The organism is Ruegeria sp. BG11 (assembly GCF_056538565.1).
In genome coordinates, this window is the sequence record NZ_JBQFTH010000003.1 from 171,958 (window position 1) to 287,300 (window position 115,343).

Below are 115,343 nucleotides of genomic sequence, written 5' to 3' on the forward strand. Positions count from 1 at the left end.
GCACGCGGGATCATTGCTGTCTCCAGCGGCAATCACGGCAGGGCCGTGGCCTATCTGTCCAAACGTCTGGGGATCACGGCTCGTGTGGTTGTCTGCTCGCTCTGTCCCGAAAACAAACGTCAGGCGATGCGCGACCTCGGGGCCGAGGTGATCGTGCATGGCGACACTCAGGACGAGGCGCAAGATCACGCGGATCGGCTGATGGAGCAGCACGGCTATACCTGGGCCGATCCGTTTGACGATCTGAACGTTATCGCGGGGCAAGGCACGATCGCGCTAGAAGCGCTGACCGACTTGCCCGATGCGGACATGATCATCGCGCCCTTGTCCGGGGGCGGTCTTTTGTCTGGCATTGCGCTGGCCACCAAGTCGATTTCACCCAATTTCTCCGTTGTCGGGTCGTCGATGGAGGTCGAACCGGGCATGGTGCGCAGTCTTGAGGCGGGCAAACCGGTCCATGTCGAGGAATTCCCAAGCCTCGCCAGCAGCATCACGGGGGCAATCGGCCTGCGCAATCGCTATACCTTTCCGATCATTCGCGATTTCATGGATCGCGCCGTTCTGATTCCCGAGGACGCGCTGGTGCCTGAAATAGCCCGGTTTGCCGATAGCGAAGGTATGATTGTCGAGGGCGGCTCAATCACCTCGGTGATCGCAGCGCTCAGCCCTGAGGTCCGCGAGATGGCCCCCAAACGCGCCATCGTCGTCATCAGTGGCCGCAATATTGGCCTGCCGACGTTTCTGTCGGTGCTCAATGACACCGGGATCTGACCCCCGCCGGGATGATCGGGCATTTCCTGCCCGCATCCCTCCCGTTAAAAAGCACCGGGGATTGCCCCGCAGCGAAGGACCAAGGACTCCGTCATGACCAACACCTCCAAATCCGCAATCGTGCTGAACGCCTCAGACGTTGCCGCGCTTTTGCCCTCAGTTGACGCGCTGGCCGCGATGCGCGCGCTGTTTACCGAGCTTGGGCGCGGGCAAGCCGTGCAACCGTCGCAAACCCTGACGCTGTTCCCCGAAGACAAGGGCGATTTCATCACCTATCTGGGGGCAAGCACCGGGGCCGATCTGTTTGGCGCCAAACTCTCGCCCTATTTGGTGCGCCCTGGCAAACCCGTGATTACTGCGTGGACAGTTCTGATGTCGATGGAAACCGGCCAGCCCCTTATGCTTTGCGATTCCGGTGAGCTGACGACCGAACGCACCGCGGCCACGACCGCTTTGGCCGTCGACCACCTCGCCCGCCCCGAGGCCAAGGTTCTGTCGATCATCGGCTCCGGCAAGGTGGCGCAAGCACATCTGAAACATGTGCTGGCCCTGCGCGACTGGAGCGATATTCGCGTCTGTTCCCCCAACCTTGCGCAAAACGCCGAGTTGGCAGCGCAGTGGCAAGCGACCGACAGCCGCGTCCAGCTGGCGGGCAGCGCCGAGGCCGCCAGTCAGGGCGCGGATGTCGTCATGCTTTGCACCTCGTCCGGTACGCCCGTGTTCGACACCGCGTCAGTGGCCGCTGGAACATTGGTCACCTCAATCAGCACCAATGTCGCCAACGCGCATGAGGTCGACCCGGCGTTCCTGACCACAGCCGAGGTCTATTGCGACTATCGCGCCACCACGCCCGGTTCGGCCGGAGAGATGAAATTGGCGGCCGAGGCCGGTTGGCAACCCGACAGCATTCGCGGTGATCTGGCCGAATTGCAGGTTGAGGCCTGCGAGACACCGTCAGGCGACAAACCCGTCTTCTTCCGCTCAATCGGGTTGGGGCTGGAGGACATCTTCATGGGCCGTGCCGTCTATGACGCGGCTTCGGCGCAACAAAAAGACTAGGAGAGACCCATGGATATCAGACCTTTCGGCGTTGAAATGTGGATGAATGAGTTCGAGACGAAATGCGACCTCAACCTTGCGGAAACCTGCGTGGAATCCATCACTCTGGGTGAGTTGTTCGAGATGGCGGGACAGCACAACAGCATCCTGAACGACCTGTCGGCGATGAAGATGACCTATGGCGCGATCGAAGGCTCGGACCGGTTGCGCGACGCGATTTGCGGCCTGTACGAAAACCAGACGCCTGAGAATATCCTGACCACCCATGGCACCATTGGGGCGAATTCTCTGGTGCATCAGACCCTTGTGTCGCGCGGGGATCACGTGATTTCGGTTATCCCGACCTATCAGCAGCACTACTCGATCCCCGAAAGCATCGGTGCCGAGATTGAACTGCTGCACCTGAAGCCCGAAAACGCGTTCCTGCCCGATCTGGATGAATTGCGCGCCATGGTCCGCCCTGACACGCGTCTGATCGCGATCAACAACCCCAACAACCCCACGGGCGCGCTGATGGATCGTGAGATGCTGGAACAGATCGTCGAGATCGCGCGCGGCGTCGGTGCGTGGCTGCTATGTGATGAGGTCTATCGCGGTACCGATCAGACAGGGGATGGCTTCACGGCGGCGGTCGCTGATCTCTACGAAAAGGGGATCAGCACGGCGGGGATGTCCAAAGCTTATTCTCTGGCCGGTTTGCGCGTTGGTTGGATCGCGGGGCCCAAGGATATGCTGCATGACGTTATGATACACCGTGACTACAACACCATCTCGGTCGGACAGGTCGATGAGCTGTTGGCCGCTATGGCACTGGAAAATCGCGACAAAATTCTGGATCGCGCGCAGCGGATCACCCGTGAGAACCTGCAGATCGTCGAAGACTGGATCGCGCAGGAGCCTCTGATCTCATGGGTCAAGCCGAAATCCGGCACCACCGCCCTGCTGAAATACGACCTGCCTGTGTCCTCGCGAGAACTGTGCGTGACATTGCTGAAAGAAGACGGCGTGATGCTGACCCCCGGCAGCGCCATGGACATGGAGGGCTGGCTGCGTCTGGGCTACACCAATCCCACGGCGAATCTGGTAGCGGGCCTTGAGAAATTCTCGGGCTTTCTGGCCCGCCACAGCGCCGCCTGAAAGAGACGCCGATGATTCAGCGGGACAAGGCGCAGATTCAGGATCGTTTCGACTTCCCCAGGGCCGTTGATGCGATCCGCACTGCTTATATCGCCGTCGCGCAGGGGCGGGTTCAGACCCCGCCCGTCACCTATCTGGGCTTCCCCGAGGTCGCAGGGGATTGTCACGTCAAATCCGGCCATATCGAGGGCGACGTTATCTTTGTCATCAAAATTGCAACCGGGTTTTATGACAATCCCTCCAAAGGCTTGCCCAGCTCGAATGGCATGAACCTTGTCTCTTCCGCCAAAACCGGCGCGCCGGTGGCCTTTCTGCAGGACGAAGGCTGGCTGACCGATGTCCGCACCGGTATCGGCGGGGCACTAGCGACACAGGCGCTTGCGGTTGAGGGGTTTGAGCGAGTGCTGATCGTCGGCACCGGCTTGCAGGCCCGCCATCAGGCAAAGTGTCTGCAACAGTTGATCCCGGATCGCCGTCTGTCCTTCCAAATCTGGGGGCGGTCCCCGGATCAGACCAAGGCGACAGTCGATGACCTGACCGCAATGGGGCTAAAGGCTGAACGCGCCGATGACCTGCCATCGGCCTGCAAGACAGCGCAAGCCATCATCGCGACAACACCTGCGCAGAGCTTTCTGATCGCAAACGACTGGGTACAATCGGGCGCGCATATCTCGGCCGTCGGCGCCGACTGCCCCGGCAAACAGGAGCTTGAGGCCGATCTGGTCGCCCGCGCCGATCTGCTGGTCTGCGATTCACCGGATCAATGTCTGGATCACGGAGATTTCCAGACCCTTGCCAAGACCGGCCACCTGACCGAGGCAGATGTTGCCACACTCGGGAACATTCTGTCGGGCGCGCGTCCCGGTCGGCAATCGGCTGATCAGATCACCATCGCGGATTTGACCGGGCTGGCGGCTCAGGACATTGCGATCTCAAGCGCCTTGCAGATAGAAACCGGGCAACTGTCCTAGCCAGCTTAGTCAAGGATCGCAACGGGCTGACCCAAGACGCCGGTATCGGGGGTCACCCCAAGCCCAACCCCTTCGGGTGGGGCAATGCGGCCTTTTTCGCGCACTGGCCCATCCGGCGCAAGGCGGGGGCCGACATAGTGGCTGAGGTCACAGGTATTCATGATCCCGCGCGCCGGGGTCGAGGCCGCCAGATGCAACAGCGCAGCGGTAGTGATGTCACTGCCCCACGTATCCTCGATACACATCTGCGTGCCGAGGGTCAGACACAGATCACGGATCTGACGCATAGCGGACAGGCCGCTCATCTTGGACAGTTTCAACGCAACTGCTTGCATACAGCCCAACTGATGCGCCTGAATGACCGAGGAGATATCCAAGGCGTTCTCGTCGATCTTCATCGGCAGACCGGTTGAGCGCTGAACATGCGCACATTCTTCCAGCGTCGCGCAGGGTTGTTCCAGCATCACATCCAGATGGGATGCCGCACGTCCCACGCGGATCGCTGTCAACGCATCGCTGCCGCAGTTCCAATCACCGTAGACCAGCGGGCCGGGGCCAACGGCCTCACGCACTTTGGCCAGGCGTTCGACATCCGTTTGCCAATCCGCATCTGCGCCCAGCTTGACCTGAAACTGGCGCATACCTTTGTCATACGCGTCGCGCGCCATCCGGGCCATCTCATCCGGAGCGACGCACGTGATCGAATGATAGAGCGGCATGTCCTTGACCTGACGCCCGCCCAACAGTTTGTGCAAAGGCAGACTTGCCGCCTGCGCCGTCAGATCCCAAAGCGCCGTATCAATGGCCGATTTCGCATAGCCGTGGCCCGGAAGGTATGCGCTCAGCTTCTCCATCAAAGCCTCGGGCCCAACAGGATCGGCCCCAATCAGGACCGGCGCCAACTCGGTCACGGCCGGAACGACACCCTTAGCATAGGCCGGCAGATAATGAGGGATCGGGCAGACCTCTCCCCAGCCCTGCAAGCCTGTATCCGTATCAAGCCGCAGAACCACTGATGTCGTGGTGTCGCAGGTTTTCCCATCCGCCATGTAGTAGGTTTCATGGCTGGTCAGAGGGACTTCCCAAACGGCAATGCGGGTGATCTTCAACTTAGGCTTCCTTTTGGCGCAGAGCTTGTTGAGAGGGCAGGTGCGCGCGCCCTGCCCCCTTCGTATTTATGCCGGAACTGCGGCTGGAGCATCCGTTCTGGGACGCTCGGACTTCGGATCATAGGCCGCTTCGCCCAGGATACGCCCCTTGCGTGGGCAGCCGGCGATCACAACCTCGACCTCAGTGCCAGGGACATTCACATGCGGCTTGACGAAAGCAAAGGCGAGGATCTTGCCGACGCTATGACCATAGGCAACCGAAGCCGTCGCGCCTACGACCTTGCCGTCGATGCGGATTGCCTCACCCCCATGACCATCTTCGATGCCGTCCGGCTCGATTTCCAGATAGGCGCAGATCCAAGGCATTTGACCGACTTGGGCCTGTTCGGCGCTGGCGCGGGTGGCCTCAACCCCCAGATAATCTTTGTCTAGCTTGAAGAATCGGCCCACATTCGCCTCGGGCAGCGTCACCTCATTGGTCAGCTCACCAGCACCAGGAAAGGCTTTCTCCATCCGCAGACTGTTCATCGCGAACGAGCCGTAGTTCTCGATTCCGAATGCCTCTCCCGCGGCCCAGAGCGCGTTGTAGACGTCAACGCAAGCTTCATCCGACATATGGAATTCCCAGCCCAATTCACCCGCATACGACATGCGGAAGGCCCAGACCTTGTGCCCAGCGATGGTGATTTCCTGCGCCGACAGCCACCGGAAACCGGCATTGGACAGGTCGGCATTGGTGCATTTGGCCAGCACCTCGCGGGATTTTGGCCCGTTCAGGGACAAAGCCGACCAATCTTCGGAGAGCGTTTTGACGAAGACGGTCTCTCCCGCGAGGTTCTGGTTCAGGTGATCGACAAGGCGTTGCTCGAAGAACGCTGCGCAGACCAGATAATAGCGATCCTCGGCCATGCGCACGATCGTGGTCTCAAGCTCAATCCTCCCTCTGCGATTCAAAAAGTGCGTCAGCGTGATCGAGCCATCTTTTTGCGGCATCTTGTTCGCGGTCAGGCGATCCAGCAGCGCATGGGCATCTGGTCCCGAGACTTCGACCTTGGTGAAGGCGGTCACGTCCATGATCCCTACGCGCTCGCGCACGGCCTGACATTCCAGTGCAACCATGTCGAAGACCTCGTTGCGGCGGAACGAGTAGTGGTCGCGCTGTTCCACGCCATTTCTGGCGAACCAACGGGGGCGTTCGTGGCCGAAGACCTCCTCATAAACCGCGCCTTTTTCCTTGAGGATCTCATATAGCGGAGACGGCTTGATCGGACGTCCCTCAAGACGGTTGAAATGCGGAAAGGGGATCTCGTGACGCAGCTTATAATCTTCATGCGCCTTAACAACCTGCCAGTCTTTCTTGGCGTAGCTGCCAAAGCGGCGCGGGTCATAGTCGCGCATGTTGATATCGGCGGCACCGTGAACCATCCATTTCGCAAGTTCGCGAGTCAGACCCGGACCCCAGCCGATGCCGATCTGAGTACCGCAGCAGCACCAATAGTTCTTAACGCCCGGTGCAGGACCAACCATCGGGTTGCCATCGGGCGGGTGGCTGATTGCGCCGTGCACTTCGCGGGTGATGCCCAACTCGGCAAAGATCGGCATCCGCTCCAGCGAGTTTTCAAGCCAAGGCATCACGCGGTCATAGTCGGCCTCAAACAGCCAGTTCTCGTACTCCCAAGGGCATTCATCGTGCCAGACAGAGTTCGAGTTCTCTTTCTCATAAATCCCGATCAGGCCCTTTTTCTGCTCCATCCGGATATAGCCCGACACCATCTTGTCATCGCGGATCACCGGCAGTTCTGTTTCCAGATCCTGAAATTCGGGCACGTTTTCGGTGACAAAATAATGGTGCGTCATTGAGGTCATGGGCAACTGCAGATCGGACCATTCGCCCATCTGCCGCGCATACGTGCCACCCGCGTTGACCACATGTTCGCAGGTGATCGTGCCCTGTTCGGTCTCGACCACCCATTCGCCTGAATCGTTCTGCGTGATGTTGGTTGCGCGGCAATGGCGGAAGATCTTCACACCTTTCTGCCGCGCCCCCGCCGCCATGGCCATGGTCACGTTCGAAGGGTCAACATGGCCATCATCCGGCGTGTACAGCGCGCCTAAGACTCCATCGAGATTGTAGAACGGGTGCTTTTCGGCAATAAACTTGGGCCCCACCAGCTCAATTTTGAAGCCAAGGGCGCGACCGACGGACAGCGTGTGGCGCAGCCAGTCCATCTCATCCTCGGTATAGGCCAGCCGGAACGAGCCGCAACCGTGCCACGTGACGGCCTGACCAGTCTCTTCTTCCAGCGTTTTCGAATAGAGGCCGATATTGTAGTCGACCATCTTGCCCAGCCCGTAGGAGCTTGTGGAATGAGTGATCTGGCCCGCCGCGTGCCAGGTCGAGCCGCTGGTCAGCTCGGCCTTTTCCAGCTGGATGGTCTCGTCCCCCCATCCTTCGTGGCCAAGGTGGTAGGCTAGGCCACAGCCCATGACCCCGCCGCCAACAATGACGACCTTTGCGCGTTCGGGCAGTTCTTTCTTGGACATCGCAGGATTCCTGTTCCAGAGTCGCAAATTTCTGTGGATTTGATAATCAAACAAATGTACCACGGTCAACACATAACGACACAAATGAACGCTACCCAAGGCAAGCCCCTCGGTTTCCAAGTTGAGGATCCATCATGACCAAGCCGCTCACCCACTCGCTCGAGGCCCGCTACTACACCGATCCCGCCGTCTTCGAAGATGAGATGAACGGGCTGCTGGCGCGGACGTGGCAATTCGCAGGACACGCGGCTGATATCCCGAATGTTGGCGACTATTTCGCCTTTCAGATTGCCGGGCAGAACCTGTTTGCCATTCGCGGCAGGGATGAGGTGGTACGCACCTTCTACAACGTGTGCCAACACCGCGCGCATGAGATGGTGACTGGAACCGGCAACACTCGCGTTGTGGTCTGCCCATATCATCAATGGACGTATGAACTAACGGGCGGGCTGCGCGCAGGGCCCAACATCAAATCGGTCCCCGGCTTTGAACGGGAAAAAATTTGCCTGACCGAAGTTCGGACCGAGATTTTTCTGGGCTTCATCTTCGTCAATCTGGACAAGGATGCTGCCCCAATGGACGATTGGTATCCCGGCGTGCGCAAAGAAATTGCGGAATTTGTTCCCCAGATTGATGACCTCGCGCCGCTGGAATGGGTCGAAATTCCGGAAAATTGCAACTGGAAGGTCTCGGTCGAAAACTACTCGGAATGCTATCACTGCCCATCGAACCACCCGACCTTTGCCGAGGGCGTTGTGAAGCCGGAAACCTATGACATCCGGCCAGACGAAAAAGGCGGCTACGTGTTGCGCCACACGACCGAGTGTCAAGCGCTGGACAAAATGACCTATCCGATCGACCTGTCGGTGCCCCATGCTGGCGACTATCAATCGTGGTTCCTCTGGCCCATGTTCTCATTCCAGTGCTACCCGGGGAATGTGCTGAACACCTATCACTGGCGGGCCGAAACCGTGGACACATGCACCGTCTGGCGGGGCTGGTATACGGAAGGCGGCCATGAAAGCGATGTGATCCGGGGGCTGGCTGTACAGGATCGCGAGACCACCGTGGCCGAGGATATTCGCTTGGTCGAATCCGTGTATCGCGGCCTCAAGTCCAAGGGCTATGTGCCCGGCCCACTGGTTCTGGACCCCAAATGCGGCGTGATGAGCGAACATTCCATCGCCCGGCTTCAGCAATGGATGCGGGACGGCGTGGACACCCCCGCCTGACCTGAAACGCTTTTGGATTCCGTACGGTAGAACTTGCCACTACGCAGGTTGACCTGCGACTCATTGCTTTTGAATTTGGATATAAAGGCAAGTCCCATCTGGCAGGAGACCCGTCTGCCGGATTGGCTGACCAATAGTCAACGGGTCGCATAATCACGAGGAAGACCTATGGATGACACCCTGTTCGAAACCGGGCTGAAGCAACGCAAATCGACCCTGGGCGCAGAATATGTAGAAAAGAACCTTGCGGCGGCCGATGACTTTACCCGCCCGTTTCAGGAGGCGATGACCGCTTGGTGTTGGGGGTTCGGTTGGGGCGACGACACGATTGACGCCAAGACGCGCTCGATGATGAACCTTGCCATGCTGGGTGCGTTGGGCAAGATGCATGAATGGGAAATCCACTGTAACGGCGCCCTGAACAACGGCGTCACCAAAGAGGAAATCCAGTCGATCATTCACGTGGTCGGAATCTATTGCGGTGTTCCTCAATCGCTGGAGTGTTTCCGCGTGGCGCGCAAGGTGCTGGAGGAACGGGATCTACTATGACGCCCGCTTTGAAACAGCGATCAGAGGTGTCGGTTCCCGCAACAGGCACCAGAGCAATCCCGCTGGACCAGACGTCTTTGGCACAACCGCGCGTGGGGACGTTTCGATATGAGACCATGTTGAAAACAAACAGTAATTCCCGGCAGGGTCACCAAATAGATTTTGCGCGCCTTCGCGCCCAATTTCGCGGCTCTGCCCCCGGTTTTTACAGCGCCGCAGCACAATTTGTTTCGCTGTTTCACTATCTTGGGTCTATTGTCTCAGGTATCGGTCCGACAAAAAGTCGGGCCACATAAAAAAATGATCATCACAACAGGGAGAACATAAACCAATGATCAAAAAGTATCTGCTCTCAACGGCCTGCGCCGGTCTTGCCGCGTTTTCGGCATCACAAGCAGCGGCTGCGGATGAAATCACCGTCGCCTATTTCCTCGAATGGCCGATGCCGTTCCAATACGCCAAGGCCAATGGCACCTATGAAGAAGAGATGGGCGTCAAGATCAACTGGGTGTCCTTCGACACCGGGACCGCGATGTCGGCTGCCATGGCATCCGGTGACGTTCAGATCGCAGTAAGCCAAGGCGTTCCGCCCTTCGTTGTGGCCACATCAGCTGGTCAGGACCTGCAGGCCGTCGACGTTGCGGTTAGCTATTCGGACAATGACAACTGCGTCGTGGCCGAAGCGCTGGAAATCGACAAAACCAACGCCGGAGAGTTGAACGGCAAGAAAGTCGGTGTGCCGATCGGCACGGCCGCACACTATGGGTTCCTGTCGCAGATGGCCCATTTCGGTGTGGATACCAGCTCGCTCGAGATCGTCGACATGGCACCCGCCGATGGCGCGGCAGCCTTTGCTCAGGGCAACCTGGACATGGTCTGCGGCTGGGGCGGCGCGCTGCGTCGTATGACTGAACATGGCAACGTATTGCTGACCGGCGCTGAGAAGGAAGAGCTTGGCATTCTGGTGTTCGACGTCACAAGCGCACCAACCGCGTTCATCGAGGAAGAGCCGGAACTGCTGTCGAAGTTCCTCAAAGTGACTGCTGACGCAAACGCGCAGTGGAACGCAGGTGAGTCCAAGGACGAGATGCTGGCCGTGATCGCAAAGGATGCAGGTATGGACCTGGCCGATGCCGAGGCAACCATCGCGACCTTCACCTTCCCCTCCGCCGAAGAGCAGCTGTCTGACAAATGGCTGGGTGGTGGCGCGCATGAGTTCATGGGTGGCGTTGCCAACGTCTTTGTGGATGCGGGCAGCATCGACTCGGCGCTGGACTCCTATGAGGGCGCTGTGAACAGCGCGCCGCTGGCGGCCGCGTCCAACTAATACAACATACATATTCCGGGGGCCGGTCATCCGGCTGGCCTTCGGAAACAACAGCAGGAAGGAAACGGAATGCCTGAACTGGACATCATTGATTTGTCCATGCGCTTTGACTTGCCCAACGGTACCTCTGTGCAAGCCCTTCAGGACGTCACGCTCAGCCTTAAAGAAGGTGAGTTGGTCTCGGTCCTCGGGCCCTCGGGATGCGGCAAGACAACGTTGCTGAACATCGTCGCGGGCTTCCTTGCGCCCACCTCGGGCCGGGTCGAGCTAAATGGCCACGTGGTCGAAGGGCCAGACGCGGAACGCGGTATGGTGTTTCAGAAAGGCGCCTTGTTCGAATGGATGAACGTGCGCGAAAATGTGGAATTCGGCCCGCGCATGAAGGGCATGCCCAAGGAAGAGCGCGATAAGATCTCGGACCATCTTCTTGAGGTCGTCGGCCTTCAGGACTTCAAGGAAAAGGCCGTCTATGAGCTGTCGGGCGGTATGCAGCAGCGCGTGGCCCTGGCACGGTGTCTGGCGAATGAGCCTGACGTCATCCTGATGGATGAACCTTTGGGCGCGTTGGACGCGCTAACTCGGGAAAAGATGCAGGGGCTGGTCCTGAAACTCTGGAAAGAGACCGGCAAGACCATCATCCTGATCACCCACTCGGTCGAGGAGGCCCTGTTGCTAGGCGAGCGCCTGATCGTGATGGCCCCGCGTCCGGGGCGAATTCACAAGGAATACAACCTGCCTTTCGCGGAACGCGGCGTGAACGCCGACCTTCGCGATGTCAAAAAGTCCGAAGGTTTCGCCGAAACCCGAGATGAAATCCTATCGATGATCTGGGAAATGGAAGAAGAAATCATGGGCCGGACGGAGCAAGCATCATGATCGTACTTCTGTTTTATATCGGCCTGTTCGGCGGTGCATTTTTGATCGTTCACCTGCTGCGCAAGGGTCTTCAAAGCCGTCAGGACTTTACCAGCCTGAAAACTGTGACCTTTGGCGATGAAAGCGCTGTGCGGGCAGATCGCGCAGCCTCCATCATCTCGATTCTGGTTATCTTCGTGATCTGGGCGGCATTCACAGGATCAAAACTGATCCCGCTGCACGTTCCGGGGCCGTTTGTGGGGGAAACCCAATTCACCTACACGGTCGAGAATGCGGACGGCACGACCGATGACGCAACAGTCTTCATCCGCGTCCCTCCGTTCGGAGAAGACGCCGAAGATTTCGAGGTTGACCCCGGTACGGGCTTCGCCAAAGACGATGCATTTGCTGCGCCAACAGGGCGGTCCTCGACCATCTTGTTTGACAAGAACGACGACGCCAAACGCGCAGATGGCGCAAAGATCATCGCGATCAATGGCAATCCGATCGGTCCTGACGCAAAAGTCAATGTTGGCGACGGCACTGTATCGCTGACCGGTAAGGGCGCCATCAGCTTTACGCCAGCACAGGGTTTGCAAATGAACCCGATCTGGCTTCCTGCGCCGGAAACGGTCGTTGCGCGTTTCTTCGAGATCGCCAATGAAGGCTATCAGAACTTCTCGCTCTGGCAGCACTTGGGTTGGTCGTTGTTGCGAGTCATCGCAGGCTTCATCGCCGGAGCCATCGTGGGAATTCCGCTGGGTTATGCGATGGGCTTGTCGGGCTGGTTCCGCGGTTGGTTCGACCCAATTGTCGAGTTCATGCGACCTGTCCCACCACTGGCGCTGATCCCTCTGGTCATAATCTGGTTCGGCATCTGGGAGACCGGCAAGATCGTTCTGCTGTTCCTTGCCGCCCTTTGGATCATGACCATTGCCGCCCGTGCGGGGGTTTCGGGGGTGAATATCTCCAAGATCCACGCGGCCTATTCGCTTGGCGCGTCCAAATGGCAGATCATGCGTCACGTGATCGTCCCGAACTCTCTGCCCGAGATCTTCACGGGTGCGCGGGTCGCGATGGGCGTCTGCTGGGGCACGGTTGTTGCGGCTGAACTGGTCGCGGCGCAGAAAGGGGCTGGTATGATGATCATCGCGGCCTCGAAGTTCCAGCTGACCGACATCGTGATCATGGGCATCGTCCTGATTGGCATTATCGGCTACGGCATCGATATCCTGATGCGCAAGGCCGAGAACGTGCTGGTCCCATGGAAGGGTCGTAGCTGACCTAAGATACCAAAAACACCGGCAGATTGACCCGCTCGTCGATCTGCCGGTTTTTCTGTCCAAGCGTTTCTCTCGCCAATTACACAAGTTAGCGCGCAGATTGAAACCAACTGGCAACTGACGGTTGCAGCCCCTAGACTTGGCCTCGAACCTGACTGTCCGCATCGCAGCGCCAGTCACTATAGGCCGCCGTGGAGCTTCAATGCGTGTCACCGTTGGGATCGCTGTGTCAATGCTCGTCGCTTTATCCATCGGCGTGTCGACCTTCATCGTGCATTCCCTGTGGTGGACTACGGCGCGGGACAACAGTCAGATGCTGGCCGCCGAGATCAACAGCCAGATATCGAACACGGTCCGGATTGAGGTCGGCCTGACCCTCAGATCCGCCGAGGCTGCTTGGGCCGCTGTCCGGACGATCTTCATTCAAAACGTGATAGAGACACGTCAGGCCGACAAGCGGGAATTTGTGTTCCTGTCTCAGCTGCAATCTCAGCCAAATATTTCGTGGATCACCTTTGGCTGGCCCGATGGTAATTTCTTCGCAGCCCACCGGCTGGGGGATAGCGGGCTTGAGATGATCGAGATCGACGAGAACATTCACGACAGGAAACTGCGCAGAGACCGCTATATCTTCATCCCCGGCGATATCCAATTCGAAGAACGCAGCTTTGCCGAGACAGACTACGACCCGCGCGAACACCCGTGGTATGACAACTTCATCGATCGCGACACACCGGATTGGATCGAAGTACGTGATCTGCCAAACAGCGACAAGACGGTGTTTGCCTATTCCGGCCCAATCGACGTACGCCGCCAGCGGCAAGGCGTGCTGTCGGTTGCCATTGATACCGACCGCCTGTCCCGCTTTCTGGGGTCCCTGCGCCCCGGTGAGTTTGGCGCAGCCTTTATCCTCAGCGCAGACGGCAAAGTCATTGCCGTACCCGACCCCAACGCGGATGAAATCACCCCTGCCCGCATGGGCGAGGGCGAGCTGTACGAAGTGGCGAAACTCTCGGGCCAGAAACTGCTGGCCGAGGCAGACGGTGTTGTGTCGGGCACCCTGACAAAACGGGTCGTGTACGACGACGTGGCCTATGCGGTCGCTTTGACTCCGCTGGGATTCTATGGCTGGCGTGTGGCGACCGTCATCCCGGAGTCGGCCTTTCTGTCAGGGATCGACCGGACGCTGATAAATCTGGTCTACATCCTGCTGGGCGTGGTGGCTTTGGCCACAATAGCCGCAATCTGGCTGGTGCGCCGGGTCGTTGCCAACCCGCTGTCACGCGTCGCCGAAGACCTCAGCCGGATTGAGCGGTTTGATGTTGAGCAGGTCTCACGTCGTCCCTCACGTTTGGTTGAGCTTGAGAACCTCTCGGCTGCGACGGCGAGCATGGCGGCCGGGCTGTCTGCCTTTCGGAAATACGTGCCGACCGATCTGGTGAAAATGCTGGTCGCCGCAGGCGTGAAGTCACAACCCGGCGGCGAGACCAAACAGATCTCGGTCCTGTTCTGCGATGTGTCTGGCTTTACCGGTCTGGCCGAGAAACACGGCCCAAAGGTCGTAGAACTGATGGAGCCGTTCTTCAATGCGGCCTCCTCAACGATTGAACGCCATGACGGTACCCTCGACAAGTTCATCGGCGACGCGGTGATGGCCTTCTGGGGGGCGCCGAGGCAGAATCCGAACCACGCGGAACACGCCTGTCGCGCCGCGTTGGAGTTGGTGGAAGACATTGAGAACTCGGCCCTGCAAAGCCAGTCGGACGAGGCCTTTCATGTACGCATTGGCTTGAACAGCGGTGAAGCGCTGGTTGGCAATATCGGGTCCGAGCATCGCTTGAACTACACCGCAATTGGCGACGTGGTGAACGTCGCCAGCCGGTTGGAAGGCGTCAACAAAACCTACGGCACTGCAATCCTGATCGGCCCCGAAACCCGGCGCGAAGCGGGCAATGCGATCATTGCCCGTGAATTGGACACGATGGAGATCGCGGGCCGCACCGAGGAATTGGTCGTCTTTGAACTGATCGCAATGGCCGGCGACACGCCTGAACCGCCCGCCTGGATCGCTGCCTACGAATCTGGCCTGACGCATTTCCGGGCCGGGTGTTTTGCCCAGGCCATCGATGCGTTCAAATCTGCCGACACTCTACGCGGTGGCGACCCGGCATCAGTGGTGATGATCGAACGGGCACAGGCCGCGCTTTGATAAACCGCATCATGAGGCCTGTCGTTTAAGGCCCTGAATGACGACCCCGCAGGATTGAATAAGCTTGTCCAACTCTGCGCTATAATTCTCGGCGCCGCTGCGCAAAAGCCCCTCGACCGATTGTGCCTTGGCGGCCAATTCCGTCTCTCCAAAACTGGAGACGCTACCATAAACACGGTGAACGAGAAACTCGATCCGGTCCCTGTCACCCTGCCCCTGCGCTTTCTTAAGCTCGACATAACAATCTTCGAGCGACTCTCGGAATGTCAGGAAAACCTGATCCAACTCTTCATTGCTCAGGAATTTCCTCAGGCGTTCTTTGGTGTCATCGGTGTTTGGAATGTACGATATCTCAGGCGACGGCTGCCCGAGTGAGGCCCGCATGGCACCATATAGCACCCGCTCATCCAGAGGTTTGGAGACAACTGCGTCAAAGCCAGCGTTCGTGTATTCATCCAGATCTTCGGGCATCACATTGGCCGTCACTGCAATCGTCGTGATCGATTTGTCTAGTCCCGCTTCCTTTGCAATCTGTTTTAGGTCTCGCGCCAATTGAACGCCTGTCGTGTCGGGCAGTCGGATATCGGTCAGAATGCAATCGGTGTCATCTGGACGGAAATGGGCGATTGCCTCCTTGCCGTTGGCCGCTGCGGTGACCGTGTGGCCATCCCTCTCCAGCAGGCTTTTGAGGATTTCCATGCTGGTCGGGTCGTCCTCTATGATCAGAACATTTTGCTTCGTCCCGACCGTGGCTGCAAAACCCGCCATTTCAGATTGCGGGCTTGGGGCCGGGGCCGCGTGGAAAGGCACTTCGACCCGGAATACTGTCCCCTCGCCTAGATTGCTTTTGACTGACACCTGCCCATTCAGCGTTGAGACAAGCCCGCGCACAATCGAAAGCCCCAGCCCGGTTCCGCCTGTTTTGCGCGAGTCGATGTTCGAGGCCTGCGTGAAGGGTTCAAAGATATCCTTGACTTGGTCCTCGGGCACACCAATCCCGGTATCGCTGACCGTAAAGGCCACCGACTGCTTTGATTGCTCAAAAGACAACGTGACCGAGCCTTCATTGGTGAACTTCACCGCGTTGCCTAGAAGGTTCAGCAGGATGTGCCGCAGGTGGCCGCTATTGCCGCTGAGATAAACGCCATCGTCAAACTGCGGGATGATCAACTGTACGTTCTTCGACCGAGCCAGCGGGCGCAAGACGGCCTCGAGGTCTTGCAGAACTTCGGACAGGTTGAAGGTGCGGAATTCGCGATCTTCGGGCTTTTCCTCAAGACGCGCGATGTTGAGGACATCGTCGATGAGATTTCGCATCGCAAGGCTCGAGCGTTCAATCTCATCCAGTCTCTGGTCCAGAGATTCAGGGTCCTGCGGGGTCAATTTGATCAGGCGGATATTGCCCACGATGCCATTCAGCGGCGTGCGCAGCTCATGACTTGCGGTTGCCAGAAACTGGGATTTCGCCTCGTTCGCCTTTTCCGCATCGTTGCGCGCCTTTTCCAGATAGACGCTCTGCACAAAATTCGCCCGCAGTGTGCGTTCGGAAAAGAACTTGGCATAAAGACCAATCAGAACAGTGGAGGCCAGAACGAAGGAGGGGCCGATCCAGGTATCCATCCCGATGCTCAAGCTCGTTTTGTCGAACACCAGATAGTACGAGACCGGCACAAACAGCAAAAGCTGCAACGCTGCCGAGTGGGAAAAGACAAAGGGAAGGAACACGGTGCCCGCAAGGCTAATCAGCGCAAAGCGATACAGAAAATCCTTGGATTCATGGTCCCCTGAGAAAGCAAAGGCGGCCCAGATGGCCAGATACATCATCGACCAGCCGGTGGAGATGATCACGGGCAAAGTGCGCGCAGGAAGTTTGTGAGAGAAAAAGAAAAGTCCAAAAATAAAAGAGATGATGAACAGCCGCGCGCCCCAAACGGCCAGATCCTGACCCGAGAAGCTGCGGGAATGGAGAACAAAAACTTCAAGAAAAGCAAAGACGACGTAGAAAGACGCGCCAAACAGAAGAGCTGTTCGGAATTGCCCGCGTGTGGATTCGAAGTACCAATCGCGGTACTGGGCCTCGAACTTCTTGTCCAGAAAGTTCTGGGTGACCGCGTTGATCGGCTCATCATATATGAAGGCGCGGGGTTTCACTGTCGCGTCACCCCGAGGCGATAGCCGACGCCGTGGACCGTCACGATAATCTTGGGACCATCGCTGCCATCCGACAGCTTCCTGCGGATCTTGGCAACCAGAGCGTCAATTGTTCGCTCTCCGACGTCATGATCCGGCGACAGGGCGACCGCATCCAGCAGCACCGAGCGGGACAGCACCCGACCGTTCGCGTTGACGATGGCCATCAGCACGTCGAACTCGGCCCGTGTGACGGGTATGACCTCATGCTGGGCGTTCCAGACCTGTCGACTGTCCAGATCAATCTCGATCTCTCCCAGCCGGACTTTGGTATCTTGACGGGGCATCTGAGCCTGGGGGTTTGTACGTCTGAGCACTGCGTTGATCCGGGACAAAAGCTCATCCGGGTCGAACGGCTTTGTCAGATAGTCGTCACCCCCGATGTCCAACCCGCTGATCTTGTCGCTCGCGCTATTGCGGGACGACACGAAGATGATCGGCGGATGTGCCGATTTCGCCCGCATCGAACGCGCAAGCACCAGACCGTCTTCATCCGGCAATCCGAGGTCCAGCAGCGCGATATCCACGGATTGGGACGCAAGCGTCGCGCGCGCATCCGCAACATTGGACGCCTGAAGAACATTGTAATGCGGTCGGAGGAGCGCGGACGTCAGAGCAAGCAATGACGGGTCGTCCTCTACCAACAATACGTTCAGCTTCTTCAACTCTGCGGTCCTACATGTCTGTTTCTAAACACAGCTTGGCACGTGTGAGTGTTTTCGTCCAAACCATCCCCACACTCTTTTTGGAATATGTTCAGCCACGGACACAAGCCTAGCGTGCGCGACAACCCGGCCTGTTAACATCTGGTTAACATCTGCATAGCGGTTTGGTGACAATTTGATTTTAATCTCTGTTTCAACGTCCCGATTTGTTGGTGCAGTTATGTTGAATACATCTTTTGAAATTATTGAGCCCATCGACGATCCCGAACTGTCTGAACTTCCAGCGCCATGCAACAAGCACAGCACTCTGGCAGTCGTTGATATGGAGAGCAACGAACCGGCGGTCGTAAAAACCTTCCCGGTTCGCCCGACGATCATCCACCCTCAGCCAAGCGCATTGATCGACCAAACGTTCGAGGACAACATCGCCGAATGCGAAGCTGATGGTGAAAACAAAAGCCTGTTGGTCACAATCATGATGACCGATGTAGTGAACTCGACCGAGATCATCGCGCGTCTGGGCGATGCAGAGTGGCGCGATGTCATGGATGCTCTGGATACGGCAGCGCTTGAAACCGTTGCAGAACACGAAGGCACACTTGTGAAACTGATGGGCGACGGCATGCTGGCGATCTTTCCTCGCCCCAGTGCCGCCATCGCCTGCGCCAAGGCCTTTCGGGTCACAGCAGACGCGCTTGGCCTAAAGCTTCGGGCCGGTATTCATTGTGGAGAGTGTCTGCGCACCACCAACGATGTGACCGGTATCGCGATCGCAATCGCGGCCCGTGTTCTCAGCCTGACACCCGGTGGGCAGACATGGGTTTCCAGCACCGTGCGCGATCTGGTTTTGGGTCTGGGGCTGGAGTTTCAGGAAATTGGACCCAAACAGCTGAAAGGCCTGAGTGACGATTGGGTTCTGTATCAACTGGAGGGTGACGCCGAGACGTAGTCGCCGCCTCCATAGGGTTTCTTGCCTCCCACCGGCTTGAGGGGGAACCGGGTATCCGATCAGATCGGAACTGCGGTTCGCAGGTTAGGCATGAGGTAAAGAAAGTGGTGCGCGGGTGAACGGCTTTTTTGGGTACTAGAGTGGTTTTTTATTGGTCCCGTTCACCCAGCGCAGCACAGTCCATAAAGGCCATGATTTTGCCTGCAGCGCCGTCTTGAGCGGCGTGAACACGATCATCATGACAATGCCCAGCGAGAACAGACACCAAATCGCAGGCATTTCCGTCGGGCTATCTGTTGAGGCCCATGCCAGCGTCGGCCCGATCAGCAGTTGAAACCCCGCCACTTTCCACGCGCCCAGCGCAGCGGGCAGAAGGAACATCACCGTAAAATAGACCGGGAAATTCAGATCATATTGCTGCCCGAAAATCGTGGCAGGCAGGCTTTCACCCAGATCGTTCAGTGGCAGATGCCAGCCTAAGTGCCAGCTTTCCGCCTTCACACACAGATGATCGCTGCACAAAAGACGCCCCGGTCGGCACGGGCCTGCCCACTCGAACGGATAAATTTGCAGCAACAGATACGCTCCGGTCACTGCGCCGAGACCGAAGACCACGGGCGCTATCATACCGCGCACATCCTTTGGGATAAAATACAAGGCTAGAATGCCGGTAAACAATGGCTGAAAGGCGATATGTATATAGGCCAGAAACGCCGCGACCTGGTTTTGGGGCAATGCACATTGCCCCTCGACGGAATAAGAATAACCCTGCAGCACCTCAATCGCGGTGAAATACACCAGCGGAGACCAGAGCAACGGGCTCTCGCCTTGTCGTATGGCTTTGACGGTGGCGATCACCCCGACGGCAGCAATGGTATAGGACGCTGGCCCGCTCCAACACATTGTTATATCAATCCTTCAAACCACTCGTCTCGGGATCAGTATGCATTCGGTCAGCCCTCAAGAAAGCCTTTTTTCGGTCGACGACATTCTTGAGGATTTCGCGCGGTTCGACTTTCCCCTGAAAGACATCTGGCTCAGCGCGGCACGGTTTCATTTCCAGAGTCTCGACCCTGAAATCTGCGCCCTGCCCCCCGGCGCGCGCGCGCTGGAGATCGGCTGCGGGGCAGGTATCCTACTAACCATGCTGCGCCAACGGAACCCAAACATCGCACTGGACGCCATCGAGCCTTTCGCCGAAGGCTTCGCACCGATGGAGCATGTTCTGGATCACGCCGCCAAACTGGGTGGAGACATTCAACGCAGCACCTATGAGGCCTTCACCCCCTCGCAACCCTATGACCTGATCTACATGGTCAACGTGCTGGAGCATTTGCCGGATTGGCGGCATTTCCTGGATACTCTGCCGCGTTTTCTGGCCCCACAGGGCCGCTGCCTGGTCCTCTGCCCCAACTACGGCTTCCCGTATGAGCCACATTTCAACATCCCCGCGCTTTGCTCAAAGACCCTGACAGAGCGACTGTTTCGAAAGCGGATTACATGGGTCGAGGACACCTACGAAGTTCATGGGTTGTGGAACAGCCTCAACTTCGTTCGTCTTGCCCAGATCAAACGTCACCTAAAAAGGTCAAGCCTGCGCGTGCGCGTGCGGTCTGAGATCACCGACCGCATGATCGACAGATTCAACGATGATCCGGTATTTCAGGAACATATCGGCGTGTTCAACGCGATCGGGCGCGGGGCTAAAAAACTGGGCCTCACGCAGGTGGTCCGCGTTTGGCCATTCGAAAACATACAGCCCTATATGTTTCTGGAGCTGTCCCAAACCGACGCCTGAACCGTGAACCGCAACGCATTTGGCGGAAATCCAAAGCCGTGCTAACGATTGGGGAAGCCAAGCAATTTCATAGTCTCAATCAATTTCAGTGACGGTAATGAGTTCGATCAAGGTTCCGAGGGAATTCACAAAACCAGAAGACAGGATGGCCTTCAAAGCGCTGGCGATCAGCGCGGGCGTCGTCGCTGCAGGGCTTGCTATCCCTGCCCTTTTTCCCGGAGCATGGCTTTCCCTGACCTTAGGTTCGTTTCTGTTTGGAGCCGGTATACTTAGGCTCTACTCCATTCAGCATGATTGTGGGCACTACAGCTTTTTCACAAACCGCACGTGGAATGATCTGCTTGGAAACCTCCTGTGCCTCTTTTCCGGGATCGCGCATAGCGTTCTGAGGTATAATCACAACCTGCATCACCAACACTTGGGCAATCTGGATCACCGGGACGCCCACGAGGTCTATGTTATGACCCGGCGCGAGTACGAAGCCGCGCCCCTGTCCAAGAAACTGTTCTACCGTGCCTACCGGCACCCTATCACCTTGTTCCTGATAGGTCCGGTCTTGATCTACTTCGTCCAATACCGCTGGCCCCGAAACACACGACGCGTCAGCGTCCGGGATGTACTGCTGCAGAATATCGCCATGTTCACCTTCTGGGGCCTGATCATTACATTTCTTGGCTGGTGGAGTTTTTACGCCCTGATCCTTGGAAGCCTTCTTGCAGGCAGTTTCGGAATATTTGTAGTCTATGTCGGGCACAACTTCGAAGAAACCTATTGGCGGCAGTCGGGCGACAAAACTGCCCATGCAGCCGCTCTGCACGGGGCGAGTTCGCTCCGACTAGGACCGGTTGTGGATTTTGTTCTGCTGAATTTCGGTTTCCATGACCTGCATCACCTGAACGCCAAGATCCCCTGCTATCACCTCAAGACCTGCAACGCCTCAATCGCGCAGAACTGGAACAGCGCGGCAATCGACATCCGAGACGCGCTCAGTTGCCTGAAATGGAGACTGTGGGACGAGGATACCAATCGGATGATCCCCTTCCCAAATAGTCTGCGCCATGATCTCAGTCTGGACTGGCGCGGCCCTGCACCTTCGGCGGAGCTTTAGACCTGGCGCTACTGTGACGGCAGGCCGCTGTCGGGCATGGTGAAATCGTCCGGCAGGATCACGATATCCTTGGGGTCGACTGTCAGCCTCATCGACGTGGGCGAGGTCACCTCGACCACATTATGGAAATGGGCGTCATAGTCTTCGGGCAGAAGCATGCGATCGTCCCGGTCCCTCGGGTCCGCGCGCAACCAGGTATCGAACCCGGTCAAATCGTCAAATTCATCCGCGAAATAGTCATGCAAGCGCCGGAAGAGCTTGGGCCAGATTGCCAGATCCTGATAATTCGCAGGGGTTACTTCGAAGTCTTGCCCGGGGGCCGACGCATCATCGGGATACAGACCATTTCCAGTCGCACGGGCCTGATCCGCAATCCCTCCGAGATGCTGCGCAAGAGAGATCGGCAGCGTCAGGTAGAACAGCGGATAGGACTGACCCGCCTCCAGGCTGCGCGCGTTGAAGCTCTGATCCACGCGCTCTGGCATCAGTTTGAACACCTCGCCGTCCGGTTCGGGCGCATCACCCGCGTAGACAAAGGCCACAATCCGGCCGTGACCGTCCAGACCATTGGTCAGGATGTAACCGCGAACCGGGTTGTTTTCGACCTGCTTTACCTTGTTGGGCTTGTCCTCCCAGAACACCACGTCTCCGAACCCGGCCCAATCCAACAGAAAATCGCGCGACGCCTCCGCAAGGGGTTTGTTCTGATGCGCGCTGCGGAAATGGGTTTCGAGCGCATCCAGCCCTTCAAAGCGCAGATTGATCATCGCACGCCCATTGAAGCCGGGCCGGGGCTGGCCCGAACGCCAAAGGTCCTGAACAAGCGACGGGTCATCTGGTTTGAATTTCAGAGTATCACCGTCAGGTTCCGGGCCCTGCTTTGGAATGTCGGGATAGAAAATATGAAACTCGCCCTTAATCAGCTTATAGGCCATTGCGCCCTCCGTAATTCATCAATCAACAATGATCGGATGGTGACGGCTGAGCGTAACAGTTTCAAGTCAAAGCGACCCCAGAGCGTTGGTGCACTAACCGCGCGGCAGGGCCATCACCTTGTCACGTGCCAGTGTACTCGCCTCGGCCCGATTCAGCGATAGCAACGTTTCTTCCGTCGTAAGACCTTTGGCCAGCGCTTTGACCCAAATCCGGCGTGCCGAGACGGGCGACCATGGCAGGGCAGCTTCGGACAACCACTGACGCAGAGGGGCGGGCAGGCTGTCAAAGACGGCCATGGAATCGCCCGCGCGCTTCCTGCGCCGCAAGCTGCTTTGCCCCAGATTTCCGGTCATGCGGCCTCGTCCGGTTCTGTGATCGGATCCAATACCAGAACAAGCCGGGTCTCGCCGGTGCCTTCGATCGGAGGGGAACGGTGCAAAAGGCCTGATCGCGGTGTTTCTGGCCAACGCGTCCCGCGCAACAGGATCGGAGACCCGGTTTGCACCGTAAAAACACGTTGCGGCTCAGCGCCATCGCGCGAAATGCCGTATTGCGTGCCGGTGCCGCGATAGGTGCAGACCAGTCGCGCCGTGATGGCGTCGATATGGAACTTGCGGCAGGCGTTGGTCGTGACAACATCCAGCCGCAACCGCAAATACCGGGCCGAGACGAGGTCTGAGAACACCTCTGCCAGTAAGGCGATATCCGCCTTCAGCCAATCCCGCTCAGGGCATGTTGGCAAACCGGACATGTCGCAGAGATGGCCGACCGTTTCGGCCAGTTTGCCCAACGGAAGGATCACCCTCCCCTTCGGCAGGTCTTCGGGATCAAGATCGTTCAGCCAGCTTTGAACACTGGGCGGAGTTTGACGCCGCCAAAGTGCCGCGGCACAGCCAGGATTGAGAAAGGCGCTCAGCGCCTCGGCCGTATCCGCAACGCCGACCCCAACGGCCGCACCGATTACGGTTTGGCGTACAACGCTCATGCTGCTGCCTCAGCCCGACGCCAGATCGGGAACGGGTCGGGATAGTCCGGCAAATTGTCGGGACCCAAACCCGCAACGGCGGGCACAAGACAGGCATCCAATCGCGCCCTGAGGGTCGGCCAGTCGATCCCTGCCCCGATGAACACGATCTCTTGCCGGCGGTCTCCCCGTGGTTCTTGCCAATGGGCCTGCATATAGGCACGGGCACTGTCATGGGTCGGTCGGCGTTCTTCCGGAACTGAAGCCCACCAAGTGCCCAAAGGCTGCACGCTAGAGAGCGCTCCGGCCAGCGAAAACTCAGCCACCCAATCGGGACGCGTCGAAATCCAGAAATGCCCCTTGGCCCGGATCACACCCGGCAGATCGCCGTTCAGAACCTCAAGGATACGCTCGGGCACGAAGGGCAGACGCGCCCGGTAGACATAAGACGCAACACCATATTCTTCAGTCTCCGGCACGTGGTCAGCAAATCCATACAACTCCTTGGCCCACATCGGATGCTCATGGGCTTTTTCGAAGTCAAACAGACCGGTATCGAGGATTTTCTCAGCCGCCACAGCGGAGTGATTGACTTCTACGATCTCGGCATCCGCATTAAGGCTGCGGATGATCTTGCGGGCCGCGTCGACCTTTTCCGGCCCGGCATCGCTGACCTTGTTCAGGACCACGACATCGGCGAACTCGATCTGATCGGTCAGCAAATGGACGAGGGTGCGTTCGTCTTCCTCGCCCATGGTCTCACCGCGATCCTGCAGGAAGTCATGCGAGGAGAAATCCCCGAGCAGGTTTACCGCATCGACAACCGTCACCATCGTGTCCAGACGCGCCGCATCGGACAGGCTTTCACCATACTCATCGCGGAAATCGAAGGTCGCAGCCACCGGCAGAGGCTCGGAAATACCCGTTGATTCAATCAGCAGATAGTCAAAGCGCCCCTCGGCCGCCAGTCGGCGGACCTCATCCAGAAGGTCATTACGCAGGGTGCAGCAGATACAGCCGTTCGACATTTCAACCAGCGTTTCGTCCGTGCGGCTCAGTTCGGTATCGGCGCGCACGAGGTCGGCGTCGATATTCACCTCGGACATATCGTTCACGATCACCGCGACACGGCGACCTTCGCGGTTGTTGAGAACTCGGTTCAGCAAGGTGGTCTTGCCAGCCCCAAGAAATCCGGAAAGCACCGTGACGGGAAGGCGCGTATCTGACATATGAGTCTCCATAGCTCTGGATGCGGTTCTTGTAACTTTCATAGTTACTAGATTAATGCAACAGCCAAAGTTACGTTGCCAGCAGGTTAGGAGAACCCCGTCATATGAAGCGCAATAGCCGCCTGTCACTTGCCCTGCATACGCTCAGCCACATGGCCGGAGAGCCGGACCGTGTGCGCACCTCAACCGAAATTGCCGACCATGCCGGAACCAACCCGGTTGTTGTGCGTCGTGTTTTGGGAAAATTGCGCTCCGCCGGTCTGCTGACGTCTGAGAAAGGTCATGCAGGCGGATGGCGTCTGGCCCGCATGTCGAGCGACATCACGCTAGCCGATGTCTACCTTGCGCTGGACGAGCGCCTTGTCGCCAGCAGCAGTGAAGACGAGGCGCCAACCTGTTCTGTCGAACACGCCTTGCAAAAACGTGTGCGCGGCGTTCTGGAAGAGATTGAGCAAAGCCTAGTGGAAAGACTATCAGAGACTTCGATCAAAGAGGTCTGAGACAGGCCCCTACCTAGGTGTCTAGGCCTCTCTCGTTATGCAAGAGCGGGCAATCGGCGGTGTGAAGAATACCGTAATCCAGCGCGGTGCCGAGAAACCCTTCACGGTTTCAGGCACATCGGGCCGTATTAGCGTCAATGGGTACCGCGCGGGACAAAGAAGGGCTCGATCAGAAGGGTCTCACTGGCCTTAGCCGGTTCAGCCAGACGTTTTTCCAGCAAGGTGATCACATGTTCGACCGACTGGTCGATCGGATTGTTGATTGTGCTGAGATTGAAAGCGGGCCAACCGGCCATTTCAATATCGTCAAAGCCCACAATCGAGAGTGTTTCGGGCACGTCCACGCCCAGCTCCCGCGCGGCGGTCAACGCTCCTATCGCGCTGGCATCGTTGGCACAGATCAGCGCATCAAGGCTGTTTTCCCGCAGCAGTTTCTGCGCTGCGTCGTATCCAGCCCCAACCGTGAAATCTCCGACGTCTTCCGCGATCAGGGACAATCCTGCCGCCGCCAAAGTGCTGACTACCCCGGCCCTCCGATCATCTGACGATCCGAACTCGGCAGCGCCCGCAATGAACCCGAACCGCGTGCGGCCCTTGTCCAACAGAACGCGGGTCGCGATGGTCATCCCGTCAGCATTCTTACAGCACACATTGTCGATCCCAGCCGCATCAACAATCCGCCCGGATGAGATCATGGGGACCCCGAATTTGCTGCATTGCTCCACAAGCGCGCCGGGCATGCTGCCCCCGCGCAGAATCAGAGCATCCAGCGGATAGCGCAAAACCTGATCCATAGCTGATTCAGCGCTCTCGCCGCTGCCATCAATCAGAATCGGCCACTTGTTCAGAGCGTTCAACTGCCGGACCAACCGGTTTACAAACTCTGAGTCGTAGGTGCTCCGCTTGTTGCCTACAAAGACCGCTACGAGGTGCGATCGCCCCCCCTTCAACCCTGCCGCCAACGCGTTAGGTTGATACCCCATACGGTCAGCCATATGCATGATTTTTAAACGTTTTTCAGCATCAAGGTAAGCGCCGGGCGTAAACGCACGGGACACGGCCGAGCGGGACACGCCCGCCGCATCAGCAACCGCCTGCGCCGTAACGCGGCGCGGTCTGTCCAGTTGTTTTTTGCTGTCATCAACCACGCCTAAGCTGTCCATCTTTTTTGTCGAATTTGTCAATATTGCTAGAAATCTTTCATCGAACTGTCATACGTTAACAGTATGTGGTCACGTGTGCAGTTTGCGGACGTATTCCACTGATGCGGGTCGGAGGCTGCGCGCGAAAAACGCCGCAGGGGAGCCTGCATGAAAACTGGCACATAATGCCAACGGTCTTTTTGCTGCAAAGGGCCGACACCGAACCGGAGGATCGAAATGAACAATCTGAAGTTTTGCGCAACAGCTGCCGCGCTCGCGTTCACCGCGACCGCAGCTTTTGCAGAAACCGAAATCACTTGGTGGCATGCCCATGGCGGGCAGCTGGGTGAAACCGTCAACAAGGTTGCCGAGAAATTCAACGAGTCGCAGGACGAATACACAATCACTCCGATCTACAAGGGCAGCTACGAAGAAACGTTGACCGCCGGGATCGCTGCCTTCCGCGCGGGCGAGCAGCCCAACATCATGCAGGTGTTTGACGCCGGCGCCGCCACCGTGATCGCGGCCAAAGGCGCGACCGTTCCGGTTCAGGACCTGCTGGCTGAAAACGGTGTCGAATTCGACATCAATGACTACATTGCCGGTGTGCGTTATTTCTATGCCGACAGCGATGGCAAGATGATCGGTATGCCGTTCAACTCGTCGACCCCGATCTTGTACTACAATGTAGACGCTCTAGAAGCTGCGGGCGTGACCCCCCCGAAGACTTGGGAAGAGTTCCAGTCGACCACCGCTCCGGCGCTGAAAGAGGCAGGCTATATCCCGCTCAGCCAGTCGCACCTGCCCTGGATCTTCACCGAGAACTTCATGTCGCGCCACAACCTGCCGTTTGCGACCAACAACAACGGCTATGACGGCATGGACACCGAGATCCTGGTCAACAACGACGCGATCAAGGCGCACTTCACCGCCGTGACCGAGTGGAAAGACAACGGTATGTTCGAATGGTATGGCACCGGTTGGGGTGACAACGCAAAACCGTTCGAAGAAGGAAAAGTTGCCATGTGGCTGGGTTCGTCCGGTTCCTTCGGTGGCCTGCTGCAGAAAGACCTGGGCTTTGAATTCAGCGCGGTTGAGTTGCCCTATTGGGAAGCCGTCACAGCTGAGCCAACCCAAACCTTCATCGGTGGCGCAGCGCTGTTCGCGATGTCGGGTAAATCGGACGAGGAAAACAAGGCAACTGCCGAGTTCTTCCGCTTCCTGACCGCGCCTGAGACCCAGTATTTCTGGCACCAGGAAACCGGTTATGTCCCGATCACCGAGGCCGCTTATGAAGCCGCCAAGGCAGACGGTCACTATGACCGCTATCCTGCCGCCGAAGTTGGTGTGAACCAGCTGCAAGCCAAGGCCGGTGACAACACCAAAGGCTACCGCATGGGCTTCTACGTTCAGATCCGCGACATCATGAACCGCGAGTATGGCCGTATCCTGACCGGTGAGACCGATGTGGAAAGCGCCTTCCAGAACATCGAAGCCGAAGCCAACGAATTGCTGGCACGCTTCGCCAAGACTCAGGGCTAAGGTTCTGGGATCACCCCCAAGATGGTCGCGCCTTTGGGCGCGGCCATCCCCCATTTTGCAACTGGACTAACAATGAAACGCGCGGGCTTCGACACTATCTGGCTTCCTGTGGCGCTGCTGCTTCCGCAGCTCATGATCATCGCCATTTTCTTCTACTGGCCCGCTGGATGGGCGCTGCAATCGTCGTTCTTTCTGCAGGACCCGTTCGGGTTCGGTTCGACTTTTGTTGGGGCGGACAACTACACCTCATTGCTGGGCAATGATCAGTACAAACGCATCGCGTGGTTTACGGTTGTCTTCTCCATTCTCGTCACCTTCTTTTCACTGGCCATCGCGCTGTTGCTGGCGGTCAAGGCCGACAAGGTGATCCGAGGGGCGAGATCCTATCGCACCCTGCTGATGTGGGTCTACGCGATTGCGCCGCCCGTCGCGGGCTTTCTGGGCATTCTGTTCTTTGATCAAAGTACCGGCCCCATGACCAAGTTCTTCGGACTGTTCGGCTGGGAATTCAAGCTGGGCGTTGACTACAACGCCACCGCAACGGCAATGATCATCGTCGCGGTGTGGAAACAGATCCCGGTCAATTTTATCTTCTTCCTTTCGGGCCTGCAATCCATCCCTCGTTCAGTTCGCGAGGCGGCCATGATCGACAACCGCTCGTCCACGCGGCGGTTCTGGGACGTGACCTTTCCTCTGCTGGCGCCGACCGCGTTTTTCTTGCTGATCATCAACATTACTTATGCCCTGTTCGACACATTCGGCATCATCGACGCACTGATGAAGGGTGAACCGGGTAACAACCCGATGACCCTTGTCTACAAGGTGTATCTGGATGGCTTCCGCGGCAACGACCTTGGCGGATCATCCGCGCAATCCGTTGTGTTGATGGCCCTTGTTCTGATCCTGACCGTCTTCCAGTTCCGGCTGGTGGAACGCCGGATTCACTATACCTGAGGGAGGATATCATGGCCGACACCACACTCGACACACCCGCCGTGACCCGCAAAACCCGCAGAATCCGCTGGGAAACGATCGCAGATCACTTTGTCCTCATCCTTGGGTCCTTGCTGATGATCCTGCCGCCTCTGCTGGCGCTGACGACAGCCAGCCACGATGCGGTCACCATCCACCGCGAAGGCATCCAACTGGGCCTTGGTGACGACCTGGGCAAGAACTTCAACGCCGCCATGTTTGAAAAAGGCGGGTTCACACAGACCGTTGACGGCACCTTGATGCTGATGAACTCGTTCATTCTGGGCATCGGCTTTGCCGTGGGCAAGATCATCATCTCGATGATGGCCGCCTATGCCATCGTCTATTTCCGTCTGCGCTTTGCAACGCTGGCCTTCTGGGTGATCTTCACCACCCTGTTGCTGCCGCTTGAGGTCCGCATCCTGCCTTCCTACGAGGCGATCCAGAAACTGGGCCTGACCAACACCTATACCGGTCTGATCGTTCCCCTGATCGCATCTGCCACAGGCACGTTCTTCTTCCGGCAGTTCTTTATGTCCGTCCCCGAAGAATTGGCCGAGGCTGCCCGGATCGACGGCGCAGGGCCGTGGAAATTCTTCATCGACATCCTCGTCCCGCTCAGCCGCACGATGATTGCCGCGATCTTCATCATCATGTTTGTCTTTGGCTGGAACCAGTACCTGTGGCCGACGCTGATCACGACGGATGAAAGCTTCTTCACGCTGGTCCGTGGGATCAAACAGATCGTGCTGACCTACACCGACAGTCAAATCCCCGAGCATGGACAAGCGTTGGCGCTGGCCATTGTTGCGATGATCCCGCCGGTGGCGATCGTCATCTTCTTCCAGAATTGGTTCGTCAAGGGCCTCACAGAATCCGACAAATAAGGAATACGCGCATGGCTCAGGTAACATTAGAGGGCATCCGCAAGGTCTATCCTAACGGCTTCAAGGCCGTTCAGACCACTAGCTTCACCATTCAGGACGGCGAGTTTGTCGTTCTGGTCGGTCCTTCGGGCTGCGGCAAATCCACGTTGCTGCGGATGATCGCGGGGCTCGAGGATATCACCGAAGGTACGCTTAAAATTGGCAACCGGGTGGTCAATGATGTGGATCCGGCAGATCGGGACATCGCGATGGTGTTCCAGAACTACGCGCTCTACCCGCATATGACGGTGCGTAAAAATATTGGATATGGCCTGAAGAACCGCGGCACGCCCGCGTCCGAGATTGCAGCCAAGGTCGAAGACGCCGCCAAAATGCTGAACCTGACCGAATATCTGGACCGCAAACCTGCGCAATTGTCCGGTGGTCAACGCCAGCGCGTCGCCATGGGCCGTGCCGTCGTGCGCGACCCAGCCTTGTTTCTCTTTGATGAACCTCTTTCTAACCTCGATGCAAAGCTGCGCAACCAGATGCGGATCGAGATCAAAGCCCTGCAGCGTCGTCTTGGCACGACGGCAGTTTACGTAACCCACGACCAGGTCGAGGCTATGACGATGGCCGACAGGATCATCGTTTTGAACGCAGGCCGGATTGAGCAGATCGGTACCCCCTCCGAGATCTACCACAATCCGGCATCTACCTTCGTCGCCTCGTTCATGGGTGCCCCACCCATGAACCTGATTGAGGCCGAAGCGTCAGACGGACAGGTGCGCCTCAACGGCTATGACGGGCTGATGCCCGCGCCACAGGCCGTCAGCGGCCCGGTGACAATGGGTGTACGTCCCGAGGATGTCGAACTGGATGAGAACGGATCCGTCTCGTTCCAGGTCGACATCCTCGAAGAACTTGGCGCGCATCGTCTACTGCACGGCACTCTTGCGGATCAGCCATTTACGGTCATGGTCGGTAAGGATCATAGCGTGCACACGGGCGAAACCCGCATCACCCTGAAACATGACGCCCTGCGTCTGTTCGACGTGGAAACGGGAAAAGTCCTTTGATCACACAAACTGTCGCGACTTTGCCCGAGGTCACATCAGACCAGCGGGCTGAAATCATGGCCGCCCCACGCACAACGACGGCGCATCGGTCGCTGATGGCATCTTTGCCAGCAATGAACGCGCTGCAATTGGGCGGCGAGGCCAAAGCGACCCAACTGCCGGCGCAGATCACCGTCGCCGCCTGGAATGTTGAACGTTGCCTGTTCCCCGAAGAAACCGCCGCGCATCTGGACCCGATTGCACCAGATATCGTTCTGCTCTCCGAGGTCGATTGCGGCATGGCCCGCACCGCGCAACGCCACACCACCGAAGAGGTTGCCCGCGTCCTGGGCATGACATACGCCTTTGGCGTCGAGTTTCACGAGCTTGACCTGGGCGGCCCGACCGAGCGCGCCTTTTGCACCGACGATTTCAACACAACCGGCTGGCATGGCAACGCCGTGCTGTCCTCGGTCCCGTTTGAGCGCACGGCTTTGATCCGACTGGACGACCACGGCCACTGGTTCACCCCCGAAAGCGGGGCTGCAGACCCTGAACAACCCCGGGTCGGCGGGCGCATGGCCATTGCCGCCGTGGTGCCAACGGAACGGGGGCCGATCTGCGTAGTCTCCACCCATCTGGAAAGCAATTCCGCCGCTGAACACCGGCAAGTTCAGTTCGAACTTCTGCTAGAGGAGATTGACGCCTTCGCCCCCGACATGCCCGTCTTGATCGGAGGAGATCTGAACACCGGCAACCACCTTCCCCCCGATTTCGACTGGCGCCGCGAAACCTTGTTCGCACTGGCCGAAGATCAGGGCTATTCGTGGGAGTTTACGGCCGAGGGCGACACGACCCGCCCCAGTCTGATCACACCGCACCCGGACCGAAAGATGAAACTGGATTGGCTGGCCGGGCGGGGTTTCACGCCCGTAGACAAGGGCGTGTTGAGTTCAATCTCGGCCACTGGCACACCGCTTTCCGACCACGACTGCGTGTGGACAAAGGCCGATATCTCCGCACTTTCAGACGCATAATCCAATTCCGATCGTAGTCTGACACGCGTCTTCGAGATTTGAAGACATGAGGGGCGCTAAGCCCCCCACCCTCTTGGCGAGAGGTGGGTTATGGCGGATGCCTTCAAATGGTTTGCGACAATTCAAGCTGCCCCACTGCGCAGATGTCATACGATTTGAAAAACCGGATTGACGTGGCGCGATGCTTGAGGGAAGCCAAGGGGGCCATGACACCGCCTGCCCAACACCTCTCTGCCCTTCAAACGCGCTCCGACGGGTTCCTAATGGACGTACGGGCCATGGAAATCGGGTCTGTGGCAGCGACTGCCGTGATCGCGAGGTTTGATCAATCCCGTTTTGAAGATGGCCTTTTCACGACGTTGGACGTCGACCACCCGGATCGTTTGGACAGGGCCGTTGAAAAGCGAAAGGCCGAGTACCTCGCAGGCCGTGCCGTAGCCATGGCCGCTTTGGCTACCGCAGGGCATGCGCCAGCACAGATCGCAACCGGTCCCAACCGCGAACCGATCTGGCCCGCAGGCGTCGCAGGTTCGATCACGCATTCCAAAGGACGCTGTGCGGCGATTGTCACCGATCAGCCCGGCACCTTGGTTGGCGTCGATATAGAGGACATCGCCGAAGGGTCCTCACTGGATGCGATTTTCAAGGTCGCTTTGCAGCCAGAAGAAACCCGGCTGATCCGGGAAAGCGACGCGCAAGCGTTGATGGCAACGCTTGTATTCTCCGCCAAAGAGACACTCTACAAGGCCCTGTTCCCGGCGGTTCAACAGTTCTTTGGTTTTGACCATGCCGAACTGCACTGCGCGCCGAGCGAAACCGTCCTAAGGCTGCGGTTGACAAAATCGTTGAAGAATACGGTCACGGCAGGGACGGTATTCGACATCGGCTACAAACAACTGGACCGCAGCGTTATTACCTGGCTTGTCACACCCACGCCAGCCGTCTGAGCCTCCTCAGCCTAGCCAAAACGCTGTCCTTTTTGTTCCATGTCGCTGGGTTACACCTGCGACACACCGAATTCTTGATCCGCTATTGGCTATCGCTCAAATGTCTGCTGATCTCGCCCGCGCAACGCAGACGGCCTTTGCATCAAGCTGTGAACTTTAACTTCAATCCCGGACGAGGCCATCTGGCCTTGTAGATTTTGCCCGTGCTGGAGGCGGTGATCCAGATATCCTGCATGTCTTCACCGCCGAAACACATATTGGTCGTGAAAAGATCGGGAATGGCGACATGTTCCGTTGATCCATCGGGGCTGAACACCGTGATCCCGCCGTTGAAAATCGTCGCCACGCAGACCCGTCCGTCGGCCTCCACCTTGAGACTGTCGAGCCATTGGTACCCCGGCAAGGTCTGCACCACCTGCCCTGGCATCCCCGGAATCGGGCCGGGCTCGACTTGCCCATTGCCCGTGATCTTCATCGCCCAAAGCCGCCCAAACACTGTGTCCGAGACGTAGACGGTGCCGCCATCCGGCGACAGCCCAACCCCGTTGGGCATCGGAATCGTGGCGGCCTTGATCAGGGTCTTGCCGTCGATCGTGGCATAGTACAGCCCGCCATAGCGCGTGGACTCTGCGTCCTCGATCCCCGTATCGGTGAACCAGAACCCGCCATCCTTGTCGAAGACCAGATCGTCGGGCGCGATCAGCCGTTTTCCCTCGTAGGAGTCAAACAGCATCGTGACCTCTCCGGTCTCAAGATCGACCCGATGCACGGACCCACCCTTGTAGTGCGGACGAATGGGGGCGGGGACGGTAATACCGTCGGGACCGTAAGGCACGAAACTGTAAACACCGCCGTTGTTGCAGACGTAAGCCGCGCCATCGGGGCCGATCGCCACGCCATTCGGACCACCAGGGATTTCGGCCACCACACTAACGGTGCCATCGACGGACAGGCGCACGAGGGTCTGCTCTTTGATATCCACGAACAGGACCGAGCCATCATTCATCGCAACCGGACCTTCTGGAAAACCCAGCCCGCTGCACATCTCATGTAGTTCCAACGCCATAGCCTCAACTCCCTGATTGCGCCGTGGCCCCGGTGGGGTCGGCCATTGCGGGCCAAGCCCGTCCTTTTCGCGGCGAACTGTGCTGACAAATACAGGTTTTCGCAAGGCTTTTTCCAATTTGCCATGCGGGATAAGCCTCAACGGGTCGCAAAACGGCTGGCTTTTCCTAGGCCAGATATCCTAAAACCCCCTACAACTAAAAAGCGATGAGGCGCATCGAATGGTATTCAAACTTGTGTCCTGCGATGGCGGGGGGATCAGGGGCTACCTGACCTGCCTGATCCTGCAAAGCCTGCAGGAGGAGACCGGCGTTCTGGACAAGGCGGATGGGTTCGCGGGCACCTCGACCGGTGGGCTGATCTCCGTGGCGCTGGCGGATGGCCGGACGCAAGGCAAGGATATGGGTCAGCTTATCGGAGCGCTTGCCGCGCATTACCGTGAAGATGCCGACAAGATCTTCCGCGAAAACGAACACAGCTTTCTTGACAAGGCACTGGATGAGGTGCTGCGGCGTTTCAAACTGGGCGGAGGTCCGGGCATCACAGCGTCGCAATACAATGCGACCGGGCTGGAGGAGATCGGGCGCAGTCTGGTCGGAGACCGCAAAGTCAATTCTCTGTCGCCGGATCTGGTTCTGGCGGTCAACACCGTGTGCCTGCATCGCAGCGACAAGGTGGGATGGTCCCCGTTCACCATCACCAACCAGACGCTGGGCTACGAAAAATGGCTGGATATGAGCGATGTCGGCCTGCTGGACGTCGCCATGGCAAGCTCGGCCGCGCCGTCCTATTTCCCGCCGCATCAGATCATCTCGGACGGGGTGGACTATGGCTATTTCGCTGATGGTGGGGCCTTTGCCAACAATCCGGTGATGAACGGCATCAACGTGGCCATCGCGGCTGGTCGTGCCGAAGGTCTGGCGCATATCGAGGCTCTGTCTATCGGCACCGGGCAACAGCCCACTGATATCTCGGAGGAGATGATCAAGAACCCCGACGACTGGGGCCTGTTGAAGTGGTTCGGGATCACGTCGGGCGCCCCCCGGGGTGCATTGATCGAACTGCTGCTGACTACATCCGCCGAGAACCAGCATTGGATGGCCCATCTTGTGTTGAAAGAGCGGATGGTACGTCTGAACCCTTCGCTACCCAAGGTCGTGGGGCTGGCAACACACCGACCTGAATCCTATGATCTGATGGAGAAGGCATTCTACACCTGCAGGCAAAGTGAATACTGGACCCATGCCAAAAACATGCTGAACAAATGGTAGCCACCCTCAGTTTTGTGTGATCAAACAGTGGCTTCGCCGGGCTTTATGTATTCTTCCTGTTGCCTTTGCCCGACCAGTGGTTATGGTTAACGCCACATTTTTGGGGTAACTTCAGTTAACAGGTGGTCAAGTCATGAGCGATCCCGGCCTTGCCGAGAAGCTGGTAGAAGTTCTGCATCGTCCTGATGGTGATCTGGCCCTGCGCCCCGTTCACACAATCGGGATCAGTGCGACCGGCTATTTCAAGCCCACGCCCATCGCCCGGAATTTCTGCGCTGCGGATCACTTCACCAAAGAAAAGACGGATGTGATTGTTCGGTTTTCGAACGGATCGGGCTGCGCTGTGGTGCATGACGGCTGGTCCGATGTCCGGGGGCTGGCGGTTCGGTTTCACTTGTCTGATGGTTCTGATACCGACCTGATCGCAATGAACCTGCCCGAGTTCTTCACCCCGACGCCCGAGACGTTTCTGGATTTCGCCGAGGCCGCCAAGCCCAAGCTCTACACCGGTCAGACTCCCTGGCAGAAAATCTGGAGCTACCTTCAACTGATGCTGCCTGAACGCGACCCCTATCCGGGCGAGACGATCAGCCCGGACGAAGGCGCCATCGGGTTTGCCGACCGGAACGCCTATTCTCAGCTTGGTGTATTGCAGGCCGCCCAGATCGGCGCGCCGACAAGCTACGCGCGGGCGGCCTATCACGCCTGCCATACTTTCATCGTGACCGGAGCCGAAGGCGTGCGCCGCTGGGTGCGGTTTTCGTGGCAACCCATCGCAGGTGTGCTGAACACCGACCCGGATGAGACACCGGTGGATGACTATCTGCAGGCCGAACTCAAGGAACGTCTTGCCAAGGAACCTGCGCGGTTCTCGCTGATGATGACGATCGGTGAGGTCGGAGACGATTTCAACAACTCCTCGCGCCCCTGGCCGCCACATCGTAAACGGATCATGATGGGTGTTCTGACGTTGAACGCTGTGCCTGAGGATCAGGTGGAAGAATCCGAGAAGCTCAGCTTCAATCCTGGCTTGCTGACCCCCGGGATCGAGGCCTCGGATGATCCGGTGCTGAAAATGCGCATCGACTCGTACAAAATCTCAAGCGCTTGGCGCGGCGGGTCCCCTTGCCCGTTCTCGAAGGGGTAGGGTCATGACTCATCAGAACAGCTGGTTCAACCGCTACGTCAACACCCTGCAGGACCGGGGATGGTTCAAGTTCCTGTCACGCTACATCGTTGTGCCCTATTGGCACTGGCGCGACCCCAAGCCGAAACTACCCGGCGGCCCGCGTCCCTCTCCGCAACCCAGCGAGAACGTGCAGCGCATGATGAACCTGATCATGCCGTTGAAAGATCCCTCGCCCGCCGGACGTGCCCATGCCGCGCTGGCCATCGCGCAAAATGTCGAAGAGATCTTCGCAGGGCTCGACAATGTCGGAACGGTGCATTTCGCGCGGTTTCTGCTGATCGACGACAAAATCTGCATGATTTCGGTCTATGACGGCGATTTCAGCAATTACATTCGGGATTTCATCACCACCATCGGCAGTGTGTTCAATGACGTCATCTCACTTGTGGACGGGGCGGAACACCTGATCCCGACCGAGCACAACGTCGAAGAGTTCATCGACTGGGTCCATGAACACGACCTGTTTCAGGCCCCCGATTTCCCGACCGACTTGTTCGGCCTGCAGGATGAGGCCAAAGGGCTGCCTCCAAACCAGCCGCCGCATCGGCTGGAAACCCTTCCGCGTGCGTTTGTTCTGCAACTCTACGCGAACCCCAACCTGTCGCTGGGGGGCGGTTATCGCGCCTATCCGGGCGTTTCCGCCGCGCAAGTGCGCCAAAAATTTGGACAAGGCTGGTGACTGCAAAACTCGATCTCGCCGACATTCAGGGCAACATCCTGCGCGGTTATCACCGCGATCTGGTGCGCCATCTGTTTCTTGAAGTCACCGACCGCGCCGCTGCACGCCAGTTTCTGGCAACCGCCGTCGATGGCGGCAGTGACACGGTCCCCGAAATCACCCGAGGGGTGTTGTGGGAGGTCAAGCCGCCCTTCTGTTTCAACATCGGCCTGACCTATGCCGGGCTGCGCGCCCTTGGCACCGCGTCCGAGGATCTGAAAACCTTCCCCAGCGAATTCGTGCAGGGCATGACGAAACGCGCGATGAAACTGGGCGATTTCGGCACCAGCGCACCGGATCACTGGCCGGCTCCGTTTGATCAACCTGACCGGGTTCACATCATGGCGTCGGTCTATTCCGACGTTCAGGATCACCTAGACCTGGTAGAGAAACAGGTTGGCGCGGCCTTCACCATTCTGGGTAAACGCGACGGCCGCAATCTGGCCGATAGCAAGGTGTTTTTCGGCTATGTCGATGGCATTTCCCAGCCCCGTTTCGAGCAGGTCTATGATCCCGAGCAAGCCGGTGTCGATGAACCGATTGACCCGCTGGGCACCGCCCTGCTGGGTTATCCCACACGCCAAGAGGGCGTGGTGTTCCGCGTCCCCTCGCCCAGTGCGCTTGGTTTCAACGGGTCGTTCAATGCGTTCCGAGTTCTGGCGCAGGATGCGGCCGGTTTCGAGGCTTATCTGGACAAAGCCGCCGATGATCTGATGGGTCACCCGGATCGCGATAAATTGGTCGATCCGAACAATCTGGAACGCATCGGCGAAGGCCTGGACATCCACGGCGCTCTGCGAGAGGTTGTCGCGGCCCAGATGTGCGGGCGCTGGCGAAACGGCGTTCCATACGAGCTGTCACCGGACGCGCAATGGCCCGAGCATGAGGTCTCGCTGACCAATTTCAACTACAACGCGCATTCCCGCTGTCCTGCCGGGTCGCATCTGCGACGCGGCAACCCGCGTGGCGGTCGGATCGTGCAACGCATCGCCAACTACACGCGACGTTTGGTGCGGCGCGGCATGTCCTACGGCCCGGATTTCGACCCCCAAAACCCCGACACGGCTGAGCGCGGCCTGCTGGGCAGCTTCATCGGCGCCAATATCGGCGCACAGTTCGAAGCGGTGATGTGCGACTGGATCAACCTCGGCCTGCACGACCCGACGATCACGGGTGCCAATGATCCTCTGCTGGGGGCGAACACGCCGGAAACCAGCTGGTTCGACCTCAGCCTGCCCGATGGGGGCACGATCCGACTGCACGGCTTTCCCCGACTGATCCATACTCGCGGTGGCGCGTACACGTTCCTGCCGAGCCTGACGGCGATCAAGTACCTGTCCGGATTGACGAACTAGGCTAGGGCGAGCCGGAACCAGACAAAGCCGAACATCTCGACCAAAACCGCTATTGAGGCAGAGTCACAACCCTGCCTCCTGCGGCATCGGCATCGGCGATGTCATGGGTCACCAACAAAACTGGCAGCCGCGCCGCGCCGGCTCGGGCAAAGACGAGGTCCCGCATTTTGTCCCGGAGACCGACATCGAGGCGCGAGAAAGGCTCATCCAAAAGCAAGGCATCGGGCTCCGCCAGAAGCATCCGCATCAGAGCCACTCGGGCGCGCTGACCTCCGGACAGGGTCTCGGGATCGCGGGTTTCAAACCCGTCCAGCCCGATCTCGGACAGGGCGGCCTGAATGCGCGCGGCCCGGTCCGGGGTACGGGGCGGCAGACCAAAGCCGACATTCTGACCAACAGACAGGTGTGGGAACAACAGGTGGTCCTGAAACAGGATCCCCACGCGCCGCTTCTGAGACGGCAGGGCATTCAGAACCCGCCCATTCAACGCTATGCGCCCTTCAAGACGAAAGGCGGGCGACAAAGTTCCGGTGATCGCTGCAAGAATGGTGGATTTCCCAACCCCGGACGGCCCCATCAGGCTCAGAACCTCTCCGGGCGCAATGTCAGCTGATAGCTGCGCCAGTCCTCTGCCATCGGCATGAGAGATCGAAAGCTGATCCAGTGAGAGGCCCTGTTCAATCATGGCGTAGTCCGCTTTTGTTGCGATAGACAATTCTGGGGATCATCAAGGCCAGCAGAAACGGCAGCCATGCCGTGAACGCCAGCGCGATGGTCCAGACCCCTATCGCACGGCGATCGCCGCCTGAGAACAGGGCCAGAGCCTCGGTCGTCAACGTGTTCAACCGCCCGCCCGAGGCCAGAAGAGTGGCCAGATATTGGCCGACTGACACCGCCATCCCCACCGCAAGCGCCGTCAAGATCGGAGCTAGCAACATAGGCAGCCGGATACGCCAAAGCACTCCGACCGGTCCCAGCCCCATAGCGGCCCCGATTGTCGCATAGCGGCGGTCGAGCGCGCGGTAGGGGCCTGCCAGGGCCAGAAACACATAGGGCAGAACGAAGACCAAGTGGGTCAGGATCACGGGAAGGATGCCCTGCGCCGCTCCGATCTGGATCATCAGGATCTGCAGGCCCGGCAGAAAAGCGATCTGAGGCAGGATGAGCGGTAGGTACAGGATCACCATACCTGTCTTGTTCATCTTGCGCCGGGTGCGAAGTTCTGCGTTCAGGCAGCCGATCACCAGAACCAAAGCGATCAGTGCGGTGGCAAACGCCAGTGCCAAGGTGACCACGGTGACCTCTACCGCGTCCGGGCCGTGGCGCTCCCAGGACATCAGACTGAAGCTGCTCGGTAGCGCATCGGGAAACCTCCAACGTCCGGCGAAGGACCAGATGAACTGGCCGATCAGCCCGCCGAACACCGCGATCCCCGCCGTGAGTGACACCACGAGGCCAAGGGTTCTAAGGGCGGTGTCGCGCAAGCCCATGCCGCGCGTTCCGCTTTCCACACCACGGTTGATCAGCGCGGCCACGGCCCTTTCACCACCTCGCCAGACCATGATGGCCGCCGCCACCAGCCCCAACTGAACCAAGGCAGCCGCAGCAGCGGGCGCGCGCATGGCCAAATCGGGGTCCGTCATCCAGCGCAGGATGAACATGGACAGCGTCGGCGGGCGCGACGGCCCCAGAACCATCGCGACATCCACATTCGACATCGCATAGGCCAGGACCGCATAGATCGGCAGCCGGATCTGCGTGTAGAGCGCGGGCATCACGGCCAAGAACCACCCTCGGACCCTGCCGTAGCCCAGCACTTGCGTCACGCGCAACCGCTCGGCCGATTTGATCTGGGGCAGCGCGGCCAGTGACATCAACAGCAGGAAGGGCAGCTCTTTGATCAATAGCCCCGCAATCAATGACCACCCTCCGGGGTCTTGCAGGATCAACACGTCCGGAGGGCGGGTCCATCCCGTCAAACCGGGCGAGATCAACCGCGCAATCCACCCCGATGGTGCAATCAGGAACGCCAGCCCCAGCGCGGCCGCCGCATGGGGGACTGACAAAAGGGGCGACAGCAGCGTCTCAAGCCGCGAAAACACGCGTGTGCCCTGCCAACCTGCGATCAGCAGAAAACACCCGATCAGCGCCCCAAGTGTCGAAAGGAAACCGGTTTTGAACGACAGCCAGAGGGCTTTGCCCACGCCCGGCTCGGCCCAGAGGCGCGTCCACGGATAAAATGAAAACCCGTTTTGCCCGTCCGGGCGCATGCCTCCGAAGGCCGGGAGGATCGTTCCCAAAAGCCCAGCTGCGATGGGACCCAGCAGCAATGCTATCGTCAGCGTCGGTGCCAGCTCCCATCGTTTGCCGGGGCTGCGATCAGTTGCCAACGCCGTAACGCTCGGCCCAATCCGCTTCGATCCGGGTCATCCAGCTGGGATGCGGCTCCGGCAGGGCTTGGCCAAGCTCAGCGGGCGACAAGGTTGCCGCGCCCAGCTCCAAAGCGTCGAAGCCTGCGCGGTCCTCCGCCGAAAGGGCGGCCATGTCCAGCACGGTGCTAAAACCCAACAGATCTGGGTCCTGCGCGCGCAGCTGCGCCTCGGGGCTCATTAGGAAATCTGCAACGACCATGGCACCCGCCTTGGCCGAGGCATTGTAGGGGATCGCAACAAAGCTGGCATTGCCCAGTGTTCCGTCCTCCAGAACGAAAGTCCGCGCGCTTTCCGGCAGCTGCTGGTTGGCAATGGCCGTTGTCGCCTCACCCGGAGAGAAACTGATCGCCATGTCGACCTCTCCATCATTGATCAGCTGCAGTTGGCTTGGCCCGGTTTGCGGATAGGCGCGACCTGCACGCCAGAGGTCCGGAGTTACATCCTGCAGCCAGTCCCACAATGGTGCCGTCACCTGCGCATAGTCGTCGCCGGCGGGCTGCTGCAGGATGGTTGGGTCCTCGACCAATTCGATCAGCATCTGTTTCAGGAACGTCGTTCCCAGAAAGTCAGGGGGCTGAGGAAACGTGAACCGACCCGGGTTCGCAGCCGCCCATTCGCGAATTGCCTCGGCGGATTTGGGGGGGTTGGGCAGAACTTCGCTGTCATAGATGAACACGACCTGCGCTATGGCCCAAGGGCTTTCATACCCTTCGGTCGGGACGGTGAAATCTGTGGTGACGGTCTTGCCGTCCACATCCACGAACCGCCAGTTGGGCAGAGCCTCAGCAAAGGGGCCGAACAAAAGATCTGCCTCTTTCATGGCACTGAAATTGGCACCGTTGATCCAGATCAGATCAATCGCTCCATCTTTGTCCTGACCCGCAGACTTCTCGGCAATCACCCGGCTTACCGCGTCAGCGGTATCGGTGAGTTTCACATGCTCAAGCTTGACGCCATGTTCCTCTTCGACGCGGTTTCCGACCCATTCGATGAAGTCATTGATCGTGGTCGAACCACCCCATGCGTTCCAATAGACGGTCTGGCCATTGGCCTCATCCAGAACGTCCTGCCAGTTTGCGGGATCAGGTTCAGCCCATGCTGTTCCGGCCAGCGCCGCGCAGAGGGCAGCAAATAGATGTTTCATGGGTTTTCCTTGCGTTTATTCCGAGTGAGTGAAGACCTGCCGCGCCAACAGGATGCGCGAAATGGCGGTGACAAAGCAAACCGCGCCAAACGCCCATGCCATCGGGCCGAACCAGTTGGGCAACAGGCAAATTGCGATGAAGAAGGCAATGGTTTCAGTGCCTTCCAGAAGACCACCAGTGAAGTAGAGCGACTTTGCACCGTGTTTCTGCGTCTCAAACCCGCGTTTTTCGGCCAGGATCGCATAGCCCAGAAAGGTCGCGCCGTTAAAGTAGAAGCTGACCAGCAGCCATGCCCCGGCCATGGCATTTGCCGACGGGTCCGCCCAGACAAACGCCATTGGAATTGCGCCGTAGAACAGAAAATCACAGGTGATATCGAGATAGCCGCCAAAGTCGGTCTTGCGCCCAGCGCGCGCGATTGCACCATCCAGACCATCCGCCAGGCGCGACAGCAGGATGAACAGGACGGCCAGAACCTGCAAACCCAGAATAATCGCCCCAGCTGCAAACAGGCCGAACCCCAGACCCGCCAGTGTCACAAAATCAGCCGAGACACCACGCGCCGCCAACCCCCGCCCAATCGCGTTCAGCGGCGGATCGATCAGAGGGCGGATGCGAGTATCAAGCATGGTTGGCCTCCGGGCTGTTTACGGTTGGCACGAAGACGCAGTTTTTACATGCCGTGGCATTGGGTAGAATTGAAAAGAGAAGGCCGTTTTCCAACCTGAGTTGCCTCACTACCTGTTTTCACGACATCCGCAGGACCGTGGCATTTTGCTTGGATACGAATAAAGAACGAAGCGGAGAAAAGGAAAAAGAATACCGCATCTTCACGCTGTTGTGTCATCTGCAACACGAGAAGATTGGGGCGTTCCGGTTGGTGGGTGCGGCTTTTCGTTGATTTGATAATTTACCAACAATAATTTCAAATCATTGTAGCTAATTCACGCCGAGTTCGCGCCGAGGAAACATGTCCCGCCATTCCGCCACCAAGGACCTGAACCTAAAAGGCTTGGAGTTGTTTCAGATCTGTGCCCAGAAAGGATCGCTTCAGGCCGCAGCTGAAGAGACCGGCCTGACCATCAGCACCGTCTCGCATCACTTGCGCAATCTCGAAGACCACCTTGGGGTCGAGCTGTTCAACCACGCGCGCAGGCCGATGGTTCTGACGCCAAAAGGGCAGGTCTTTCTGCGCAATATCAGTGACGCGCTCTATGCCATCCGCAAGGCCAAGGCCGAAGCATCTGCCGGAAATATAGCCGAGGCGAGTTACCTCAGGATCGGCACAATCGAAGATTTCGACAGCGATATTATCCCAGAGCTCGCCGTCTTTCTTTCGGGCCATATGCCGAGCTGCGATTTCATGTACCATACCGATTCCAGCCACGCGATTGTCGAGATGCTGCGCAACCGGCATCTTGATCTAGGGATCACGACCACCCCAGAGGAACGGCTGAGGGACCTACAGGATCGCCCCCTACTACGAGACCCGTTTGTGGTGGTCCTCCCTCGGTTCAGCGAGAAATCCCTTTCGGACATTGTCGAAGGGCGCACCAAACTGCCGTTCTTGCGGTTTTCCGGCAATCTGATCATCGCCCGGCAGATCGAGTCCCAAATGCGACGGCTGGGGCTTTCACCGCAGTCCAATTTCGAATGCAGCAACAACCAGACTTTAATGGCGATGGTCGCCGCCGGTGCGGGCTGGACCATCACCACCCCTTTGCTGTTCTCGCGTGCCAAAAGGTTTCACCCAAATCTCAGCATGCACAAGTTTCCGGGCAAAAGCTTTGCCCGCACGCTTGCGATTGTCTCTACACCCGATTGTTCGCGGTCCGTTTTGGACCTGATAGATGGCAAGATGCGCGCACTGATCCGAGATCACGCTTTGACTGCGCAATATGAGAAATCGCCTTGGCTGGCGGATAGCTTCAAACTGGTGGAATGATCAGATCAGAATATTGAACCGAGACCGGATAGCCTCATCCTGTTCGGGCGTCAGGTAAGAAGGCTTGTGGTCGCGAAGAATCTCGCCCGCGCGGGCCCTTGCCCTACCCCATGCATCTTGCGCGCCATTTTCGGCCCATATGCGCGGCTCTGCTCGGTCAGCAAGTGTGGGATAGAAGTAATCCCGTTCCATCGCAGCATGAGTGTGCTGGCCCCCCAAGAAGTGCCCATCACCCAGAACGGCATCACAAATCGCATCGAACCCGAGGTTCTCGTCCGTCACCTCGACCCCGCGCAAGGCGCGATAGGTGTTGGAGTGCATCTCATCATCCAGCACGAAAGCCTCGAAACTGGCCCCCAACAACGATGCAGTCATGCCCGAGCTTTCGTAGATCAGGTTCCCTCCCGCCAAGGCCGCAGCCATTGAGGTAATACCTTTCTCCATCCCATATTGCGCATCTATTGCCTTGGCGTCGGTCATCGAACAGGCCACGCCAGACGGCAAACCAAGCCAATTGGACAGCTGCGCCGACGCGGCATTCAAAACCGCTGTCTCTCCGCTGCCACCGGAAAATGCCCCGGTGCGCAGGTCGATGACCAGAGGCCAGTTCGAGAACACCATCGGAAAACCAGGCTGAATTGCGTGGACCATCAATAGGGCCGCCAATGTTTCCGCCAATGATTGCGCCAGAAACCCCGCCAAGGTCGCAGGCGCCGTCGCTCCGGCCTGCGCCGCTGTGATGCATGAGATCGGAATGTTGTGTTTGATGCATGCGTAGGTGACATCCACCGCATCTTCGCCATAGCGCATGGGAGATATCATCGGGCTGATATGCGCTTTCATGAACGGGCGTTTGGCAAATTCTCCAGGCCCTCCCGCAGCGATGTCCAACATCTCGACTATCGGAGCGACATATTCGGCCAGCGTGAACGACGTCGCCGTCGGTTTGGTCGTGTTCTTGAGTAGCGCGAAAACAGTGTTCACATCCAGATCGAAATTGTCCGGCACATCGGTCGCCACGCAGCAACGTGTAAACCAACTGATATTGGCCAACGTGTCCTGTAGTCGTGCAAAGTCATGGAGGTCCTTCAGGGTCGAAGGCCGATAGAGCGCGCTTTCCATATCAAGAGTCTGCACAGCCGCGCCGCCGGTTCCGAAATACACTTTGTTGCCACCAACCTCGATCGACCTTTTGGGATCGCGGCCATGTAAAGTGAAGGTCTTTGCGGCTTGATCAATCGCCTCTTCAACAAGCTCGGGCGGGAACAGAACCCGTCCTTTGCCGTTGTCCACGGCACCCACGGCCAACAGATCGTTACGCAATCTGTCCGGCGCCTCTCCGATACCCAGTTTCTCAAGCAAATCGAGGGCAGTATCATAGATGCGGCGCAGGTCGGCTTCGCTGAGCGGCTTGTACATCCCGCCGATCTGACCGGGCGGGCATGGATCAAACATGGGCTTGGCTGCTCGTTGTGCCAGACGCCCTTCGCGCCCACCTCGCTTGCTACGCTGTCCAGCCATTCCCAATCCTTTGAAATAGGGGGTTTGTGGCATCAAGCAAGAGGAATTGTTGCCCGTGGCGCAAGATCATCTATTTTACTTCGAAAAAATAGATTTCTAATTTTTATAATGTCTCAATATATCGCTCTACAATTGCACATGGTGACAAACATACTTCGTATGCAGGGCAAGCGAACTCCGGAGGCTCAACCGTCATGAAATCCCGTACCAAAGTTGTTGTCATCGGCGGCGGCATTGCTGGTTGCTCTACGCTCTACCACCTGACACAGGAAGGCTGGAGCGACGTGGTTCTGGTCGAGCGGAACGAACTGACTAGCGGTACCACATGGCATTCGGCGGCGCAGGTGACGAATTTCGGTATGAACCAGACCATGGTCGGGCTGAAGACGCATTCGATCAACCTTTACAAAGAACTCTCCGAAAACCCCGAATATCCGATCAACTACCACCACGCCGATGGCGGCATCCGACTGGCCAATACCGAAGCGCAGATAAAGGGTTACCGCCACTTCGCCTCGATGGCGCGTGGGATGGGGGTGCATTTTGAGGTGATCGACGCCGAGGAATGCGCCCGCCGTCACCCTCTGATTTCGACCACCAACCTGCTGGGTGGATTGTGGGACCCTCTGGACGGTGACATCGACCCGGCCCAGCTGTGTCAGGCGTTGGCCTACCACGCTCGCAAAGCTGGCGCCGAGGTCTATCGCAATACGCCGGTCACCGCGCTGACCCAGCACAAGGATGACACTTGGACCGTGCATACGGAACATGGCGACATTGATTGTGACATCGTCGTCAATGCTTGTGGCTACCGCGTGAACGAAGTGGGCGCGATGATGGGGGTTCACCATCCCGTCGCCTCGATGGAGCATCAGTATTTCCTGACCGAGGATATCCCTGGTATTGCCGAAGCCGGTCACCGGATGCCGCTGCTGCGCTGCCCAATCAGCGATTATTACTGCCGGCAGGAAAAGGGCGGGCTGCTGGTCGGGTTCTATGAACAGGACTGCAAAACCTGGGGCATGGACGGGATAGACCCGAACTTTGTAAACGCCCTCTGCCCCGACGATCTGGAACGCGTCATGGACGTTCTTGCCGGAGCGTTCGAGCGGATGCCAGCATTGGAAGAAACCGGCATTCGGTCCATCGTGAACGGGCCGATCACCTATACAATCGACGGAGCGCCACTAGTCGGACCGATTCCCGGTAAACGCAACGCCTTCTGCATCATCGGCCTGCGCGCAGGGCTGGGCGAGGGCGGCGGCCATGGCTGGCTGCTGGCGCAGCAGATCGTGCATGGTGAAGCATGTTATGACACATGGTGCCTTGATCCGCGCCGGTTCACCGGGCATACGAATGTTGAACTGACCTCCCTGAAAGCGATCGAGGACTATCAGAACGAATTCCGCTTTCACTTCCCGCATGAACATCGCCCCGCCGGTCGACCGGCCAAGACAAGCCCGCTGACGCTCGTACTGGCGGCAGAAGGGGCCGAGTTTACCGTCGTGAACGGGTGGGAGCGGATGGACTACATCAAGCCATCACCCGATTTTCACCCGACGCTCACCTTCGACTTCGATGAGGCGTTCGGCATCGTCGCCGCAGACGTGAAGAATGTGCAGGAGAATGTTGGCCTGTGCGAAGTCAACGGCTTTAACCGGTTCGAGATCACCGGCACTGATCGCCACAGCTTCCTCGATCGTATGTTCTGTGGGACGGTCACCAAACGCGATGGCCGCGTTGGTCTGGGGTATCTGCTGAACCATCACGGCATGGTCAAAGCCGAAGCGACCGTGGCAAACCTACCGGCCTCGGATCGGGGGCCAGAGCGTGTGTGGTACGGCTCGGCTGCGGCCAGCGAATATCACGACATGGATTGGCTGACCCAGCACATTCGTAAGGATGAGAATGTTCAGATCCGCTCCTTGACCAATGACCAGACCATTCTGGTTCTGGCTGGCCCCAAGGCCCGCGATGTCCTGTCCTCCTGCGCGCGCGGCGACTGGTCGAAAGAGGCCTTCCCTTGGCTGTCCGTGCGCGAATGTTTCGTCGGGTTCGCCCCGGCCACGGTCATGGGTGTCAGCTTCTCAGGCGAGTTGGCCTATGAAATCCACGTCCCCAACGCCTCACTCTACGCGGCCTTTCTTGCCTTGCGCGCGGCGGGCGAGGCCCATGACATGAAGCTGTTTGGCGCGCGTGCGGTGGAATCTATGCGGATGGAAAAGGGTTTTCTGCATTGGAAATCCGACATCCTCACGGAATTCGACCCATATGAGACCGGCTTGGATCGGTTCGTAAACCTGAACAAAGGTGAGTTCATCGGCAAGGAGGCCCTGTTGGAACGCCGCGCCAGCGGCAAACGCAAGCAACTCGTGACGCTGCAGATCGACGCAACCCACGCACCCGCCCATGGCGGGGCTTCGTTGATGCATGGCGACACTGTGGTTGGCACCGTCACCTCGGGCGATTGGGGTCATCGGGTCGGGCAGAACCTCGCCTACGCGTTCATTGATCCCGAGCTGGCGGGCGAAGGCACCAGTGCGCTGATCGACATGTACGGCGATTTGGTCGACGCGCAGGTCATCCTTGCCTCACCCTATGATCCTGAACACGTACGGATGCGCGCCTAGGCCGTTTCCGCCCCAGCCAACAATTCACGAGCGAGGCGCATCTCAACCGTTTGGTCCCCGCCCGAAATCGCCTCAGTCGCCGCTTGAAGCTCTGAGTCTGCAATAGCCGCGCAGTGAAACCGCTCGCATGTCCGGGAGAAATCTATGGCCGTATGCAGGGCAAACATCCGCGCCTTCTGGTCCTGTGCGCGGGACAAAGCTTGTCGGAATTCCGCCTCAGCGGGACTGGTCGAGGATTTCGCCAGCGCATAAACCCGGTCGGTTTCTGCCTGTGCCCACCCCTCGTTGGTCAATCGCTGATGTTCACGCGCTTCCGCCAAAGCGGCCAAAGCACCTTCGCGGTCGCCCATGGCAAGCGTGACTTCAGCAATCAGTGTCATGAAGAACGGTTTGTGATTTCCCGCTCCGCTGGCCCACCATGCATCCGTCGCCCTTTTGAGGTCCTTGATGGTGTCCGCGCCAGGGGATGCGTAGGCCTTGACCCAGCTTCTCCAGACATTGGCTGTCAGGGTCATGAAGGTGAACGCGTGCTTGCTCGACAGCTCTTCCAGTTGCTCCATCTCCCGGGTCACAGCGACCGGGTCGCGGCGCAGAAGATGCAGCATGCACAGGTAAGTCAGAGCCTGCGCCACGCTATGGGCATGTTCAAGGTCGCGGGCAGCCTCAACCGCCTCAGTCTGTATTTCCAGCGCCTTGTCCGGCTCACCGCGCATCCAGGTGGCGAGGCTCAGGAAGCAAGAGGTTATGGCCGCGTGGTCGGATCCATAGACATAGGCCAGATGCGCATCGCGGTCGGGGCGGTACAGCGCCAACGCCTGTTCGAGATGCGCGTGGGCGGGGTCCAGCTCTCCGATATGAAACAGCACCGCGCCCATCGCCCGATGGGCCACCATCTGATGTTGCGTTTCGCCTGATGTTTCCGCCAAGTCCAGAAGTTGCCGCGCCACGACCCGTGCCAAATCATACTCACCCCGAACTAAGTGAAAGGAATAGAGGCCGTTGAGGACCGGGAACAGGTTCTCTGTCTCATCCATGCGTTCGCACAAGTCCCGTATCCGCGCATAAGTTGAACCGGTTTCATCCGCGGCGATACCTGCGGTCGAGCGCAGCACCCCCGCGCGCAAAGTCTGTATCTCGATCTCTCTCTTGTCACGCTCAGTACTGGTCGCCTGGTCGCCCAGCAGATCAAGCGCCAGGGACAGCTGCGTATTCGCCTCGGTATTGGCCGAGCGTTTGACGGCGCGCTGACCGGCCAGATAGCGACAGTCGATCGCCTCATCCACCATCCCAGCAAGGGTATAGTGATGAGCCAGGACTTCCGGGCCTGCATCCTCGACCGCTGAGGTTTTCTGGTCCAGCGTCTTGGCAACCCGTTCGTGCAGAATCCGGCGTTCGGTTTTCAGAAGACTGTTATAAGCGGTGTCGCGGATCAGGGCGTGGCGATAGCTGAAGGTCTGCAACTCGTCATCTCCTGAAGTCGTGACGATGCCAGCCTCAACCAACAGGTCCAAGCCGGAGCGCAGAACGATATCGCTAAAACGCGACACTTTCGAGATCAACGGGTACGAGAACTGAGGCCCGATCACAGCCCCGATTTGCGCCACTTCCTTGGCCGAGCTCAGGCGGTCCAAACGTGCCATCAAAGCATCTTGCAAGGCACTGGGAACCGAGCTTGCCGCAGAGGCCCCTCCGCTGGCGCGGGCGATTGGAGCATCGGGCATATCGCCTGCTTCCAACAGATCCTTCGTCACCTCTTCCACGTAAAGCGGCACGCCATCGGATCGGGCCGCCACCAGTTCGTACATGGCGTCGGGGATGTCCTGGCCTTGCGCGACCTCATTTGCGATGCGTTTAACGTCCTGAAAATCAAGCTGCCTGAGGACTACTTTGGTCAGATTGGATTGCAACGCCCAACCTGGGTCAAATTCCGGCCGGAAGGTCATCACGACCATCACCGGAAGATCCCTAAGACGGTTCACAAGCCGATCCATCAGGGCCTTTGTCGTCGGGTCGAGCCAATGCGCGTCCTCAAACAACAGCAAAACCGGCTTTTCGGATACATCGGCCAGCAAATGGTCCAGCAACATCTCATTTGTCTGATCCATGATCTGCTGCGGTGTCAGGGTCAGCGGCCCCAAGCGATCCTCGAACGGGACCGACAAAAGCGACGCGGCCAATCGCAAAACCTGATCTGAGGAATCTTTCAAAACCGATGATATCTTGTCCAGTTTTGCCTCATCCGAGTCTTCAGACCTCAGGTCGGCAACATGGTGAAGCCGCCGGATGATCGGATAAAACGAACTGGCAAAATGGTACGGCGAACATTGCAGCCGGATTTGCTCATGCGCGCCTTGAGGGGCTTTCTGCCGCAACTCCTCGATCAGGCGCGATTTCCCGATCCCCGGCTCTCCGGACACCAGAACGATCTGACCTTCGCCCTCACTAGCCAGCTTCCACTTGTCGCTGAGCGTCTCGTATTCCGTCATGCGACCGATTAGAGGGCCGAGCGAGGCACCTTCAACACGTCTGAAACGGCTGTCCGTGTCGCGCGCGCCGGTCACTTGCCAAGCCTCAACTTCTTTCGTGAACCCTTTCAACTTGAAGGACCCTTGCAGCACATAATCGAAGACGCCACCGGCCAACTGGTGCGTCCGAGGTGACACGATCATGGTGCCGGGTTCCGCCATCGCCTGAAGACGAGCGGCCAGATTGGGTGTCTCACCCATCGCGGTGCCGTCTTCGAACATCTTCTCACCGCGCAAATCGCCAACCACGACCAGACCGGTGGCGATCCCGATCCGCACCTGGAGTTTTGCGTGAGTGCGGATTTCGGGCACTTCACGGATGATACGCAAGCCGGCGCGAATGGCGCGCTCAGGGTCTTCTTCATGGGCCAGCGGGAACCCGAAGAACACCATGATCCCGTCGCCGTAGTAGCTTGCAATCTGACCATCGAAATCCGCGACCGAAGCCGCGCAAGTCTCTTTGAACAGCCGCAGAACCTCGGCCAGATCCTCGGGATCGACCCGTTGCGAAATCTCGGTCGAGCCGACCAGATCAATGAACATGACCGTCAGCTGACGGCGTTCGGCCACAATCGACGCGCCCAGCGCCGTGTTTTGCGGCCGGGCGTTGCCATCAGTGGTTGCGCGTACCGCCTTCATGAACCGCCGCCGTGGCCCAAGAGGCAGGCCAATGGTCACGAGGTCTTCGTCGGTCAGCTCGGTCAGGTCGCCCAGCTCAATCTCATTGTCGGCGAAGGCGCTGGCGTATTTGGCCAGTCCGTGCTTGCTTAGCCAAGGTTCGATTTCGGCCATACCATCCCTTCCACGGCTGCGAGCGTCCCCTTAGTTCAGTGAGGGTCGCCTAGCGCTCGACCCTACGAAAACAAGGGGCAAGGGATTGGTCAAGGGTCTACGCGTCATTGGTCTTGGGCACTACGCCCCGGCGTTGCAGATCAAGTCATCGCTTGCCAGATGGTCGATCAACGCGCGGACCCGCGTGGTCAGGCGCCGGTTTTGCGGGAAAAGTGCGGCCACGACGTAGGGTGTGACACGGTGTTCGGCGAACAGCTCGACCAATTCCCCGGACCTGAGCGCATCCGCCACCGTGTAGGCCGGGCATCTGGCAACGGCCACTCCGGCGGCGGCTAGCCGCGCCGAAGCCGCGGGCGCATTGGCCTGTAGGCGACCATTGACGTGCACCGCCAACTCGTTGCCATCGAGGGCAAACCGCCAGACTGCAGGGTCGCTCATGTTGCCGTCCAGAATGCACTCATGGGTGGCAAGGGCACTTGGATGCGCGGGCACACCTGCACGTTCGAGATAGGCCGGAGACGCGCACACAATCAGCGGCATCGGCCCCAACCGGCGCATCTTAAGCGAACTGTCCCGTGTCGGCCCGATCCGGATCGCCAAATCCAGACCTTCTTCGATGATCGACACCCGGCGGTCTGAAAGGTTGAGGTCAATTTCGACCTCAGCGTGCTTTTCGACAAAAGCCGCCAGCGACGGGGCAAGCCGTAGTGAGCCAAACCCTGTCGGAGCAGAAATCCGTATCACTCCGCGCAAAGAGGTCTGCGCATTACGCACCGCCTCCTCCATTTCGTCGAACCCGTCCAGAAGCGGTTCGCACATCGCCAAATAGGTCGCCCCGGCATCCGTCAGGGATACGCTGCGGGTGGTTCGGTTCAGAAGCTGAACGCCCAGCGCCTCCTCCAGATCGGCCACGTATTTGCTGACCAAACGAGACGACCGCCCAAGCCGCTGGGCCGCCAATGTGAACGAGGCATTCTGCGCCACCAGCGCAAAGGCGCGCATCCGGTCGATCTTGTCCATGTATATTGCGCCCTCCCAGGGCTTAATGATCCCCTAAAACTGCGCATTATCGCCCATGATGGCAAGCTGTATCTATAGCCGCAGAAGCAATTCCGCGCATGACAGGAGCTGACAAATGTCGAACGCAGTACGTATCCACCACTTCCCGAAATCCGGCCACGCGCACCGCGCCCTGGTCTTTGCCAAGCTGGCCGGTATCGCCCATGAGGCCGTTTTCGTCGATTTGACCGCAGGCGCGCATAAATCGCCCGAGTTTCTGGAGATGAACCCCAACGGGCAAGTCCCGGTGCTTGAGGATGGCGATGTTGTGGTCTCGGACTCCAACGCGATCCTAGTGTACCTGGCCCGGCAATACGCGCCTGATTGGATGCCGACCGACGCGGTGGGCGAAGCGGCGGTGCAGCGCTGGCTGACCCTCGCCGCAGGTGAGATCGCATTCGGATCCGCCGCAGCGCGGTTGGTCACGGTGTTTGGTGCACCTCTGGACGTCGATTTTGCCGCCGCAACCGCAGCCAAGGCGATGCAAAAGCTTGAAAAGGGATTGGAAGGCCGAGACTGGCTGGTTGGCGACCGACCGACCATTGCAGATGTCGCCGCCTACTCCTACACCGCGCACGCGCCTGAGGGGAACGTCTCGCTCGACCCCTATCCGAATGTGCGGGCATGGATCGCCCGGTTTGAGGCGCTGGACGGGTTCGAGCCGATGCCAGCCACGGCCGTGGGTCTCGTCGCCTGAACGTCTGCGCTAAACACCCAATCGGAGACGTGCAATGACACAAGAAGCCCCCCGCCACCCTGTTCCGCCCTTCACGCGCGAAACCGCGATTGAAAAGGTCCGTCTGGCCGAGGACGGCTGGAATGGCCGCAACCCGGCCAAGGTCGCGCTGGCCTATTCGCCTGACAGCAAATGGCGCAATCGGGCCGAATTCCCAGTTGGCCGCGCCGAGATCGAGGCGTTTCTGACCCGCAAATGGAACAAGGAACTGGACTATCGCCTGATCAAGGAACTCTGGGCCCATGACGGCAACCGCGTCGCGGTGCGATACGCCTATGAATACCGTGATGACAGCGGACACTGGTTCCGGGCCTACGGCAACGAGAACTGGGAATTCGACGAAAACGGCTACATGGCCAACCGCTTTGCCAGCATCAACGAATTGCCGATCACAGAGGATGAACGCAAGTTCCACTGGCCTCTGGGCCGTCGCCCGGACGACCATCCGGGGCTGAGCGATCTGGGCCTTTAAACACACAACAAGGAGGTAAGACGATGTCTGGCACGGATACTCCGTTTCACGCAGGCGAACTGGCGGCACAGGTGCGGGCGGGTGCGGGCGATATAGCCCGCAGGGCCGCTCCGTACATTCGCGACCACTTGCCGGACCAGCATCGTGCCTTCTATCAGGCGCAGCCGTTTCTGGTGGCTGCGTCCAGCGATGCAGAAGGCCGCATATGGGCGACAATCATTGAAGGCGAAAACGGGTTCGTTCATTCGCCTGATCCCCGCAGACTGACGGTTGATACCGTGATCGACCCTCGTGATCCGTTGGCAGAAAGCCTGCGAAAAGGGGCTGATATCGGCGTTGTCGGCATCGAGCTGGCGACGCGCCGACGCAATAGGTTCAGCGGTCGGACCCGTCCAACCGACACCGGTTTCGCAATCGACATTCGCCAGAGCTTTGGCAACTGCCCTCAGTACATCCATGAACGCGACTGGCAGCGGGTGCCCGCCAACAAACCGGCAGAGGCGGTGGTATCGGACCACCTCAACCCCGCGCAGATGGCCCGTATCAGCGCCTCGGATACGCTCTTCATCGGCTCTGGTCGGCATGGTCCGCAACGCGCGGCGTCGAACGGGTTTGATGCCTCTCATCGCGGAGGGACACCCGGTTTTGTCCGCGTGGTCGGCCCAAACCGTCTACGTATTCCCGACTATTCCGGCAACAACTTCTTCAACACGATTGGCAACCTGTTGGAGAACCCCCGCATCGGGTTGCTATTTGTCGATTTCGCGACCGGAGGGCTGCTACATCTGTCCGGGCGGGCCGAGATCGACTGGGCTCCGGCCGAGGCACGCGACCCCAACATTCTGCGCATGATCGACGTACAGGTCGATGCCGTGATCGACCGACCAAACGCGCTGTCGCTGAGATGGTCGGCTGAGCCGACCCCATCGAGACAGTTGGTTGTTTCGGACAAGGTTGTCGAGGCAGAGGGGATCACCTCATTCCACTTGCGACCTGCCCTTGGAGGGCCGCCCGCCGCGTTTGAGGCGGGGCAACACCTGCCGATTGCGCTCAGCATTCCGACGCGTGATACCAAACTGCGGAGGACATACACCCTGTCCGGTAGCCCCACCGAGGACCACTACAGGATCACTGTGAAACGCGAGCCTAACGGCACGGCATCCCGCTTTCTGCACGACATGGTGCAAGTGGGCGACGTGATCGAGGCCAAACCACCAGCCGGGGATTTCCTGATTCCGCCCGGCGACAGCCCACTTGTCCTCGTCAGCGCCGGTGTTGGCGTGACCCCGATGATCGCCATGATGCATCAGGCTGTAGCGCAGCACCCTGATCGTCCGGTCTGGTTCATACACGCCGCGCGCAACGGACGATTTCACGCGCTGCGCGGCGAAGTTGACCACCTGATTGCTACCAGCCCGACCACACAGAAACGGATCTACTACAGCGCGCCCGAGGCCCAGGACATGGCGGGGCAGGATTTTGACATCAAAGGCCGGATCACGGCGCAGGAACTGGTTGCATTGAATGCCGGTCCCAACGCTCAGTATTTGCTCTGCGGTCCGTTGGATTTCATGACCGACCTGAAATCCGGCCTTGAAGCGCTAGGGATCGGGGAAAAACAGATCCATTTCGAGGTCTTTACCACCTGAGCGCGTCAGCGCCCACACTCTGATCCGACCATCCTGCAAGGCGTATTGATCGTTGTCACTGCCACGATTATCTATTTCAGATGATTGATAAAAACGGTAAACGTGTTGTTTTTTCGCGGTTCAAGGCCCTAGCGCTCTTCATAGCGGTGCTTTGGGCGATACAGGTTCTCAATTGGACGGTTGGGTACCGCCTGAACCTCGCGTTCGGGCTGATCCCAAGGCAGATCGCCGGGTTGGACGGTATCTTTGGCATGCCACTTCTGCATGCCAGCTTTCCGCATCTCATTTCTAACACGCCTCCGCTGATCCTGATGGGGGCCTTGCTGGCGGCTACAGCAACACGGGCATTGTTGGTCGTGAACGCCGTCATCATCGCTTTGGGCGGAGCGCTGGTCTGGCTGTTTGGAAACACAGCCATCCATATAGGCGCATCCGGGCTGGTGTTTGGGTGGTTCGGCTTTCTGGTCGCGCGCGGATTGGTCGATCGGTCGCCTGTGACTCTTGCCGTGGCCATGGTGGTTGGGGTGCTTTACGGATCAATCCTTTGGGGCGTTCTGCCCGGCCAGCCCGGCATCTCGTGGGAGGCGCATCTGTTCGGCGCAATCGCAGGCGTTGCCGCGGCTTCGCTCGTCCGAACTCACGTACATGCCCCACGGATTTTGAACGTGGACCAACCGTAGCCAGCATTACGAGGCAAGGGGTCGATTGCGGATCGCTGACACACCCTTGGCGCCGGGATTTGCCCGATCCTGATCGACGTATCCTCGCCCACCGCATTGGCTGGCGGAACAAGCGGGTATGTCGCTGGCCGCCAATGTCAAATAGCACGCCTTTGAGGTGTTTGCGCAAGGGCATTGTATCTTGACGCATTCAGAAGCGCGTGACGCCGAGAATTAAACATACATCGCTGGATTGCGCCGAACTGTGCGGTACTCGATCATAGTTCCTGCTATCGCAGCGCTGGAAAAAACCGCAGGCGATCCTTGCGCCCGCGGAACAGGTCAGCCAGACCTACTGTGTCTTTGTCATCGCCGCACGTAGCAATTCCGGGCGATCCGATTGTGATGGCAGGAACACGGCCTGAGATCCGGCATCCAGCGCGGACAGGCTTGCGTCATACCACTGCATTGCCAGATCGCGACGCTCTTGCACGCCGAAGCCTTCGCGCAGGTGGTGGCCGATCAGCTCTCCGTAGGCAGGTTCACCCATGGCAACCAGCATCAGGGCCGAGCCCACGGCGCTGTCCATATTATCCTGACGGTAGCCCATCGCCAGACAGACCTTGCTGGTCGCGGCAAGGTCTTCGGGGCTGAGGCCGGAATCCAGAGCCAGCTTGCGCATCTGCGTTTCGGCATCGGCTTTCGACGTCAACGACAGCGATACAACCTGTGGCGCTAGCATCTCACCATAGGACTCGCATTGCGCCGCTACTTGATCCGGTGTCAGGCCCTGAATGTCCTGCATCAGATCCTCACCCCTCGCCATGGCGTAGCTGCGCGCCAGACAAAACTGCTCGCTCAGGGCGAAATCTGGGTCCGACATATTCGCCAGCGTCGTGTAGCCGCCATTGGTCGAAGTTTGCAGCATCACCGCACTACAACGGTTGGCCAGAGACGGGCCACCGGTACCGCCCGCAAACAAGCTTGGCAGGGCTGCGGAGGCAGTTTCGGTCGCTTCCGGTTCGGGCGCCGGTTCGGCAGGTGCCGCCGTTGCAGTCACAGGTGCCACAGGTTGTGGCGCGGGTTGCGGAGCAGCGGCCACAGCTGTGCCCGTTTGGACTTGCCGACGATAGGCCATCAACAAAGGCTGACCGGAAAGCTGAGTGCTGGCCTGGCCGCCACTTGTACCCCAGTAATACGCTTGCATCAGGAAATCGCGCTGATAGGGTTGGAAATCATACCCGTTGACCGGGTATCCCATTGACGCCTGATACCGTTGGATTGCAGCTCGCGTGCCGGCACCCACCTGACCATCAACCCGCCCTGCGTTGTAGCCAAAATAGTTGAGCGCCGTTTGCGTCTGCGCCCCTTCCGAAGTAGATGGAATGCTTGGCCTATATGTCCGGGTGGTCGAGCGCTGCGCTTTCTTCTTTTGCTGATCTTTGCCGATTGCGTAGCCAACCACCCCTCCGACAACAGCGCCGCCAATGAAGTCACCCGCATCTGCCCTGGCAATCTGGGGATTCGCGGTGGACAAAGCGAAGGTCAAACAAAGTGCTGCCACTAAACGAAAAATCATAATTTACCTCCAAAACACAACAACAATTGGAGGAAATTATAACACAACGCCGCCGGGCTTGCGGAAAAAAGGCGGATCAGGATCTTTGCAGATCGACCCGCCAGTAGATACCGCCGCCGGATTCATGAAACCAGAGGCGGCACGCGTTGGTATCAGCCGCGTTGCCCCACATGGCGGCCCGCCCCTTGAGGGGTCGGCAGCTTGGCGTGATCTTCGGCAAAAGCGGTCAGTTTCGCGGCCACTCCCTCGGTCGGCAGAGAGGTTTTGCGCGCGTTCAGATCCATATGCAGCAACAGGGTTTCGACGGTGGCCGCGACCTCTCCATCCGGTCCGTGCAGACGGTGGAACAGGTGCATTTTCTTGCCTTCGCCCCGCAGAACCTGCGTTGTGACGGTCAGACGACCCCCCGCATGCAATTCCGCGTGGTACTGCACGAAATTCTCGACCGTGAAATAGCTGTTGCCCGCCGCGATATAATCTGCATCCGCGTCGATCATCAGCATGAAACTGTCCGTCGCCTGGGCCGAGACCTCGATATAGTGGGCCTCATTCATGTGGCCGTTATAGTCTGTCCAGCTTTGCGGGATGACACGATCCACCGTGATCGGCAGATCATCACCTTCGGGGTCAGGCAACATCGCTTCATGCGCGTTCAGAACGCCGCCCGCACCGCTGCCGGTTTTCTTCAACGCTCGCATCATCCCGATCAGGTTGTCATCGCGCAGACGCTCCAGTTCGCGGATCGACATATGGCCGGATTGCGCGTCCGACTGACCCGCGATCAGGTCGACCAGTTCATCGGTAAATTCCGGCACATCCATCAACTTGGTCCAGGGCCATTGCAGGGCCGGGCCGAATTGCGCCATGAAGTGTTTCATCCCTGCTTCGCCACCCGCGACGCGGTAGGTTTCGAACAGACCCATTTGCGCCCAGCGGATACCAAACCCCATGCGGATCGCTTCGTCGATTTCTTCAGTCGTGGCGACGCCATCCTTGACCAGCCAAAGCGCCTCACGCCAGACAGCCTCGAGGAAACGGTCGGCGATATGCGCATCGATCTCTTTGCGGACGGTCAGCGGATACATCCCGATGGACCTCAGGATATCCGACGCCTTGGCGCAAGTATTCGCATCCCCCACCAACTCGACCAACGGCAGCAGGTAAACGGGGTTGAACGGGTGCGCGACGACAACGCGACCGCCGTGTTCGTTCAGTTCAGAGGGCTTGAACCCCGAGGTCGAAGACCCGATCACCGCATCGGCAGGCGACAGCTTGTCGATCTGCGCGTGGATCTTGTGCTTGAGGTCCAAACGCTCGGGCACGCTTTCCTGAACCCACGCGGCGCCGGCCAAAGCCTCGCCCATATCGTCATGAAAAGTCAGAGTGCCCTCGGCTGGCAGCGCCTTGTCATAGAGGGCGGGCAAGGCGCGGCGGGCGTTGGCCAGCACTTCGCCGATTTTGCGCTCAGCTTCCGGGTCCGGATCAAAGACCGATACGTTCCAGCCGTTCAGCAGAAAGCGGGCAACCCAGCCCCCGCCGATCACGCCGCCGCCGACGATGGTTGCTTTTTGTGTCATGGCGCAAGTGTCTCCGTATGGCCATCGATGGACAGAACCTGCCCCGAGATTTTGGTCCCCGCCTCCGAGGCAAGGAAAAGTATGCTGTTCGCCACGTCCTGCGCCGTGACCCATGTTTTCATGGACACGCCAGTCACATAGGCTGCGCGCATGGTCTCAATGCTCTGACCATGGGCTGCGGCTTCGTTCGCCAAAACGCGCTCCATCCGGTCGCCTTCAACAGCTCCGGGGCAGATCGCGTTGACGCGGATGCCAAAGGGGCCAAGCTCCATCGCGAGGGTTTTGGTCAAGCCGATCAGGGCCCATTTAGCCGCCGCATAGGGCGACCGCATCGGATAGCCCATGATCCCAGCAGTGGACGAGGTCATGACGATCAGGCCACTTTTTTGCGCCTTCATGACCCGCGCCGCCCAGCGGCAGGTCAGATAGGCGCCGTGCACGTTGGTGGCGAGGCATTGCTGCCACGCGTCATAGGCAAGGTCTTCGATCGGCCCGGCGGGGCCGCCGGTACCGGCATTGGCGCAGACCACATCAATGCCGCCCCATTCCGCCTCAACGGAACTCAGGAAGGCGTCCATGGCGGACTCCGAGGTGACATCGGCCACCACGGCGATACTGCCGGGATGCGCTTCGGCAAAGCTCTGAACTGCGGCAGGGTCTGCATCGCAGACCGCGACCCGTGATCCGTCTTGAATGAATTGCTCCGCAATGACGCGGCCGATGCCAGCCGCGCCTGCGGTTACAAGAACGCGCCTGTTCATTTCGCGACGGGAGCGCGCTTGGTCAAGCCCAGTTTCTCGCGCACGGCGTCCGGGCCGATGATCTTGGCGCCCATGTTCTCGATCACCGTCACGGCACGTTCGACCAGTTGTGCATTGGTGGCTAGAACGCCTTTTTCCAGAAACAGGTTGTCCTCAAGCCCGACGCGGACATTGCCGCCCGCCAGAACCGATTGCGCAACATAGGGCATCTGATCGCGACCCAGCGAGAAGGCCGACCATGTCCAATCAGACGGCACCGCATTGACCATCGCCATGAAGGTGTTGATGTCGTTGGGGGCACCCCACGGGACACCCATACACAGTTGGACCAGAGCGTTGGGCTCCAGAATACCCTCTTTCACCAATTGCTTGGCGAACCATAGGTGGCCGGTGTCGAAGGCTTCGATCTCTGGTTTCACGCCAAGATCGGTCATCATCTGACCCATCGCCCGCAACATGCCGGGGGTGTTGGTCATTACATAGTCTGCCTCGGCGAAGTTCATTGTGCCACAGTCGAGCGTGCAGATCTCGGGCAGGCATTCGGCGATATGCGCCATCCGCTCTGTCGCCCCGATCATGTCAGTGGCCGCTTCATTGACCGGAAACGGGTTTTCGGTCGGGCCGAACACAATATCACCGCCCATACCGGCCGTTAGGTTCAGCACCACATCGACCTCAGCATCGCGAATGCGGTCTGTCACCTCGCGGTACAGGCCCAGATCGCGCGACGGCACACCGGTTTCCGGGTCGCGCACGTGGCAATGCACAACGGCAGCACCTGCCTTGGCCGCATCAATCGCCGAATTGGCAATCTGCTCGGGCGAGCGCGGCACGTGCGGAGACTTGTCCTGCGTCCCACCCGATCCGGTGATAGCACAGGTGATGAAAACTTCGCGGTTCATGGCAAGGGGCATATCTTTGTCCTTCGATCAGCAGGAATCGCGCCTTGGCAGGCGACGGGATGCGGCAACGCTACTTTCAAAACCCCGGAACAAACGATACATTTCTCGTCAGGAGGAATACTTTTGTCGTCATCCCCTCATGAGCATTTCGAGTTCCTGTTGCTGGACGGGTTTTCCAACATGGTTCTGGCCAGCGCGCTGGAGCCGTTGCGGGACGTCAAGATGCGCGCGCTCTACGCCAGTCCGGGTTGGGAGATCACCAGCCTGAACGGTGAACCCGTAGAAAGCTCGAGTGCGATACAGGTCTCTCCCAATCGGGTCTTCGACCCAGCAAAATCCACCGGAACACTGGTCATCGTGGCCGGTTACCGCGTCCGGCAGCAGATTACCAAGGAATTGCTTGCAGCGATCCGACAGGCCGTTCGGACCGCCAAGCGCGTTCTGGCCTTGGATACAGCGGCTTGGATTCTGGCCGAAGCCGGAGTTCTGGACGGGCATCAGGCGACGATCCACTGGCAAGAGCTTGATGCCTTTCGCGAAAGCTTTCCCAAAGTGAACGTGTCCAGCGCCCGGTTTGTCCATTCCGGACCCTTTCTGACCTGCGGAGGGGCCAGCACGGCGCTGGAACTGACCCTCGACCTGATCCAGAACCTGTTCGGACCCGCCGCCGCATTTGATGCATCGAACATGTTCATCTACGACCCTGCCCGCCAATCCGAGCTGAAGCGCGGTTCTCAACAATTGCAGGATCGTGGGTCGCCGAAGCTGCTGGACGCGCTGAATGTCATTGCCGAAAACGTCGAGACTCCGCTGACAACCTTTGAACTGGCCGAACGCGTCTCGCTCTCCGAGCGCAGCCTCAGCCGCGCATTTGCAGATGAGTTGGGGATGACGACTGGCAATTACTACAAGCTCTATCGTCTGCAACATGCGCGCTATCTGGCGCAGGAAACGCGACTGAGTGTCGAACAGATTGCCCTAAGATGCGGGTTTTCCTGTGCGTCGGCCTTGGGGCGGTCGTTCACCCGTCAATTCGGCCGCCCGATCAGTGCTTTTCGCCCGCAAAACCGAAACGGGCCGTCCGATGGGACAGCCCGCTCCGTCTAACGTTTGGCAGATCACGCAGCAGCGATCTGGCTCGCCTTTTCAACCAGCACCTCGGCCTGCCGGATCGAGGCATAGTCAATCAAACGGCCGTCCAGCGAGACAGCGCCTTTGCCTGCCGCTTCGGCATCGGCCATCGCGACGAGGATCCGCTTGGCCTTGTCCACCTCGGCATCCGAAGGCGACATGACCTCATTGGCCAGCGTGATCTGGCTGGGGTGAATGGCCCACTTGCCTTCACAGCCCAGAACCGCTGCGCGCTTTGCCGCCGCACGATAGCCAGCGGGGTCTTGAAAATCGCCGAACGGGCCGTCGATCGGGCGCAGGCCGTTTGCGCGCGCCGCAACAACCATACGCGCCAGCGCGTAGTGCCACATATCACCCCAATGGGTCATGCGGCCGCCCTCAGGGTCGGCATCGGTCAGCACCGAGTAATCCGGGTTCACACCGCCAATGATGGTTGTCCGCGCGCGGGTCGAGGCCGCATAGTCGGCAACCCCGAAATGCAGACTTTCGTTGCGTTTCGATGCGGCAGCAATCTCGCTGACATTCTGCATGCCAAGCGCGGTTTCGATGATATGTTCGAACCCGATCCGCTTTTTGTAGCCTTTGGCGTCCTCGATCTGGGTGACCAGCATGTCGACGGCGTAAACATCCGCGGCGGTGCCGACCTTGGGGATCATGATCAGGTCCAGACGTTGACCGGCCTGTTCGACCACATCCACCACGTCGCGATACATGTAATGAGTATCCAGCCCGTTGATCCGAACCGACATGGTCTTGTTACCCCAGTCGATGTCATTCAGGGCCTCGATGATGTTCTTGCGGGCCTGTTCCTTTTCGTCGGGCGCGACGGCGTCTTCCAGATCCAGGAAGATCACATCCACATCCGACTTAGCCGCTTTTTCAAACATGCCGGGCTGGCTGCCCGGAACAGCCAGTTCGCTGCGGTTCAGACGGGCCGGAGCCTGTTCGATTGGGTGAAAGCTCATGGTTTAGGGTCCTTGGTTTTACAGGTTCGGATAGATAGGGAAGCGTGCGCAGAGGTCGGCGACTTCTGCTTTGACCTTGGCCTCGACCTCGGCATTGCCGTCTTCGCCATTGGCGGCCAGACCGTCGACCACTTCGATGATCCAATCCGCGATCTGGCGGAACTCAACCTCGCCGAAGCCGCGCGTAGTGCCGGCAGGGGACCCCAGACGGATGCCCGAGGTGATGGTCGGCTTCTCAGGATCAAACGGCACGCCGTTCTTGTTGCAGGTGATATGCGCGCGGCCCAAGGCCTTCTCGGTCGCGTTGCCCTTCACGCCTTTGGGGCGCAGGTCGACCAGCACCACATGGGTGTCGGTGCCATGGGTCACCGTGTCCAGACCGCCCTTGATCAGTTGATCCGACAGCGCCTGTGCGTTGGTGATGACTTGGCTGATATAGGTCTTGAATTCGGGGCGCAGCGCCTCGCCAAAGGCAACGGCTTTACCTGCGATGACATGCATCAGCGGACCGCCCTGAATGCCGGGGAAGATCGCTGAATTCACTTTCTTAGCGATATCTTCATCATTGGTCAGGATCATACCCCCACGAGGCCCACGCAGGGTCTTGTGGGTTGTCGTCGTCGCGACATGCGCGTGCGGGAAAGGCGAGGGATGCTCGCCTGCGGCCACCAGACCGGCGAAATGCGCCATGTCTACGTGCAGGTAGGCGCCGACCATGTCGGCGATCTCACGCATGCGGGCAAAGTCGATCTGACGCGGGATAGCCGAGCCGCCTGCGATGATCAGCTTGGGGTTATGCTCCTTGGCCAGCGCCTCGACCTGATCGTAGTCCAGCATGTTGTCTTCTTTGCGCACGCCGTATTGCACGGCGTTGAACCACTTGCCCGACTGGTTCGGACGCGCGCCGTGGGTCAGGTGACCACCGGCATCGAGGCTCATGCCTAGAATGGTGTCGCCGGGCTGGATCAGCGCCTGGAATACGCCCTGGTTGGCCTGGCTGCCCGAGTTTGGCTGCACGTTGGCAAAGCCACAACCAAACAGCTCTTTCGCGCGGTCGATGGCCAGGTTCTCGGCAATGTCGACGAACTGGCAGCCGCCATAGTAGCGACGGCCGGGATAGCCTTCGGCGTATTTGTTGGTCATCACCGAGCCCTGCGCCTCCATCACGGCGGCAGAGACGATGTTTTCCGACGCGATCAGCTCGATCTCGTCGCGCTGACGGCCCAGCTCGGACGTGATCGAGCCGAAAAGCTCAGGGTCACGGTCCGACAAAGACTGGGTGAAAAAACCATTTAAACGATTAGGCGCGTTCATGACGCAGTCCTCCTGAGCGGTCCGAGGCCCGACCCCACTGAGAGGTCAGAGCAGAGAAGTGATATGCGGGGGGATCAGATCACGCGATCGCGCGGTTCGCGGCCTTCGAAAAAGTCGCTGAGGTTGTCCAGCACCCGGAACCCCATCGCCTCGCGCGCCTCACGGGTGGCACTGCCGAGATGGGGCAGCATCACAAGGTTGTCGCATCCCAAAAGGTCGGGGTTGATGCGGGGCTCTCCGTCGAACACGTCCAGCGCTGCGCCTCCGATCATATCGAAGGTCAGGGACTGGATCAGGGCGCGTTCGTCGATCACCTCGCCACGTGCCGTATTGATCAGGAATGCGTCCGGTTTCATCAGATCCAGACGTTGCGCGTTGATCAGGTGCTTGTTTGCAGCCCCGCCGGGGCAATGGAGCGAGACGAAATCGCATTGCGGCAGCAGATCATCCACGGTTTCGACCTGAGTGGCATTGCATTGGGCCAGAACCTCGGGCGCGATTTTGCTGCGGTTGTAGACAACGATCTGCATGCCAAAACCGTGATGAGCACGCCGGGCCATTTCCTGCCCGATGCGGCCATATCCGATGATGCCTAGCACCTTGCCACTTACCTTGGTGCCGATCAGATGCGTGGGGCGCCAGCCGGTCCAATTGCCGGCCCGCAGCTCGCGTTCCCCTTCGCCAGCGCGGCGCGCCACCATCAGCAGCAAGGTCATCGCGATATCGGCGGTGCATTCGGACAGCACGTCCGGCGTGTTGGTGACGGTCATGCCCAGCCCACGCACTGAGGGCTCGCAGATGTGACTGTAGCCAACGCCGTAATTTGCCAGGATTTTCGTCTGCGCGCCGGGAACGTCCAAAGCCTCGGAGCTGAGGGTATCGGTCACGGTCGGCAGGACCGCATCATAGGATTTCAGCGCGTGCCGGATCTCTGCCGGGGACATAGGCTTGTCCCCGGTGTTCAGCACGGTGTTGTAGTTCTCGGCCAGCTGCGCCTCGACGGCGGCAGGCCAGCGACGGGTGACTAGAACCGAGGGTTTGACCATCACGCAGCCTCCATCACGCGGGCGATCGTTTCACCGATCACCGCTGGGTTTTCGGCCACGGTCACACCAGCGGCCGACAGGATTTCAACCTTTTCGCTGGCACTTTCGCCGAAGGCCGAAATGATCGCACCGGCATGGCCCATGGTCCGACCTTTCGGAGCGGTCAGACCCGCAACATAGGCCACCACAGGCTTGGTGATGTGATCGCGGATGAATTCGGCCGCTTCGGCTTCCTGAGGGCCTCCGATCTCACCGATCATGGCGATGATATGGGTGTCCTCATCCTCTTCGAAACGCTGCAGAATGTCCTTGAAGGACGAGCCGTTGATCGGGTCGCCACCGATGCCAACGCTGGTCGAAACTCCGATCCCGCGCTCTTTCAACTGGGCTGCGGCCTCATAGCCCAGCGTCCCCGAGCGACCAATGATGCCCACGTTCCCCGGCAGGTAGATATGCCCCGGCATGATCCCCAGCAGCGCTTTGCCGGGTGAGATGGTGCCCGCGCAGTTCGGCCCGGTCAGGACCATGCGCTTCTCTTTGGGATAGCGGTACATGTAGCGCTTAACGCGGATCATGTCCTGCGCCGGAATACCGTCGGTGATGCAGACACAATAGCGGATACCGGCATCTGCGGCCTCCATGATCGAGTCCGCCGCAAAGGGCGGTGGAACGAACACTAGGCTGGCATCCGCGCCAGTGGCTTCAACCGCCTGTTTGACGGTGTCGAAGACCGGAACGCCTTCGACGGTTTCACCGCCTTTACCTGGAACCACGCCGCCCACGACATTGGTGCCGTAGTTCAGCATGTCCTTCGTGTGGAACCGCGCCATACGGCCGGTGATACCCTGCACGATCACGCGCGAGTTACGATCGAGAAGAATGCTCATTACACAGCCCTCATCTTGGTGCCTTGGGTAAGGTCGTTGCGCCATGCGCCCACGGCGCGTTCGGCCGCCTCCATCAAAGTGGTGGCGCGGATGATCGGAAGACCGGACTTGGCGAGGATCTTCTGACCCTCTTCCACATTGGTACCGGCCAGGCGCACGACGACAGGGATGTCGATATCCAGCTCTTTCAAAGCCTGTACGACGCCCTCGGCCACCCAGTCGCAACGGTTGATACCCGCGAAGATGTTCACCAGAATGGCCTGCACATTGTCGTCCGAAAGAACCAGACGGAAAGCTTTAGCCACACGCTCGGGCGAGGCGCCACCACCGATATCGAGGAAGTTCGCAGGCTCTCCGCCAGCCAGTTTGATCGTGTCCATGGTCGCCATCGCAAGACCGGCGCCGTTCACGATGCAGCCGATATTGCCGTCGAGACCAACATAGGACAGGCCCCGGTCACCGGCACGGCTTTCGCGCGGGTCTTCCTGGCTTTTGTCGCGCAGTTCGGCGATCTGCGGGTGACGGAACAGGGCGTTGTCGTCAAAGCTCATCTTCGCGTCCAGCGCCAAAACGCGGTCGTCCCCTGTGATGACCAGAGGGTTGATCTCGACCATGGTGGCGTCCAGATCGCTGAAGGCGGCGTAGCAGCCCTGCAGCGTGCGGACCATGTGCTGGATCAGCTTCGGCTCCAGCCCCAGTTGGAACGCGATTTCACGGGCCTGGAATTCTTGCAGACCCACTGCGGGTTCAACAATTGAACGCACGATGCTGTCCGGACGCTCGGCCGAGATATCTTCGATCTCCATCCCGCCTTCCGAGGACGCAACGATCATGACCCGCTGGCTCGAACGATCCAGTACGAAACCAAGATAGATTTCGCGATCAATCGGCACCGCGGCCTCGACGTAAACGCGGTAAATCCCCTTGCCTTCGGGGCCGGTCTGATGCGTGACCAGCTTGCGGCCGAACATGTCATCACAGGCTGTGTAGATCTCGTTTTCGGTGTTGCACAGCTTGACCCCTCCAGCCTTGCCGCGCCCGCCTGCATGGACCTGCGCCTTGACAATCCACTTGTCACCCCCCAGTTCACGCGCCCGATAGGCCGCCTGTTCCGGGCTATAAGCCAAAGCACCGGGTGGTACTTCGACGCCGAAATTCGAAAGAAGCTCTTTCGCCTGATATTCGTGAATATCCATCTGCAATCCTCCCGTTCTTGCAGTGAAATTAAGCAGCCATCGAAGTGCCGTAGCGACTTTCCAGCAGGGCTTCGATCGCGTCCCGATCAATCTGTCCGCCCAGTTCGCGCATCGCCTCGGCAAACAGGCGTACGATCCGGCTGACGGATTTCCGGTTCAGCTGGTTGAGGATGCCGATCCGCACCTGCACAGGCGCGCTTAGCGTGGGCCAGATGCCAAAACCGCGCGCACGGCAATTCTGCACCAATTCCATCTCACGCCCGGCAAGCTCCGGTGGCAGGTTCAGAACGATCAGGCTGGGCATGTCCGAGGTGACCTCGCACCCCAGTTCGACCACGGCATCGCGCAGGACGCGTTCGTGAATGCGGTAAGACGCTGCGCGCTTGGCAAGCCCTTCCTGCAATGTCAGACGCAACGCCTCGTGGAAGGCAGCCACGGCATAGCCCGAATGCGTCCGGTGATAGGCGCCTTTCTCGACATCCTGACCGTCGACGATACCCCAGTGGCGGGCCTCGAAGATCGGGTTGTGCACATAGGTGTAGGCACCGCTGGTCTTGAGGCTGTCGATGAAGGCATCGGTAAAGCTAACTGGAGCATAGGTCAGCGGCAGGCAACACAGACCTTTCTGGGGGCAAGAGGCCCAGCCTGCGATGCCGGGGTAGTCGTCGATCGAAAAATCATCCACGCCCAGCGACGACACCGCGTCGATCAGCCCCATCGCGCCGTGACGCTCGCACGCGTCCGAAAAGCCGCGAATGTCGTTGATCCGGCCGGACCCGGTTTCCCAATGGGCCATGAACGCCCATTTGGGCTTGTGCTCAGCCAGGGCCGCTTCGACGATCTCGCCGGTGACCGGCTGGCCATGCGGAACCTCGATCACCGTGACGCTGGCAGCTTGCGGGTCAAGCGGATTGGCTGCGTGTTCGGCGGGCGTCGCTGCCTTGATCCGCAAGGTCAGCGCGTCGATGCCCGAGAAGGTGCCGTTGGTAAAAGCAACAACCTTGTCGCCCGGCATGACGGCCGAGAACATAGCGTCCAGTGCGCTCCAACCCGTTCCGGCGACGGCGAAGGTATAGGCGTTCTGCGTGCCCCAGATTTCGCGCAGCATATGCTTGCACTCGATCATTCCGCGCAGAACGTCGCCCTGCATGTGATCGGCGACCCCTGCCCCTGCAAAGGCCTGCAGAACGCGGGCATCCGTGTTGCCGGGTCCGGGACCCGCTGCAAGGGTCTCGGGGATTTCGAGCGGAGGGAAAATCTGGAGAGTCATTGTGCGGCTTCCTCTGCTGTTTCTCAGGCTCAGCGGCCCGTTTGGTTGAGTTGCCGTGTAGAAAACGTGGTCTTGCCAGATCACGCAACGTAACTTACTACTGATTTAGCATGCCTAATAGGATGGATTTTTACCTACCCAAAGGTGTAAAAATACGATAGTATACCAAAAACGTACCCACCCATTTGGGTAGTTTTTGAGCTTTAAGGGCAAATTCTTATGGCTGAAGCTCCATCAAAGCCCATCGACGTCATGCTGGCAGACGGCAACCCTCTGGTCCTGTCGGCGATGTCCGAGATCTTTGAACGCGACCCGCGATTCTCATTGGTCGCGACTTCGGCCACGGCCGAAGGATTCCTCGGTACGGTGATGCGAGTGCCTGTTCAGGTCGGTGTGGTAGACTGGACATTGCCCGCCCTTGGCGCAGCTAAACTGATCGAGGTGCTGCGCGATCAGGCCAGCGCACCGCGCTTCGTAGTCTATGGCGATGCCAATGCCGACGTTCCAAGACTTGCGATGCAGGCCGGGGCTGCCGGGTTTGCCGCACGCTCGGGCGAGGTCGAAGGGCTTCTGGACACCTGCGAGAAAGTGGCAGCGGGCAAGATGGTGTTTCCGTTCATCGACGTCCGGAAAATGCAGCAGGACCCGATCGAAAGCCTGTCGCGCAAGGAACGCACCATCCTCGAGGCGCTGGCGCAGGGCATGTCCAATCGCGAACTTTCAAAAGAGCTCGAGATTTCGACGAACACCGTGAAGTTCCACCTGTCGAACATCTACGACAAGCTAGACGTCAAGAACCGGACCCAAGCCATTGCGCAATATTATGCAGCGCGGATGCAAAGGGACTGATACGGACCGCAACCTGGTAAACTCGGGGTTTTCCGGGCATGCTTTGGGTTCACACCCGCAGTCGGAGGACCTCAAATGCCGCAATTTAATGACATGTTCGAACTCTCCATCGAGGATATGGAACTGATCGAACAGGCCCTGCGACAGGCGATGGCCTCTTATTCCATTGAGGGGGACGAGACCAACGAAGACACCATCCGCCGGATGCATGATCTTCTGGGCAAGCTGCATGATCAGAAGATTTTTTATCGCCCAAAGACCGGCAGCTATATCGGGGGCTGATCCGCACTTTGCAGACTCCTCAAAAACAGAATAAACCGTTTGCAAACATGTGAATTCAGAGGCGACGCAGTATGAGCTACCTTGGCATTGATCTCGGAACGTCCGGGCTGCGCGCCCTGCTCTTGGCTGAAGACGGCAGTGTGCTCGGCTCGGCAGAGCATTCCTGCACGTCCGAACACAAACATCCCGGCTGGAGCGAACAGGACCCCGCCGAATGGATCGCGGCGCTAGAGGGGGCGGTTGCCACGTTGCGGGACGCCTATCCTGAATTCAACGATCTGCGAGCCGTTGGCGTAGCGGGCCACATGCATGGCGCCACGCTTCTGGATTCCGCAGGCGACGTGATCCGACCCTGCATCCTGTGGAATGACACACGCGCGGATGCCGAGGCCCGGCATCTGGACGCCCTGCCAGGAATTCGCGAGATTTCGAGCAATATCGTTTTCCCCGGCTTCACGGCCCCCAAACTGCTCTGGGTCAAGGAACATGAGCCGGAGAATTTCTCCCGTATCGCGAAGGTTCTGCTGCCTGCGGCTTATATGAACTACTATCTGACAGGCGACTACGTCGCTGACATGTCGGACAGCGCTGGCACATCTTGGCTAGACGTCTCGCGCCGCGCGTGGTCGGAGGAGCTGTTGACCGCTGGGAAGATGTCGCCCTTTCAGATGCCCCGCTTGGTCGAGGGATGTCAGCCCGCAGGTACCCTTCGCGCCGATCTTGCCAGCCGTTGGGGTCTGCGCAATAGCGTCACCGTCGCAGGCGGCGCGGGAGACAACGCCGCAGCTGCCTGTGGCTTGGGTGCTCTGAACGAGGGGGACGGGTTCATTTCTCTTGGCACCTCCGGGGTGCTGTTGGCTGCGCGCGATGGCTATCACCCTGATCCGGCCTCGGCTTTGCACACGTTTTGCCATGCCGTGCCCGATCGCTGGTATCAGATGGGCGTTATGCTATCTGCAACCGACAGTCTGAACTGGCTGGGGCAGATCACCGGCCAAAAACCCGCCGACCTAACGCGCGCATTGGGCGAGGAGCTACGCGCGCCGGGCCGCGTGCAGTTCTACCCTTACCTCTCAGGCGAACGCACCCCGCACAACGACGCCAACATTCGCGGCGGTTTTACCGGGCTGGGAAAAGACACCGACCAGAGGGATCTGACCTGCGCCGTACTTGAGGGGGTCGCCTATGGCCTTAGCGATTCGTATGACGCGCTGGTGCAGACTGGCGCGCGGATTGATCGGCTGATCGGCATCGGCGGCGGTACAAAATCGCACTATTGGGTCAAGCTGATCGCAACCGTTCTGAACGTCCCAATCGAGTTGCCCAAAGATGGAGAGTTCGGCGCGGCACTAGGGGCCGCGCGTCTTGCCCAGATCGCAGAAACCGGAGCGTCCCCAGAAGACATACTGACCCCTCCCAACATCGGCGAGCGCGTTCAGCCTGACAGCAGCAAAATCGCAGATTACGGGGCAGCCAAGGCGCAATTCAAAGCCGCCTACGGACCTCTGCGGCAGATCTCCTCGCGGGGTTGATATTCGAGTCATCGGTCAGTGACAGCTAGGACCGCTAAGGCCCCCTGGCAACATCTGAGTTTTGCCAGCCCGGCGCAGAATATGCTAGCATAAGGGGTGCGTGGCCCTCATCCAACGAACCTATTGCGGGCTTTCTTTCGGCATATTGAATCCTCATTTCCCGAGGGCTGCCGCGCCGCGAAGATCAATCAATTTGACCCGTCTGGGTAGGGATAATCACGGATCGGACGAAGACCTGCCCTCAGAAAGGACTATCGATATGTATAGCATAATCGCGACCTGGTATTTGAAACCCGAACAGGAGGCCGAAGGGATTGCAGCCCTCAAGCAACTGGCCCAAGATGTGAAGCAGGAAGAGGACACCTGGGGCTACCTCATCCACACAGGCGGCGAAAACTCGGCGCCGCCCTGCAGTGACGGCACCGTCGTTTTCATCGAAATCTACAAGGACTTCCACGCTTTTATGGACCATGTGACCGGCCCGATCTTTACCGCGTTCAAAAAAGACCATGGGCAGCTTTTTCAGCCCATACCGGGCTCTGACAGCCCGTTCTTTCTGGTCGAAAACATCGACAGAATTGGAGGGTTTCTGCGACCGCAGGCGGGGTCCTAACCACAGTGCCAGCCCGCACCCGTGAGTAACCCTTTGCGGGCGCACAAAACCCACGCACAATTCAAGGGCGACGAATTGTAGATTATGTGATACTAAAGAAAGCGAAATTGTTTCTTTGTTTCACATAAGGCGCAATTACAGCGCTCAGGGGCAGCCATATTGGGACGTCCGAATGTTAATTGCAGCGAATGCGGCGCGGCCAATCCTGCCGGGTCCAACTTTTGCCACGGCTGCGGCAATGCACTAACCCTTGCCTGTGGGTCCTGCGGTGCGTCAGCGATGGCGCATGCAAAATTTTGCACCGCTTGTGGGGCTGCGCTGCTGGGTCAGGACAGCCCCTCACCCACCGCCACTGTGCCATCCCCCAAGGATTTACCGGAAGACGTTGCCGAACGTCGCCAACTGACCGTCATGTTTTGCGATCTGGTGGGGTCGACGGCCTTATCCGAAAGACTCGACCCCGAGGATTACCGCGAACTGATCACGCAATACCGCGAGCTGGTTGGCCAGACCGTCACCAAATTCGGCGGCGAGATTGCCAATTATGCCGGAGACGGAGTGGTCGCCATCTTCGGCTATCCCACCGCGCAGGAACTCAGCCACTACTCCGCCGCTCTTTGCGCGCTTGAGATCGCGGGCGCTGCGCGCGACGGAAATGCCGGACTGACGGACAAGTCGGTTTCGACAAATGTGCGGATCGGGATCCACACCGGACCTGTGGTGGTGGGCACGGCGGCAGGCACATCAAGCTCAGAAAAGGTCTGGCTGTTTGGCGATACACCGAACGTGGCGGCGCGGATTCAGGCTGCGGCAGATGTGGGTCAGGTGGTTGTCTCGGAAGTGACACGTAGACTGATCGGAGAGCGTCTGGATTTCAACTCGATCGGCAGCCCTCCCTTGGCGGGAGTCAGCACACCGTTGCATCTCTATGAGGTCGGGCCGAAGATTTCCGGTTTTGAGACTGGGCGCAAAGACTTCGCGCACGACAAGACGCCGACTATCGGGCGCACCGCCGAGATCGCTCTGGTCCAGTCCAGATGGGACGGTGCGCTGGACGGAGAGGGGCAGGTTCTGCTACTGACCGGCGACGCGGGCGTCGGCAAATCCAAAATCGCCTTTGGCCTGAAGGACAAGCTAACCGACGAGGACTCCACCCAGTTCACTCTGTTCGGATCGCCATTGCATCAAAGCAGCGCATTTTTCCCGATCAAGAATGCGCTGACGACGCTAACGGGCATGCTGCCCAATGCGCCTCCTGAGGAAAGTCGGGACAAAGTTACCCGCTTTCTGACCGATCTGAACCTGGATTCAGAAACCTGCGCCGCCCCTATCCTGCGCCTGATGGGGCTGGAAGACAGCACCTCTCTGGTCGCGCCGATGGGGCCCGAGCGGGAGAAGGGCGCGCTGATCGAGGCGCTTTTGCAATTGTGCGCGGGGTTGGAGCAGCACCATCCCTTGTTGCTGCTGCTCGACGATGTGCATTGGTTCGACGCCTCAACGCTGGAATTCGTCAACGGCTGGATCGAACAGGTGTCGAACCGCCACTGCCTGATCCTGATGACCGCCCGGACCGAGTTCCAATCGCCATGGCGCAACCAGTCCCATGTCACCAGTCTGGAGCTCAATCGGCTTGTACGCCGTGACATCTACAAGCTGGTTGAAAGCATCTCGGGCGTGCGGCCGTCGCCGGAAGTTCTCAGTCAATTGGCCGACCGCACGGATGGTGTGCCCCTATTCGTCGAAGAGCTGACCAAGATGGCAATGGAATCCGGCCTTTTGGTCAACCGCGGCCAGAGTCAGGCCGAGTTGTCCATGGCGATCCCGGAATCGCTGCAGGATTCGCTGATGGCCAGATTGGACCGTTTGTCGGCCAGCCGCGAGATCGTGCAGGTCGCCGCAGCAATCGGCCGAAACTTTGAGCGCAAGCTGCTGTCCGAGGTTCTGGACTGGACCGAAAACGACATCACCGAAGCGCTGAACCAGCTGCTTGAGACCGAACTGATCGTGCCCGCAGGCCAGCCGGGTACGGCAGATGCCTACCGGTTCCGCCACGCGCTGGTGCAGGATGCCGCGTATCAATCCATGCTGCGCTCGACGGCCTCAAGGTGGCATGGCCAAATCGCTACGGTTCTTGAGGAGAAATACGCCGAAACCGTCGCGCGAGAGCCTGAAATTCTGGGCCATCACTACTGGCGTGCCGGCAACTACCCCGCTGCCGAGGGCAAACTGATGACCGCAGCCCGACAGGCATTGGACCACTCGGCGAATGTCGAGGCGATCACACATTTGCAGCATGCTTTGGAATGCTTGCAGGAAATGCCGCAATCGCAGGAACGTGACCGGCGCGAAATCGACATGCAGATCATGATCGCCGTGCCTCTGGCCTTCGTCCGGGGCTATGCGCATAAATCGGTTCTGTCGGCCTATGCGCGGGCGCAGTCCCTATGCCGCGAGTATGGTGAGACAGAGCGGCTGTTCAAAGTGGTCTACGGGCAGTTCCGCTCGACCATGTTGGGCGGAGAATATGAAATATCGAAACAGAATGCGGATCGGCTGGTCTCGCTCTGTCAGGATTTATCGAGCCCGCTGACCATTGTCTCAGCCGAACGCTCAATGGGATCGCTTCAGACCTATCTGGGCCATCCGAAAGATGCGTTGAAACATCTTGAGGCCGGGCTTGAGGTCAATCTGTCCATCGAACATCGCTTCATGGGCCTCGATTTCGATGTGGTTGACCTTGCAGTGGCTCTTCAGGGCTATCGCGCGCTTTCCTACTGGCTGTCAGGCGACGAATCCAGCGCGCTGACAGCGATCAAAGCGGCGCTAGTCCATGCCGAAGAAACCGCGCACCCGTTCAGCCAGTCCTTCGCCAATGCTTTCCTTGGATGGATTTCCCATTTCCGGGGCGATGAGGCGACGGTGCAGGACAGTTCGGCCATTTTGATCGCGCTGTCCGAGGAATATTCTTTCCAATTCTGGCGCGGTTGGGCGCGGGTCATGAATGGTTGGGTGCGCCGAAGCACAGATGGTGAAAAGGCCTTGGAAGAGATCGCCCTGGGCCTGCGCGAATGGCGCGATACCGGCTGCCGCCTTGGTCTGAGTTTCTTCCTGTGCCTCTACGCGGATGCGGCTATTCTACACGGCAAACTGGAACTGGCCGAGGAACTGTTGGACGAAGCCGAAGCCTTCGCCAACGACAGCGGTGAGAAATTCTGGATCGTCGGGCTGACCTGCCTGCGCGGTCGGTTGGCAATGGCCCACGGGGATGACAGCGCCGGGATCGGCCACCTTAAAGAGGCTGCTATGGTGGCGTTGCAGCTGGGCCACTACGGCCCGCTTTTGCATGTCATTCGGGAATTGGCCGAGCTTGAGACCTCGTCAAACTGCCTTGGTGAGATCTCGAAAGCCGTGGCCGCCGACAAGACCAAGGCGCCCGCGCTGGTCGAGGCAAAAGCCATTTTGAAAACCCTAAAAACAAAACAGCCGGAGGCATGATCGGGCGGAATTTGAGCAAGTAGAATTGTCACAGCCAGTGGGGGAGATCACAGCCAAATGACAAAGAAAAAAGCCAAAAGCGACCCGTGCCATCAGACGGATGTCACCGGCGTCATGCCGAAACTGCCAAAACAGTTTGACACGTTCCCCTTCTACTATGCCTCGCTGCAATGCCAATGGATGTATTGGTACACCTCGGTCGAAGTTGCCCGCCAGTTTGTGAAAGGCACCGGCCTGTGTGTCGCCGAATTTCCCGATGAAGACGGCGAGAACAAGGCCGTCATCCTGCTGAACTTCCAACGCTATACCGCGCATTATGACAACTCGCTGGGCTTCGTGAACGAGGTCGAATTCAACCTACTGGCCTATCCCAAGAACCGTGTGCCGGGCGTGCCGAAGATGTCCCTGACTGAGTATCTTCACGGCCGAGATCAGACGAAAACCATCGGCCATCTACGGGTTCACGTTGCCGCCGATAACGCCATGGCCGTCAAGGCCGGACGGCAAGCGTTCGGAGAACCCAAGTTTCTGGGCAAGTTCAACTACAAGGTTCCTTCGCTGAATGCCAAGATGAAGGGGCACCCTCCGATCTCACCCAAGAAATGGTGGATCCAACTGGTCAATCCCGACGATCCGCAAACCATCGTCTATGATCTGACGGCGGATCTTGGCAAACTCAAGGGCGATCACTGGACTCTGACCAACTGCACACCGATCCCCGAATTCGCCACTGGACTTGGGCGCACCGTTTGGACTCGCTGGACCATCTCGGGCCTGTTTGAAACCGCGATGCTGACCACGAAAGAGGGCAAACGCATCGCAAAAAGCTTCAAGCTGAAACTGGGCAACAACGATTTCCCGATGACCCGCGACATGCTCACGCTGTTCACCGATATGACGCCGGTGGCCGTGCAGGTCTTTGAAAGCACGCCTGCCTGCTTTGAGCCTCGTGGCTTCTATGTGGACGCAATTGATGGGGATCGCCATGAAGACGCATGATGACGCCCCCGAGTTTCAAGCCTTTCTGACCGTCAGCGCCGCCCTGACAGGCTATAGCAGCGCCGAGCTGCAAGGTACCGGATGCGCAGGCGAATACTGGCATCAGTTTCGGCAGGTCCTGCCCGCCGAAATCCTCAAGGAGTTCCTGTCCCATTCCCACGAGCTGGGCAAGCAGGACGACGACCGGATCATGCGTCAGACCTATCTGTCGGACAAGTGTCTCGGCCCGCTGTCGCGGACGCTGATCCAGCTGTGGTATACCGGCCAATGGGTGCCGCTTTCGCAGGAATGGCGCGAAAGCTACGGCGCGTCGCGGTTTGATGTGGTCAAGATCATCTCGACCAGGTCCTACAAGGAAGGGCTGGTCTGGGACGCCATCGGAGCGCATCCCCAAGGGGCCAAGCAACAGGGCTTTGGCGCATGGGGCCTTGAACCTCCAAAACAGCGGGGGGCAGGCAAATGAGCGCGATTGCAGATGACGACCGGACCTATGATGTGGTCATCGTAGGAGCCGGGTTTGCCGGGGGCATTCTGGCGAAAGAGCTGGTCTCGGCCGGTCATTCGGTTCTGATCCTCGAAGCCGGGGAAGACCATGGCAAGACGTGGGAAACCTATCGCTCTTACTTGGATCAGTACTATCTGTCGCTGGCTAAGACGCCGAACTCTCCCTATCCGAACCTACCAACCCTGCCGTCACCTTCGGTGTTAGACATCACCGCGGTACGGGGCACCGAGCCCGACACAAACGGGTATTTCGTGCAACGCGGCCCCCTGCCCTTTGGCAGCAACTACCTGATGGCCTTTGGGGGAACCTCATTGCATTGGCTGGGCACGAGCCTGCGCATGATGCCTGCGGATTTCGAGATGCAAAGCCGCTTTGGCAAAGGCGTTGACTGGCCTTTTGGCTATCAGGACCTGCGCGCAGACTATGAGCGCGCCGAGTGGGAGATCGGTGTCTCGGCCGATGCCGACGAACAGACGCCCAAGGCACTGGGTATTCGCACGTCAGGACGGCACGACAATGTCGGGTATTTCGACAAGGAATACGACTACCCGATGCATTCGATCCCGTCGTCTTACGTGGATGGCTTCTTTGCCAAGGCAGATGGGATGCCCATCGAAATCGGCGAGGATGCCACCAGCACGGTTCACCTGAAAGTCTCGCGCACGCCGCAGGGCCGGAACTCAACTCCGCGCAAGCCAAGAACTGCCAAGGGCATTCAGGTTGGCGACAAGCGCAGGCAGCAATTCCGCCCGCGCGGCGCAACCGGACCATTCGCCTATATGGGTCAGCGGTGCGAGGGAAACTCAAGCTGCATTCCGATCTGCCCGATCCAGGCCAAATACAACGCGATGAAAACGCTCGAAGATGCCAAGCACAAAGCCAAGCATCAGATGGAGACGATCACGCAGGCCATCGCCTCGAAGGTCGAACTGGCCGAAAGCGGGCGTGTATCTGGTATTGTTTACAAGAAATACCCGTTCCCCGGTGTGCCTCAGTACGAACTACGCCGGGCCAGAGGTAAGCAATATGTGCTGGCTGGCGGTGCGGTGGAAAACGTCACTCTGGCGCTAGCCTCGGGAATTTGCACCAGCAGTGACGAGCTGGGCCGCAACCTGATGGACCACCCCTACATGATGACTTGGGGCGCCGCGCCCGAGCCGGTTGGACCGTTTCGCGGCCCGGGATCGACCTCGAGCTATGCCAATTTCCGGGACGGAAACTTTAGGAACAAGAATGCAGCTTTCCGGTTGGAGATCGGTAATTGGGGATGGAACTTTGCCGCTGGCTCTCCGAACTCCGACGTGGCGCGACTGGTCGAGCAAGACAACCTCTATGGCACCGCCCTGCGCGACAAGCTCTATCACGATGTCCAGCGGCAGGTCCGAATTGGCACTATGGTTGAGCAACTGCCCAGAGCTACTAACCGCGTGACCATCGACCCAGCCTACCGCACGCCAATGGGCGAATACCGCCCGGTGATCAGCTATGATCTGGACGATTATTCCCGCGCAGGGCTGGCCGCCGCCAATGACACCTGCGCGCAGATTTTCCAGCGGCTGGGTATCAAGAACCATACCTCCTACAGCCCATCGGATGCGGGGTATTTAACTTATGATGGAAAGGGTTACACCTTCTTCGGTGCAGGCCATCTGGTCGGTACGCACAGGATTGGAACCGACAGGCACAACTCGGTCACCAATGACGAGATGCGCGCATGGGACCACGACAATCTGTGGCTGGTGGGCGCGGGCTCGATGCCGACGATTGCCACGTCCAACCCAACACTGACGATGTCTGCCATGGCCTTCAGGGCCGCCAGAGCCATCCAGAAGGCCGTTCGGAAAGGGGGTGCGAAATGAGTTCGAAAAAGAAACTGGACGCCGCGCGTAAAAATCTCTGCAAACATCTGCAAGACGCCTTGATGCTAGAGCTTTCGACAATACCGCCCTACGCGACGGCCTGCTATTCGATCCTCGAGCAAGGGCAATACGACCGGTCCGAGCCGACCATCGTCAACGCCGAACCGATCGAGGTGATCCGTCAAGTCATGGTCGAAGAGATGTTGCATATGGTTCTTGCGGCGAATGTGATGAACGCGATCGGGGGCACGCCTCAGCTGAACAATCCCAACTTGCTGCCGAAATACCCGACAGAGCTTTTGAACGGGGCCGGGCCAGAGGTGCGTCTGCGCAAATTCTCGCCCAAACAGGTCAAAAGCTTTCGCAAGATCGAAACCGCGCCGAAAGACCTCCGTAAGGCATTGAGGGGGCACTATTCCACCATCGGCGGGTTCTACGCCTATGTCAGGAAGCTGCTGGAAGAAGCGTGTAAGGAGTTCGGGGACAAAGAGATCTTCATCGGCGACCCCGCGCGTCAGATCTCCAATGACGACTATTTCGGCGCGGGCGGTGAAGTAGTCGAGATAACCGGCACCCCCGCGCAACGTCGCAAGGCGGCTTTTGATGCCATCCAAAAGATCATGGAAGAGGGCGAAGGCGCAGATCTGGGTGGCAAAGCTGGCGACGGAGACACCATTCCGGGGCCAGCTGGCCATGAGGACGTTGCACATTTCTTCAAGTTCAACGAAATCCTACATAGCCGCTACTATCGCCCCGAAGATCTTGTGACCGACCCTCCGACTGGCGGTGACCTTATCGTCGATTGGAGCGCAGTCTCTCCGATGAAAGACGACCCAAGCGAGGAGAACTATAAGTCCGCCCCCGAAATCGCCGCGATCTCGGCCGAATTCAACGCCGCGTGGTCCGGTTTGCTGGACGGTCTGCACATCGCCTTCAACGAAGATAAATCCGCTTTGCGCGACCTTGTTCCAACGATGTATTCGATCAAGTCGCTGGCGCAAAAACTGATGCGCATCCCATTGCCGGACGGATCGGGCGAGACAGCCGGGCCGACATGGACCTACCTTGCGCCGAAAAAGCGGATCTGACCTGTAGCCTTAAAACCGGCGGGACCCCGTTTATGCGCCTCAGTCGAAAAAGGTGTCTGCCGCTGTGTCCAACAAAGATTGTGCGTAGAATTTCAGTTTGATAACGTCATGATCGCGCTGGGGAGGGCGCGGCATCTCAATGTTGGACTATTCGCACAATGCGTGGCTCGTGGCGGCCTCGTTGGCCGTGGCGCTGATGGCGGGTTTTACCGGTCTTTACCTGACGCATGGCGCGTCGAAACTGGACAATCAACGGCGCAAGTTCATCGTCGCCCTCGCAGCCGTCATACTGGGCGGCGGTATCTGGTCCATGCATTTCGTTGCCATGCTGGGCCTGCAACTGCCGATCCTGTTTTATTACGACGCGCTGGTGACGCTGATCTCGGCGCTGGTTGCCATCCTTATGGTGGGGCTGGCGCTGCTGCTTTTGCATTTCCGTCCCAGAACACCGCCGACCATCGTTGGCGCGGGGGTGATCGTGGGGCTTGGGATCGTTGTCATGCACTATGTCGGCATGGCCGGGATGCAGCTGTGCCGACCCGTCTACAGCCTGTTCGATATCGTTTTGTCGACCGCGGCCTCGGTTGTTCTGTCGGTTCTGGCGATCTGGGTGGCCTATGACAGCCGAACCCATCGGAACATCCTGCTGGGCACAGCCTGTTTCGGCATTGCCGTGTTTTCCATGCATTTCATCGCAACCGGTCTCACGGATTTCGTCGCAACCGAGACTGCCGGGGCTGCCGGGCCTGCGCTGGACAACCAGATTCTGGCAATGGGCGTCACGGTTGCAGTCTTCCTGATCTGTGGGGCCTTCCTGCTGACCGGGATCACCTTCATCGAACCCAAGCCTGAACCCGCATCAGTCCCAATACCCGCCCCTGAACCAGAACCAACCCCAACCTTACGCGCCGGGGTGCCGTTTGAGCGCGAAGGTCAAACCTTCTTTGCCGAACCCGCCCAAATTGCCGCCATACGGGCCGAGGGGCATTACACCATTCTCTATATCGATTCCGAGAAACTGTTCTGCCCCTGGTCCATCACCGAGGCCGAGACGCGCCTACAGCCCGATGGCTTCCTGCGCGCCCATCGAAGTTATCTGGTGAACCCCAAACATGTTTCAAGCTTCGAGAGGCATAAGGACAACGGGACATGCTATTTCGACTCTGTCGAGGCGCTCAGCAAGGTACCTGTCAGCCGATCTCGACTTTCAGACATCCGTGACGCTTTGGGCCTGTGATCGCAACTCGTGCAGCTCATTCGCATTTCGTGAAACAACCTGCGCGCCCCGTTCCCTACGACTGGAACCGCTGAGCGCACCCCTCTTTCCTGATTGAAGGTACCCCAAGGTATACCGCTTGGACCCAGGGAGGAAAAACATGATACCAGCCGGTTTTGAGTATCACCGGCCAGGCGACATCGCCTCGGCCATCGGCATTTTGCAAGAACACGGAGACGAAGCGCGCGTGATCGCGGGCGGGCACAGCCTGATCCCGATGATGAAGCTGCGAATGGCCGAGATGGGCCACCTGATCGACCTTCAGGCCATCGATGAACTCAAGGGCATCGAGATCGGGTCCGATACGGTAACCCTTGGCGCCATGGTGACGCAGCACGAGTTGATCACCCATGACGGTCTCGCAGCTGCCATTCCGTTGATCCGCGAGGCGGCCTTGCAGATCGCCGACCCGCAGGTTCGTTATATGGGCACCGTCGGTGGCAATGTCGCCAACGGCGATCCTGGCAATGACATGCCGGGTCTGATGCAGTGCCTGAACGCGACCTTTGAACTATCCGGTCCCGATGGGTCACGCAGTGTCGCCGCGCGTGAGTTTTATGAGGCCGCCTATTTCACAGCACGCGAGGATGAGGAAATCCTGACCCGAATTTCGATTCCCGTACCTGGTGCTGGTGTTGGTCAGGCGTATGAGAAGCAAAAGCGCAAGATCGGGGATTATGCGACGGCCGCCGCCGCTGTGATGGTCGGTAACGGCACGGCCTCGGTTGCGATGACCAACCTGGCGGACACTCCGATCTGGTCCGAAAGCGCCAGCGCTGCATTGGCCAATGGCGATGTGGACGGCTGTGTTGCCGCCATGCTGGATGCCATTGAACCCGTGGCCGACAACCGTGGACCCGTCGAATTCAAGAAACATGTGGCGAGCGTGATGCTGCGCCGCGCCATCGACCGTGCGCAAAGCCGCGCGGGTTGAGGGGAGGAAACCATGTCGAAAATGCACGTCAAACTCACCGTGAACGGTAAAGAGGTCGAAGGTCTGGCCGAGCCGCGCACGCTGTTGATCCACTTCCTGCGGGAAGATCTGAAAATCACCGGCCCTCATATCGGCTGCGAGACCAGCCATTGCGGGGCCTGCACCGTGGATATCGATGGCAAATCCGTCAAATCCTGCACAACTTTTGTGGCGCAGGTGAACGGAGCCGATGTCACCACCGTCGAAGGCCTCACCAATGACGACGGCAGCCTTGGCGTTTTGCAGGAAATGTTCCGCGAGCACCACGGGCTGCAATGTGGCTTCTGCACGCCGGGGATGATTACTCGCGCGCACCGTTTGCTGCAGGAAAACCCGAACCCCTCTGAGGAGGATATCCGTTTCGGCATGGCTGGAAACCTGTGCCGCTGCACCGGATACCAGAACATCGTCAAGGCGATCTCGGCCTCGGCTGACATGCTGAACGCTCAGAAGGAGGCTGCGGAATGAACGACCAGACACTGACCCCCGAAGAACGCGCCGCCAATCTCAAAGGGATGGGCAGCTCACGCAAACGCGTCGAGGACGTGCGCTTTACCCAAGGCAAGGGCAACTATGTCGATGACATCAAGCTGGACGGCATGCTGTTCGGCGACTTCGTGCGCTCTCCCTACGCGCATGCCCGTGTTGTCAGCGTCAACAAAGAGGCCGCCTTGGCGATGCCCGGCGTGATCGCTGTTCTGACCGCCGAGGATCTGGCTCCGCTGGGCCTGCATTGGATGCCGACGCTTGCCGGTGACAAGCAAATGGTTCTGGCCGACGGCAAGGTGCTGTTCCAAGGCCAGGAAGTCGCCTTTGTGGTCGCCGAAGACCGCTATATCGCCGCTGATGCCGTCGAACTGATCGATGTCGAATACGAAGAACTACCTGTTCTGACCGATCCGTTTGAGGCGCTGAAATCCGATGTGGTCTTGCGCGAAGACCTTGAAGGTCAGACCGAAGGTGCGCACGGACCCCGCAAACATCACAACCACATTTTCACCTGGGAACAGGGCGACAAGGACGCGACCGAAGCCATTCTGGCCGAAGCCGACGTGGTGGCGGAAGAGATGGTCTACTACCACCGCACCCATCCTTGCCCGCTGGAGACCTGCGGGTCTGTGGCCAGCATGGACAAGGTGACCGGAAAATTAACGCTGTATGGTACGTTTCAGGCTCCTCACGCGATCCGGACGGTTGTCTCACTGATCTCCGGTATTGCCGAGCACAATATCCGAGTGATCAGCCCTGATATCGGTGGCGGGTTCGGCAACAAGGTTGGGGCTTATGCAGGTTATGTCTGCTCGGTCGTTGCCTCGATTGTCACCGGCAAGCCGGTGAAATGGGTCGAGGACCGGATGGAGAACCTGATGTCCACCGCCTTTGCCCGCGACTACTGGATGCAGGGCAAGATTGCCGCCACTAAGGATGGCAAGATCACTGGTCTCTGGTGCCACACCACGGCGGATCACGGTGGCTTTGACGCTTGTGCCGACCCGACCAAGTTCCCTGCCGGGTTCATGAACATTTGCACGGGGTCCTATGACATCCCGACCGCCTATCTGGCTGTAGATGGGGTTTATACCAACAAGGCTCCGGGCGGGGTGGCTTATCGCTGTTCCTTCCGCGTGACTGAGGCGGCCTATTTCATCGAACGCATGATCGAGGTTCTGGCCATCAAACTGAACATGGACGCGGCCGAGCTGCGCCGGATAAACTTCATCAAGGCCGATCAGTTCCCGTATCAGTCCGCACTGGGTTGGGAATATGACTCGGGCGATTATCACACTGCGTGGGACAAAGCTCTGAAGGCCGTGGACTACGAAGGTCTGCGGGCTGAACAGGCGCAGCGGGTTGAGGATTTCAAGGCTGGCAAGACCCGCAAACTGCTGGGCATTGGTCTGACGCATTTCACCGAGATCGTGGGTGCTGGCCCGGTCAAGAACTGCGATATCCTCGGCTTAGGGATGTTCGACAGCTGCGAAATCCGCATCCATCCGACAGGATCTGCCATCGCGCGGCTGGGGACGATCTCTCAGGGTCAGGGCCATGCCACAACCTTTGCGCAGATCATCGCCAGTGAGATCGGCCTGCCCGCCGATGACATCACGCTGGAGGAAGGCGACACCGACACTGCGCCTTATGGGCTTGGGACCTATGGGTCTCGGTCCACGCCGGTCGCAGGGGCTGCAACAGCTATGGCTGCGCGCAAAATCCGTGCCAAGGCACAGATGATCGCGGCCTATCTGCTGGAGGTCCACGACGACGATGTCGAATGGGACGTGGATCGGTTCTCTGTCAAAGGCGCGCCCGAGCGGTTCAAGACTATGAAAGAAATCGCCTTTGCCGCCTATAACCAAGCGATACCGGGGTTGGAACCCGGTCTGGAGGCGGTCAGTTATTATGACCCGCCGAACATGACCTACCCGTTCGGGGCCTATATCTGCGTCATGGAGATCGACGTGGATACCGGGGAGTGGGACGTGCGAAAGTTCTATGCGCTGGATGATTGCGGCACGCGGATCAACCCGATGATCATTGACGGGCAGGTCCATGGTGGTGTGACCGAGGCCTTGGCCATCGCAATGGGGCAGGAGATTGCCTATGATGAGATGGGCAATGTGAAGACCGGCACGCTGATGGACTTCTTCCTGCCGACCGCGTGGGAGACGCCGAACTATATCACCGACTACACGGTGACCCCTTCCCCGCACCATCCGATTGGCGCGAAGGGGGTTGGGGAAAGCCCGAATGTGGGTGGCGTTCCCTGTTTCTCGAATGCGGTGCATGATGCGTTCCGACCCTTCGGGTTGGTGCAGAGCCATATGCCGCATGACCACTGGCGGATCTGGAAGATCGCCAATGGGTTGGGGATGCATGGGTGATTGGGTTCGGATCGGCTTGACCGATCCGACCGAACGGAGGGGGCCAGCCCTCTCCGAACCTCCCCCGAGATATATTTAGCCAGATGAAGAATGGATCCTGGTTTTGACTTTGAGTGACGTGCAGAACGGATTGGCCGCGCAGGGCTATGTCGCTGATGATCGGTTGGCGATGGCGCTGCATCTGGCGCAGGCTTTGGGGCGGCCTTTGCTGCTGGAAGGTCCGGCAGGCGTTGGCAAGACCGAAGTCGCGAAGGCTCTGGCTGCCCAACACGACGCCCGTTTGATCCGCTTGCAGTGTTATGAGGGGCTGGATGCCGGCCACGCCATTTATGAGTGGAACTACCAACGTCAATTGCTGGCCATCCGCGCGAGCGAAGCGCAAGGCGGCACAAGCGAAGCGCAGTTGTTCTCGGATGATTACCTTCTGAAACGGCCCCTTTTGGAGGCGATCAGCGAAGACGACCCACCGGTTCTCTTGATAGATGAGATTGACCGCGCAGATGAGGAGTTCGAAGCCTATCTACTTGAGATATTGTCTGATTTTCAAATCACGATTCCGGAGCTTGGGACAGTCAAGGCGCGCTCCCGCCCGATTGTGATCCTGACGGCCAATGGCACGCGGGACCTGTCCGACGCATTGCGGCGGCGGTGTTTATACAGCTATCTCGGCTACCCTTCGCGCGAGACGGAGATGGCCATCTTGAAGGCGCGCATGCCGTCCATTGAAGGGTTGTTGGCACGTCAGATCGTCGGGGTTGTTCAGGCCCTGCGCAAGGAAGACCTCGAGAAAACACCGGGTATTGCCGAGATGCTGGACTGGGCCGCCGCCCTGTCGGGGCTAGGTGTGAACGACATGGCCCAGTCTCGGGGCGAGGTGCAGGCGACGCTGGTCTGCCTGCTGAAAACCGCCGCCGACTATGATGCCGCCCCGCCTGAGGTTCTGGATCGCTTGATCGGGAAGGTCGCGTGATGCAGGTCACCCGGTTCCCCTCACGCGCGGCGGGCTTGGCGGACCGCATGAGCGGTTTCATGTCCCATCTGCGGATGAACGGATTGCGTGTGGGTCCCGCCGAAACCGGTGACGCGTTGGCCGCCTTGTCGGCGGTCGAGGCAACCGACACGACACAGGCCAGGCAGGCCTTGTGCGTGTTGCTGACAGGCAGCGCCGAGGATTGGCGACGCTTTGATGAGCTGTTTGACGCCTACTGGTTCAATGTCGGCAAGCAGCGCAATGGGACAGCTCAGACCGCACATGTACGGCTGCAGTCCGCGAAACCGAAGATCTGGCAGCAGCAAACACAAGACGAACAGGATCCGCAAACGGATACAGATCAGGCAGCCGCCACTCCTGATCCGGGCGACGGGGAGGCCGAAGGGATGGATGGGAAGCTGATTGCGACCCGAACGGCCAACCTGTCGCGCCGGGATTTGCGCGAATTGATGGATGACGAGTCGCTGAGACAGGCCGAACGGGCCGCAACACAGCTGGCCCGGGCGATCCGCGACCGCCGATCTCGCCGACGTAAACAAGCATCACGTGGCCGGACGCTGGACATGCGGCGGATACAGCGGGCCAGTCTGGCGCGGGGTGGAGAGCCGATGGACCTCTATCGCCGTGCGCGACCGCCGCGACCGATGCGGATCGTTGCGCTATGCGATGTCAGTGGGTCGATGACCGTATATTCCCGCGTTTTCCTGGCGTTTCTCAAGGGCCTGATCGGCAGCGGAACCGAAGCCGACGCTTATCTGTTCCACACCCGTCTGATGCGCGTGACAGACGCTTTGCGCGATCACGACTCAATCCGCGCTGCGGGGCGGCTTTCACTGATGGCTGAGGGGTTTGGCGGCGGGACCGATATCTCTGGCAGTCTTGAGAGTTTTCTGGACGGATACGGTGCGCGTGCACTGAATGGACGGACGATCGTGCTGATCTTGTCGGATGGGTATTGCAGCACGACTCCGCAGGCCTTGGGGCAGGTTCTGGAACGGATTCAACGCAAAGCGCGCCGGGTCGTCTGGCTGAACCCGCTGAAAGGCTGGCAAAGGTACCAGCCTATTGCCGCCGCCATGCAGGCCGCAGAACCCCATCTGGACGCCCATCTGCCCGCCAATACGCTTGAGGCGCTGGCGGCGCTGGAACCTGAATTCAGAAAACTGTGAAAGGATATACCGATGGCAGGTTTCGACATTTTCGACACGATTGAAGAACAGCGCCGCACCGGCGATGCCTTTTGCGTGGCGACAGTTCTGCGCACTGCCGATGCGACCTCGGCCAAGGCCGGAGGCAAGGCGGCCATCACCCGCGACGGTACGGTTCTGGGCCATCTGGGGGGTGCCTGCGTACAACGGGCCGTACGCGCCGCAGCGCAAGAGGCGCTGGTGTCGGGTGAGCCGAAAATGATCCGCGTCAAACCCTCGGACAAGGTTGTGTCTATGGCCGACCCGGACGGTGTTCAGACCTACAAAAGCGGGTGCCCATCCGGAGGGACAGTGGACATGCTGATCGAACCCTATCAACACGCCCCGCGCTTGATCATATTCGGAGACTCTCCTATCGCGCAGGCGTTGGCGTCCCATGCGGCACTGGCTGGGTTGCGCGTGTGTTTGCCTGAGGGTTCTGAAAACACGGTGAAATTCACCCCCTTTGATCCCAACGACCTGAACGCATTGGGCGTTGAAGCGCGTGATTTTGTTGTGGTGGCGTCACAAGGCAAAGGCGACGCAGCGGCATTGAAAGCGGCACTGCAGTCACCCGCACGCCGCGTGTCGATGGTTGCGAGCCGTCGCAAGGCCGAGGTTCTGTGTGCCAAACTGGAAACGCAAGGGCTGAGCAAAGAGCAGACCAAGCGCCTGAAATCGCCCGCCGGGTTGGATATCCACGCTATCGACCCGCATGAAATCGCGCTTTCGATTTTGGCTGAAATCATCATGTGGCGCAATTCTGACAAATCCCAGGAGACATCCCATGATGAGAAAATGGCTTAACTGGCTGCACGCTTTCAAAGCGGCGCAGCCCGAGTTGACCGCGGAGGAGGCGACCGAAAAAGCCCTCCGTGTCTTTCCGAAATGTTGTTGAAAAAGGACCTCCCAGATGGAACTCACTGACGAAATCCGCATCAAAGCCCCCAAGGATGCCGTTTACCGCGCGCTCAATGACCCCGATGTGCTGCGCGAATGCATTCCGGGCTGCGAAGAGTTGATCCAACATTCGCCCGAACACCTCGAGGCCAAGGTCGTCCTGAAAATCGGCCCAGTCAAAGCCCGCTTTAGCGGCGAGGTGACGTTGGACAACTCCCAGGCGCCAGATGCGTTTTCGCTGTCCGGCGAAGGCAAAGGCGGCGCGGCTGGCTTTGCCAAAGGCGGCGCAGATGTATCCCTGACCGCCGACGGGGATGAGACGGTTCTGTCCTACACCGCGAAGGTCACGATCGGCGGCAAGATCGCGCAATTGGGCAGCCGCCTGATCGCAGGGACGGCCAAAAAGCTATCCGGCAAGTTCTTCGACAAGTTTGGCGAGGTCGTCGCAGAACAATTCGTGCAATAGGCGCCGCGCCTAGAGCGCATCCAGCGGATGTGGCAGGGTCTGCCACACCGCCTCTGATATCCGTCAGCCCTGAGCCTCTTCCTGCATGTAGGCGATGACATTGGTGATATCGGTCTCTTTCTTCAGGCCGGGGAACTGCATCTTGTTGCCGGGCAGAAACCCTTTGGGGTCGGCCAGAAACGCCGCCAGATTCTCCGGCGTCCAGACGAGATCGCCGCTGGCAAGCGGGTCGGAATATTTGAACCCGTCCACCTGCCCCGCAGATGCACCCACCATATTTAACAGCGAGGGCCCTACGCCATTGCGGCCTTCTTTCAACTGATGGCAAGCCTTGCACTTGCGAAAGACCTTCTTGCCTGCTTTCAGATCCCCCTCCACTGCGGCGATTGCAACCGGAGCGGCGGGCGCGGCTTCGGCCTTGTTTTCATCCATGGTAAACACAAGCCGCGCGGTGATCGGTACGGTCCGTGTGATGCCGGACAGGTCGGCCAGTTCCATCAGCTTGTCGACGCCTGCATCCACGCCTGCATCCTCGGTGCTGAGAAAGACCATATCATTGGTGGAAACCATCACCGACGTCTCGGTCAGTCGCACCACGAACATCTCGGCGTCGAACTCGATCTCGGTCCCAACCAGGGACAACGCGACCTCGACATCGATAATCGACGACGCGCCCACGGCAAGGCCCGAGACCTCATCCATGTCGAATTCAGCGGTCAAGGCAGCGGTGCCTGCCTTGCGGAACACGTATTCGATCATCCGTTCGTTGCGAATGTCGATATTTGTCTCCACCGACGACAGATCAATCTCGATCTCAGCCTTGCCATCGGGGCTGACATGACCGCTCAGCCCGGTGAAGGAATTGACCTCGCCCACTGTGTCTTTCTTGATCGTTCCATAAGCCAGGTGCGAGGCATCCGAGGACAGAGTCCAACTTTCCGACAGGGCCGGGGTTGCAACAATTGCAGACGCAATCGTGACTGCTTTCAACAGAAGTTTCATTTCATTTCTCCTCAGGTTATGTAATTTCTGACCCCGCGGGCCCGGTCCGTGAAAGACAAACACACACAGGTCACGATTTATTCGATGAGTGGTGAAATCAGCTCGGAACAGGCCGTGCGCGGCGCGATCCAGACGCATTCGAAACGCGTGTGGCGGTTCGGGCTTGCCCTGTCGGGCGCCTCGGATGTGGCCGACGACCTTTTGCAATCCACATGCCTGCGCGCGCTGGAGCGTCACCACCAGGTAACATCCCATGACAGGCTGGACAGCTGGCTGATGACGATCTGCCGCTCGATCTGGCTGAATGAGGTGCGCGCGCGCTCGGTTCGTAAGGCGCAGGCCTTGTCTGTGACCCCCGAAACCGAATTAATTGCAACAGGACCGGATTCAGAAACGAATATTTTCGCGGCTGAAGTGTTTACCCAAGTGATGCACCTGCCAGAAGCACAGCGCGAGACCGTGATGCTTGTCTTCGTGGAAGGGTATAGCTATCGCGAGGCAGCAGCCTTGCTTGAGGTGCCGATTGGAACAATCATGAGCCGGCTTTCTACGGCTCGGCAGAAACTGAAAACCGTGATGCAGCACGAGGCTGCGGACGCCGTTCGACGGGGTGGCAAATGACGTTTTCCGATGAAACGCTGCTGGCGTATCTGAATGGAAATCTGGACGAGACCGACGCGCAAGAAATCGAGAGCGCGGTCGAAGCCGATCCAGAACTGGAACAGCGCCTGATGGCGCTTGATCCGTTTGCACCCGTTGTGCATTCGGTCTTCAAGGATGTTCCGCAGGACGCGCCTCAGATCACCTTGCCGGACCGCGCGACGTCTCAACCCGCGCCTCAACCTTTTCGATTGCTGGCCGTTGCGGCCTCGGTCGCGATTGTGGCGGTCTCGGCGACTTGGTGGGCGACACGACCCGCGCCTTTGGGTTGGGCGCAGCAGGCGGCAATCTACCAATCGCTCTATGTACCTGAAACAATTGCCACTTTGGACACCGCACCCGAGGCGCTTGATGCCCAGTTTGCTCAGGCCGAGGCCACGCTGGGCCGGTCCCTGAATCGCGAAGCCCTGAGCGCCTTGCCGGGGGCCGAGCTGAAGCGGGCTCAGGTTCTGTCTTTCAAGGGAAAGCCACTGGTTCAGGTCGTCTTTGCGGATGATCAAGGTCGGCCCTTTGCCTTTTGCGTGATCCGTCAAGGGCCTGGGGCACTGGACAAGGACGTGAACCTTGCCGTTCTCAGCGGTCTGGCAACGGCCACTTGGGCGGAAGACGGCTATGGCTACATGATCATCGGTGCCGATGGGCAGAGCGATCTGAGCGATCGCCTGACCGCATTTTCCGAGGCAATTTCCAGCTAAAATGCGCCCGGGCCTTGGCCAATCGCGGAGGTTGAAGACTACACCACATCGGACTTTCGAAACGAATAGCGAAATGACCGAGTTGTGAACGCTTAATGCAGGCGGTTCGATGGCGTGGACGCGTCCTCGAGAACCAGCTTTCCGTTCTTGAGATGCCGCTCGACGAATTTCTTCTGCAAACGACCGGCTGGTACAGGATATGCCGTTTCCGGGGCGTAGCCCTGACGTTGCACTTCCGGGAAGAGGGTGAAGATTTCTTCTCGGGCCTCTTCCGATATTGTCTTGATTGCTTCGGGGCCTGTAAACAAACTCTCCGAAGGAGCGCCATCGGCGAAAATGACCTCGTGCTGATCGAAGAGAAGGTGGAAATAGACGACCTCGGTTATGTCTTCATCCACATAAATCCCAGGCAGCGCGGCCAGCTTTATCGCCGACACAAGGACATCGGGACTGCCGAACATACGCTCGGACACTTTGGAGGACACCAACATGCGGTGTTGTCTGGACACCAGCAGGTCTTTTGCCGGAAGCCCCTGCCCTAGCGCGCCAGCAGAGATACGGACAGGTCGTAGTTTTTCCGCAGCGGCCCCTTGGGCCGCGAAGTCCACCGTCTTGGTTCCGACCCACCGCAAGCGCTGCGGGCCATTTCCCTTGGTCAGAACAATGTCACCCACCGACAAATCTTCGACGGCAGTTAGTCCGTTCGGTGTTTCAATCATGGTTCCCGCGCACAAACACAGAATGTCGCCAGAGATATCACCAAAGCCGATTGCACCGGTATTTGCACCCGAAGACAGACCCCCTTCAAAGATGACCTCAATCCGGGACACCGGGCCTAGGATGGAAACGGTCAACGAATCTGGTGCGCCTGCTCCTTCGACACCCGGAGACACATTCCCGCTGGCTTCGACCGTGTTGCCGGTCTGGACGTGAAACGGGCTTAGGTTGGAAAAGACTACAGGGACCGGATTGTCGTTCACATCAAACGCCAGAACCGTCACTCTATCGTCGAAAGAGAATTCGTTGCTGTCCAGATCCAGAATTTCGAACGTCACGTTTTTGACAGCGGTTGAAAACGTCACTTCTGATGTCGCAGGCCCTGGGATACCCGAAACAAACAGGTTTCCGCCAAGAAAGCCGCTGAAAAACACCCCTGGATCAGAGGCCACGGTTAGCGTTGAAGAATTAGAACCGTCCGTCAGCACGGTCGAACTGTTCGCGCTGGCTAGAGTTGACCAATCAAACAGGAATGGCATTACTGCTTCTCCCAAACCACATAAACCGCTTAGAATAATAATATTCTATTTCCTGCGTATTAATGCATCTTTAAATTCACAAGCCTAGAATTGTTTTCCTGTAGTGTGTTCAAATACAGCGGAACCCAATCAACCAGGACCGAAAATGGCCGTCGTTACCATGCCTGCCCAAACAGCCCAGCGGCTGAAAGACGAAATTCTCAAGTTATCGCAATCTGTTGAAGTGAAAATGTTTCTGGCCAAAGACGTCGTTCAACTGATCGGTTTCAGCGATGAAGAGATCGCGGGTTTTGGCGGGGAAACCGGCGATGCGGTCGTTTTGGCAGTGCGGGACCTTAAGGCGCTTGAGCAGGCCATTCCACAATCTGCGGGTGGACGCGTGAATTATATCCCAATCGTGAACGAAAAAGCCAAGGCGAAGCTGGACCCGTTTTATCAAGCCTAGACCGCACTCTGCGTGTCTTTCGCGAAGGGTGGGGCCTGCGCCCCACCCGATTGGCATCACGCTTCGATGATGTTGTGACCCGGGCCATAAGGGAAACCGGTTATGTTCTCGGCCCCGTTGTCTTCGACCACCAGAATGTCATGCTCACGATAGCCACCGGCTCCGGGCTGGCCTTCGGGGATCCACAGCATCGGCTCGATCGAAACGACCATTCCGGGTTCCAGAACCGTGTCGATATCCTCGCGCAGTTCCAGACCCGCCTCGCGCCCGTAGTAATGGCTGAGCACGCCGAAGGAGTGGCCATAGCCGAAGGAGCGGTATTGCAGCAGGCCCTCATCTTCAAAGAAGCGGTTGATCTCGGCGGTGATGCTGGAACAGGTCGCGCCGGGTTTGATCAGGCTCAGGCCAAGCTCGTGCGCGGCGACGTTGGCCTTCCAGATGCGCAGGCTGTCGGCGTCGGGTTCGCCCAGAAACAAGGTGCGCTCCAGAGCTGTGTAGTAACCCGAAATCATCGGGAAGGTGTTCAGCGACAGGATATCGCCCTTTTGCAGCGCTCGTTTGGTGACCGGGTTATGCGCGCCATCGGTGTTGAGGCCGGACTGGAACCAGACCCAAGTGTCGCGGTATTCGGCTTCGGGATAAGCGCGGGCGATCTCCGCCTCCATTGCGTCCCGACCGGCCATGGCGATCTCGATCTCGGTTGCGCCTTCGCGGATGGCAGCGTGGATGGCCGCTCCGCCCACATCAGCGGTGCGGGCACCACCTTTGATCAACTCGATCTCTTCGGCGGATTTCACCATACGGGCCGCCATGGTTTCGGGCGCGATGTCGATCAGTTCAGGCTGGCCCAGCATCGCCAAAGCCGTATCGCGCGCGGCCAGAGTCATGTGATCGCTCTCGATCCCGATCCGTTTCGCGCCGCCGATCAGGCTGGCCACCGCGCGCCAGTAATTGTCACGCTTCCAATCGGTGTAGATCACGTTGTCTTCGGCCGAGCGGCGCCACGGCTGGCCTGCGTCGATATTGGCCGAAACCGTGGTGCAGGCGTCCTGCGTAACTACGCAGCCATAGGGCCGGCCAAAGGCGCAGTACAGAAAGCCCGAGTAATAGGCGATGTTCTGCATCGACGTCAGAAGAACTACGGGAATATCCCGCGCAGCCATAATGGCGCGCAGTTTGCCCAGACGGCGATCGTATTCGCCTTTGCTGAACGGCAGGGGCGCCTTGTCGCCATTGTGGCAGGTGAAGAATTCGGGGCGATTTGTCATTTTCAGGTCTCTCATCTTTGCCGGGCGGCAAACCCGGCCACTTGTCCCGGCGTTCAGGACAGGCGGTCTCGGGGTCCGAGAGCCGATCATCCCAGTGCGTCCGCGACGCCATCGCGGCTGGGATGAACAGGTGAATCGTTAGATCAGGCGCGCGCTTGCGTCAAGCGGGGGAAAGCCCCCGCAGACGCTCGGACCGGCGACGAAGCAATTCGACCGTAGTCAGCAGCGCGATCGAGATCACCACGAGGATCGTGGCCACCGCCAGAATGGTCGGGCTAATCTGTTCGCGCAAACCAGTGAACATCTGCCATGGCAGGGTTTTCTGGCTGGCCGAACCGACAAACAGCACCACGACAACCTCGTCGAACGAGGTGATGAAGGCAAACAAACCACCCGAGATCACGCCCGGCAGTATCAGCGGCATCTGGATCTTGAAGAAGGTCCGCACCGGCCCTGCGCCCATATTCGCCGCCGCTCGCGTCAGCGAGCGGTCAAAGCCGACCAGCGTGGCGGTCACGGTGATGATGACGAACGGGATGCCTAGAACGGCGTGCGCGAGGATGACCTTCACATAGCCCACGAAGTTCTTGTTCATGCCCAGCGTGCCTTCCATGAAGCGACCGATATCGCTGTAGAAAAAGAACATACCGGTGGCCGAGATGATCAGTGGCACGATCATGGGTGAGATCAGGATACCCATGATGGCACGACGACCGGGAACATGGCTCTGGCTCAGGCCGATGGCGGCGAGCGTGCCCAGCGAGACAGAAATCACCGTCGCAATTGGAGCGATGATCAGCGAGTTCTTGAAGCTTCGCTGCCATTCATTGTTGGTGAAGAAGTCGCGGTAATGCTTCAGCGAATACCCCTCGGGGTCCAGTCGCAACATCTCGGGCGTGAAGGTAAAGAAGTCCTGCGCGTTGAACGACAGTGGCAGAACCACGAGGATCGGCGTGATAAGGAAGACAAAGATTGCACCGCAGATCACTCGGAACAGGTAGTGATAGAACACCTGTTTCGCAGTCAGATAGGGCAGTAGTTTGCGGCGATAGCGGCCCTCATACAGCCAGTAGATGAACCATGCGAAGAACCAGCCGCCCAGCAGCCCCAGAACGCCGCCCATGGGACCCGAAATCAGAAATCCGGCGATGCCGAAGCCCAAAATGGTGATCCAGCGGGCCAGATTCTCATTCTTTAGAACAGCGATGTAGATCCAGGCCAGTGCCGCGATTAGGACGGCTCCGCCAATGATGCCCAGAAATATCGAACCGTTACCTGCGCCAACGAAGACACCGGCGAAGGCCCCTGCCAGCGCAACGCTTGGCAGGACCATGGACATTGGTTTGCGGGAAATCGGAGTAAGTGCGGCCATGTCGATTATCCCAGCTTCACGTTGTCAATGCCGACGATCTTGTCGTAACACCAGTAGAGCAACAGCACGACAGCTAGCAGGATCGTACCCAGCGCCGCGGCCAGCCCCCAGTTCAGCGAGGACGAGATGTGGTAGGCAATCCGGTTCGAGATGAAGACACCTTTGGTGCCGCCCACGATCTCGGGCGTGATGTAGTAGCCGATGGCTAGAATGAACACGAGAATCGATCCAGCGCCGATGCCCGGAATGGATTGCGGGAAATAGATGCGCCAGAAGGTTGTCCAATTCGTCGCGCCCATAGATTTCGCGGCGCGGGTGTAGGACTCGGGGATCGTCTGCATCACCGAATACATCGGCAGGATCATGAACGGCAGCAGAATATGCGTCATCGCGATGATCGTACCGATCTGGTTGTTGATGATGACAAGTCGGGCGTCATCGGCCACCAACCCAAGCCAAACCAGCGTTTCGTTGATCACACCCTGTTGTTGCAGCATGACCTTCCACGCCGACGTTCGCACCAATAGCGAGGTCCAGAAGGGTAACAAAACAAGGATCATCAGTAAGTTTGACACCCGCATCGGTAGGGTCGCCAGCAGGTAACTGACCGGATATGCCAACAGGATACAGGACGCGGTGATCACCAGTGACATGAACAAAGTACGCCCGAATAGCTTGATCAGGATCTGCTTGTCCTCGGGCTGCGCCTGCGCGCCTTCGGGCGTGCGGCGCATATCGACCGCGTTCAGAAAATAGCCATTCGTTACGGCGGGCGAGTGAGTCTTGATCACCGCCCAAGTCTGCGGTTCGCCCCAGCCCTCATGGATTTCGATCACCTGATCCTTGAACGGCCCATCTGTTTCGGGATCCAGCTTACCCATTTTCCGACCCGAGCGGCGGAACATCGAGGACATGCCTGTCTCTTCGTAGTTCAGGCGCGAGCCCAGTCGGGTATGTGTCTTGTTGTCGACCGCCACGACCATGTCGCGGACAAAGGCGTCATAGACGGCCTCGTCAGGCAGTTCGCCACTGTTTTCGTCCCAGCTTTGCAAGGCTTCGACCGTCAGGGGCAGGGTTTGCTGCACAATGCTGTTTTCCACCGACCGGAAAAGCATCGATGCAATCGGCACGATGAACGAGAACAGCACGAACAATAGCAGAGGGGCCACCAGCATCAGCGCCCGCAGCTTTTGTCGCCTCAACGAACGTGCCAGCGATTGCTTGAGCGGCGTTCCATCCGCTGCCAGCATAGGTCCGGCGTTTTGGCTTGCGTCAGTCATCAGTGCCCCTTGGGTTTTCTTTGGTCCGGGGGCGGCGCGCCGCCCCCGACTTTGTCATGAAATCAGACGCTTATTGCGCCAACCACGCCTGGAACTTGGCGTCGATGTCGTCGCGGTAGTCAGCCCAGAACTCGTAGTTATACAGGAACGTGTTCTTGGCGTTGTTCGGATCGGTCGGCATGTGCGGCGCCATGTCGATACCCAGATCGGCATGCTGACCCACCAGCGGAGCCGACGAGGCACGGGCCGGACCGTACGAGATGTACTTGGCCTGATCCGCAAGACGCTGAGTGTCGGTCGCGAACATGATGTAGTCCAGTGCGCGTGCCTGACGCTCTTCGCTCAGACCGGCCGGGATGATCCAACCGTCCAGATCGAACACCTGCGCATCCCACAGCATGGCAACGGGCTGGTTCTGCTCTTCGATCACGCTGAACAGACGACCGTTGTAGGTCGAGCCCATGATGACCTCGCCATCAGCCAGCAGCTGGGGCGTGTCGGCACCTGCCGACCACCAGACAACGCTGTCCTTGATGGTGTCGAGCTTGGCTAGAGCCTGATCCTGACCCTCTGCAGTCGCCAGCACGTCATAAACGTCGTCCTTGGCAACGCCGTCACAGATCAGAGCCCATTCCATGTTGTTGATCGGACGCTTTTCCAGCGAACGCTTGCCCGGATAGTTTTCCAGATCAAACACGGCGCAGACGTCTGTCGGCGGTGTGTCACCAACCAGGTCGGTGCGATAGCCGAATGTGGTCGAGTAAACGATCTGCGGGATAAAGCAGTCGCTAACCAGCAGGTCACCGAAGTCTTCGGATGCGGGCGTGCCATCAGGTGCCGGGGCCAGCATGGTGTCGGGATCGATTTCCATCGCCAGACCTTCGTCGCAAAGACGGATCGCGTCCGCCGCAACAACGTCAACCACGTCCCAAGTGATATTCCCGGCTTCGTTCATCGCGCGCAGCTTGGCAACCGCTTCGGCCGAGCTGTCATCGTTCAGGATGGTGACGCCGGTCTTTTCCGAATAGGGCTCGTGATAGGCCTTGAGCTGCGATTTGGAATAGGCCCCACCCCATGAGACGATGGTCATCTCTTCGGCGGAAACGCCACCGGCCGCTGTTGCCAGAGCCGCTGCAGTCAGCAGTGTCTTTGTTGGTTTCATGTAAAACTCCCAGTATTTCCCGTTTGTTGTATGGTCAGCCGACGCACGGGTTTTCGCCAGCCGGTCCCTCAGTGTAACCGCGCTTGTGCCGCGCGGCTTGGTCTATGCGTCAAGCGCACGACAATCCTTAGCCAGCCAACCGATATCAATCTCTTGACCGGGTTGCAGGCGAATGGCATCGGGCGCATTCCGTGTTTTGACGATGAACTCGTCATTGCCCGCTACAGACATGCGGAAGCGGAACACGTCGCCCATATAGATGAATTCCTTGACCGTCGCCTTCAGCGTATGCGCGTCGGCATGCAGACGATCCTTGTTGAATTCCACACGCTCCGGACGGATCGAAACCTTGGTCCGTTCGCCCGGATTGTGCACATTGATCGGCACCGCATCAATTTCTGATCCGTCATCTAGCTGCACCACACAGCCGTCGCCGTCTATGGATTTGACCACACCTTCCAGCGTGTTGTTCTCGCCGATGAACTGCGCAACGAAGCTATTGTCGGGCTCTTCGTAAAGTTGATCCGGCGGGGCCAGCTGCTGAATGCGGCCATCATCGAACACCGCGACCCGGTCTGACATCGTCAGCGCCTCGGTCTGGTCGTGGGTCACGTAAACGGTGGTGATGCCAAGCTCATGCGCCAGTCGGGTGATTTCGAACTGCATGTGCTCGCGCAGCTGTTTGTCCAGCGCGCCCAGCGGCTCGTCCATCAAAACCAGTTCCGGCTCGAACACCAGGGCCCGTGCTAGAGCGATCCGTTGTTGCTGACCACCGGAAAGCTGCGCCGGACGGCGCCCGCCAAAGGCACCCATCTGCACCATGTCCAAAGCGCGTTTGACCTTTTCGTCGCGCTCGGACTTGCCCAGCTTGCGAACTTCCAGAGGAAACGAAAGGTTTTCGGCCACCGTCATGTGCGGGAACAGAGCGTAATTCTGAAACACCATGCCAATCCCACGTTTGTGCGGCGGGATATTGTTGATGGGCTTTCCATCCAGCAGGATTTCACCATGGGTAGCGGTTTCAAACCCGGCGAGCATCATAAGGCAAGTTGTCTTGCCTGAGCCTGACGGCCCAAGCATTGTCAGAAACTCGCCCTTCGGCATTGCAAGGTTGAGATCTTTAACGACGAGATTCTCGCCATCATAAGACTTCTGAACGCGTTGAAATTCGACAAACGCGGCGTCGTTCGTTGTACCGGTCACAAGACCCCCTGTTTCGTCAAATGATTACCCGAGGCTTTCGGATTTCATTGATCTGTGATCCACAGTTAAGACCAAGCGATACGCACTTGGCAACAAGTTATGGTGCTTTTGCCAAAATTGAGTTCACACTTACTTGTCAATGCACAGCGTTTAAGCGCCGCATATGCCACGCAAGGCATTGATTACTCGACAAAACAGGTTTTCCGATCCGCTCTTGGATTTTCGGTATCGCGTCGAGAGTTCGCAGGTTGGTACAACTCAGGAACACCGCCTCGACCGCCTGATCTGCCCCCAACTCGGAGGCCGCCTCGACCACGGATTCCGTCGATATCCGTGCCACCTTGGCCTCTTCTGCCTGCCCGAAACTTGCGAACACATCCATGCTTATGCCATTGGCCTGAAATGCGGCACGCAGCGGTATGTTGACCTCTTCGATGTAAGGCGACAGCAGGGCAAATTTCGAAACACCAAGGTCGGCGGCGCAGGCAATCGCCGCGCGCAGAGGATTTGTGACTTCACGGGTATTGCATGTCTGTTTAACCAGCTCTGCCACGCGCTCTGACCCGATCACTGAACTGGCCGAGGTACAGCCATAACCCACAACATTGTAGGGTCGCGCATTGGGAAGTAACTCCGCCGCCGCGGGCAGCGCCTTCTCCATCTCGGCAAGGCTCTCGGTCGTCACCTCGACCCCGCTGGGAATACGCGTGACGTGTAGAGGGTATTTGCGGTCCGCGAAATATCCGCCGAACTCAGGCTCAAGCGTCTCATCGACCTGCAAAACGATCAGCCCAAGCGGCGAGGCGCTTGGATCGTCTGCGTCCAGAGTGTAAGGGACATGGGTCATAGCTGCATCATCTCCGGCCCAATCCTCGGGCTGATAAACCGTGGGGTGCCGTCAGTGATTACGATGTTTTCCTCGTGTACCAGGATTTTGTCACCGACAGCGATGCCCGGTTCCAGTGTCAAAACCATGCCCGGTTCCAGAACTGTATTGTCCGTCGGGATCAGAGAGGGCCATTCGGTCAGTGACATTCCCAAACCATGGCCCAGACGACCCGCATCCGTACCCTCTGCATCCGCCGTGAGAACGGTGTTCATAGCATGAAACAAATCCGCTGCGGTTGCGCCCGGCCGGGCGATATCGAACGCAGCATCCGAGGCTTCGATCAACTGGGCATGGGCGTTTGCCACATCAGGCCGAGGCGGGCCGATTGACCAGTTTCTGTCGAAGTCGCAGAAATACCCGTCCCAAACCAATCCGGTGTCCAACATCAACACATCACCAAGCGCCAGCGGCACACCAGAGGCTGGTGAAATCACATCCGCATAACCGCTCTGTTCGGCCCCGCCTGCAAGATAGGGTACCCAATCGGCGCCCTCTTCCAGACACAGCATCTGAAAGCGGCGGAATACCTCATCCAATGGCACCCTCTCCCCGGCGATCTCGGGAACGCGGGCAAAGGCCCGACCGGCAATGCTGCAGGCGGTTTCGATTTTGGCAATCTCGGCCTCGGATTTGACCATACGCAACTGGCGCAGGATGCCGCTGTCGCCTGTCAGCGCTCGTGTTCCAAGCTGGCCGCGCAGATGTTCAAGGTCTGCCAAAGGCATGCGGAGATGCGTCTCATGCCCATCCGGCACCCCAATTCGTCCCTCTGTGGGCGTCACCTCGACCAGCGCGTCACGCAGAAGAGAAACACCGTCATCTTGTAGATCAGGCGCGCTCCAGGTGCGGATGTCATCGATCCATGTCTGCGCCATGAGGGCTGTCCCAATCGACGGGATCACCGCGATCGGCTTGCCCGCGGCTGGCACGATGAGGAACCACGGGCGGGTCGGGCTTTCCCAAAACCGGGTCAGAAACCCGGTAAAATAACGCACATCTGTCTCGGTTGTCAGCAAAAGCGCGGATAGGCCCGCCGCATCCATCAACTGCTGCGCGCGCTTGGTGCGCGCTTCAAATTCGGATGGCGCGAACCCCCTCATTCCGCGGTCTCGGAGAGGATGCACAGCACACACGAGGTCTCGTTCATTCCCAATTCGGTCCGCGCCCGGTCATTCAGAACCGCGGCAAGCCCAGCGCCGCCCGAGGCTGTTGTCTCCAACCCCGCTGCGACCATGGCGGGCAGTTTCACGGACACGTCCTCATCCGAAAGTGTCAGGAACAGGTCGGCGTCGCGCGCCAATCCGTTCAGCGCGATCAGCGAAGGCTCCTTGCAATCCAAACGCCCCATAATGCTGTCCGGCCCATCGGCGAACACGCACGACCCGGCCTCGATACTGGCCTGCAGGGCGGGCGCGGCTTCAGGCTCGACCACGACTATTTTTGGCGCGTCACCCCAAGCTTTGCGCGCATAGGCAGCGACAGCCCCGGCCAGACCGCCAACGCCTGCCTGCAACATGATGTGCGTCGGGGGTCGGGGGCATTGATCTACCGCTTCAGACGCCATTTGCAGATACCCCTCCATCAGGGTCCACGGCAGATCAAAATACCCGTCCCATGAGCTGTCCGAGAGCAAGGTCCACCCGTTTTCCTCAGCCGTGTCGCTTGCGGCTTGCATGCTGGCTGCATAATCGGACCCACTGCGAACCACGTCGGCACCTTGGCCCTTCAGCCGAGCGGCAAAGCTCTCGGGCACAGTCTCGGCGATATAGACAACAGCTTTTGCGCCAAACATCCGCGCTCCCGCTGCAACGCTCATCCCGTGATTCCCAGCGCTGGCGGTCACGTAGGTTGACCCTGCCAACGTGTCTACACCCGGCGTATCCGAGGCTTCGGCCGCGTGGCGCGCAATCACATAAGCCGCGCCGAGGGCTTTGAACGAGCCCAGATTCATACGCGCGCGTTCATCTTTGACCCAAAGCTGCGCAACCGGAGCGAGGCCTGCGGCATTCACCAGCGGGGTATCTTTCGCCGCTGGACACATGGACAACAACGCCGTAACGCGGGCCGCATGTGTCGACGGATAAGGGGCCGAGGGCGCAAGTTTGGGACCTGCCCTGTGTGTATTCGCAACGATCTTCATGTGTCTCCCCGCCATTTTGCCTGACGTGATCCGATCGCCCTGGATCTGTCAACTCTTCTGAGCGTTAACCGACCTGACCCAACAGCCAGTCATGAAACAATCCCGCCGCCGGGTTCGCGGCGTTGGCGGATAGAAAATACCCCTCATTGCTCTCGATTGAGCCGCCATGCGCACGCTCGACCAAGCCCGTATCAAGCGCATGTTTCGCAAGAAGCTCACTCACCAATGCCACGCCACCCCCATGCGCCGCCAATTGAAGCGCCATGCCAAAGGTATCCACAAAAATGGTGGGCTGGCTTTGTAGCCCTTGGCTTTCCAACCATCGAATCCACCCGCCTGAAGTCCCCACAGCTTCAATCAGAGGCAGATCCGATATGTCCCCCAACAGAGCCGGAGATTTGAAAGGAACAAGCCGGTCCGGCATCAGACGAACAGCGCCCTGCCCCACTTGTTTCTTCGATCCGAATCGCACCTGCACATCCGCCTGGGATGCATTAAAGTCATCGGGCCATATCGCACTGAGCAGCCGTACGCGAATGTCCGAGTGCTGACGGGCAAACGCGGGCAGATGTGGGGCGATGACCCATTGCGCGATACTGACCGAGGTCGCGACGGTCAGAACGTCTCCGGACGCGTTGGTGTCGACCTGCCCGGCGGCAACAGCCAGCGCCTCAAGCGCCTTACCCACCTCGGGCAACAGCTTTCTCCCCGCATCCGTCAGCGCCAGACTGCGCGGATGGCGCACGAAAAGGGATGCGCCCAACCGCAATTCAAGCGATTTCACCTGCTGGCTGACCGCCGATTGCGTCAGACCGATTTCCTCGGCCGCAGTGGTAAAGCTAAGCGTGCGGGCGGCGGCCTCGAAGGATCGGAACCAGGTCAGAGGGGGAAGTGATTTTGCCATTGGCCAAGCTGGTCATTAGTCTTGTTAATGTCAAAGCACATAATTCTATCATTTGTCAAAAATCAGCCCCGTTTCTAACGTCGGCCCGCGCGACAGGAGAAGTTTTATGCAGCCGGAAATACGCAAAATCGTAACCTATGACGAAGAGGTTCTGGTCGAGGGGTTTCGCCCCGCAAAAACCCCATGGCGAATGTTTGCAGTGGCCGCTGTAGTCACCAACCCATGGGCTGGCCGATATGTCGAAGACCTGAAGCCCGAGATTCAGGCCTACGGTCCCGTCTTGGGTGAAATGATGACCAAGCGCATGATTGCGCTGGCTGGCAGCGGGGATGCGATCGAGGCTTATGGCAAGGCCGCCGTGGTTGGTCTGAATGGCGAGGTCGAGCATGCCTCGGGCCTCATTCACACTCTGCGCTTTGGCAATCACTACCGGCAGGCCGTTGACGCAAAGTCTTATCTGGCCTTTACCAACATCCGAGGGCCCGCGAACGCTCCGATCATGGTGCCGCTGATGGACAAGAACGACGCCGGGCGGCGCTCGCACTATCTGACCATCCAATTTGCGATCCCCGATGCGCCACGAGACGATGAGATCGTTGTGGTGCTTGGTGCGGCGACCTCGGGTCGGCCGCATCACCGTATTGGTGACCGTTATCAGGACCTCAAGGATTTGGGCCATGACGTGGACAACCCGGCCGCGGTCTGAGATCGGCGGGCTCGCAGCAATCCAGACCGGAGCGGGACCGAATGTCCTGCTGCTGCATGGTGTCGGTTTGCGCGCCGAGGCCTGGGGCGCCCAATTGGACGCGCTGGCATCCGTGGCGCGTCTGACCGCACCGGACATGCCCGGTCATGGCGAAAGCCAACTAGGCAACACGAGCGCAGAGTTGTCGGGATACACCGAAGCTACATTGCGCGTTCTGGATCAACTGGGTGGACCAACCGTAGTTGTTGGTCATTCCATGGGCGCAATGATCGCTCTCGATCTGGCAGCTAGGGCACGGCAACAGGTCGCGGGTGTCGTCGCACTGAACGCCATTTTCGAACGTAGCGCCGAGGCCACACAGGCCGTCACAACCCGAGCCGCAGCGCTTGACGGTCAAACACCAAGTGATCCGACGGGCACTCTGCAGCGTTGGTTTGGTGATACTGATCCGCGCGAATGCGCTGCCTGCCGGACTTGGCTGACCGCGACAGATCCTGCGGCCTATAAGCAAGCCTATACAGTGTTTGCCAACAGTCCGATCCCGCGCCGGGACGATTTGAAGACGCTCAGCTGCCCCGCCTTGTTCATAACGGGTGATCTTGAGCCCAATTCGACCCCGGACATGTCGCGCGCCATGGCCGAGCTTGCTCCGAACGGGCGGGCGCAGATCGTCAAGGGTGCCGCGCATATGATGCCGATGACCCATGCCGCGGAGGTTAACGCCGCCCTGTCAACCTTTCTGAATGAGGTGCAACAATGACCAGTCTCGATCCTCGCGATCTGCGGCGCGCCTTTGGCAGTTTTATGACCGGTGTCACTGTTGTTACGACGCGTGATGCCTCAGGCACGCCGTTGGGGTTTACTGCCAACTCCTTCTCATCCGTTTCTCTGGACCCGCCGCTCTTGCTGGTTTGCCCGGGCAAGAACCTGTCCTCCTACGATGCCTTCACGTGCTGCGAGCATTTCGCGGTGAACATTCTGGCTGAGGGGCAAGAGGATGTCTCAAACACCTTCGCCGGGTTCAAAGGGGATCGATTTGCGAAAACCGCGCATCAGCTGAACGCTCATCATGTCCCTCTTCTGGACGGCGCGGTCGCGACGTTTTCATGCCGGACCCATCAAACCGTCGAGGCCGGAGATCACTGTATTCTGATCGGAGAGGTTGAGGCCTATTCCTATGCCGAAACCCGAGGCCTCGGATACGCAAACGGGCAGTATTTCAGTCTTGGCCTCGAGCGTGGCGCATTGGAAGCCACGGGTCGACACGTGGTTTGCGGCGCAATCATTGAATGCGACGGAAAAGTGCTGTTGGAGAAAACCGCATTCGGATACCGCCCGCCGCAGATCAGCTTGTCGGATCATCAAGCCCTGCGCGAAAGCCTACAGCAAGACTTGGCAAAGCGCGAGATCGCAGCGCAGTTGGGTGCGGTCTATTCTGTCTACGACGATGCCACGACGCACCATGTCTATACGCTCGCGTCGGCACCGGCTTTGCCGCTCAACAGCACCCTTGAAGCGGTTGCCATCGAGCAGCTTACAGACCTGACATTCGCAACCCCGGCCATCGCCACCATGATGTCCCGCTTTGCGTTTGAAAGCCTGACCCGCGATTTTTCCCTTTACCTCGGCGACGCACAGCGGGGCGATGTACATACTCTCTCGGAAAGGACTGAATGATGGAGTTTTCCCTCTTTGCTCATATGGAGCGGCTCAATCCCGAACAGCCTCATGAGAAACTGTATGAAGAGTTCATTGAGCTGTGCAAAATGGCCGATGACGCCGGGATGCGCGCGGTGTGGACGGGCGAGCATCACGGGATGGATTTCACCATCGCGCCCAATCCATTGATGTCTTTGGTCGATATTGCGCATCACACTAAAAACATCCGCCTTGGCACGGGCACGGTCATCGCCCCGTTCTGGCATCCGATCAAACTGGCCGGTGAAACCGCCGCAGCCGACCTGATGACCGGGGGACGCATCGAACTGGGTATCGCGCGCGGGGCCTATTCCTATGAGTATGAACGGCTGATCCCCGGCATGGATGCCTGGGACGCGGGCCAGCGCATGCGGGAAATCGCCCCCCTGTTGCCCAAATTGTGGGAAGGCGATTGCGCCCATGAGGGAGAGTATTTCCAATTCCCTGCCACCACCTCTGCGCCGAAACCCGTTCAGGACGGAGGGCCACCGATCTGGATCGCGGCCCGCGACCCGAACAGCCATGAATTCGGCGTCCAGAATGGCTTCAACATTCAGGTCACACCGCTCTGGCAAGGCAACGCAGAGATTGAGAGTTTGATAGGTCGCTTCAATGATGCTTGCGCCAACTATGACGGGCCGCGCCCCAAGATCATGCTGCTTCACCACACCTATGTCGGACAGGACGCCGCTGATGTGGATCAGGCCACGCAAGAGCTTTCTCGTTTTTACAACTATTTTGGCGCGTGGTTCCAGAACAAGCGCCCCGTGCATCAGGGGCTGATCCAAACTCTGACCGATGAGGAAATGGCCGCCAACACCATGATGGCACCTGAAAACATGGCCCGCGATCTGACAGTTGGCACGGCTGAGCAGGTCACGGATCGCCTGAAGCACTATGAAGACCTTGGCTATGATGAATACTCGTTCTGGATCGACAGCGGCATGAGCTTTGAGCGCAAGCGCGCTTCGCTGGCCCGGTTCATCGACGACGTGATGCCAAAGTTTCAGTGAGGACCCGTGATGCAACAGAACCCACACTATCAGCTTTTCATCGACGGAACCTGGACCGAGGGCGCCAAAGGGCAGGTCATGACCTCGCAAAACCCTGCTACGGGCGAGGCATGGTCCAGTTTCGCCTGCGCCGCGCCCGAGGATATGGATCGCGCCATCTCGGCGGCGCGTCGATCCCTGAATGACCCGGCTTGGCGGGATCTGACGCAGACCGCACGCGGCAAACTGTTATTCAGGCTTGCAGAGCTGATCGAACAAAATGCCGAGCGCCTCGGCGAGATTGAGACGAAAGACAGCGGAAAGCTTCTGGCCGAAACGGCAAGTCAGACGGCCTATGTCGGCGACTACTATCGTTACTATGCTGGTTTGGCCGACAAGATCGAAGGTGCGGTGCTTCCGATCGACAAGCCCAACCTGCATGTATTTACCCGACGCGAACCGATCGGCGTCGTCGTCGCTATCGTGCCCTGGAACGCGCAGATGTTCCTGACGGCGACCAAGCTGGGGCCAGCCCTTGCCGCCGGATGTTCGGTGGTGCTGAAGGCCTCTGAGATTGCGCCCGCTCCGATGCTGGAATTCGCGCGTCTGGTAGAGGAGGCGGGCTTCCCGCCCGGCGTCGTCTCGGTTATCACGGGTGACGCGGAAAACTGCGCGATCCCCCTGACCCGACATCCCGACGTGGATCGCATCGCCTTCACCGGCGGCCCGGAAACCGCGCGCCATGTGGTTCGCAACTCGGCCGAAAACTTCGCCGCAACCACGCTGGAGCTTGGGGGAAAATCCCCGATTTTGGTGTTTGACGATGCCAATCTGGACGGGGCCGCCAATGGCCTGATCGCAGGTAATTTTGGGGCCTCCGGGCAAAGCTGCGTCGCCGGCTCACGTGGTTTGATACATCGCCCAATTCTGGAGGCCTTGGCAGCTAGGATCGAAGAGAAGATGAAAGACGTTGTCGTGGGTGACCCGTTGAACGCCGCAACCCATATCGGGCCGCTTTGCACCAATGCGCAGATCGCCAATATTAAGACGGTACTGGCAAAATCCTCCGATCAGGGCGCGCGTATTCGGTTTGGCGGCGCGCCCCTCGACCGACCCGGAAACTTCATGGCGCCCACTCTGGTCGAATGTGCATCACCCGAGACCGAGACTCTGAAGGTCGAGATGTTCGGGCCTGTCATGTCCCTGTTGCCCTTCGACACCGAAGAGGAAGCAATCGCTCTGGCCAACGACACCCCGTTCGGATTGGGATCGGGCGTGTTCACCGAAAATGTCGCCCGCGCGCATCGCGTGTCGTCCCGATTGAAGGCCGGTATTTGCTGGATCAACACCTATCGAGCGGTGTCCCCCATCGCGCCGTTTGGCGGCTACAACCAATCCGGCTATGGCCGCGAAGCGGGGATCGAGGCCATTCAGGACTACACACGCACCAAGACCGTATGGCTGAACACCTCTGATCAACCCATGTCGAACCCGTTTGTGATGCGCTGAGCGTGGCGATAGATTTCGCCCTCTTCTCCACAACCCTATGGCACTTCTGAAAATTATCCCACACTATGGCGCAAGAATAGCGGTTGGAGACTGAAGAATGAGCGCACATGGATATGAAGGCGGTCGGTTAAACTTGCCCTTTGTCGGGATCTCGACCTTTGGCAAATATCCCTATGTCAGCGACTGGGATGTGATCGACGCTGAAGTCGCGATCCTTGGCGCTCCGTTCGATTTTGGCACTCAGTTCCGGCCCGGCGCGCGGTTCGGGCCGCGCGCCATCCGCGAGGCCTCGACCCTGTTTTCCTTCGGGCATGGCGGTGCATACGACCATGAGGATGACATCACCTACCTTCCGTCGGAAACCACCCGGATCGTGGATCTGGGCGACGCCGATATCGTGCATACCAGCACCGAAAAAAGCCACCAGAACATAAAGCTCGGTGTCGAAAAATGCCTTGAGGCCGGGGCTCTGCCTGTGGTTCTGGGCGGAGATCATTCGGTCAACATCCCCTGCATTGATGCCTTTGCTGCCGATTGCGAAAAGAACGGCCCCATTCACCTTGTTCAGATCGACGCGCATCTGGATTTCGTGGATGAACGGCACGGGGTTCGGTTCGGGCACGGAAACCCGATGCGGCGTGCGGCGGAGAAATCATATGTTTCGGGCCTGACGCAAATTGGCATTCGCAACGTCTCGTCGACCGCAAAAGAGGGCTATGAGGACGCCCGTCGCATGGGGTCAGACATCCTGTCGGTCCGGCAGTTGCGCAAGCTGGGGACCGAGGCCGTTTTGGACCGGATACCGGAAGGCGCCAGGTACTACGTCACCATAGACATTGACGGGTTCGATCCCTCCATCGCGCCCGGGACCGGTACACCCAGCCACGGTGGGTTCCTGTACTACGAAGTGCTGGAACTGCTCGATGGTTTGACCCAGCGTGGGGATGTGGTGGGGTTGGATCTGGTCGAAGTGGCCCCGGATTACGATCACACGGGCAGCACCGCCATTTTGGCTGCACAAATCCTCATGAACACGATTGGGCGTATTCTGCACCACAATCGTTCGACCAGCGCGGGCTGAGAAGAGGTTTTCGGACTGAAGCTCGGTCTTTCAGACCGACTTCTGCTGCATATGCGGAGACGTTCCGAAATACCGGCGGAAGCATTTAGAAAAATAACTGGCCGAGCCAAAGCCGCAGGCGATGGCCACATCCAGCACCCGCATGTCGGTTTGCTGCAACAGGGTGCGCGCACGCTCGAGCCTCAGGCGCGTCATATAGTTCTTCGGGCTTGTGCCAACGTACCGTTGAAACAGGCGCTCAAGCTGTCGGGTCGAGAGGCCCGCGCTTTCGGCCACGACACTTGGCGACAGCGGGTTTTCAAGGTTTTCGCGCATGATCATGATGGCGGTCGCCAGTTTCTCATGACGGCGGCCAAAGCGGAACAGATCCGTCTGCGTCTGCCTGCCATCTTTTGGACGCACCGACGCATATAGCAATTGATCCGCCACGCGGGAGGCAACGGTCTGACCACAGGCCTGACCGATCAGCGATGAGAACAGATCGAGCGTGGTGACACCACCGCCACAGGTCGCAATCGGGCCTTCATCCACAAAGACCGAGCAGTTGGATTCCACGGTCGGAAACAGCTCAACCATCACGGGTTGCTGTTTCCAATGCGCGCTCAGGCTCTGGCCGCTGGCCACCCCGGCCATGGCCAGAATGCCGGACCCACCCCCGATACCGCAAAGCTGAACGCCGAACCGACGCGCCTGCCGTAACCACGATTTCAACTCAGTCGAGATCGACCGATCCACGGTCATTGGCCCGCAAATGACGATGCAATCGCCCCGGCGGGTCTTGATCAAACCGCCATCAACAGCAACCGTCATCCCCGAGGATGAGGTCACCGCATCGCCGGTTTCGCTTACGATATTCCATTCGAAAACAGCCTGCTCGGAGGCGGCATTTGCCGCCCCCAATGAGTCGATCCCGGCCCCAAGGTCCAAAGCAGAGAACCCTGGCGTCAAAAGGAAAATGAACCGGTTCAGCTCATTCACCCGTATGCTTGCATCTGCAAAATTGATCTCGGGACGACCCATTCCGGCTTTCCTTTCTTACGTCCGCATATTGGCGCCATTGGCATCATAGGCGGGTGCACCCAGAACTTCGGCATCGTAGAACTCACCCAGGATTTCCACCTGAAGCTTGGTTCCCGGAGCGGCGCTCTCGGTTGCGACATAGCCCATCGCCATCGACTTGCCGACGCGGTGACCATAGCCGCCGGACGAGACATAACCGACCGCTTCGCCATCTTTCAGGATCGCTTCGTCATTCGAGACGTCGATGCCGTCCACGTCGATGGTCATGGTGACCAGCTTGCGGGCAACGCCATCTTCCTTGAACTTCAGCGTCGCGTCTTTGCCAACAAAGTCCTTCTTCCAGTTAATGAAGGCATCCATGCCGGATTCGACCGCGTTGAAGTCAGGACGGAAATCGGTGGTCCAGACACCCCAGCCTTTTTCCAGACGCAGCGACATCAGCGCACGCGCGCCGTACCAGCGATAACCCAGATCGGCCCCGGCCTCTTCGATCGCTTCGGCCAGACGCAGCAGGTACATCGGCTTGCAGTAGATCTCAAAACCAAGCTCGCCCGAGAACGAGATACGGTTCAGGATCACCGGCACGCCGCCCACGAAGGTCTGGCGCAGATCGCGGAACTTCAGCGCATCAGCGTTGACGTCGTCGCGGGTGATACGGGCCAGCAGCTCGCGCGATTTCGGACCAGACAAAGCGATCCCGTGCCAGTCATCCGAGACATTGGCATAGGACACGTCCGCAGGCAGGTCCTTTTCGAACCAACGGCTGTGTGCGTCCTGCATCGTGCCAGAACCGAACAGCATGAAGTGATCGTCACCCAGGCATGCCACGGTCAAGTCACCGTATAGTCGGCCTTTTTCGGTCAGCATCGGGGTCAGCGCCAGACGGCCCGGTTTCGGGACGTAACCGGCCAGAGTGCGGTTCAGGTAGTCTCGCGCGCCAGCGCCCTTGAACTCGTGCTTCGCGAAGTTGGCGATTTCGACACCGCCGACGGCCTCTTGCACGGCTTTGACTTCGCGCGCGACATAGTCGTGGCTGCGGTTGCGCTCGAAGGTCGGGGTTTCATGGGAGTCTTCGGCGTTGTCGGCAAACCACAGCGCGTTTTCCAGACCAAAGCCCTGACCCATCACGGCACCCTTGTCGATCAGACGATCATAGAGCGCGGTGGTTTTCTGCATCCGGCCCTTGGGCAGCGTTTCGTTCGGGAAGGTCATCACGAAACGACGCTCGTAGTTTTCCGAGGACTTGATGGTGCCCCAATCCGGCGTTGCGAATTCGCCAAAGCGCGCCACGTCCATCGCCCAGACGTCGATCGAAGGCTCGCCGTCGATCATCCATTCGGCCATGGTCAGACCAACGCCGCCGCCCTGACAGAAGCCTGCCATGACGCCCACAGCGACCCAGTAGTTCTTCATACCCGGAACCGGGCCGATCATCGGGTTGCCATCGGGGCCAAAGGTGAACGGGCCGTTGATGGTGTCCTTGATACCGGATTCGCCGATGGCGGGGATACGCTCGAACGACATTTCCAGACGGTCGGCGATGCGGTCCAGATCGGGTTGCAGCAGCTCGTGGCCGAAATCCCATGGCGTACCATCGACTTTCCACGGGGTCGATTTCGGCTCGTAAGTGCCCAACAGCATGCCGTGGCGTTCCTGACGGAAGTAGATGTTGGCCTCATAGTCGATGCCCGCGGGCAGACGACCGGCTTCGCCCATGCTTTCCATGCGGTCTTTGATCATCGGGATCGCGTCGGTGATCAGATAGTGGTGCTCCATCGGCTGTACGGGCAGATGGATGCCCGACATATGGCCCACTTCGCGCGCCCAGAGACCGCCGCAGTTCACGACCTGCTCGGCGTTGATGACACCTTTGGGGGTGGTCAGATCCCAGCTGCCATCGGGGCGCTGGCTCATCGAGGTTACACCGCAATGGGTGAAATACTGCGCGCTGTGGTGACGGGCGGATTTCGCGAAGGCGTAGGTTGCGCCCGAAGGATCGACGTCGCCGTCCTGCTCGTCCCAGAGGGCGGCATGGTAGTGTTTGGGGTCGATCAGCGGGTGACGCTCGGCCAGTTCCTGCGGGCTGATGAATTCCTGATGCAGGCCCATGTAGCGCGCTTTCGAGCGCTCACGCTTAAGGTAGTCGTACCATTCCTTGGTCGACGCCGCGTAGAAACCGCCGGTGATGTGCATGCCGACCGAGTGACCCGAGGTTTCCTCGATCTCTTTATAGAGATCAATGGTATAGCTCTGCAGGCGCGAGATGTTAGGGTCCGAGCTGATCGTGTGGATCTGACCCGCCGCGTGCCAGCTGGAGCCGGATGTCAACTCGTCACGTTCCAGCAGGACAACGTCTTTCCAGCCGAACTTGGCCAGGTGAAAGAGGATCGAACAGCCGACAACGCCGCCGCCAATGACAACGACCTTGGCGTGGGAGGGCAGCTTTTTGCCAGACGTGGTTTCGTCTTTTTGAATCTCAGGCATGGGAATTTCCTGTGTCGTTTTCTTGTGGTGATGGGGGAAGGGGGCTGTCTGCCCCCTCTTGAGCCTGTGGCTCAATTCACCCCCGAAGGTATTTCTGGCCAGATGAAGGGATCCCGGTTTTAGTACCAGGCGTCCGGGATCTCTTCTTTGCGTTTGGCCACATAGGCGGCCAGTTCGTCTTTCTTGGCCTCGTCCATTGCGGGGGGTTGGTATTCGCTCAGCATCTGGTTCCAGCGCTCATAGGCGCGGCGGCGCATGTCCTTGGAGCCGCCCTCTTCCCAGCTTTCGACGTTTTCGCTGTCGCTCAGCTTGGGTTCGTAAAATGCGGTCTGGTAGTTGCGCATGGTGTGGGCGCAGCCCAGAAAGTGACCGCCTGCGTCGACCTCTTCATAGGCGTCACGGGCGAAGGCGTCGTCGCTGGTGTCTAACCCTTGGCTGAGGACCTTTTGGTATGAGCCAAGACGGTCCGCATCCATGATCAGCTTTTCAAAACCAGTACACAGGCCGCCTTCGAGCCAACCCGCCGAGTGTAGAACGAAGTTTGCACCGGCCAGCATGGTCGAATGCATCGAATCCGCCGATTCATAGGCGGCCTGCGCGTCCTCGATCTTGGAAGCCGTCAGAGAGCCGCCGCAACGCAGCGGCAGACCGGCGCGGCGGGCCAGTTGGCCGATGGCGTAGTTGGAGATCACAGGTTCGGGCATACCAAAGGTCGGTGCGCCGGATTTCAGCGACATGGACGACAGGAAGTTGCCCAGGACAAAAGGCGCTCCAGGGCGCAGCAGTTGGACGTAAGCACAGACCATCATCGCCTCGGCCATGGCCTGTGCGACACTGGCGGCAGTGCTGACCGGACCCATTGCACCGGACAAGATGAACGGAACCACGATCATACCTTGGCCGCGCGATGAATAGATCCGCGCCGCTTCGGTGACAACGCGGTCGACCAGCAGCGGAGAATTCGTGTTCACGTTGCCCATGATGACGCAGTTGTCTTCCATGAAATCCGCGCCGAAGATGATCTCGGCCATGTCGACACTGTCTTGCGCGCGGCTCATCTCGGTGATCGCACCCAGATGCGGCTTATCGCTGAGGGTCATATGCGCGAACATCATATCGAGGTGACGCTTGCTCACCGGCACGTCGCAGGGTTCGCAGGTCACGAAACCGCCGTGGTGCAGGTTCGGATGCATGTAGGTCAGTTTCACGAGCTTTTCGAACGACTCGATGTCGCCATAGCGACGACCGCCTTCCAGATCACGCACGAAAGGTGCGCCGTAGACAGGTGCAAAAACCTGATTGCCGTCACCGATGACCACCGAACGCTCGGGGTTGCGCGCCATCTGAGTGAAGCTTTTGGGCGCCTTGGCGCACAGGCTGCGAATCCATTGCGCGTCGGCCCGCACAATATCGCCTTCGATCCGCGCCCCTTCGCGGCGCCACAGCTCCAGCGCTTCGGGGTCGTCGCGGAAGGCGATTCCCACATCCTGGAAAATCCAGTCGACCTGAGCCTCAAGGCGGGCCAGATCTTCCTCGTTCAGGGGGTCAAAGAACGCCAACTTTCGTTGGATATAAGGGGAGGCCGGGACAGAACCAGCCTCGGAACCGCGGGAACGGGATTGACGTGCGCGCCGAGCCATTAATAGCACTCCATTTTTTGGGTGCATATTAACTGCCAAGAAAACGCATGTGACGCTTGAAAATTTGAATGCTTAGCATAAACACAGATTATGCTAGAACTCTGGAAACAGCTTGGATCCCCTCGTAATCTGGTCGTATTCGAGGCCGCCGCCCGCCTTCAGTCCTTTACCCGCGCCGCGCAGGAGCTGAACGTGCAACAACCCGCCGTCAGCGTTGCCATTCGCAGGCTGGAAGAAGGCCTGGGAACACCTCTGTTCACCCGCGGTCACCGTCAGGTCGTCCTGACCGGAGCCGGCGAGCGACTGCTGGCGGATGTCTCGCGCGCGTTCGAGCAATTGGCCCTGTCGGTTGAGTCCATTCAGCAGACCAAACAGGCGGGCTACGTCACCCTCAGCGCATCGACAGCCTTCAACAACTATTGGATCATGCCGCGACTGGTCGATCTGCAAAGCCAGCATCCGAAAATCGACTTGCGCCTGCAATCCAGTGACCGGGAACCGGATATCGACGCGGAAAACATCAGCCTGGCGGTGCGTCTGGGGGATGGAAACTGGGCGGATTGCGAAAGCGCCCTGATCGCGCCCGAGGCGATCTATCCTGTCGCCTCGCCCCGCGTCATGGCCGCCGCAGTTGATCTGAGAAGCCTGCCCAATCTCCTGTCCCAACGCCTCATTCATCTGGAAGAACCCATTCGTCAGCGTCCGAGTTGGAGCGATTGGTTCGCCAATTTCTCGATCAGGACAGCGGTTCCGAACACGGGGTTGCGATTGAATGACTATGCGCTTGTCCTGCAGGCGGCGATGGCCGGTGAGGGCTTTGCCTTCGGCTGGAAACACCTGACCGACCGTCTTGTCGATCAGGGTCTGCTGGCTGCCCGATCCGATTGGCAATGGACGACCGGCAAAGGGTTCTATTTGGTCTGGTCCAAGAAAACCCCTCTGTCCGATGATGCGCGAAAGGTAAGAGATTGGATTTTGCGCACTCTGGACGAGGCTGCCTGAGCACGACACGCCATCGAGAGGCGCGCGCTCCCGCCCCAAATATGCGTCAGGACGCTGCCCGCGGATTCCCACGTCAGTCTAGGGCAAAACCAAAACAAATGGACCTGACGTCAGGGGCGAATTTTTCACAAAATGAACGAATTTCTGTCTTGAAGAAGCAAGGGTTTACGCGTCTACGGAAGGAAAACAGGTTACAGGTTGAAACGAGACTTGAATGCCAGATTTCAGCATCGTCGGCGGCGCATCCACCACATTTACGGACACAACCCCCGGCGGGGGTTTTGTTATCGACTTCAGG

101 protein-coding genes (2 of these 101 only partly in view) are annotated in these 115,343 nt (G+C 58.8%); 59 read left to right on the forward strand and 42 right to left on the reverse strand.

Annotated elements, in window-relative coordinates:
- The 4 genes from ACR0JF_RS06870 to ACR0JF_RS06885 all read left to right on the forward strand — a co-directional run.
- Window positions 1–771, forward strand: partial view of a pyridoxal-phosphate dependent enzyme gene (locus tag ACR0JF_RS06870; protein WP_170659375.1) — the 3' portion only. The gene continues 219 nt to the left of window position 1, outside the view; 771 of the gene's 990 nt are visible here — the last part of the coding sequence; the start codon falls outside the window, past its left edge; it ends in the stop codon at window positions 769–771.
- A 93-nt stretch (window positions 772–864) separates the two neighbouring features.
- A complete protein-coding gene (locus tag ACR0JF_RS06875; RefSeq protein ID WP_170659376.1) occupies window positions 865–1,830 on the forward strand; it encodes an ornithine cyclodeaminase family protein in 966 nt (321 codons plus the stop codon).
- A 9-nt stretch (window positions 1,831–1,839) separates the two neighbouring features.
- On the forward strand, window positions 1,840–2,967 hold the full coding sequence (locus ACR0JF_RS06880) for an aminotransferase (RefSeq protein WP_170659377.1): 1,128 nt from the start codon (window positions 1,840–1,842) through the stop codon (window positions 2,965–2,967).
- Window positions 2,968–2,978: 11 nt separating this feature from the next.
- Complete coding sequence (locus ACR0JF_RS06885) at window positions 2,979–3,938, forward strand: Rossmann-fold NAD(P)-binding domain-containing protein (protein ID WP_170659378.1); 960 nt, start codon at window positions 2,979–2,981, stop codon at window positions 3,936–3,938.
- 5 nt (window positions 3,939–3,943) lie between these two features.
- Here ACR0JF_RS06885 and ACR0JF_RS06890 read toward each other — a convergent pair whose 3' ends face one another.
- Both ACR0JF_RS06890 and ACR0JF_RS06895 read right to left on the reverse strand, forming a co-directional pair.
- Entirely contained in the window at window positions 3,944–5,047 is a 1,104-nt protein-coding gene (locus ACR0JF_RS06890; protein WP_170659379.1) for a mandelate racemase/muconate lactonizing enzyme family protein, read from the reverse strand.
- Window positions 5,048–5,113: 66 nt separating this feature from the next.
- The gene (locus ACR0JF_RS06895; RefSeq protein ID WP_480669036.1) at window positions 5,114–7,591 is read right to left on the reverse strand and encodes an FAD-dependent oxidoreductase; all 2,478 of its coding nucleotides are present in this window, start codon (window positions 7,589–7,591) and stop codon (window positions 5,114–5,116) included.
- A gap of 134 nt (window positions 7,592–7,725) precedes the next feature.
- Between ACR0JF_RS06895 and ACR0JF_RS06900 the strand changes: the two genes are divergently transcribed.
- From ACR0JF_RS06900 to ACR0JF_RS06925, 6 genes are all read left to right on the forward strand, one after another.
- Window positions 7,726–8,823 carry an aromatic ring-hydroxylating oxygenase subunit alpha gene (locus tag ACR0JF_RS06900; RefSeq protein WP_170659381.1) on the forward strand — a complete coding sequence of 366 codons (1,098 nt, stop codon included), beginning with the start codon at window positions 7,726–7,728 and terminating at the stop codon, window positions 8,821–8,823.
- 168 nt (window positions 8,824–8,991) lie between these two features.
- Entirely contained in the window at window positions 8,992–9,372 is a 381-nt protein-coding gene (locus ACR0JF_RS06905) for a carboxymuconolactone decarboxylase family protein (protein WP_170376962.1), read from the forward strand.
- A gap of 331 nt (window positions 9,373–9,703) precedes the next feature.
- Window positions 9,704–10,699, forward strand: a complete 996-nt coding sequence (locus tag ACR0JF_RS06910) for an ABC transporter substrate-binding protein (RefSeq protein WP_170376958.1) — start codon at window positions 9,704–9,706, stop codon at window positions 10,697–10,699.
- A gap of 69 nt (window positions 10,700–10,768) precedes the next feature.
- Window positions 10,769–11,575 (forward strand): taurine ABC transporter ATP-binding protein, encoded by an 807-nt coding sequence (locus ACR0JF_RS06915; protein ID WP_170376956.1) that lies wholly within the window; start codon window positions 10,769–10,771, stop codon window positions 11,573–11,575.
- Window positions 11,572–12,837, forward strand: coding sequence for an ABC transporter permease (locus ACR0JF_RS06920; protein ID WP_170376954.1), 1,266 nt, complete (start codon window positions 11,572–11,574; stop codon window positions 12,835–12,837). Before ACR0JF_RS06915 ends, ACR0JF_RS06920 begins: the two co-directional genes overlap by 4 nt.
- A gap of 202 nt (window positions 12,838–13,039) precedes the next feature.
- A complete protein-coding gene (locus ACR0JF_RS06925) occupies window positions 13,040–15,046 on the forward strand; it encodes an adenylate/guanylate cyclase domain-containing protein (protein ID WP_480669040.1) in 2,007 nt (668 codons plus the stop codon).
- 9 nt (window positions 15,047–15,055) lie between these two features.
- On the opposite strand, the gene ACR0JF_RS06930 is transcribed toward ACR0JF_RS06925, so the two are convergent.
- Both ACR0JF_RS06930 and ACR0JF_RS06935 read right to left on the reverse strand, forming a co-directional pair.
- On the reverse strand, window positions 15,056–17,197 hold the full coding sequence (locus tag ACR0JF_RS06930) for an ATP-binding protein (protein ID WP_170659382.1): 2,142 nt from the start codon (window positions 17,195–17,197) through the stop codon (window positions 15,056–15,058).
- On the reverse strand, window positions 17,194–17,901 hold the full coding sequence (locus tag ACR0JF_RS06935; RefSeq protein WP_170659383.1) for a response regulator transcription factor: 708 nt from the start codon (window positions 17,899–17,901) through the stop codon (window positions 17,194–17,196). Before ACR0JF_RS06935 ends, ACR0JF_RS06930 begins: the two co-directional genes overlap by 4 nt.
- A 220-nt stretch (window positions 17,902–18,121) precedes the next feature.
- Here ACR0JF_RS06935 and ACR0JF_RS06940 point away from each other — a divergent pair, with 220 nt between their 5' ends.
- The gene (locus tag ACR0JF_RS06940; protein WP_170659384.1) at window positions 18,122–18,850 is read left to right on the forward strand and encodes an adenylate/guanylate cyclase domain-containing protein; all 729 of its coding nucleotides are present in this window, start codon (window positions 18,122–18,124) and stop codon (window positions 18,848–18,850) included.
- A gap of 135 nt (window positions 18,851–18,985) precedes the next feature.
- On the opposite strand, the gene ACR0JF_RS06945 is transcribed toward ACR0JF_RS06940, so the two are convergent.
- Window positions 18,986–19,753: a DUF5765 domain-containing protein gene (locus tag ACR0JF_RS06945; protein ID WP_170376945.1), complete on the reverse strand. Its 768-nt coding sequence runs from the start codon at window positions 19,751–19,753 to the stop codon at window positions 18,986–18,988.
- A gap of 40 nt (window positions 19,754–19,793) precedes the next feature.
- On the opposite strand from ACR0JF_RS06945, the gene ACR0JF_RS06950 reads away from it, so the two are divergent.
- Both ACR0JF_RS06950 and ACR0JF_RS06955 read left to right on the forward strand, forming a co-directional pair.
- A complete protein-coding gene (locus tag ACR0JF_RS06950) occupies window positions 19,794–20,648 on the forward strand; it encodes a class I SAM-dependent methyltransferase (RefSeq protein WP_170659385.1) in 855 nt (284 codons plus the stop codon).
- Window positions 20,649–20,793: 145 nt separating this feature from the next.
- The gene (locus ACR0JF_RS06955) at window positions 20,794–21,756 is read left to right on the forward strand and encodes a fatty acid desaturase (protein WP_170659386.1); all 963 of its coding nucleotides are present in this window, start codon (window positions 20,794–20,796) and stop codon (window positions 21,754–21,756) included.
- 8 nt (window positions 21,757–21,764) lie between these two features.
- Here ACR0JF_RS06955 and ACR0JF_RS06960 read toward each other — a convergent pair whose 3' ends face one another.
- The 4 genes from ACR0JF_RS06960 to ACR0JF_RS06975 all read right to left on the reverse strand — a co-directional run bounded on the left by ACR0JF_RS06960 (window position 21,765) and on the right by ACR0JF_RS06975 (window position 24,885).
- On the reverse strand, window positions 21,765–22,691 hold the full coding sequence (locus ACR0JF_RS06960; RefSeq protein ID WP_170659387.1) for a hypothetical protein: 927 nt from the start codon (window positions 22,689–22,691) through the stop codon (window positions 21,765–21,767).
- Window positions 22,692–22,784: 93 nt separating this feature from the next.
- Entirely contained in the window at window positions 22,785–23,045 is a 261-nt protein-coding gene (locus ACR0JF_RS06965; RefSeq protein WP_170472352.1) for a DUF6525 family protein, read from the reverse strand.
- Window positions 23,042–23,677: a DUF1826 domain-containing protein gene (locus ACR0JF_RS06970; protein WP_170659388.1), complete on the reverse strand. Its 636-nt coding sequence runs from the start codon at window positions 23,675–23,677 to the stop codon at window positions 23,042–23,044. Before ACR0JF_RS06970 ends, ACR0JF_RS06965 begins: the two co-directional genes overlap by 4 nt.
- Window positions 23,674–24,885: a CobW family GTP-binding protein gene (locus tag ACR0JF_RS06975; RefSeq protein WP_170659389.1), complete on the reverse strand. Its 1,212-nt coding sequence runs from the start codon at window positions 24,883–24,885 to the stop codon at window positions 23,674–23,676. The genes ACR0JF_RS06970 and ACR0JF_RS06975 overlap by 4 nt, the downstream gene beginning before the upstream one ends.
- Window positions 24,886–24,989: 104 nt before the next feature.
- On the opposite strand from ACR0JF_RS06975, the gene ACR0JF_RS06980 reads away from it, so the two are divergent.
- Window positions 24,990–25,385: an Rrf2 family transcriptional regulator gene (locus tag ACR0JF_RS06980; protein ID WP_170659390.1), complete on the forward strand. Its 396-nt coding sequence runs from the start codon at window positions 24,990–24,992 to the stop codon at window positions 25,383–25,385.
- 134 nt (window positions 25,386–25,519) lie between these two features.
- Here the strand turns inward: ACR0JF_RS06980 and ACR0JF_RS06985 are convergent, their stop codons facing one another.
- Window positions 25,520–26,533 (reverse strand): LacI family DNA-binding transcriptional regulator, encoded by a 1,014-nt coding sequence (locus ACR0JF_RS06985; RefSeq protein WP_480669045.1) that lies wholly within the window; start codon window positions 26,531–26,533, stop codon window positions 25,520–25,522.
- 231 nt (window positions 26,534–26,764) lie between these two features.
- Between ACR0JF_RS06985 and ACR0JF_RS06990 the strand changes: the two genes are divergently transcribed.
- The 6 genes from ACR0JF_RS06990 to ACR0JF_RS07015 all read left to right on the forward strand — a co-directional run bounded on the left by ACR0JF_RS06990 (window position 26,765) and on the right by ACR0JF_RS07015 (window position 32,949).
- Window positions 26,765–28,069 carry an extracellular solute-binding protein gene (locus ACR0JF_RS06990; RefSeq protein ID WP_170376927.1) on the forward strand — a complete coding sequence of 435 codons (1,305 nt, stop codon included), beginning with the start codon at window positions 26,765–26,767 and terminating at the stop codon, window positions 28,067–28,069.
- 72 nt (window positions 28,070–28,141) lie between these two features.
- On the forward strand, window positions 28,142–29,023 hold the full coding sequence (locus ACR0JF_RS06995; protein WP_170376925.1) for an ABC transporter permease subunit: 882 nt from the start codon (window positions 28,142–28,144) through the stop codon (window positions 29,021–29,023).
- 11 nt (window positions 29,024–29,034) lie between these two features.
- Complete coding sequence (locus ACR0JF_RS07000) at window positions 29,035–29,928, forward strand: ABC transporter permease subunit (protein ID WP_170659392.1); 894 nt, start codon at window positions 29,035–29,037, stop codon at window positions 29,926–29,928.
- 11 nt (window positions 29,929–29,939) lie between these two features.
- Window positions 29,940–30,986 carry a sn-glycerol-3-phosphate ABC transporter ATP-binding protein UgpC gene (locus tag ACR0JF_RS07005; protein ID WP_170659393.1) on the forward strand — a complete coding sequence of 349 codons (1,047 nt, stop codon included), beginning with the start codon at window positions 29,940–29,942 and terminating at the stop codon, window positions 30,984–30,986.
- Window positions 30,983–32,002 carry an endonuclease/exonuclease/phosphatase family protein gene (locus ACR0JF_RS07010; protein ID WP_480669049.1) on the forward strand — a complete coding sequence of 340 codons (1,020 nt, stop codon included), beginning with the start codon at window positions 30,983–30,985 and terminating at the stop codon, window positions 32,000–32,002. The genes ACR0JF_RS07005 and ACR0JF_RS07010 overlap by 4 nt, the downstream gene beginning before the upstream one ends.
- Window positions 32,003–32,208: 206 nt before the next feature.
- Window positions 32,209–32,949 (forward strand): 4'-phosphopantetheinyl transferase superfamily protein, encoded by a 741-nt coding sequence (locus ACR0JF_RS07015; RefSeq protein WP_170659394.1) that lies wholly within the window; start codon window positions 32,209–32,211, stop codon window positions 32,947–32,949.
- 142 nt (window positions 32,950–33,091) lie between these two features.
- On the opposite strand, the gene ACR0JF_RS07020 is transcribed toward ACR0JF_RS07015, so the two are convergent.
- Window positions 33,092–34,120: an SMP-30/gluconolactonase/LRE family protein gene (locus tag ACR0JF_RS07020; protein WP_480669051.1), complete on the reverse strand. Its 1,029-nt coding sequence runs from the start codon at window positions 34,118–34,120 to the stop codon at window positions 33,092–33,094.
- 115 nt (window positions 34,121–34,235) lie between these two features.
- Between ACR0JF_RS07020 and ACR0JF_RS07025 the strand changes: the two genes are divergently transcribed.
- The 4 genes from ACR0JF_RS07025 to ACR0JF_RS07040 all read left to right on the forward strand — a co-directional run bounded on the left by ACR0JF_RS07025 (window position 34,236) and on the right by ACR0JF_RS07040 (window position 38,547).
- Window positions 34,236–35,285, forward strand: coding sequence for a patatin-like phospholipase family protein (locus ACR0JF_RS07025; protein WP_170659395.1), 1,050 nt, complete (start codon window positions 34,236–34,238; stop codon window positions 35,283–35,285).
- Window positions 35,286–35,418: 133 nt separating this feature from the next.
- Window positions 35,419–36,432 (forward strand): catalase, encoded by a 1,014-nt coding sequence (locus ACR0JF_RS07030; RefSeq protein WP_170659396.1) that lies wholly within the window; start codon window positions 35,419–35,421, stop codon window positions 36,430–36,432.
- 4 nt (window positions 36,433–36,436) lie between these two features.
- Window positions 36,437–37,153: a hypothetical protein gene (locus tag ACR0JF_RS07035; RefSeq protein ID WP_170659397.1), complete on the forward strand. Its 717-nt coding sequence runs from the start codon at window positions 36,437–36,439 to the stop codon at window positions 37,151–37,153.
- Window positions 37,150–38,547 (forward strand): Dyp-type peroxidase, encoded by a 1,398-nt coding sequence (locus tag ACR0JF_RS07040; protein WP_170659398.1) that lies wholly within the window; start codon window positions 37,150–37,152, stop codon window positions 38,545–38,547. Before ACR0JF_RS07035 ends, ACR0JF_RS07040 begins: the two co-directional genes overlap by 4 nt.
- Window positions 38,548–38,596: 49 nt before the next feature.
- Here ACR0JF_RS07040 and ACR0JF_RS07045 read toward each other — a convergent pair whose 3' ends face one another.
- From ACR0JF_RS07045 to ACR0JF_RS07060, 4 genes are read right to left on the reverse strand one after another with little or no spacing between them, the layout of a single operon-like run.
- Window positions 38,597–39,229: an ATP-binding cassette domain-containing protein gene (locus ACR0JF_RS07045; RefSeq protein WP_480669099.1), complete on the reverse strand. Its 633-nt coding sequence runs from the start codon at window positions 39,227–39,229 to the stop codon at window positions 38,597–38,599.
- Window positions 39,225–40,937, reverse strand: coding sequence for an ABC transporter permease (locus ACR0JF_RS07050; protein ID WP_480669054.1), 1,713 nt, complete (start codon window positions 40,935–40,937; stop codon window positions 39,225–39,227). Before ACR0JF_RS07050 ends, ACR0JF_RS07045 begins: the two co-directional genes overlap by 5 nt.
- Window positions 40,927–42,123, reverse strand: coding sequence for an ABC transporter substrate-binding protein (locus tag ACR0JF_RS07055; protein ID WP_170659400.1), 1,197 nt, complete (start codon window positions 42,121–42,123; stop codon window positions 40,927–40,929). The genes ACR0JF_RS07050 and ACR0JF_RS07055 overlap by 11 nt, the downstream gene beginning before the upstream one ends.
- Before the next feature lie 15 nt (window positions 42,124–42,138).
- The gene (locus tag ACR0JF_RS07060) at window positions 42,139–42,753 is read right to left on the reverse strand and encodes a CDP-alcohol phosphatidyltransferase family protein (protein WP_170659401.1); all 615 of its coding nucleotides are present in this window, start codon (window positions 42,751–42,753) and stop codon (window positions 42,139–42,141) included.
- A 341-nt stretch (window positions 42,754–43,094) separates the two neighbouring features.
- Between ACR0JF_RS07060 and ACR0JF_RS07065 the strand changes: the two genes are divergently transcribed.
- Complete coding sequence (locus tag ACR0JF_RS07065; protein WP_170659402.1) at window positions 43,095–44,069, forward strand: LysR family transcriptional regulator; 975 nt, start codon at window positions 43,095–43,097, stop codon at window positions 44,067–44,069.
- Here ACR0JF_RS07065 and ACR0JF_RS07070 read toward each other — a convergent pair whose 3' ends face one another.
- Window positions 44,070–45,590, reverse strand: coding sequence for a trimethylamine methyltransferase family protein (locus tag ACR0JF_RS07070; protein WP_170659403.1), 1,521 nt, complete (start codon window positions 45,588–45,590; stop codon window positions 44,070–44,072).
- 194 nt (window positions 45,591–45,784) lie between these two features.
- On the opposite strand from ACR0JF_RS07070, the gene ACR0JF_RS07075 reads away from it, so the two are divergent.
- Window positions 45,785–48,220: a GcvT family protein gene (locus ACR0JF_RS07075; protein WP_170659404.1), complete on the forward strand. Its 2,436-nt coding sequence runs from the start codon at window positions 45,785–45,787 to the stop codon at window positions 48,218–48,220.
- Here the strand turns inward: ACR0JF_RS07075 and ACR0JF_RS07080 are convergent.
- Both ACR0JF_RS07080 and ACR0JF_RS07085 read right to left on the reverse strand, forming a co-directional pair.
- Window positions 48,217–51,537, reverse strand: coding sequence for an AAA family ATPase (locus ACR0JF_RS07080; protein WP_170659405.1), 3,321 nt, complete (start codon window positions 51,535–51,537; stop codon window positions 48,217–48,219). The genes ACR0JF_RS07075 and ACR0JF_RS07080 overlap by 4 nt on opposite strands.
- 120 nt (window positions 51,538–51,657) lie before the next feature.
- A complete protein-coding gene (locus ACR0JF_RS07085; RefSeq protein WP_170659406.1) occupies window positions 51,658–52,557 on the reverse strand; it encodes a LysR family transcriptional regulator in 900 nt (299 codons plus the stop codon).
- Window positions 52,558–52,672: 115 nt separating this feature from the next.
- On the opposite strand from ACR0JF_RS07085, the gene ACR0JF_RS07090 reads away from it, so the two are divergent.
- The 4 genes from ACR0JF_RS07090 to ACR0JF_RS07105 all read left to right on the forward strand — a co-directional run bounded on the left by ACR0JF_RS07090 (window position 52,673) and on the right by ACR0JF_RS07105 (window position 56,133).
- Window positions 52,673–53,293, forward strand: coding sequence for a glutathione S-transferase (locus ACR0JF_RS07090; RefSeq protein WP_170659407.1), 621 nt, complete (start codon window positions 52,673–52,675; stop codon window positions 53,291–53,293).
- Between the two features lie 34 nt (window positions 53,294–53,327).
- Window positions 53,328–53,804, forward strand: a complete 477-nt coding sequence (locus ACR0JF_RS07095; RefSeq protein WP_170659408.1) for a nuclear transport factor 2 family protein — start codon at window positions 53,328–53,330, stop codon at window positions 53,802–53,804.
- 23 nt (window positions 53,805–53,827) lie between these two features.
- Window positions 53,828–55,453: an FAD-binding oxidoreductase gene (locus ACR0JF_RS07100; protein WP_170659409.1), complete on the forward strand. Its 1,626-nt coding sequence runs from the start codon at window positions 53,828–53,830 to the stop codon at window positions 55,451–55,453.
- 80 nt (window positions 55,454–55,533) lie between these two features.
- Window positions 55,534–56,133, forward strand: a complete 600-nt coding sequence (locus ACR0JF_RS07105) for a rhomboid family intramembrane serine protease (RefSeq protein WP_170659410.1) — start codon at window positions 55,534–55,536, stop codon at window positions 56,131–56,133.
- Between the two features lie 331 nt (window positions 56,134–56,464).
- On the opposite strand, the gene ACR0JF_RS07110 is transcribed toward ACR0JF_RS07105, so the two are convergent.
- From ACR0JF_RS07110 to bcoG, 4 genes are all read right to left on the reverse strand, one after another.
- Window positions 56,465–57,691, reverse strand: a complete 1,227-nt coding sequence (locus ACR0JF_RS07110) for a peptidoglycan-binding domain-containing protein (RefSeq protein ID WP_170659411.1) — start codon at window positions 57,689–57,691, stop codon at window positions 56,465–56,467.
- Between the two features lie 152 nt (window positions 57,692–57,843).
- Complete coding sequence (locus ACR0JF_RS07115; RefSeq protein WP_170659412.1) at window positions 57,844–59,268, reverse strand: carnitine 3-dehydrogenase; 1,425 nt, start codon at window positions 59,266–59,268, stop codon at window positions 57,844–57,846.
- The gene (locus ACR0JF_RS07120) at window positions 59,265–60,029 is read right to left on the reverse strand and encodes an SDR family oxidoreductase (RefSeq protein ID WP_170659413.1); all 765 of its coding nucleotides are present in this window, start codon (window positions 60,027–60,029) and stop codon (window positions 59,265–59,267) included. Before ACR0JF_RS07120 ends, ACR0JF_RS07115 begins: the two co-directional genes overlap by 4 nt.
- On the reverse strand, window positions 60,026–60,943 hold the full coding sequence (gene bcoG, locus ACR0JF_RS07125; protein WP_170554807.1) for a 3-dehydrocarnitine:acetyl-CoA trimethylamine transferase BcoG: 918 nt from the start codon (window positions 60,941–60,943) through the stop codon (window positions 60,026–60,028). Before bcoG ends, ACR0JF_RS07120 begins: the two co-directional genes overlap by 4 nt.
- A 111-nt stretch (window positions 60,944–61,054) precedes the next feature.
- Between bcoG and ACR0JF_RS07130 the strand changes: the two genes are divergently transcribed.
- Window positions 61,055–62,038, forward strand: a complete 984-nt coding sequence (locus ACR0JF_RS07130; protein WP_170659414.1) for a GlxA family transcriptional regulator — start codon at window positions 61,055–61,057, stop codon at window positions 62,036–62,038.
- 11 nt (window positions 62,039–62,049) lie between these two features.
- Here the strand turns inward: ACR0JF_RS07130 and ACR0JF_RS07135 are convergent, their stop codons facing one another.
- The 6 genes from ACR0JF_RS07135 to ACR0JF_RS07160 all read right to left on the reverse strand — a co-directional run bounded on the left by ACR0JF_RS07135 (window position 62,050) and on the right by ACR0JF_RS07160 (window position 68,740).
- Window positions 62,050–63,027 (reverse strand): HpcH/HpaI aldolase/citrate lyase family protein, encoded by a 978-nt coding sequence (locus ACR0JF_RS07135; protein ID WP_170659415.1) that lies wholly within the window; start codon window positions 63,025–63,027, stop codon window positions 62,050–62,052.
- A gap of 18 nt (window positions 63,028–63,045) precedes the next feature.
- Window positions 63,046–64,341: a serine hydroxymethyltransferase gene (gene glyA / locus ACR0JF_RS07140; protein ID WP_170747519.1), complete on the reverse strand. Its 1,296-nt coding sequence runs from the start codon at window positions 64,339–64,341 to the stop codon at window positions 63,046–63,048.
- Between the two features lie 74 nt (window positions 64,342–64,415).
- On the reverse strand, window positions 64,416–65,387 hold the full coding sequence (locus tag ACR0JF_RS07145; protein WP_170661482.1) for a 2-hydroxyacid dehydrogenase: 972 nt from the start codon (window positions 65,385–65,387) through the stop codon (window positions 64,416–64,418).
- Entirely contained in the window at window positions 65,387–66,274 is an 888-nt protein-coding gene (gene sucD / locus ACR0JF_RS07150; RefSeq protein WP_170380404.1) for a succinate--CoA ligase subunit alpha, read from the reverse strand. Before sucD ends, ACR0JF_RS07145 begins: the two co-directional genes overlap by 1 nt.
- A complete protein-coding gene (locus tag ACR0JF_RS07155) occupies window positions 66,274–67,470 on the reverse strand; it encodes a malate--CoA ligase subunit beta (RefSeq protein ID WP_170661481.1) in 1,197 nt (398 codons plus the stop codon). The genes sucD and ACR0JF_RS07155 overlap by 1 nt, the downstream gene beginning before the upstream one ends.
- Before the next feature lie 28 nt (window positions 67,471–67,498).
- Window positions 67,499–68,740 (reverse strand): pyridoxal-phosphate-dependent aminotransferase family protein, encoded by a 1,242-nt coding sequence (locus ACR0JF_RS07160; protein WP_170661480.1) that lies wholly within the window; start codon window positions 68,738–68,740, stop codon window positions 67,499–67,501.
- Between the two features lie 219 nt (window positions 68,741–68,959).
- Here ACR0JF_RS07160 and ACR0JF_RS07165 point away from each other — a divergent pair, with 219 nt between their 5' ends.
- From ACR0JF_RS07165 to ACR0JF_RS07245, 17 genes are all read left to right on the forward strand, one after another.
- Window positions 68,960–69,589, forward strand: a complete 630-nt coding sequence (locus ACR0JF_RS07165) for a LuxR C-terminal-related transcriptional regulator (RefSeq protein WP_480669062.1) — start codon at window positions 68,960–68,962, stop codon at window positions 69,587–69,589.
- A gap of 75 nt (window positions 69,590–69,664) precedes the next feature.
- Window positions 69,665–69,871: a hypothetical protein gene (locus ACR0JF_RS07170; RefSeq protein WP_170661479.1), complete on the forward strand. Its 207-nt coding sequence runs from the start codon at window positions 69,665–69,667 to the stop codon at window positions 69,869–69,871.
- Window positions 69,872–69,942: 71 nt separating this feature from the next.
- Window positions 69,943–71,403 (forward strand): xylulokinase, encoded by a 1,461-nt coding sequence (gene xylB / locus ACR0JF_RS07175; protein WP_170661478.1) that lies wholly within the window; start codon window positions 69,943–69,945, stop codon window positions 71,401–71,403.
- A 259-nt stretch (window positions 71,404–71,662) separates the two neighbouring features.
- Window positions 71,663–72,016, forward strand: coding sequence for an antibiotic biosynthesis monooxygenase (locus ACR0JF_RS07180; protein WP_170661477.1), 354 nt, complete (start codon window positions 71,663–71,665; stop codon window positions 72,014–72,016).
- Window positions 72,017–72,175: 159 nt separating this feature from the next.
- Window positions 72,176–75,511 (forward strand): adenylate/guanylate cyclase domain-containing protein, encoded by a 3,336-nt coding sequence (locus ACR0JF_RS07185; RefSeq protein ID WP_170661476.1) that lies wholly within the window; start codon window positions 72,176–72,178, stop codon window positions 75,509–75,511.
- 57 nt (window positions 75,512–75,568) lie between these two features.
- On the forward strand, window positions 75,569–76,510 hold the full coding sequence (locus tag ACR0JF_RS07190; protein ID WP_170661475.1) for a hypothetical protein: 942 nt from the start codon (window positions 75,569–75,571) through the stop codon (window positions 76,508–76,510).
- Window positions 76,497–76,973: a hypothetical protein gene (locus ACR0JF_RS07195; protein WP_170661474.1), complete on the forward strand. Its 477-nt coding sequence runs from the start codon at window positions 76,497–76,499 to the stop codon at window positions 76,971–76,973. Before ACR0JF_RS07190 ends, ACR0JF_RS07195 begins: the two co-directional genes overlap by 14 nt.
- Window positions 76,970–78,874, forward strand: a complete 1,905-nt coding sequence (locus ACR0JF_RS07200) for a GMC family oxidoreductase (protein ID WP_170661473.1) — start codon at window positions 76,970–76,972, stop codon at window positions 78,872–78,874. Before ACR0JF_RS07195 ends, ACR0JF_RS07200 begins: the two co-directional genes overlap by 4 nt.
- Window positions 78,871–79,962: a ferritin-like domain-containing protein gene (locus tag ACR0JF_RS07205; protein WP_170661472.1), complete on the forward strand. Its 1,092-nt coding sequence runs from the start codon at window positions 78,871–78,873 to the stop codon at window positions 79,960–79,962. Before ACR0JF_RS07200 ends, ACR0JF_RS07205 begins: the two co-directional genes overlap by 4 nt.
- 139 nt (window positions 79,963–80,101) lie before the next feature.
- Window positions 80,102–81,199: an MHYT domain-containing protein gene (locus ACR0JF_RS07210; protein ID WP_170640195.1), complete on the forward strand. Its 1,098-nt coding sequence runs from the start codon at window positions 80,102–80,104 to the stop codon at window positions 81,197–81,199.
- A 139-nt stretch (window positions 81,200–81,338) separates the two neighbouring features.
- A complete protein-coding gene (locus ACR0JF_RS07215; RefSeq protein WP_170661471.1) occupies window positions 81,339–82,172 on the forward strand; it encodes an FAD binding domain-containing protein in 834 nt (277 codons plus the stop codon).
- 12 nt (window positions 82,173–82,184) lie between these two features.
- Entirely contained in the window at window positions 82,185–82,679 is a 495-nt protein-coding gene (locus ACR0JF_RS07220; protein ID WP_170435943.1) for a (2Fe-2S)-binding protein, read from the forward strand.
- Window positions 82,676–85,093: an aerobic carbon-monoxide dehydrogenase large subunit gene (locus ACR0JF_RS07225; RefSeq protein ID WP_170473686.1), complete on the forward strand. Its 2,418-nt coding sequence runs from the start codon at window positions 82,676–82,678 to the stop codon at window positions 85,091–85,093. The genes ACR0JF_RS07220 and ACR0JF_RS07225 overlap by 4 nt, the downstream gene beginning before the upstream one ends.
- 103 nt (window positions 85,094–85,196) lie before the next feature.
- On the forward strand, window positions 85,197–86,063 hold the full coding sequence (locus ACR0JF_RS07230; RefSeq protein ID WP_170661470.1) for an AAA family ATPase: 867 nt from the start codon (window positions 85,197–85,199) through the stop codon (window positions 86,061–86,063).
- Window positions 86,063–87,253 (forward strand): VWA domain-containing protein, encoded by a 1,191-nt coding sequence (locus tag ACR0JF_RS07235; protein WP_170661469.1) that lies wholly within the window; start codon window positions 86,063–86,065, stop codon window positions 87,251–87,253. The genes ACR0JF_RS07230 and ACR0JF_RS07235 overlap by 1 nt, the downstream gene beginning before the upstream one ends.
- Before the next feature lie 12 nt (window positions 87,254–87,265).
- Window positions 87,266–88,078: an XdhC family protein gene (locus ACR0JF_RS07240; protein ID WP_170661468.1), complete on the forward strand. Its 813-nt coding sequence runs from the start codon at window positions 87,266–87,268 to the stop codon at window positions 88,076–88,078.
- Window positions 88,079–88,184: 106 nt separating this feature from the next.
- Entirely contained in the window at window positions 88,185–88,637 is a 453-nt protein-coding gene (locus ACR0JF_RS07245) for an SRPBCC family protein (protein WP_170661467.1), read from the forward strand.
- 63 nt (window positions 88,638–88,700) lie between these two features.
- Here the strand turns inward: ACR0JF_RS07245 and ACR0JF_RS07250 are convergent, their stop codons facing one another.
- Complete coding sequence (locus tag ACR0JF_RS07250) at window positions 88,701–89,639, reverse strand: c-type cytochrome (protein ID WP_170661466.1); 939 nt, start codon at window positions 89,637–89,639, stop codon at window positions 88,701–88,703.
- Between the two features lie 48 nt (window positions 89,640–89,687).
- Here ACR0JF_RS07250 and ACR0JF_RS07255 point away from each other — a divergent pair, with 48 nt between their 5' ends.
- Both ACR0JF_RS07255 and ACR0JF_RS07260 read left to right on the forward strand, forming a co-directional pair.
- Window positions 89,688–90,260 (forward strand): RNA polymerase sigma factor, encoded by a 573-nt coding sequence (locus tag ACR0JF_RS07255; protein ID WP_480669068.1) that lies wholly within the window; start codon window positions 89,688–89,690, stop codon window positions 90,258–90,260.
- Window positions 90,257–90,994, forward strand: a complete 738-nt coding sequence (locus ACR0JF_RS07260) for a hypothetical protein (protein WP_170661465.1) — start codon at window positions 90,257–90,259, stop codon at window positions 90,992–90,994. The genes ACR0JF_RS07255 and ACR0JF_RS07260 overlap by 4 nt, the downstream gene beginning before the upstream one ends.
- Window positions 90,995–91,086: 92 nt before the next feature.
- On the opposite strand, the gene ACR0JF_RS07265 is transcribed toward ACR0JF_RS07260, so the two are convergent.
- Entirely contained in the window at window positions 91,087–92,250 is a 1,164-nt protein-coding gene (locus ACR0JF_RS07265) for a Hint domain-containing protein (RefSeq protein ID WP_170661464.1), read from the reverse strand.
- A gap of 145 nt (window positions 92,251–92,395) precedes the next feature.
- Here ACR0JF_RS07265 and ACR0JF_RS07270 point away from each other — a divergent pair, with 145 nt between their 5' ends.
- Entirely contained in the window at window positions 92,396–92,695 is a 300-nt protein-coding gene (locus ACR0JF_RS07270; protein ID WP_170661463.1) for a hypothetical protein, read from the forward strand.
- A 56-nt stretch (window positions 92,696–92,751) separates the two neighbouring features.
- Here ACR0JF_RS07270 and ACR0JF_RS07275 read toward each other — a convergent pair whose 3' ends face one another.
- The 9 genes from ACR0JF_RS07275 to ACR0JF_RS07315 form a co-directional block, all read right to left on the reverse strand.
- On the reverse strand, window positions 92,752–93,963 hold the full coding sequence (locus tag ACR0JF_RS07275; protein WP_480669070.1) for an aminopeptidase P family protein: 1,212 nt from the start codon (window positions 93,961–93,963) through the stop codon (window positions 92,752–92,754).
- Between the two features lie 160 nt (window positions 93,964–94,123).
- Window positions 94,124–95,335, reverse strand: a complete 1,212-nt coding sequence (locus tag ACR0JF_RS07280) for an ABC transporter permease (RefSeq protein ID WP_170661461.1) — start codon at window positions 95,333–95,335, stop codon at window positions 94,124–94,126.
- A gap of 5 nt (window positions 95,336–95,340) precedes the next feature.
- Window positions 95,341–96,615, reverse strand: coding sequence for an ABC transporter permease (locus tag ACR0JF_RS07285; protein WP_170556043.1), 1,275 nt, complete (start codon window positions 96,613–96,615; stop codon window positions 95,341–95,343).
- 70 nt (window positions 96,616–96,685) lie between these two features.
- Window positions 96,686–97,777, reverse strand: a complete 1,092-nt coding sequence (locus ACR0JF_RS07290) for an extracellular solute-binding protein (protein WP_170380379.1) — start codon at window positions 97,775–97,777, stop codon at window positions 96,686–96,688.
- A gap of 102 nt (window positions 97,778–97,879) precedes the next feature.
- Window positions 97,880–98,980, reverse strand: coding sequence for an ABC transporter ATP-binding protein (locus ACR0JF_RS07295; protein ID WP_170556042.1), 1,101 nt, complete (start codon window positions 98,978–98,980; stop codon window positions 97,880–97,882).
- 136 nt (window positions 98,981–99,116) lie between these two features.
- A complete protein-coding gene (locus tag ACR0JF_RS07300; protein ID WP_170661460.1) occupies window positions 99,117–99,827 on the reverse strand; it encodes an aspartate racemase/maleate isomerase family protein in 711 nt (236 codons plus the stop codon).
- Window positions 99,824–100,969 carry a M24 family metallopeptidase gene (locus tag ACR0JF_RS07305; RefSeq protein ID WP_170661459.1) on the reverse strand — a complete coding sequence of 382 codons (1,146 nt, stop codon included), beginning with the start codon at window positions 100,967–100,969 and terminating at the stop codon, window positions 99,824–99,826. The genes ACR0JF_RS07300 and ACR0JF_RS07305 overlap by 4 nt, the downstream gene beginning before the upstream one ends.
- A complete protein-coding gene (locus ACR0JF_RS07310) occupies window positions 100,966–102,009 on the reverse strand; it encodes a pyridoxal-phosphate dependent enzyme (protein ID WP_170661458.1) in 1,044 nt (347 codons plus the stop codon). The genes ACR0JF_RS07305 and ACR0JF_RS07310 overlap by 4 nt, the downstream gene beginning before the upstream one ends.
- 64 nt (window positions 102,010–102,073) lie before the next feature.
- Window positions 102,074–102,913 (reverse strand): LysR family transcriptional regulator, encoded by an 840-nt coding sequence (locus ACR0JF_RS07315; RefSeq protein ID WP_170661457.1) that lies wholly within the window; start codon window positions 102,911–102,913, stop codon window positions 102,074–102,076.
- Between the two features lie 106 nt (window positions 102,914–103,019).
- On the opposite strand from ACR0JF_RS07315, the gene ACR0JF_RS07320 reads away from it, so the two are divergent.
- The 6 genes from ACR0JF_RS07320 to speB all read left to right on the forward strand — a co-directional run bounded on the left by ACR0JF_RS07320 (window position 103,020) and on the right by speB (window position 108,899).
- Entirely contained in the window at window positions 103,020–103,619 is a 600-nt protein-coding gene (locus tag ACR0JF_RS07320; RefSeq protein ID WP_170661456.1) for an amino acid synthesis family protein, read from the forward strand.
- Window positions 103,591–104,379, forward strand: a complete 789-nt coding sequence (locus tag ACR0JF_RS07325) for an alpha/beta fold hydrolase (protein WP_170661455.1) — start codon at window positions 103,591–103,593, stop codon at window positions 104,377–104,379. Before ACR0JF_RS07320 ends, ACR0JF_RS07325 begins: the two co-directional genes overlap by 29 nt.
- On the forward strand, window positions 104,376–105,296 hold the full coding sequence (locus tag ACR0JF_RS07330) for a flavin reductase family protein (RefSeq protein WP_170661454.1): 921 nt from the start codon (window positions 104,376–104,378) through the stop codon (window positions 105,294–105,296). Before ACR0JF_RS07325 ends, ACR0JF_RS07330 begins: the two co-directional genes overlap by 4 nt.
- Window positions 105,296–106,330 (forward strand): LLM class flavin-dependent oxidoreductase, encoded by a 1,035-nt coding sequence (locus tag ACR0JF_RS07335; protein ID WP_170661493.1) that lies wholly within the window; start codon window positions 105,296–105,298, stop codon window positions 106,328–106,330. Before ACR0JF_RS07330 ends, ACR0JF_RS07335 begins: the two co-directional genes overlap by 1 nt.
- A 9-nt stretch (window positions 106,331–106,339) precedes the next feature.
- Complete coding sequence (locus tag ACR0JF_RS07340; RefSeq protein WP_170661453.1) at window positions 106,340–107,818, forward strand: aldehyde dehydrogenase; 1,479 nt, start codon at window positions 106,340–106,342, stop codon at window positions 107,816–107,818.
- A 97-nt stretch (window positions 107,819–107,915) separates the two neighbouring features.
- Window positions 107,916–108,899: an agmatinase gene (speB, locus tag ACR0JF_RS07345; RefSeq protein ID WP_170661452.1), complete on the forward strand. Its 984-nt coding sequence runs from the start codon at window positions 107,916–107,918 to the stop codon at window positions 108,897–108,899.
- Between the two features lie 30 nt (window positions 108,900–108,929).
- On the opposite strand, the gene ACR0JF_RS07350 is transcribed toward speB, so the two are convergent.
- The 3 genes from ACR0JF_RS07350 to ACR0JF_RS07360 form a co-directional block, all read right to left on the reverse strand.
- On the reverse strand, window positions 108,930–109,919 hold the full coding sequence (locus ACR0JF_RS07350) for a GlxA family transcriptional regulator (protein ID WP_170661451.1): 990 nt from the start codon (window positions 109,917–109,919) through the stop codon (window positions 108,930–108,932).
- Window positions 109,920–109,934: 15 nt separating this feature from the next.
- Window positions 109,935–112,403: an FAD-dependent oxidoreductase gene (locus ACR0JF_RS07355; RefSeq protein WP_170661450.1), complete on the reverse strand. Its 2,469-nt coding sequence runs from the start codon at window positions 112,401–112,403 to the stop codon at window positions 109,935–109,937.
- Window positions 112,404–112,522: 119 nt separating this feature from the next.
- Window positions 112,523–114,043 (reverse strand): trimethylamine methyltransferase family protein, encoded by a 1,521-nt coding sequence (locus tag ACR0JF_RS07360; protein WP_170661449.1) that lies wholly within the window; start codon window positions 114,041–114,043, stop codon window positions 112,523–112,525.
- A 90-nt stretch (window positions 114,044–114,133) separates the two neighbouring features.
- Here ACR0JF_RS07360 and ACR0JF_RS07365 point away from each other — a divergent pair, with 90 nt between their 5' ends.
- Window positions 114,134–115,045 carry a LysR substrate-binding domain-containing protein gene (locus tag ACR0JF_RS07365; protein WP_170661448.1) on the forward strand — a complete coding sequence of 304 codons (912 nt, stop codon included), beginning with the start codon at window positions 114,134–114,136 and terminating at the stop codon, window positions 115,043–115,045.
- A gap of 214 nt (window positions 115,046–115,259) precedes the next feature.
- On the forward strand, window positions 115,260–115,343 hold the 5' portion of the coding sequence (locus ACR0JF_RS07370) for a Hint domain-containing protein (RefSeq protein ID WP_170661447.1). The gene runs 1,044 nt beyond the window's last position; only the first 84 of its 1,128 coding nucleotides appear in the window; the start codon lies at window positions 115,260–115,262; the stop codon falls past the right edge of the window.

Excerpts from the sequence above, each read along its gene's own strand:
- ACR0JF_RS06875 (WP_170659376.1), top strand. The coding sequence starts at position 865 with ATGACCAACACCTCCAAATCCGCAATCGTGCTGAACGCCTCAGACGTT.
- ACR0JF_RS06880 (WP_170659377.1), top strand. The coding sequence starts at position 1,840 with ATGGATATCAGACCTTTCGGCGTTGAAATGTGGATGAATGAGTTCGAG.
- ACR0JF_RS06885 (WP_170659378.1), top strand. The coding sequence starts at position 2,979 with ATGATTCAGCGGGACAAGGCGCAGATTCAGGATCGTTTCGACTTCCCC.
- ACR0JF_RS06895 (WP_480669036.1), bottom strand. The coding sequence starts at position 7,591 with ATGTCCAAGAAAGAACTGCCCGAACGCGCAAAGGTCGTCATTGTTGGC.
- ACR0JF_RS06900 (WP_170659381.1), top strand. The coding sequence starts at position 7,726 with ATGACCAAGCCGCTCACCCACTCGCTCGAGGCCCGCTACTACACCGAT.
- ACR0JF_RS06905 (WP_170376962.1), top strand. The coding sequence starts at position 8,992 with ATGGATGACACCCTGTTCGAAACCGGGCTGAAGCAACGCAAATCGACC.
- ACR0JF_RS06910 (WP_170376958.1), top strand. The coding sequence starts at position 9,704 with ATGATCAAAAAGTATCTGCTCTCAACGGCCTGCGCCGGTCTTGCCGCG.
- ACR0JF_RS06915 (WP_170376956.1), top strand. The coding sequence starts at position 10,769 with ATGCCTGAACTGGACATCATTGATTTGTCCATGCGCTTTGACTTGCCC.
- ACR0JF_RS06920 (WP_170376954.1), top strand. The coding sequence starts at position 11,572 with ATGATCGTACTTCTGTTTTATATCGGCCTGTTCGGCGGTGCATTTTTG.
- ACR0JF_RS06925 (WP_480669040.1), top strand. The coding sequence starts at position 13,040 with ATGCGTGTCACCGTTGGGATCGCTGTGTCAATGCTCGTCGCTTTATCC.
- ACR0JF_RS06940 (WP_170659384.1), top strand. The coding sequence starts at position 18,122 with ATGTTGAATACATCTTTTGAAATTATTGAGCCCATCGACGATCCCGAA.
- ACR0JF_RS06945 (WP_170376945.1), bottom strand. The coding sequence starts at position 19,753 with ATGTGTTGGAGCGGGCCAGCGTCCTATACCATTGCTGCCGTCGGGGTG.
- ACR0JF_RS06950 (WP_170659385.1), top strand. The coding sequence starts at position 19,794 with ATGCATTCGGTCAGCCCTCAAGAAAGCCTTTTTTCGGTCGACGACATT.
- ACR0JF_RS06955 (WP_170659386.1), top strand. The coding sequence starts at position 20,794 with ATGGCCTTCAAAGCGCTGGCGATCAGCGCGGGCGTCGTCGCTGCAGGG.
- ACR0JF_RS06960 (WP_170659387.1), bottom strand. The coding sequence starts at position 22,691 with ATGGCCTATAAGCTGATTAAGGGCGAGTTTCATATTTTCTATCCCGAC.
- ACR0JF_RS06965 (WP_170472352.1), bottom strand. The coding sequence starts at position 23,045 with ATGACCGGAAATCTGGGGCAAAGCAGCTTGCGGCGCAGGAAGCGCGCG.
- ACR0JF_RS06970 (WP_170659388.1), bottom strand. The coding sequence starts at position 23,677 with ATGAGCGTTGTACGCCAAACCGTAATCGGTGCGGCCGTTGGGGTCGGC.
- ACR0JF_RS06975 (WP_170659389.1), bottom strand. The coding sequence starts at position 24,885 with ATGTCAGATACGCGCCTTCCCGTCACGGTGCTTTCCGGATTTCTTGGG.
- ACR0JF_RS06980 (WP_170659390.1), top strand. The coding sequence starts at position 24,990 with ATGAAGCGCAATAGCCGCCTGTCACTTGCCCTGCATACGCTCAGCCAC.
- ACR0JF_RS06990 (WP_170376927.1), top strand. The coding sequence starts at position 26,765 with ATGAACAATCTGAAGTTTTGCGCAACAGCTGCCGCGCTCGCGTTCACC.
- ACR0JF_RS06995 (WP_170376925.1), top strand. The coding sequence starts at position 28,142 with ATGAAACGCGCGGGCTTCGACACTATCTGGCTTCCTGTGGCGCTGCTG.
- ACR0JF_RS07000 (WP_170659392.1), top strand. The coding sequence starts at position 29,035 with ATGGCCGACACCACACTCGACACACCCGCCGTGACCCGCAAAACCCGC.
- ACR0JF_RS07005 (WP_170659393.1), top strand. The coding sequence starts at position 29,940 with ATGGCTCAGGTAACATTAGAGGGCATCCGCAAGGTCTATCCTAACGGC.
- ACR0JF_RS07015 (WP_170659394.1), top strand. The coding sequence starts at position 32,209 with ATGACACCGCCTGCCCAACACCTCTCTGCCCTTCAAACGCGCTCCGAC.
- ACR0JF_RS07025 (WP_170659395.1), top strand. The coding sequence starts at position 34,236 with ATGGTATTCAAACTTGTGTCCTGCGATGGCGGGGGGATCAGGGGCTAC.
- ACR0JF_RS07030 (WP_170659396.1), top strand. The coding sequence starts at position 35,419 with ATGAGCGATCCCGGCCTTGCCGAGAAGCTGGTAGAAGTTCTGCATCGT.
- ACR0JF_RS07035 (WP_170659397.1), top strand. The coding sequence starts at position 36,437 with ATGACTCATCAGAACAGCTGGTTCAACCGCTACGTCAACACCCTGCAG.
- ACR0JF_RS07055 (WP_170659400.1), bottom strand. The coding sequence starts at position 42,123 with ATGAAACATCTATTTGCTGCCCTCTGCGCGGCGCTGGCCGGAACAGCA.
- ACR0JF_RS07060 (WP_170659401.1), bottom strand. The coding sequence starts at position 42,753 with ATGCTTGATACTCGCATCCGCCCTCTGATCGATCCGCCGCTGAACGCG.
- ACR0JF_RS07065 (WP_170659402.1), top strand. The coding sequence starts at position 43,095 with ATGTCCCGCCATTCCGCCACCAAGGACCTGAACCTAAAAGGCTTGGAG.
- ACR0JF_RS07070 (WP_170659403.1), bottom strand. The coding sequence starts at position 45,590 with ATGGCTGGACAGCGTAGCAAGCGAGGTGGGCGCGAAGGGCGTCTGGCA.
- ACR0JF_RS07075 (WP_170659404.1), top strand. The coding sequence starts at position 45,785 with ATGAAATCCCGTACCAAAGTTGTTGTCATCGGCGGCGGCATTGCTGGT.
- ACR0JF_RS07080 (WP_170659405.1), bottom strand. The coding sequence starts at position 51,537 with ATGGCCGAAATCGAACCTTGGCTAAGCAAGCACGGACTGGCCAAATAC.
- ACR0JF_RS07085 (WP_170659406.1), bottom strand. The coding sequence starts at position 52,557 with ATGGACAAGATCGACCGGATGCGCGCCTTTGCGCTGGTGGCGCAGAAT.
- ACR0JF_RS07090 (WP_170659407.1), top strand. The coding sequence starts at position 52,673 with ATGTCGAACGCAGTACGTATCCACCACTTCCCGAAATCCGGCCACGCG.
- ACR0JF_RS07095 (WP_170659408.1), top strand. The coding sequence starts at position 53,328 with ATGACACAAGAAGCCCCCCGCCACCCTGTTCCGCCCTTCACGCGCGAA.
- ACR0JF_RS07100 (WP_170659409.1), top strand. The coding sequence starts at position 53,828 with ATGTCTGGCACGGATACTCCGTTTCACGCAGGCGAACTGGCGGCACAG.
- ACR0JF_RS07105 (WP_170659410.1), top strand. The coding sequence starts at position 55,534 with ATGATTGATAAAAACGGTAAACGTGTTGTTTTTTCGCGGTTCAAGGCC.
- ACR0JF_RS07110 (WP_170659411.1), bottom strand. The coding sequence starts at position 57,691 with ATGATTTTTCGTTTAGTGGCAGCACTTTGTTTGACCTTCGCTTTGTCC.
- ACR0JF_RS07115 (WP_170659412.1), bottom strand. The coding sequence starts at position 59,268 with ATGACACAAAAAGCAACCATCGTCGGCGGCGGCGTGATCGGCGGGGGC.
- ACR0JF_RS07120 (WP_170659413.1), bottom strand. The coding sequence starts at position 60,029 with ATGAACAGGCGCGTTCTTGTAACCGCAGGCGCGGCTGGCATCGGCCGC.
- bcoG (WP_170554807.1), bottom strand. The coding sequence starts at position 60,943 with ATGCCCCTTGCCATGAACCGCGAAGTTTTCATCACCTGTGCTATCACC.
- ACR0JF_RS07135 (WP_170659415.1), bottom strand. The coding sequence starts at position 63,027 with ATGAGCTTTCACCCAATCGAACAGGCTCCGGCCCGTCTGAACCGCAGC.
- glyA (WP_170747519.1), bottom strand. The coding sequence starts at position 64,341 with ATGAACGCGCCTAATCGTTTAAATGGTTTTTTCACCCAGTCTTTGTCG.
- ACR0JF_RS07145 (WP_170661482.1), bottom strand. The coding sequence starts at position 65,387 with ATGGTCAAACCCTCGGTTCTAGTCACCCGTCGCTGGCCTGCCGCCGTC.
- sucD (WP_170380404.1), bottom strand. The coding sequence starts at position 66,274 with ATGAGCATTCTTCTCGATCGTAACTCGCGCGTGATCGTGCAGGGTATC.
- ACR0JF_RS07155 (WP_170661481.1), bottom strand. The coding sequence starts at position 67,470 with ATGGATATTCACGAATATCAGGCGAAAGAGCTTCTTTCGAATTTCGGC.
- ACR0JF_RS07160 (WP_170661480.1), bottom strand. The coding sequence starts at position 68,740 with ATGACTCTCCAGATTTTCCCTCCGCTCGAAATCCCCGAGACCCTTGCA.
- ACR0JF_RS07165 (WP_480669062.1), top strand. The coding sequence starts at position 68,960 with ATGGCTGAAGCTCCATCAAAGCCCATCGACGTCATGCTGGCAGACGGC.
- ACR0JF_RS07170 (WP_170661479.1), top strand. The coding sequence starts at position 69,665 with ATGCCGCAATTTAATGACATGTTCGAACTCTCCATCGAGGATATGGAA.
- xylB (WP_170661478.1), top strand. The coding sequence starts at position 69,943 with ATGAGCTACCTTGGCATTGATCTCGGAACGTCCGGGCTGCGCGCCCTG.
- ACR0JF_RS07180 (WP_170661477.1), top strand. The coding sequence starts at position 71,663 with ATGTATAGCATAATCGCGACCTGGTATTTGAAACCCGAACAGGAGGCC.
- ACR0JF_RS07190 (WP_170661475.1), top strand. The coding sequence starts at position 75,569 with ATGACAAAGAAAAAAGCCAAAAGCGACCCGTGCCATCAGACGGATGTC.
- ACR0JF_RS07195 (WP_170661474.1), top strand. The coding sequence starts at position 76,497 with ATGAAGACGCATGATGACGCCCCCGAGTTTCAAGCCTTTCTGACCGTC.
- ACR0JF_RS07200 (WP_170661473.1), top strand. The coding sequence starts at position 76,970 with ATGAGCGCGATTGCAGATGACGACCGGACCTATGATGTGGTCATCGTA.
- ACR0JF_RS07205 (WP_170661472.1), top strand. The coding sequence starts at position 78,871 with ATGAGTTCGAAAAAGAAACTGGACGCCGCGCGTAAAAATCTCTGCAAA.
- ACR0JF_RS07210 (WP_170640195.1), top strand. The coding sequence starts at position 80,102 with ATGTTGGACTATTCGCACAATGCGTGGCTCGTGGCGGCCTCGTTGGCC.
- ACR0JF_RS07215 (WP_170661471.1), top strand. The coding sequence starts at position 81,339 with ATGATACCAGCCGGTTTTGAGTATCACCGGCCAGGCGACATCGCCTCG.
- ACR0JF_RS07220 (WP_170435943.1), top strand. The coding sequence starts at position 82,185 with ATGTCGAAAATGCACGTCAAACTCACCGTGAACGGTAAAGAGGTCGAA.
- ACR0JF_RS07225 (WP_170473686.1), top strand. The coding sequence starts at position 82,676 with ATGAACGACCAGACACTGACCCCCGAAGAACGCGCCGCCAATCTCAAA.
- ACR0JF_RS07235 (WP_170661469.1), top strand. The coding sequence starts at position 86,063 with ATGCAGGTCACCCGGTTCCCCTCACGCGCGGCGGGCTTGGCGGACCGC.
- ACR0JF_RS07240 (WP_170661468.1), top strand. The coding sequence starts at position 87,266 with ATGGCAGGTTTCGACATTTTCGACACGATTGAAGAACAGCGCCGCACC.
- ACR0JF_RS07245 (WP_170661467.1), top strand. The coding sequence starts at position 88,185 with ATGGAACTCACTGACGAAATCCGCATCAAAGCCCCCAAGGATGCCGTT.
- ACR0JF_RS07250 (WP_170661466.1), bottom strand. The coding sequence starts at position 89,639 with ATGAAACTTCTGTTGAAAGCAGTCACGATTGCGTCTGCAATTGTTGCA.
- ACR0JF_RS07260 (WP_170661465.1), top strand. The coding sequence starts at position 90,257 with ATGACGTTTTCCGATGAAACGCTGCTGGCGTATCTGAATGGAAATCTG.
- ACR0JF_RS07265 (WP_170661464.1), bottom strand. The coding sequence starts at position 92,250 with ATGCCATTCCTGTTTGATTGGTCAACTCTAGCCAGCGCGAACAGTTCG.
- ACR0JF_RS07270 (WP_170661463.1), top strand. The coding sequence starts at position 92,396 with ATGGCCGTCGTTACCATGCCTGCCCAAACAGCCCAGCGGCTGAAAGAC.
- ACR0JF_RS07275 (WP_480669070.1), bottom strand. The coding sequence starts at position 93,963 with ATGACAAATCGCCCCGAATTCTTCACCTGCCACAATGGCGACAAGGCG.
- ACR0JF_RS07280 (WP_170661461.1), bottom strand. The coding sequence starts at position 95,335 with ATGGCCGCACTTACTCCGATTTCCCGCAAACCAATGTCCATGGTCCTG.
- ACR0JF_RS07285 (WP_170556043.1), bottom strand. The coding sequence starts at position 96,615 with ATGACTGACGCAAGCCAAAACGCCGGACCTATGCTGGCAGCGGATGGA.
- ACR0JF_RS07290 (WP_170380379.1), bottom strand. The coding sequence starts at position 97,777 with ATGAAACCAACAAAGACACTGCTGACTGCAGCGGCTCTGGCAACAGCG.
- ACR0JF_RS07300 (WP_170661460.1), bottom strand. The coding sequence starts at position 99,827 with ATGACCCATGTCCCTTACACTCTGGACGCAGACGATCCAAGCGCCTCG.
- ACR0JF_RS07305 (WP_170661459.1), bottom strand. The coding sequence starts at position 100,969 with ATGAGGGGGTTCGCGCCATCCGAATTTGAAGCGCGCACCAAGCGCGCG.
- ACR0JF_RS07310 (WP_170661458.1), bottom strand. The coding sequence starts at position 102,009 with ATGAAGATCGTTGCGAATACACACAGGGCAGGTCCCAAACTTGCGCCC.
- ACR0JF_RS07315 (WP_170661457.1), bottom strand. The coding sequence starts at position 102,913 with ATGGCAAAATCACTTCCCCCTCTGACCTGGTTCCGATCCTTCGAGGCC.
- ACR0JF_RS07320 (WP_170661456.1), top strand. The coding sequence starts at position 103,020 with ATGCAGCCGGAAATACGCAAAATCGTAACCTATGACGAAGAGGTTCTG.
- ACR0JF_RS07325 (WP_170661455.1), top strand. The coding sequence starts at position 103,591 with ATGACGTGGACAACCCGGCCGCGGTCTGAGATCGGCGGGCTCGCAGCA.
- ACR0JF_RS07330 (WP_170661454.1), top strand. The coding sequence starts at position 104,376 with ATGACCAGTCTCGATCCTCGCGATCTGCGGCGCGCCTTTGGCAGTTTT.
- ACR0JF_RS07335 (WP_170661493.1), top strand. The coding sequence starts at position 105,296 with ATGGAGTTTTCCCTCTTTGCTCATATGGAGCGGCTCAATCCCGAACAG.
- ACR0JF_RS07340 (WP_170661453.1), top strand. The coding sequence starts at position 106,340 with ATGCAACAGAACCCACACTATCAGCTTTTCATCGACGGAACCTGGACC.
- speB (WP_170661452.1), top strand. The coding sequence starts at position 107,916 with ATGAGCGCACATGGATATGAAGGCGGTCGGTTAAACTTGCCCTTTGTC.
- ACR0JF_RS07350 (WP_170661451.1), bottom strand. The coding sequence starts at position 109,919 with ATGGGTCGTCCCGAGATCAATTTTGCAGATGCAAGCATACGGGTGAAT.
- ACR0JF_RS07355 (WP_170661450.1), bottom strand. The coding sequence starts at position 112,403 with ATGCCTGAGATTCAAAAAGACGAAACCACGTCTGGCAAAAAGCTGCCC.
- ACR0JF_RS07360 (WP_170661449.1), bottom strand. The coding sequence starts at position 114,043 with ATGGCTCGGCGCGCACGTCAATCCCGTTCCCGCGGTTCCGAGGCTGGT.
- ACR0JF_RS07365 (WP_170661448.1), top strand. The coding sequence starts at position 114,134 with ATGCTAGAACTCTGGAAACAGCTTGGATCCCCTCGTAATCTGGTCGTA.